Source organism: Helicobacter pylori (assembly GCF_016755635.1).
GTDB lineage: Bacteria > Campylobacterota > Campylobacteria > Campylobacterales > Helicobacteraceae > Helicobacter > Helicobacter pylori_CQ.
In genome coordinates, this window is the sequence record NZ_CP051500.1 from 1,498,623 (window position 1) to 1,613,965 (window position 115,343).

The window sequence follows — 115,343 nt, forward strand, 5'->3', positions numbered from 1 at the left end:
CTTTATCGCCCCCCATGTATTGACTAAGCATCATGCCCCCTGTTAAAACAAGCCCTAAAACGCATAAGGGCATGATTTTGATCGCTCTTTGAGTGATTCCTGTATTCGCTTTATTGGCAAACTCTTCGCCAAACATTTTCTTCACATTAGGGAAAATTACCCCATCAAAAAACAAGTAGCCAATAAAAATAATGGCGCACAATAAATGAACAACCAACACATAAGGATAAATCGCATCCATTTAAAATCCTTTATTCATGGGAAAATTAAAGAGTTTTTAATCTACTATAAAAGGGTTTTATTGTCAAGTATCCCACTATTATGGGAATTTTAGGGGTGGTTTTTGTTTGACTTTTAAGATTGCAATTAGCTATAATAAAATAATTAAAAAAGTAACACTTAAGCGGAGACCCTAGAGAGTGGTGTTCAATTTTATGACAAAGAAGAAAAATAGAATGCAAGATTGCAAAATGGTTTGTAAAAATTTTAATCGTAAGGAATCTGTTTTGATAGCTCAATCTTTAGATATTTCTAAAAAAGGCTCGGTAATTTTAGGCGCTCTTTTGAGTTCGTTATGGCTGACAAACCCCTTAAATGCCCATGAAAAGAATGGCGCGTTTGTGGGGATTAGCTTGGAAGTGGGTAGGGCTGATCAAAAGACCAACGCTTATAAAAACGGCGAATTGTTTCAAGTGCCTTTTGGCGATGTTTCAGCCAATGATAATGGTAAAGTCCCTGACGGGCAGACCGGTGGCTGTCAGCCAGCTTCAGGGACGCCAGGAACGCCAGGCTACACTAAAGCTAATTGCGTAGTCAATTGGACTTCTCGCACCATGCTTAGCACCAACAAAAACATTCCTGGCCGTAACCAGCCGATGTATGGGCTAGGCGTGATGACAGGCTATAAGCATTTTATCGGTAAAAAAAGGTGGTTTGGGTTGCGTTATTATGGCTTTTTTGATTATGGGCATACCAACTTCTCTAACTCCAGAGCCGCTAACGCTATATCGCCTTTTTATTTGAGCGATCAAAAAGCAGACATGTATACTTATGGTTTGGGCACAGACATGCTTTTTAACATTATAGACAAGCCTAAGGCCACGGCCGGGTTTTTTCTAGGCGTGAATTTTGCGGGTAACACTTGGACTAACAATCGTGTGGGGTATTTTAAGGACGGGTATGTTTATGGCGTCAATACGGACGCTGACGCTTACATGACTAACGCTGATGGCACAATCACTTGCGGGGACACGACGCCGGCGAGTTGTGATGTGGGGATTAATCCTAATAGCGTTTATACCACAGGAAAATTAAACGCTAAGGTGAATCACACGATTTTCCAATTTTTAGTGAATGTGGGGGTTAGAACCAATATTTTTGAACACCATGGCATTGAGTTTGGTATCAAAATCCCCACGCTCCCTAATTACTTTTTCAAAGGCTCTACTACTATAAGGGCGAAAAAACAAGGCCCGCTAGAGAATGGCCAACCGACCACTATCACCGGAGCAGAAACCAATTTCAGCTTAACCCAAACCTTACGCCGTCAGTATTCTATGTATTTGCGTTATGTTTATACTTTTTAAGTTTGGTAGGGTTTTTAGGCAAGGATTAGGCAAGGCTTAGAGATGAAAGCTTGACGCTTTAAGCTTTCAAATCATCATTGATCTGTAACCATTCTGTGCTGTTTTCTACTTTTTTGATAAAATCATTAATAGCATAACAACATATATTAATATTGTCTTTGAATTGGGCAAATTCCGCATATTCTTTGGCGTCATCATGGATATTTGGAGCTACAAAAACACTAAATTTTTCTCTAATATCGGTGCTATTTTTAATCAATTCTTTTAAATGTCTGGCAATAGGTATCATTTCGCTTTGACTTCTATCTCTAATCAAGCTCACTTCTATATAACTTTGGGCTTTTGTGTCCATAGCTACAATATCAGGTTTGTTACCGCTTGCTGTGTATACGGGCAAGCCTTCATCATCGCTTTTATAATTGGGTATCACGCTTAAATTTTCAAAATGTTGTTTCAAGAAAATAGCGCTTAAAAATTCCAAGCGTAAAGGTTTATCAATGAGTCTTAAAAAACTATCTTTTGATTCTTGCTTGTTACAAGTAATGAGTAATTCTTGCTTGATAAAATCTTTAGTATAAGTGTTTGCTAGTTCATTCAATTTGCTTGATTTAACGCTCTCATCAGCACTGATTGGAGTAACACTAACAAGAAAGCTATCCACGATTGACATGTAGTTAAAAAAGGCGAGTTTGTTAGCTTGAGTGTCGTTTAAATAATCCCCTTTAAAAGCCTTATGGGTTTGTAAAATGTAATCTATTTTATTATTTTCATTAGTATTAATATCAATAAACCTACCATTACCACGCAATGAAATAAGTCCTGTAATACGCATTTTTCTAATGTATTCATCAACGGCTTCGTTAGCGATTTGGCTCATTTTAAATCGTGTTTTATTAACACTTTCTAAAAGTTTTAGGCATTTTTCATAGATAAATTCATCTGAGTAGCTGAATTCTGTCTTATTGATAGCAACAATTTCTTGTCTTAAATGAATAATGTAATCATAAAGCCCATTGGCGTTATCATCTTTCCAACAAAGTAAAATAGGGATTTCTTTGACAGATAGGGGGGCTAGATGGGCATTTTTGAGTCGTTTTAAAAGCGAGAGCAATAGTTTGAGGGGGTTGTTATGGTTTAAATTTTTTTTGTAAGGGTTTCCTACTTCATATTTAGACAGAGCGTTTAAAAATATAGCCCCAACTACGCTTTCATCAACGCTTTCTTTAAAAGCATCGTTTTCTTTATCGTAATAAGCAAGAATAAGCATCTTAGCGCTATCGCTGATGAGTATTTTCTCATATTTTGCATAGTAGCAAAAACCAAACTCACACATAAGCTTATACCAAGTGTCAAACCGACTTTCCCATCCATGCTCAAAGCCCATCTCTTTATGATTTTGTGGGGATATTTCTATAATGCACTCTAATTCTTCATCGCTAAAGATATATTCATTGGAGTCAAATTTTTCTTTCAATTCTTTATTTTGATTGATAGAAGTAGGTCTATAAAGCCTATGAGCCAAAACGGATTTGATAATTTGCATGATCGTTGAAGATTTAAGGATTTGATTTTCAAACTTTCCTAAAACAGCTAAAAATTGTCCTATTCTTTTAGGGTTTCGCATAGTGGTTGAAAAGCTTAAAATTTTTCGTGCCGGTTTTTTAGTCATAATAATTACCTATAATTAGTTACAAAGATTTCTTGACTATCTTCTTTAATAGTGTTGTCATTATAACTGATATAATTACTTTTGATATTAAAAATATAATATTTTTTAGCCCATTCTTTTAAAATAAAATTAGTCTCTCCCTTGTGATAAATAAGATTGGTTATACCAAATAAAACTCCCTTTTTATCTAGGCCATCTAAAACACCATATAAGGCTATCTCATTATCGCTATCCCATAACTTGTTGTATTCACTATTGGAGATTAAATAAGGGGGGTCAAAATAAACATAATCATCTTTTAAATAAGTGGTGTGGTTAAGGAAATCAATATAATCATCATTGTGAAAAATAATGGTGTTTTGTTGCATAAAATCTATGTAGTTTTTTAGGGCATTATAAACATTTTCATTAAAATCTACATTACCTACAGGTAAATTAAAAAGCCCTTTAGAATTAAATCTAATCATGTGATTAAACCCATAAATTAAAAGTAAATATAAATAGAGCATGTTGTTTTGATTGGAGTTAAAATCAGCCCTTAGTTTTTCATAAGCTAATTTATTGTATTTAGCGTAGTAAGTTTTTATATATTGTTTTTTTAATTCATCAGGGGCCGTAATCCCCTTAAAAGAGAAAGACAAGCCATAATGAATGATGATTTTAGACAATTCATCAAAAAGATCACAAGCATTGAACTTGCTTAAAGTTTTATGTAAATTGATAATATTAGTATCTATGTCATTAGCTAAGTATCTTTTAGCCTTAGTGTTTAAAAACACGCTACCCCCACCCACAAAAGGCTCAATAAATTGATTAATGTTATTTGGGAATAGTTTATTGAGTTGTGGCATGAGTTTATATTTATCCCCTACATAGAAAAAGGGAGAACGAATACCTTTTTTCAAGGTTTCACTTCCACTATAAATAAAAATTCTTTATGCTCTTTAAAATCAGTTTTTCCTGAATTAAAAAAACTATGAGCCTTTTCTTTAACGCTTAATTTTCCTTTTTGGCTTAAAATTTCCACTAAATCTTTAAAGCCTATTTTATTTTGCGAAGAGCTAGACTTAGAATTATAGGTATTATTATAAGTTAAAGCAATCCTTTTACAATCTAGTTTTTCAATTAAATCGCTCAATTCTTTCTTGGCATTAGAGCGACAATATTCGCTCATGTTCTCGCATGATGGCTTTAAAGCTGCTCCATAGAGTTTGGGTTTTTTCCACTGCACTAGGTTTTCATAGAGATGATAAAACCGGCTGTATTGCCTTGAATTGTATGGAGGGTCAATAAAGACTAAGTCTATTTTTAAGGTTTTAGCCAATTCGTTAGCGTTTTTTCTCTCTATCATGATATTTTTATCATGCTTTATAGGGCTAATAAGCTCAAAAATAAATCTATCTTGCAAAATCTCTTTTTTCCTATAAGATTCATAATGCCCTACCGTGTTAGCTATCTTATCCATTGAATAAATCAAGCTTGTTAATAAAATATCTTTATTTAATTTATCTAAATTCAAGCTTTCTATATGCTCTCTAATGCTACCGATTTTGACACAATCTTTATAGCTGAAAAATTTGTCGCTAAAATGTTGGCTAAAATAATTTTCTTCTAGCTTTAAAGCTTGAGTATAATATTCTTTCAGCTCTTCAAGCACCTTAAAATCAGCGTCTTGCCCCATAAAAAAAGCATGATAAATGATTTCATTAGAAAATAAAATATCATTTATAATAATGTTTTTAATGTTAGGAATAGTGGCAAATTGACCAGCTACTACCCCACTTCCGGCAAAAATATCGCACACGCTTTTAATATTATTTAATTTTAAATTCCCAAATACCCACTCTATAAGCTTGGTTTTTGAGCCGATATACCGGCGGTTTTTTAGATTAAATCTTTCCACTAGCCACCTTTAAACTAAGAGAATAAAACCACTTAGTAACATATAAGATTTAAAAATCACAATCTCTTATTAAGCTTTTTAAAATACCAAAGACTGAGGGATAAGAATACGAAAAAGGGCGATAGCACGCCTATTTCAGGAATGAGTATCCCTGAAATGCTGAACTTCCCTAAAGCAAAGAATAGCCCCCAAACAACGAGCGTGATAATGATAAACTTTAGCCCTAAAAGAGCCAGGTTTTCATAGCGGGCGAGACTGGGCGAAAAATAAGCGATTAAAACGCTTAAAAACGGCACAAAAAAGGGTAAAATCGCAAACACATACAAAAACGAGCGCACTTTTTTCGTGTCTGCGTTTTGGTGCACTAAAGCATGCAAGGATAAAAGAGCGTCTGTGATAGAAACCGCAGGCTTGTTTTGATAGATGGTGTCTAAAACTTTAGGGCGGAAATTTTTGAGCGTTTTAAAGGTTTCTAAACGCGTGGTGTTTAAAGCGTTTGCACCCAGTTCAAAACTTAAGGGCATTTCATAGATGGTAGTGTCATGCAAGATCCAATATTTGTCTTCAAAAAAAGCTTCTTTAGCTTCAGCATAAGATTCTAAAGTCTTATCTTTTAGGCGAAACACCTTGATATTTTGGGCTTTTTGCAATAAGGGGTTAATCTTATCAAAATACACGTAATCGTCATTATATTTCACTAACAAATGCTCTGAAACGCTCAAAGAATTGTCTTTATAGATCAAATTTTGCGTTTTCTCTTCCATATACACAAAAGGAGTCGCATTCAACCCCACATAAACGGCCGTGAAAAACAAGCTAATCAAAAAAATAGGGCTTAAAATCTGGCATTTGGAAAAGCCAATGGAGAGCAGGGCGGTGTATTGGTTGGACTTAATGAAGGCGATATAAAATAAAACCATCGCCAAAAGCAAGGAAATGGGCAAGGTGTAATTGAGCGCAAATAAAATGTCATAGGTGAAAAATAAGATGATCATGTTCGCAGAATCGGGCATTTTATCGGCGTATTTTAGGCTGTCAATGCCTACAAAAAACAATTCTAAAGCTAAAAGCACGATTAAAAAGTATTTGAAATAATACCACCCCACAAATCTAAACAAACGCATTTTAAGCCCCTAATTTTCTATTTTTAAAGGTTTTTTAAGCGTGAAACGATTTTGCATGGCGTTAAAATCATGGCTTTCTATAAAAAATTTTAAGGCGTTTTTGGCATGTTCAAACACAGCGTTTTTTAAAGGCTCTTCGTTTTTGTGGAATTTTGAAAGCACATGCTCAACCACGCCCATTCCTTTAGAAATCCCCACTCTCAAGCGATAATAAGAATTAGAACACAATAAATCAATGGATTTTAAGCCGTTATGCCCTCCATTCCCCCCACCATTTTTAAACCTCACAACGCCTAAATCCAAATCCAAGTCGTCATGGACAATTAAAAGCTCTTTAGTTTTGTAAAAATTTTTAGCGCTTAAAACGCTCTCGCCACTTAAATTCATGTAAGTTTGGGGCTTTAGGAAGATAAAATCCTTATAAACGCATAAACAAGCGTTGTGTTTGGGAGAAAAAGTGAAAGAAAGATCCAATTCGCTAACGAGCGAATCTAAAATATCAAAACCAGCGTTGTGTCTGGTGTGAGCGTAACGCAAAGTAGGATTGCCTAAACCTACTAAAAGCGTCATAACCTAAAATCACTTCGCTTTAATCACACCGATCACAGCGATAGAATCATGATCTAAGATCTTCACATTTTCGTGTTTTTCTAAATCGCGCACCAAAACGGACTCATTCACGTCTAAAGGGGCTACATCCACTAAATAGTGATCGGGCAAATACTCTGGAGTGCATTCCACGCTGATACGCTTTTTAGAGAGCATCAAAATCCCTTTATTTTTCAAGCCCACTGGAGTGCCTTGGTGTTTAACAGGGACTTTAAACTTAGACTTCACGCCCTTAGTAACAGCGAGTAAATCCACATGGATAAGCTCGTTAGTAACAGGGTTTTTTTGGTATTCTTGAACCACGACTTCAAAAGTCTTATCCCCTAATTTCACCGGAAAAATCAAATGCTTTTTTTCCTTAAGGTATTTAATGAAAGGGTTTAATTTGAACGCACCATTCACATTTTCAATACCCTTTCCATAAACATTTGCGATTAGATAGCCATCTTTTTTTAAAGCTTTAGCGTTAGCTTTAGTAATACTCTCTCTAATAACGCCTTCTAACATGTCAATCCTTTAAAATAAAATAAGGGCTTATTCTATCCAAAAAACCCTTAAAAATCAAAAACTGCTTAAAAGCTTTTCAAAGGATTGTTTGAACGCTATCAAGCCTTCTTTAAGGAGTTTTTGAGCGGTGTTTTCCAAATCAATGTTGTGCGTTTTTAATTCTTTTTTGAACGCTTCAATTTTTGCACTTTTTAAAGGGGTTTGATACTCGGTGTTTGGGTCAAGCAAATAAGCGTTTAAAGCCTCTAGGGGGGCTGTATTGATAGAGTTTTTAAAACACAGCGCTTTAATGTAATAATCTTTGGCTAAAGAATTGGATTTAACGCCGGTGGATGCAAAAAGGGTGCTTATTAGCGTATTAGCATGCTGACTGATTTGATAATAGCACTCGGTAGCGTTGATAATCCCGCTTTTAGCTTGCAAGTTTTTTGGCACTAAAGGATCTATTTCTTTGTCAAATCGTGAAACAAACACGCTAATGACCGCTCTTTTTTGCGCTTCTTTGGCTAAGATTTGAGCGGTTTTGTTAGCGATTTTAGGCGAAAAGACTAAAGTTACATTAATAGGAATAGAGGCTTGAGTTAAAGCGCTAACCACTTCAAGCCCGCTCTCACTCGCCGGGACTTTAATCATCACATTAGGGCGGTTTAATGTTTTGAATAAGCGCTTGGCTTCATCAATGCTTTTAGGGGCATCATCTTCTAAAAAAGGGTCAATTTCTAGGCTAATGTAGCCATTGTTAGGGTCTTTTTCATATAAAGGCATCAACGCGCTAGAGGCTTGTAAAATATCCTTTAACGCCAAAGTTTCATAAATTTCTTTAGCTTTTTTGCCTTTGAGTTTAGCGATTTCATCTTGATAAAACGCACTTTTGGTGATCGCTTCACAAAACAAACTAGGGTTACTCGTCGCCCCACAAATAGCCCCCTTATTGATGAGCTTTAAAAAGTCGTTTTCTAAAAAATCTCTTTCTATAAAATCGCACCACAAACTGAATTCTTGCATGTTTTATCCTTGTTTTAAATGTTGGTAATAGCTTTTAACGATCTCTTGGTCGCTAAAAAAAATCGTTTTGTCTTTAAAGATTTGAGTGTTTTCATCGCCCTTGCCTAAAATCAATAACACCTCATCGTCTTTTAAATTTTCTAAAGCGTTTAAAATGGCTTTTTTTCGGTCTTTTTCTACAATGACTTTAGAAGAATCATTGATGCCTTTTAAAATATCCTTGATAATGTCTTCTTCGTTTTCGCTTCTGGGGTTGTCTGAAGTTAAGATGATTTGATGCGCGTAACAACTCGCTATCGCTCCCATTTTAGGGCGCTTGGTTTTATCCCTATCACCCCCTGCCCCAAAAAGAGCGGTGATTTTTTGATTTTTAAAGCTTTCAAAGACTTGTTGCATGCCGTCTGTGGTGTGGGCAAAATCCACAACCACTAAAGGTTTAGAATGCACAATTTCCAAACGCCCCTTCACCCCATAAAAGTTTTCTAATAACGGCGCGATTGCTTCTAGCGGTAATTGAGTGAGTAATTTGACCCCTAAAACGCCCGCTAAAATATTATAAAGGTTGTAACGCCCTAAAAGGGGGGAATGCATAAGGGCGATTTCTTTAAGATTAGGATCTCTTAAATCTTGTTGGTAGCATAAAGACGCGCTAATAAAGGGGTTGAGCGAAAAGGCTTGAATGTTTAAATGCGCTTTTTTATCTAGCGCGTAAGTGTGCGCGTTAATGGGGTTAAAAAGGGCGTTTGTTTCATCTCTGTTGATCACTTTCAAGCCCTCATCTTTAAAAAAGCTGTTTTTAGCGTCTCTGTAATTTTCTATATTTTGATGGAAATCTAAATGATCGCTTGTGATATTGGTTAAGATTTTAAGAGCAAAATCAAGCCCAGCGATGCGCTTTTGGACAATCGCATGGGAGCTCACTTCCATGATAAAGTATTCACACCCCAAACGAATCGCTTCTTCTAAATCGCTATAAAGCTCTAAAAGGGTGGGCGTGGTCAAGCCCTTTTCTTTGATGCGTTCATCGTTAATAAAAAACCCCCTTGTGCCTAAAAGAGCGGTCTTTTTATTCAAATCTAAGAGCAAGGAATACATCAAGCTCGCTGTGGTCGTTTTACCATTAGTGCCAGTAATTCCTACAATTTTAATCTTAAAATCAAAGTAGTTTTTAAGCTCGTTAAAATCTAAAATAGCCAGGTTTTTTTCTGCAATTAAAGGAGAGTATTTTTCATTTAAAGGCGTTTTGACAAAAAGGATTTCTTTGGGGTTTTCTAAAACTTCATGCGTGTTATCGCTTAAAAAAGAATAGGCGTGGTTTTGATAAGTCAAGGTTTTTTTAAGCTTCATTCTTTAAGCCTTATTGGATTTGAGGGCGTCTTCTAAAAGAGAACGCAAAAATTTATCGTAAATAAAAGAATCTTCATGCATGTTTTCAATGTAATTGATTGCTAATTCGTAATAGCCATAGTGGTTCAATTCTTTCAAAAATTCATAAAAATCCTCTTTATTGTCAAAAATCACCCTAGAGCTGAACATCAAATCCTCAAACGCTTCCTTAAAGCCGCGCTCCAAGCTCAAGCGTTTGAAATCCGCATACAAAATGCCGTTCAACTCCTCGCCTTTTTGAGAAATTTGAGCATCAATCTTTTCAGTCATTTGGTTCAATCCCTCATCAAAAGAAGCGATCAAATTGATGATTTGCTCTTCAGCCTGGTTTTTTAAACTCCGTTTTTGCATAGCGATCAAGCTTTGATACAATTCATAAAAGCTATGGGCTTCTTTAGGGAAATCTTTAGCGATGTCGCTTAATAACGCCCCCACTTTGGCTTTTTGGTTGTCTTTATCCAAAAACAACACTTCAGAAAAAAGGCGTAACGCTTCAGCGTAATGGGCTTGCTTGAACGCTAAAAAGCCATCTTTAATCAACGCGCGCTTTTTAAATTCATAATCAAACTTTTGCATGCCTATAATCCTTAAAGCTTATCAAACTCCTTAGCGTTTTCTAAGCACACCACTTCTAAATTGGGGTGAATGTCCATTTTAAGCTGCCTTTCAATGACATTTTTTAAAGTGATTTTACTGCTAGAGCAAGTCTTACACGCTCCCTCTAAAGCCACATAAATTTTCATGCTTTTCACCCCTAGCACTTCAATATTGCCGCCATCTTTGAGCAAGTAAGGGCGGATTTTTTCTATTACAATACGCACCGGTTTTTGTAAATCTTCATCGCTAAATTCTATCATTTTTAAAAACCTTATTTTTAAAATTTTACTTTAAGATACCATATAATGAGCCATTTTTATCAAACAACGCTTTTTAAGAGTGGCTCAAGGGCTAATTGGATAGAATAGAGCCACTATTAGAATAAGGTTTTTATGACGATATGGAAATTAAAAACATCAAAGAGTTTGAAAAAGCTTCCAAAAAACTCCAAAAAGACACTTTAAAGATCGCTCTCGCTCTTTTGTTCCTCATCGGTGCCGCTTTGCTCGCTCTCATTTTTGGGCAGGCTAATTCTAAGGGATTGTTGCTCATTTTTGCGGCCGTGATTGGGGGCTATATGGCGATGAATATTGGCGCGAATGATGTGTCTAACAATGTCGGCCCTGCTGTAGGCTCTAAAGCCATTAGCATGGGTGGGGCGATTTTGATTGCTGCGATTTGCGAAATGCTTGGAGCGATCATTGCTGGGGGGGAAGTGGTTTCTACGATTAAGGGCCGTATCGTTTCGCCTGAATTTATTAATGATGCGCATGTTTTCATCAATGTCATGTTGGCTAGCTTACTCAGTGGGGCGTTGTGGTTGCATGTAGCGACTTTAATTGGTGCTCCTGTTTCCACTTCACACTCTGTAGTGGGGGGGATTATGGGGGCTGGAATGGCAGCAGCTGGAATGTCTGCTGTCAATTGGCATTTTTTATCAGGCATTGTGGCCAGTTGGGTAATCTCGCCTTTAATGGGGGCTTTGATAGCCATGTTTTTTTTAATGCTCATTAAAAAGACTATCGCTTATAAAGAAGATAAAAAGAGCGCGGCTTTAAAGGTCGTGCCTTATTTGGTAGCGTTGATGAGCTTAACCTTTAGCTGGTATTTGATGGTTAAGGTTTTAAAACGCCTCTATGCGCTGAATTTTGAAATCCAGCTGGCTTGCGGTTGTATCCTTGCGCTTTTAATCTTTATCCTTTTTAAAAGATTTGTGTTAAAGAAAGCCCCGCAATTAGAAAACAGCCATGAAAGCATTAATGAGCTTTTTAATGTCCCTTTGATTTTTGCTGCTGCGCTTTTAAGCTTTGCACATGGGGCTAATGATGTGGCTAACGCTATAGGCCCTTTAGCGGCGATCAGTCAAACTTTAGAAGATGCAAATAGCCCTATAGGGAATACTTTAAGCTCTGTGCCGTTGTGGATTATGGTAGTGGGGGCAGCTGGGATTGCTTTAGGCTTGAGTTTGTATGGGCCAAAGCTCATTAAAACGGTGGGGTCTGAAATCACAGAATTAGACAAAATGCAAGCTTTTTGCATCGCGCTTTCTGCAGTCATCACCGTGCTTTTAGCCTCTCAATTAGGCTTGCCTGTGAGCTCTACGCATATTGTGGTGGGTGCGGTGTTTGGGGTGGGCTTTTTAAGGGAGCGCTTAAGAGAGCAATCAAGAAGGCGTTTTGCTAGGATCAGAGATAATATTGTAGCGGCGCACTTTGGGGAAGATTTAGAAGAAATTGAAGGCTTTTTAGAGCGCTTTGATAAAGCCAATTTGAAAGAAAAATCGCTCATGCTAGAGAGCTTGAAAAAAAGCAAGAACACCGCCATCGCTTTGGAATTGAAAAAGAAAGAAAAAAAGTCGCTTAAAAAAGTGTATAAAGAAGAAGTGATCAAACGCTCCATTTTAAAAAAGATTGTTACCGCTTGGCTTGTAACCGTGCCGGTTTCTGCGTTTTTGGGGGCGCTTCTTTTTGTGGCTCTTGGTTTTATAGAAAAGTATTTCTAGGGTTTTTAAAGGCTTGATTTTTAAAGTTAGGCTTAATCTTTTATGTTAAAATTCTAAGATTTTATATTTATTTTATATTTATCGTTAGGTTTTAGGTTTAAATCATGGGGAGGAATCAAGGAGCTTATTTGGATCCGTCTGAATCGATTTTGATGTTGATGGTTGCTTTTTTATTGGTGCTGTTGAACGCTTTTTTTGTGCTTTCAGAGTTTGCCCTTGTGAAAGTGCGTAAAACCCGCTTAGAAGAGCTGGTTAAAATCGGTAATTCCAACGCTAAACTCGCTTTAAAGATGAGTCAAAGACTAGACACTTATTTGAGCGCCACGCAGTTAGGCATCACCCTTTCTTCATTAGCTTTAGGCTGGGTGGGTGAGCCCGCTATCGCAAAATTGTTAGCCGCGCTGTTTGAGTCTATGGATTTGAGAGAAAATCCTATTTTTATCCATTCAATGAGCGTGGTCATAGCGTTTTTAAGCATCACTTTTTTGCATGTCGTGTTGGGCGAGATTGTGCCTAAATCTTTAGCGATCGCTAAATCTGAAAAAGCCGCTCTTTTTGCCGCGCGCCCTTTGCATGTGTTTTGGGTGGTGTTTTATCCGGTGGTGCGTTTGTTTGATGTGATCGCTCATTTTTTTTTGAAAAAGATGGGCGTCAATCCTAAAGAACATGACGGCATGCATTCTGAAGAAGAGTTAAAAATCATTGTGGGCGAGAGTTTGAGAGAGGGCATCATTGATTCGGTGGAGGGGGAAATCATTAAAAACGCGGTGGATTTTTCTGACACGAGCGCTAAAGAAATCATGACCCCACGAAAAGACATGGTGTGTTTGGACGAAGAAAACAGCTATGAAGAAAATATAGACATTGTTTTAAAAAGCCACTTCACGCGCTACCCTTATTGCAAGGGTTCTAAGGATAATATTATTGGCATGGTGCATATTAGGGACTTGCTTTCTCGCTCTATTTTTACTCCCAAAATGCATGATTTCAATCAAATCGTTAGGAAAATGATTATCGTCCCTGAGAGCGCTTCCATTTCTCAAATCCTTATTAAAATGAAAAAAGAGCAAATCCATACCGCTTTGGTGATTGATGAATACGGCGGCACGGCCGGGTTGCTCACTATGGAAGACATTATTGAAGAGATCATGGGCGAGATTAGCGACGAATACGATTTGAAACAAGAGGGCGTGAACAAGCTTGAAGAGGGCGTGTTTGAATTAGAGGGCATGCTGGATTTAGAGAGCGTAGAAGAAGTGCTTCGCATTGAATTTGACAAAGAATGCGAGCAGGTAACGCTTGGGGGCTATGTTTTTAGCTTGTTAGAGCGCATGCCTATGGAGGGAGATACAATCGTTTCGCATGGGTATTCTTTTGAAGTGTTAAGCGTGGATGGGGCCAGGATAAAACGCTTAAAAGCGGTTAAACAAGATCAGGGAGAAAATGAAGCATGAAAAAAACAACCCTCTTTGTATTGGGCTTATTATTCAATAGCTCTTTAAGCGCTGTTGATGGAGTTCCTAAAACCGAGCCTTCTTCTTTGAATTTGGCTGAAGACAGCCTACCTTTGAACCACCCTAACGCCCAAAAACTCTCTTTAAAAAACGCATGGAATAGGGTGTTATCCAACCATGAAGGCTTGCATGCGCAAGAATACGCCATTAAAAGAGCGAGTAAAATGAAATTAGCGGCTAAGCTTTCTTTTTTGCCTCAAATTGATTTGAGCGCTTTTTATGTGTACCTCTCTAACCCCATTAAAATGGATTTTGCCAGCCAAAAACAACCGGGCGTGCAAAAAGCCACCAACCAGATCCATCAAGGCTTGCAAAACATTCAGCAAAATATCCCCCCTCAAGTATTAACCCCTCAAATCCAAGCGGGCATGCAAGGGGTGATGCAAGGTTTTGGGGCTTTGAGTAGCACTTTAGAAGCCCCCTTATTGTTTTCTAAGCAAAATGTGGTGATTGGGGCTTTGAGCATTATTTATCCCCTTTATATGGGTGGGGCAAGATTCACGATGGTGCGCATTGCGGATTTGATGCAAAAAGACGCTAATGAAGTGTATCGCTTGAAAAAGCTTTCCACTTTTCAAGAGCTTGTGAGCGTGTATTATGGCATGGTGTTAAACGCAGAAGTGGCTGAAACTTTAGAAGAGGTGGAAAAAGGCCATTATAAGCATTTCCAAAACGCTTTAAAAATGCAAAAAGTGGGGCAAATCGCTAGGGTAGAAACCTTAGGCGCTCAAGTGGCTTATGATAAGGCCCATATCGCTAGCGTTAAGGCTAAAGACGTGTTAGAAGTTTCGCAGCTCTCGTTCAATTCCATTTTATCTAGCAAGGACGATCTAGCGCCTTCAAGCAAATTAGAGATCCACACCGAGAAAAATCTGCCCGATTTGAGCTTTTTTGTCTCTTCCACGCTCAATTCTTACCCGGCTTTAAAGACTTTAGAAAATCAGGTTCAAATTTCTAAAGAAAACACCAAACTACAGATCGCTAAATTCTTGCCCCAAGTGAGTTTTTTTGGCTCTTATCTCATGAAACAAAACAATTCGGTGTTTGAAGACATGATCCCTAGTTGGTTTGTGGGCGTAGCCGGGCGCATGCCTATTCTTTCTCCCACAGGGCGTATCCAAAAATACCAAGCGAGCAAATTAGCCGAGTTGCAAGTGAGTAGCGAACAAATCCAGGCTAAAAAAAACATGGAATTGTTAGTGAATAAGACTTATAAAGAGACGCTTTCTTATTTGAAAGAATACAAAAGCCTGCTTTCTAGCGTGGAATTAGCCAAGGAAAATCTAAAACTCCAAGAGCAGGCTTTTTTACAAGGCTTAAGCACGAACGCCCAAGTCATTGATGCGAGGAACACGCTTTCTTCTATCATCGTGGAGCAAAAAAGCGTGGCTTATAAATACATTGTTTCATTAGCGAATTTAATGGCGTTAAGCGATCATATTGATTTATTTTATGAATTTGTTTATTAAAGGAAAAAATCATGTCAAATAGCATGTTGGATAAAAATAAAGCGATTCTTACAGGGGGTGGGGCTTTATTATTAGGGCTAATCGTGCTTTTTTATTTAGCCTATCGCCCTAAGGCTGAAGTGTTGCAAGGGTTTTTGGAGGCCAGAGAATACAGCGTGAGCTCCAAAGTCCCTGGCCGCATTGAAAAGGTGTTTGTCAAAAAAGGCGATCACATTAAAAAGGGCGATTTGGTTTTTAGCATTTCTAGCCCTGAATTAGAAGCCAAGCTCGCTCAAGCTGAAGCCGGGCATAAAGCCGCTAAAGCGCTTAGTGATGAAGTCAAAAGAGGCTCAAGAGATGAAACGATCAATTCTGCAAGAGATATTTGGCAAGCGGCAAAATCTCAAGCGACTTTAGCCAAAGAGACTTATAAGCGCGTTCAGGATTTGTATGATAATGGCGTGGCGAGTTTGCAAAAGCGCGATGAAGCCTATGCGGCTTATGAAAGCACTAAATACAACGAGAGCGCGGCTTACCAAAAGTATAAAATGGCTTTAGGGGGGGCGAGCTCTGAAAGCAAGATTGCCGCTAAGGCTAAAGAGAGCGCGGCTTTAGGGCAAGTGAATGAAGTGGAGTCTTATTTAAAAGATGTCAAAGCTACAGCCCCAATTGATGGGGAAGTGAGTAATGTGCTTTTAAGCGGTGGCGAGCTTAGCCCGAAAGGCTTTCCTGTGGTTTTAATGATAGATTTAAAGGATAGTTGGTTAAAAATCAGCGTTCCTGAAAAGTATTTGACTCAATTTGAAGTGGGCAAGGAATTTGAAGGTTATATCCCGGCGTTGAAAAAAAGCGCGAAATTCAGGGTCAAATATTTGAGCGTGATGGGGGATTTTGCGACCTGGAAAGCGACAAATAATTCCAACACTTACGACATGAAAAGCTATGAAGTGGAGGCCATACCCTTAGAAAAGCTGGAAAATTTTAGGGTAGGGATGAGCGTGTTAGTTACCATTAAGCCTTGAGAAAGGATTGTTTTGTTCAGATTGATAAGCGCATGGGTTTTACAAGACAAGTTCTTGTTTATCGTGTGTTTTATATTGCCTTTTTGTTTAGGGGTTTTAGGCACGCAAATCTTTAAACAAGAAATCCCAAGACAGCTCCCTATTGTGGTGGTGGATTGGGATAAGACCACTACAAGCCATCAGGTAGCGTTTGAATTGGGCGCAACGAGCGCGGTTGAAATCAAATACCAAGTGGCCAGCCTTTTAGAGGCCAAACGCTTTTTAAACTCCGCTGAAGCGTATGGGGCGTTAGTTTTGCCTAAAGGTTTAGAGAAAAAAATCAAAATGGGGCGAAAGGTGGATTTGCCCTTTTATTATAACGCTGAATATGTTTTAGTGGGGAAAACGCTCAAAAACGCCTTCTTACAAACCGCTTTGACTTTAGACGCTAAAACCTTAGCCACCAAAGCTTTAGTGCGAGATTCCAATTTGATTTCGGCTAAAGCCCAAGCAATGCCCATCATTCTCCAATTGCATGCCCTATACAATGAAGAAAACAATTACACGCAATACCTTTTAAGCGTGATGCTGCCTTGCATGTGGCTTATTTTCATTGCGATTGGCATGCTCAATTTCATTCAAAAAACCTCTAACATGCACGAGCTTTTAATCAGTATTTTAGCGAATGTGTGCGTGTTTAGTTTTTGGGGGATGGGTATGGCGTTTTATTTTAATTTCATTGGCATGCAGGGGAATTATGCGCATTTGTTGTTGGTTTTTTTGGCGGTAGTTTTAATGGCGCTCATCATGAGCGGGTTTGTGGTGCTAGTTTATGGCATTTCAAAAAGCGTTATTGAAACCGCTGGCGCGATTGGGGTCTATACCGCTCCAAGCTTTGCGTTTGCTGGGGTTACTTACCCGCAAAACAACATGGAAATTTTTGGGGATTTTTGGAGCCATTGCTTGCCTATTAGCCATTTTATGAAGTTCTTTTTACAAGAGGCTTATTATAAGACGAATTTTACCGAGTCTTTAAATTCTTTAATGCCGCTTGTGTTTTTTTTAATCTTTTTAGCTTTAGGGCTTTTGATTTTTTATTTTTCTTTTAAAAAAGATAAGGCTAGCGCATGAATTTTTTTAAAATCCTTTTAATGGAATTAAGGGCTATTGTTTCTCATAAGGGCGTTTTGTTAATCCTTATAGGCGCTCCTTTAATCTATGGCTTATTATACCCTTTGCCTTATTTGAAAGACATCGTAACGCAGCAAAAAATCGCCCTTGTAGATGAAGACAATTCCTTCCTTTCTAGGCAATTAGCCTTCATGGTGCAAAGCTCCAACGAGTTAGAAATCGCTTTTTTTAGCCCCTCTATGCTGGAAGCCAAAAAGCTTTTAAAAGAAGAAAAAATTTATGGGATCTTGCATATCCCTTCGCATTTTGAAGCCAATATCCATAAGCAAGTGCCTGTAACGATAGATTTTTATGCGAATTCCAATTACTTTTTGATTTATGGTGCGTTAGCGAATGCGGTGGTGGAGAGCATCAACGCTTTAAATGATGAAATAAGGTTCAAACGCAACGCCCAAATAGAAGAAGCTGAATTAGGGACAGACGGGATTAAGATTAAGCCTATCGCTTTGTATAACCCTAGTGAGGGGTATTTGAATTACGCGCTCTCTAGCGTGTTTATTTTCATCTTGCACCAGGTGATGCTCATTGCAAGCAGCATGTTTACTAGCTCTAGGCGTTTGGAATTGGCCCTTTTAGACAAGAAACAAATCGCTTTAAGGCTGTGCGCAAGACTCTTGGTGTTTATGGCAGCGTTTAGCGTTTTTATTTTATGGTATTTTGGGGCGCTGTTTTCTTTTTATGGGATCGAACGGCATGGAAGTGCTTTAATGGTGTTTTTGAATAGTTTGATTTTCATGCTTGCAACCTTGAGTTTGGGGTCGTTTTTAGGCGCATGGATCAAAAATGAAGCCCACACCACTCAAATCGTTTTAATCTCTTCTTTGCCCTTGATTTTTATGATGGGTTTTGTGTGGCCTTTTGAATCCTTGCCCTCTTATTTACAGGTTTTCGTTCAAATAGTGCCAGCTTATCATGGGATCAGTTTATTAGGGCGATTGAATCAAATGCATGCGGAATTTATAGATGTGTCTGTCCATTTTTATGCACTTATTGTGATTTTTATTGCGAGTTTTATAGGGTGCGTATTCAAACTCAGCTCTTTAAAGAAAGCTTGTGAAAACGCTTAAAAATCTCATCGCTTCCAAGCACCAAACTAAAGCGTCTCGCTTTTTAGGCTATCTCATGCCCTTTAGCGATTTTGAAAAAACCCTCACGGCTTTGAAAAAAGAGCATTTTAAAGCCGCACATTTTGTAACGGCGTTCCGCTATTCTTTAGAGGGCAAAATCACGGAGGGTTTTAGCGATGATGGCGAGCCTAAAGGGAGTTCAGGCATGCCTGTGCTTAGCGTTTTGAGGCGAAAGGATTTAATCAATATAGGATTAGTGAGCGTGCGTTATTTTGGAGGCACGCTTTTAGGGGTGGGGGGCTTGATGAAGGCTTATGCCACTAGCGCGTTATTGTGCGTAGAAAACGCTCAAAAAGAAAACGCTTTGAAGGATTTTGTGGAGTTAGAAACTTTAAGCGCTCATTATTCTTACAAAGAATTAGACGCTCTTCAGCGTGAAATTAAGAAATTTAGCTTACAATTAAGCAAAAAGAATTTTTCAAACCAAAGCGTGGAAGTGGAAATCAGCGGCGAAAGAGAAAATTTGCAAGCGTTTTTACAACAAAATAAAATAAATTAGGGAGAGTGGTATGGGATTTTTGAATGGGTATTTTTTATGGGTTAAGGCTTTCCATGTGATAGCGGTCATTTCGTGGATGGCGGCGTTATTTTATTTGCCGCGCCTTTTTGTCTATCATGCAGAAAACGCGCATAAAAAAGAGTTTGTAGGAGTGGTTAAAATCCAAGAAAAAAAGCTTTATTTCTTTATCGCTTCACCAGCTATGGGTTTCACGCTTATTACAGGGATTTTAATGCTGTTGATAGAGCCCACGCTCTTTAAAAGTGGGAGTTGGTTGCATGCTAAATTGGCTTTAGTGATCTTACTTTTAGCCTATCATTTTTATTGTAAGAAATGCATGCGCGAGTTGGAAAAAGACCCCACAAGAAGAAACGCAAGGTTCTATCGTGTGTTTAATGAAATACCCACGATTTTAATGATTCTCATTGTGATTTTAGTGGTTGTCAAGCCTTTTTAAAGACAAGCCATGAAAAAAGAAAAGTCATGAAGAAAGAAAAGCACCTCAAGCAAGAAAAAATCATCAACATGTTTGATGATATAGCCAGCTCTTACGATCAAGCCAACCGCTTGATGAGTTTTGGCTTAGACGTTAAATGGCGAGAAAGGGCTTGCGAGCATGCGTTTTTGTTTTTGGAGAATAAGAAAGCGTTAAGGCTTGTGGATGTGGCATGCGGGACAGGGGATATGCTCATAGCTTGGCAAAAAAGCGCTCTCAATTGCGGCATAGAGTTTAAGGAATGTTTGGGGATTGATCCTTCTAATAACATGCTTGAATTGGCCATTAAAAAATGTGAAGAGCTTGAAAACAAAATTTCTTTCATTCAGGCTCAAGCCAAAGATTTAAAGGGCGTTGAAAATAACAGCGTGGATATCCTTTCCATTGCGTATGGCTTGCGTAATATCGTGGAAAGACAAGAAGCTTTAAAAGAGTTTTTTAGGGTGTTAAAACCCAGGGGCGTTTTAGTGATTTTAGAATTTTTAAAAAAAGACAACCCCACATGGCTGGATAAAATCTCAGGGTTTTACACGAATAAGGTTTTGCCTTTAGTGGGAGGGGCTATCAGTAAGAATTATGGCGCTTATTCTTATTTACCGCAATCCATTGAGGGGTTTTTGAGTTTAGAAGGTTTGAAATTTGAATTAAAAAACGCAGGGTTTGAGATTTTAAGGACTGAAGATTCTATCGCTCAAATTTCAACGACCATGCTTGTTAAAAAAAGCTAAAGGAATGTCATGCAAGATGAATTATTTGAAACCGAAAAAGCCCCCCCAAAAAACACTAGAAACACTAAAAACGCCCCTAAAAAAAGTTTTGAAGAGCATGTTCATTCCCTAGAGCAAGCCATAGATCGCTTGAATGATCCCAATTTATCCTTAAAAGACGGGATGGATTTGTATAAAACGGCCATGCAAGAGTTGTTTTTGGCTCAAAAGCTTTTAGAAAACGCTTATTTAGAGCATGAAAAACTCCAAACGACAGACAAAAAGGCTTAAAGCATGCGAGTGTTTGCCTTACAGCTAGAGTTTTTTAAAGAGAATCTCATGCAATCTTTATTCAACTCCATACCCAAGCAAAGCGTGGTGGTGTTGCCTGAATATGTGATCAACCCCTTTTTCCACCATAACATGGGATTGGATGTGAATGAGATTAACGCGCAGTCTGCGCGAGCGATGGAGTTTTTGTCTCAAAAATGCGAAGAATCAGACTTGATCATTTCAGCCCCGGTGCTTTTAGAAGAATATTCTAAAATCTATAAAAAAATCGCCCTCATTTCTAAAGAAAATATCCAGTATTACACCCAACAACGCCTAATCCCCTATCCTCACTGGGATGAAGAGAGCTTTTTTGACAATGAGAAAAGCGCTTTTAAAGAATTGCTCGTGTTTGAAAGAGACGGCTTAAGAATCGCTCCTTTGTTTGGCTTTGAAGCGCATTTTGATGAAATATGGGTTCAAGCTAAAAATCAGGGCGTGGATGTGGTGCTTTTAAGCAGCGTGGCCACTTTTGAATCCAATGAAAGGTGGCGGCTTTTGTGCCAGATGCGCGCTTTTTGCGCTTCTTGCGTGGTGGTTAGGGCTAATAGGATCGGAGCGTATCGCCAAATCCTTGTAGAAGAAAATCAAAAAAACGAATTTTTGTGGAAATTTTATGGGGATAGTTTTGTGGCCTTGCCTAATGGCACTATTGAAGATTCTTTAGAGGGTAAAATGGGGGCTTTGAACGCTCAAATAGATAAAAACGATATAGACGAATGGGCTAAATTGTGGCATTTTAGAACGATTAAAGAGGGTTGAATGATTGATAGAAAACTTTTGTTGCAAGATTTTGATAAGGTGGCTCTTTCTTTAAAAAAGCGTAATAATGCGATGGATGATGAATTGGAGCGTTTGCGCGAAGTCATCACGTATTATAAAAAGCGACTCATTGAATTAGAAGGCTTGCAAGCCTTTCAAAACAAGGTTTCTAAAGAATTTGGTATCAAGATGGCTCAAAAAGTGGATACAAGCGATCTCAAAAAAGAGCTAGAAAACAATAAAATCAAATTGAATGAGCTTTCCAAAAGCGTGGGCGAATTGGAGCAACAAATTGATTTGAAGCTTTCCATAATCCCTAATCTAGTGGATGAAAAAACCCCTTTAGGTGCGAATGAAGAAGACAATATAGAAATTAAAAAAATCTTAACCCCAAGGGTTTTTACTTTTAAACCCAAAGAGCATTTTGAACTCGCTCAAAAAAACGGCTGGATTGATTTTGAAAGCGGCGTGAAACTCGCCAAAAGCCGTTTTTCTGTCATTAGGGGTTTTGGGGCTAAAATTTATCGCGCGCTCATTCATTTAATGTTGGATTTTAATGAAAAAAATGGCTTTGAAATCATCTACACGCCGGCGTTGGTGAATGAAAAAATGCTTTTTGGGACCGGGCAATTGCCCAAATTCAAAGAAGATGTTTTCAAAATAGAAAATGAAAATTTGTATCTGATCCCCACCGCTGAAGTAACGCTCACTAATCTATACAACGACACGATTGTTAGCGTTGAAAAACTCCCTATTAAAATGACCGCGCACACGCCTTGTTTTAGGAGCGAAGCAGGGAGTGCGGGCAAGGACACAAGAGGGATGATAAGACAGCACCAGTTTGATAAAGTGGAGCTAGTGGCTATCACGCACCCTAAAGAAAGCGATGCCATGCAAGAGCATATGCTAGAGAGCGCGAGCGAAATTTTAAAGGCTTTGGAATTACCGCACCGGTTTGTGCAATTGTGTAGCGCGGATTTAGGCTTTAGCGCAAGCAACACGATAGACATTGAAGTGTGGTTGCCTGGGCAAAATTGCTACCGAGAAATCAGCTCCGTGTCTAACACGAGGGATTTTCAAGCCAGGCGCGCCAAAATCCGCTTCAAAGAAAATCAAAAAAACCAGTTAGCGCACACCTTAAACGGCTCTTCTTTAGCGGTAGGCAGGACGATGGTCGCTTTAATGGAAAACCACCAGCAAGCGGATGGGAGCATCCATATTCCTAAGGCGTTAGAAAAATACCTTTAAGGCTAGTTTGTGCTGAATGAAGAGCAAAATTCATTAGAAGAGAAAGGGGGCGAAAACAAAAACGAAAAAGAAACCCCCTTAAAGGGCATTCATTCTAAAATCCCCTCTTTGAAGCAGGCTTTGGAGCAGACGATTAATAAAATCAAAAGCTCTAAAGAGTTTTTTAAACAGATTTTACACAATAAAAAAAAGCTTTATATCGCGCTTGGAATATTGCTTTCACTCATCGCGCTCATTGTAATTTTGAGCTTGTTATTAGGGCATAAAAAAGAAAATAAACAAACTTCTTTACAAACTAATACCGCCACCACTAATAACGAAACGCCTAACGACACCAACAACGCTAACAACACACAAGCCGAGGGGCAAATAGAGAATTTAGACTTACCCGATTTAATCGGCAAGGACTCCCTCAAACGAAACGATGAAAATCAAGTGGATGCGATGATGCAAAAAGCGAGCCTTTTGTATGAGCAAGGGCAAAAAGATGAAGCCTTACACCTGTTTGACAAAGCCGCTTCTTTTTCGCAAGGGATTGCGAGCCATAATTTAGGGGTGATTAAGTTTAAGGAAAAGGATTTTAACGGGGCGTTGGATTTGTTTGATTCTAGCATCGCTTCTAAAGAAAACGCGAGCGTGAGCGCGATTGATGCGTTAGTGAGCGCTTATCATTTGCAAGATGAGGATTTGTATTATCATTATCTAAAAATTGTGAGAGACACTTTGTATAAAGACTATAAAAAGTCTTTTTACTCCTACGCTTATGCGCTCAAATCCTATTACGCTGGAGAGTATTTTGAAGCCCTTTCGCCCTTAATGCACCCTAATTCCAACGCTTTTTTAAAGCCTAACGCGCGCTTAGCGTCTAAATTGTTTTTGATGTTTAAAGATGAAGCTAACGCTTATAAGCAATTACAAAAAAGCGCAAACGCCCAAGATGAGCTCGCTTTAGGGCTTTTGCAGGCGCGTTTGGGCCATTACAAGCAGGCTTTGGAGCATTTGCAGCATTATTTGCACAACTACCCTAAAGATTTAAACGCTTTAATGGCTTTGGAATTGGTGAGTTTGAAAAAAGGCGACACCCTTAAAGCGAGCGAAGCCTTAAAATTAGCCAGCCACACCAAAGAAGATAGCGCGCTAGCCAACTCTTTTTACCCCATCAAGCCCACGATAAACCCTGTTTTTTTAGACAAAGAAAGAGCCAAAGAGCGTTTTTGGAACACGCAATATTTTGAAGGTAAAAGGGATTTTATCTACCGCTTGCTCTTTTATTACGCCCCTTTTAAGGTTTTAGACTCTAAAGAAACCTTAGGCGTGATTGAAGAGGGGCTGTTTCTTTTAGACTCTGATGCACAAAAGGATTTAGAGGGGGCAAGCCTTGCTTTTAAAAGGGGGCGTTTGATGGCGATAGCGGATAAAAACGCGCTCAAAGGGTTGAAAGCGTTAGAAAACAAGCGCTTAAAAAAAGCCCTTTCTTTTTTTGATTTGTCTTTAAAAAATAGCCCCAATAACGCGCTCCTCCATTATAATACGGGCTTGATTTATGCGCAATTGGAAAATTACCATAAAGCCTATTTCCATTTTTTAAGGGCTTTCCATTTGAACTCTGCGGATTATTTGAGCGCGGTTTTTGCAATTTTAGCCTCGCATTTCACCCACGAAGACACCACGGAGTTTTTAAGAGAAATCACAGAGAATTTTTATAGTCAGGATTTTTCTAGCCCCACGCAAAAAGCTTTACTCTCTTCGCTCATCGCTTATTTGAATTACCGCACCAATTGGGATATGGATTGGCTTAAAAATGCCCCTAAAAAGCTCCCTTTTTATTACGCGCTAGAAGCGGTGTTCGCTAAAGAGAGCAAGGATAAAAAATTGATGGCGCAATCTTTTGGGAATTTGAAAAAAATGCTCCCTAAAGACCTCATCTCTAATATCTTTTATGAAATCGTTTCGTATTATGATGCGAGCATCCGGCACACTTTAAGCATTTACACCCTTTTAGATTCGCATAAAATCAGTTGGGATCAAACCATGCAAGGGCCTATTTTGGGGCGTCATTTCTACACTTACATGGGATTTATGGTCAATGATTTAGATCATCAAGAAAAATTATTGGAGCAAAAAATCGCCAGTTTAGAAGAGGGCGAAGCCCCTAACGATTGGTTAGAAAATTTAGCACTAGTGAGTTTGTTTCAAGGCCAGTATGAAAAAGCAAGCGCGTTGTATCAAAACTTAATTAGCGATCTTAAGGATAATGAGATGCGTTTAAAAATCCTAGCGGGTTTGACCTATATCGCGCAGAATAATTACAATAACGCCGCTTTATGGCTAGAGCTTGGGAAATTAGACGATCCGAATAATGAAAATATCCGTTACGCTTTAGGGTTGTTGTATCAAAGAAAAGGGGACTTGAAATCAGCGCTAAACCATTTTTTAGCCATTAAAACCTCTGATTTTTCGTCGCCTTATTTTGATTTTGAAATTGATGCCAACCTTTTAAAAGAGCGTTTGAACCAAGAAGAAAAGGGCGAGTTTTTAGAATAATGGGTTTTGAAAAAAGCATTTTAGACAATTTGAACGGAGCGCAAAAAATCGCCGCAAGCCACATTCAAGGGCCTTTGTTGATTTTAGCAGGAGCTGGGAGCGGTAAGACTAAGACTTTAACGAGCCGTTTGGCGTATTTGATTGGCGCTTGTGGCGTGCCTAGCGAGAACACTTTAACGCTCACTTTCACCAATAAAGCGAGCAAAGAAATGCAAGAAAGGGCTTTGAAATTGTTGAAAAACCAAACCCTTATCCCCCCCTTGCTTTGCACTTTCCATCGTTTTGGTTTGCTGTTTTTAAGGCAACACATGGGCCTTTTAAAAAGAGCGTGCGATTTTTCGGTGCTAGATAGCGATGAAGTCAAAACGCTGTGCAAACAGCTCAAAATTTCAAGCTTTAGAGCCAGTATTTCTCAAATTAAAAACGGCATGATGGATTTGAGCATGCAAGATAGCGAATGTCATAAAGCCTATGAGCTTTATCAAAACGCGCTCAAAAAAGACAATTTAGTGGATTTTGACGATTTGCTTTGTTTAAGCCTTAAGATTTTACAAGATAATGAAAAACTCGCCAAAGAGACTAGCGAACGCTACCATTACATTATGGTAGATGAGTATCAAGACACGAACGCCCTGCAATTGGAATTTTTAAAAAAATTGAGTTTCACGCATCATAATTTGTGCGTGGTGGGCGATGACGATCAGAGCATTTATGGTTTTAGGGGGGCTGATATTTCTAACATTTTAAATTTTTCCAAGCATTTTAAAGGGGCTAAAATAGTGAAATTAGAGACCAACTACCGCTCTAGCGCTGAAATCTTAGCGTGCGCTAACGCCCTTATTAGCCATAACCAGCACCGCCACATTAAAACGCTTCAAAGTTTCAAAGGCTCGCATAAAAGCGTGGTTTGTAAAGAATACCCCACGCAAAAAGAAGAGAGCCTGGATGTGGCTTATCAGATCAAAGCCCTTTTAAAGAAAGGCGAAAATTTAGAAAATATCGCTATTTTGTACCGCTTAAACGGGCTTAGCCGCAGCATTGAAGAGAGCTTGAACGCTTTGAATATCCCTTATAGGCTCATTGGGGCACTGAGTTTCTATGAAAGAGCCGAGGTTAAAGACGCTTTGGCGTTCATGCATGTAGTGGCGAAAAAAGACGATCGCTTTTTTATTAAGCGCGTTTTAAACAAGCCCCCAAGAGGCCTTGGCAAGATCACTCAAGAATGGATTTTTTCTCTTTTAGATGAAGAGGGTTTGAATTTAGAAGAAGCGCTAAAACTCGGGGCGTTTAAAGACAAACTCAACCCTAAAAACGAATACGCTTTAAAGAAATTCACCGCTATGATAGGGCGTTTGAGGGAGGCTTTTGAAATTTCAGTAGAGGAGTTTTGCGAGCGGTTTTTAGAAGAGACTAACCTTTTAAAAAGCTATGAAAAAGAAGACAATTACGAAGAAAGAGAGGGCTTTGTTAAAGAGCTTTTAGCTTTAGTGAAAGAGCATTTTAAAACTAACCCCACGCATTCTTTACTGGATTTTTTGAATGAAAGCGTTCTAGATACCCATAATACAGAAAACGCGCAAAAAGTGAGTTGCATGAGCGTGCATATGAGTAAGGGATTAGAGTTTAAACATGTGTTTGTGATCGGGCTAGAAGAAGGGTTTTTCCCGCATAGGGGGTTCAATCAAGAAAGCGATTTAGAAGAAGAAAGGCGCTTGGCTTACGTAGCGATCACTAGGGCTAAAGAAGGATTGCAACTCTCTTATGTTCAAGAGCGTTCGTATTTTGGGAGGAAAATTTCTTGCTCGCCCTCTGTGTTTTTAGAAGAAGCCCAGTTGCTTAAAAGCGATCAAACCCCTAAACAAAACCACCAAAAAAACGCGCCCATTAAAGTGGGGGATTTGATCAAACATAAGATTTTTGGCACCGGTAGGGTTTTGGGCGTAGAAAAAGGCTTGAGCGGTTTGTGCTTGAAAATCAATTGCGGAGGGAATGTCTATGATAAAATCTCAGAAAAATTTGTAGAAAAAGTGGATAACGGGTTTTGAAAATTTTAATCCTTTTTTTTATCTGTTTAAACGCGCTCTTCGCCCTGGATTCAAACGCGCTTAAAATAGGGATTAAAGAAACTTACCTCAAAGAATACCAAGACTTAAAATTAGAAATTGAAACCATTAATTTAGAAATCCCAGAGCGTTTTTCTCACGCTTCCATTTTAAGCTATGAATTGAACGCTTCTAATAAGCTTAAAAAAGATGGGGTCGTGTTTTTAAGGTTAGAAAATGAGCCTAATTTACGCCTACCGGTGCGTTATAGCGTGATAGGCAGCATGCAGGCTTTTAAAAGCATAGAGGCGATTAAAAAAGACGAGAACATCACCGCTAACAACACCAAAAAAGAGCGCGTTTTGTTTGGCGCGCTTTCTAACCCCTTATTAGAGGGCGCGATTGATAAAGTGAGCGCGAAACATTTTATCCCCCCTGACACGCTTTTAAGCATGGATAAAACCCAAGCTTTAATCATCGTGCGTAAAAACGACATCATCACCGGGGTGTATGAAGAGGGGCAAATCAGCATAGAAATAAGCCTAAAAGCCCTAGAAAATGGCGCGCTTAATCAAATCATTCAAGCGAAAAATTTAGAAAGCAATAAAATACTCAAAGCAAAAGTGTTGAGCAGCTCTAAAGTGCAAATCTTATAAAGGATATTCATGAAATTGGTTTTAGGCATCAGCGGGGCGAGCGGGATACCCCTAGCCTTGCGGTTTTTAGAAAAATTACCCAAAGAAATTGAAGTTTTTGTCGTGGCGTCTAAAAACGCGCATGTCGTGGCGTTAGAAGAATCTAACATCAACCTTAAAAACGCCATGAAAGATTTACGGCCTGGTGCGACTTTTTTCAACGAGCAAGACATCCATGCGAGCATCGCATCAGGGAGTTATGGTATCCATAAAATGGCGATCATTCCAGCGAGCATGGACATGGTGGCTAAAATCGCGCATGGCTTTGGGGGGGATTTGATTTCTAGGAGCGCGTCTGTGATGCTTAAAGAAAAGCGCCCCTTACTCATTGCCCCTAGAGAAATGCCTTTAAGCGCTATCATGTTGGAAAATTTGCTCAAACTCGCCCATTCTAACGCAATCATTGCGCCGCCGATGATGACTTACTACACCCAGAGCAAGACTTTAGAAGCGATGCAAGATTTTTTAGTGGGGAAGTGGTTTGACAGCTTAGGGATAGAAAATGACTTATACCCGCGATGGGGAATGAACTGATGCAAAAAATCGGCATTTACCCGGGCACTTTTGATCCGGTCACTAACGGGCATATAGACATTATCCATCGCTCTAGCGAATTGTTTGAAAAGCTCATTGTGGCTGTGGCGCACTCAAGCGCTAAAAACCCCATGTTTAGTTTAGATGAGCGTTTAAAAATGATGCAACTGGCCACTAAAAGTTTTAAAAATGTAGAGTGCGTGGCGTTTGAAGGGCTATTAGCTAATTTGGCTAAAGAGTATCATTGTAAGGTGCTAGTTAGGGGCTTAAGGGTGGTGAGCGATTTTGAATACGAATTGCAAATGGGTTATGCGAACAAATCCTTAAACCACGAATTAGAAACCTTGTATTTCATGCCCACTTTACAAAACGCTTTCATAAGCTCTTCTATCGTGCGATCCATTATCACGCATAAGGGCGATGCGAGCCATTTAGTGCCTAAAGAAATTTATCCTTTGATTTCAAAGGCTTAAAATGTATGTGGTATTAGAAGGCGTTGATGGCGTGGGCAAAAGCACTCAAGTAGGATTATTAAAAACCAGGTTTAAAAACGCCCTTTTTACCAAAGAGCCAGGGGGGACGAGAATGGGCGAAAGTTTAAGGCGTATCGCTTTAAATGAAAATATCAGCGAATTGGCTAGAGCGTTTTTATTCTTAAGCGATAGGGCTGAGCATACAGAAAGCGTGATCAAACCGGCACTAAAAGAAAAAAAGCTCATCATTAGCGACAGGAGCTTGATCTCTGGCATGGCTTATAGCCAATTTTCAAGCTTGGAATTAAACCTGCTTGCCACTCAAAGCGTCTTGCCTGAAAAAATCATTCTTTTAGTGATAGATGAAGAGGGCTTAAAACAGCGCTTAAGCCTTAAAAGTTTAGACAAAATAGAAAACCAAGGCATAGAAAAATTACTTCATATCCAGCAAAAGATCAAAACCCACGCTTATGCGCTAAGAGAAAAATTCGGGTGCGAAGTTTTGGAATTAGACGCTAAAGAAAGCGTTAAAAACTTGCACGAGAAAATCGCCGCCTTTATTGAATGCGTTGTTTAACTTGTTTGAAGCTTTCTTTCAAGCCTCTTTGCCCAAATTGCCTAAACGATCTGCCCTTAAGCTTAAGAGTAAGGGTTTTAGAGGGCGTGAGCGTGTATAGTTTTTACGCTTATAGCGAAGTAGAAGAACTCATTAAAAGCAAATACGCGCTGATTGGATCTCGCATTTTGCCCTTGCTTTCTCAAAAAGCCGGCGCGGAATTTGTGAAAATCCTGCAAGAAAAAGGCTTGAATATCCCCCTTTATGGCATCGCCATTGATGATAAAATCAAATCCTTTTACTCGCATTCCGCTGCGCTTTTAAAAGGCTTTTGTCAAGGGAATTTAAAGCCCACTTACGGGACTTTAAGAGCCACAAATACTATTTCGTATGCCGGGAAAAGCCTGGAATTTCGTGCCAATAACCCACGGGATTTCACTTTCAAAGGCGATGAAAATTTAGATTATTTTTTATTAGATGACATTATCACCACCGGCACCACTTTAAAAGAAGCCCTAAAACACCTTAAAACCCTAAACATCAAAGCACACTTTGCGATCGCGCTTTGCAGCGCGGACGAATGAGTTATAATTTTATTTTTTAAAAAGGATAAAAATATGCAAGCTTTTCGGTTAGAAGATGATGTTGATGACTATGTCAAAAAAGAATTGATTAATTTAGGGCTTATGAAAAATAAGGATTTTAATGTTAAAAGCCAAATGAGTCCTAGCCTTAAAAACGCCCTTTTGAATGCGAGTAAAACCAAAGATAAAACCTCTTATGGCGAGCCAGATTTCAGCTTAGAAAAATACACGCACCCTAAAAATAAAGGAAGCGTTATCCCTGTAATCATAGAAAACAAACTCTACGCTAAAAATTTAAAAAAGCTCAAAAACAGCGTGCTTGCAAACGATGATCATTCCATTTTAAAATTCGCCGTGAATGGGGCTTTACACTACGCTCAAAACATCTTAAGAGACAAAGAAAAATATAAAGAATGCATCGCCATAGGCATCGCCGGCGATGATGAAGAAAACCTTTTGATAGAAGTGTATTACATTTTTGCGAGCGGGATCAATTCGCACAAGCTCACTAACGCTAAAAACCTGCATTTTTTAGAAAATCAAGAATCGTTTAACGCTTTTTATAAAGAATGCACGCTCACTGAAGAGGAAAAGCATTCCATCTTAATCAAAACCAAAGCCGATCTAAACGAAACCGCTAAAAAACTCAACCGCCTGATGCATAACCACAACATCACCGCGCCTCAGCGCGTGCTATACGTGAGCGGCATGCTTTTGTCCATGCAAGAAATTAAAGGCAAAAAAGAGGGCTTAAAACCAAGCGATTTAAAAGGCGAAATAACCGACACTAGTCGTGATGGCGTTTTAGTGTTTAACCAAATTAGCGAATTTTTGAAAACCAAAAACTTGAGCGAAGAAAAACGAGATCTGATGCTCGCCAGTTTTAAAGAAATCAGTAAAGACCCGCAGCGCGATAAAATAACGAGCCTGGATAAAGCCATAAGCATGCTTTTAGAAAAAGATTCAAGCATCACTAAGCAAATTTTTACCTTTCTTTATGAGTTTGTCCATAAGCCCATTAATGAAAGCGACAATACCGGTCATTTAGACATCATGGGCGAACTTTATAGCGAATTTTTAAAATACGCTTTAGGGGATGGTAAGGAATTAGGCATTGTTTTAACCCCGCCTTATGTAACTAAAATGATGAGCGAACTTTTAGGGGTTAACGCGAAATCCTTTGTGATGGATTTAGCCGCAGGGAGCGCGGGCTTTTTAATTTCTTCTATGGTGCTAATGATTGAAGACATTGAAAAAACCTATGGTAAAAACACCACTATAGCGAACGAAAAAATCAAAAACGCAAAAACCACGCAGCTTTTAGGCGTGGAGCTTAACGCTGAAATGTTTTCTCTAGCCACCACTAACATGATTTTAAGAGGCGATGGATCAAGTTTAATCATCAAAGGCAACACTTTTGAAACTAGTAAAAAGATTTATGAAGATTTCAAGCCCAATATCCTTTTATTAAACCCTCCTTTTATCTACGAAGAAAACGGCATGCCTTTTATCAAGTTCGGGTTAGAGCACATGCAAAAAGGTGGTTTAGGTGCGATCATTATCCAAGATAGCGCAGGAAGCGGGCAAGCGTTAAAATCCAATGTTGAAATTTTAAAAAAACATTCGCTTTTAGCGAGCGTTAAAATGCCCACCGATTTATTCATGCCTCAAGCCGGGGTGCAAACCAGCGTCTATATTTTTAAAGCCCATGAGCCGCACGATTATGAAAAGCCCGTTAAATTCATAGACTTTAGAAACGATGGCTTCAAGCGCACCAAAAGAGGCTTAAATGAAACCTCTAACCCCACTAAACGCTACGAAGAAATCATTAAAATTTACAAAGCCGGCTTAAACGCTCAAGTTTCTAAAGAGCTGTGGGGCGATTTAAAAACAATCTATATTGAAGACTTTATCGCCAAGCCGTGCGAAAACAAGCATGCTAAAGACTTTAATTTTGAAGCGCACCAAAAGAATGAGACTAAACCCGAATTAGAGGATTTTAAAAGAACGATAGCCGATTACCTTTCTTATGAAGTGGGTTTGATTTTAAAAAACCAAACGCCCCCAAAGTGATTGGCCCCCTTAGTAGCCAACTCAACGCTATTAAGTGGGGCGAGTTCAAATTAGGGGATTTGTTTGAAGCGAGTAACGGCGATTTTGACATTCAAAAACGCCATATCAATCATAAGGGCGAATTTGTCATCACTGCAGGGCTTAGCAATAATGGCGTTTTAGGGCAAAGCGATATAAAAGCAAAAGTTTTTGAAAGCCATACTATCACTATTGACATGTTTGGTTGCGCGTTTTATCGCAGTTTTCCTTATAAAATGGTAACACACGCTAGGGTATTTTCTCTCAAACCTAAATTTGAAATCAACCATAAAATCGGCTTGTTTTTATCCACGCTATTTTTTGGTTACCCTAAAAAATTCGGCTATGAAAACATGTGTTCATGGGCAAAAATTAAAAACGATAAAGTCATTCTACCCCTAAAACCCACCGCTAACGCTCAAACCCTTGATGACATTGATTTTGATTTCATGGAAAAATTCATAGCCGAACTTGAGCAGTGTCGGCTCGCCGAACTTGAGCAGTGTCGGCTCGCCGAACTTCAGGCTTATTTAAAAGCTACAGGGCTAGAAAACACCACCCTTTCTAGCGATGAAGAAAATGCCCTTAATGTTTTCAATGACAAAAATTCTGGGGGGGGGTAATACCCCATGCGGCTTAACATGGCAAAGCTTCAAATTAGGGGATTTGTTTGAAATTGAAAAAACCTTAAGCTTTAACAAAGACGCTTTAACGCAAGGAGAAGATTACGATTATATTACAAGGACTTCGCAAAATCAAGGCGTTTTGCAAACCACAGGATTTGTTAATGCAGAAAATTTAAACCCACCATTTACTTGGAGTTTAGGGCTTTTGCAAATGGATTTTTTCTATCGTAAAAAATCATGGTATGCGGGACAATTCATGCGAAAAATCACGCCAAAAGCTGAAATCAAAAATAAAATTAATTCGCGCACAGCCCACTATTTCACAACGCTTTTAAACGCCTTAAAACGCCCTTTATTGAGTGTATTAGTTAGGGATATTGATAAAACTTTTAGGGAGCAAAAAATCCAACTACCCCTAAAACCCACCGCTAAAACTCAAACCCTTGAGGATATTGATTTTGATTTCATGCACACCCTAATCAACGCCCTAATGAAGCAAACCATTCAAGGCGTGGCTCAATACTGCAGCGCTAAAATCCAAGCCACAAAAGAAATCATCAGCCAAGAAACACCCGTTCAAAAAGACTCGTTATTTTGAAAGAGATGAGGTCAAGCTTGTGTTACAATAAATTTAAAATTCGCTTGATTGAAGAGGGTTGAATGATGGAGCAGCCAGTCATTAAAGAAGGGACTTTAGCGTTAATTGATACTTTTGCGTATTTGTTTAGAAGCTATTACATGAGCGCTAAAAATAAGCCTTTAACCAACGATAAGGGCTTTCCTACGGGGCTTTTAACGGGGCTTGTGGGCATGGTTAAAAAATTTTATAAAGACAGAAAAAACATGCCTTTTATCGTGTTCGCTCTAGAAAGCCAGACTAAAACGAAAAGAGCCGAAAAATTAGGCGAATACAAACAAAATCGTAAAGACGCCCCTAAAGAGATGCTTTTACAAATCCCTATCGCCTTAGAATGGTTGCAAAAAATGGGTTTTACTTGCGTGGAAATAAGCGGGTTTGAAGCCGATGACGTGATCGCAAGCCTAGCCACGCTAAGCCCTTATAAAACGCGCATTTATTCTAAAGATAAGGATTTTAACCAGCTTTTGAGCGATAAAATCGCGCTTTTTGATGGCAAAACGGAGTTTTTGGCGAAAGATTGCGTGGAAAAATACGGGATTTTGCCGAGTCAATTCACGGATTATCAAGGCATTGTGGGGGATAGCAGCGATAATTACAAGGGGATTAAAGGCATTGGGAGCAAGAACGCTAAGGAATTGTTGCAGCGATTGGGGAGTTTGGAAAAAATCTATGAAAATTTAGACTTGGCGAAAAATTTACTCAGCCCTAAAATGTATCAAGCCCTGATACAAGATAAAGGAAGCGCGTTTTTAAGCAAAGAATTAGCCACTTTAGAGAGAGAATGCATTAAAGAATTTGATTTTTTGAGTTGCGCTTTTCCTAGCGAAAACCCTTTATTGAAAATTAAAGATGAATTGAAAGAATATGGTTTTATTTCCACTTTAAGGGATTTAGAAAATTCCCCTTTAATTGTAGAAAACGCTCCTATATTAGAAAGCGCCCCTATATTAGAAAACGCCCCTATATTAGACAGCACATCCGCCTTAGAAAATGCCCCTAAAAAATCGCACTTAATCGTTTTGGAAAGCGCCGCGCCTTTGAGCGCGTTTTTAGAAAAATTAAAAAATCCTAACGCTAGGGTTTTTATGCGCTTGGTGCTAGATAAAGAAAAAAAAGTTCTGGCCCTAGCGTTTTTATTACAAGATCAAGGCTATTTTTTACCCTTAGAAGAGGCGTTATTTTCGCCCTTTTCTTTGGAGTTTTTGCAAAACGCTTTTTCTCAAATCTTACAGCATGCACAAATCGTTGGGCATGATTTAAAACCCTTATTGAGCTTTTTAAAAGCCAAATACCAGGTGTCTTTAGAAAATATCCGCATCCAAGACACTCAAATTTTAGCGTTTTTAAAGAATCCGGAAAAAGTGGGGTTTGATGAGGTTTTAAAGGAATATTTAAAAGAGGAATTAATCCCGCATGAAAAAATCAAAGATTTTAAAACAACAAGCAAGGCGGAAAAATTAGAGCAATTGGATAGGGAATTAAACGCTTTGAAGCGTTTGTGCGAGTATTTTGAAAAAGGGGGGCTAGAAGAGGGTTTGCTTGCTTTAGCTAGAGACATTGAAACGCCCTTTATGAAAGTCTTAATGGGCATGGAATTTCAAGGCTTTAAGATTGATGCGCCTTATTTCAAGCGCTTAGAGCAGGAGTTTAAAAACGAATTGCATGTTTTAGAGCGCCAAATTTTGGATCTAATCGGCGTGGATTTCAACCTCAACTCCCCCAAACAACTCAGCGAGATTTTGTATGAAAAATTAGAGCTTCCTAAAAATAAAAGCCATTCTACCGATGAAAAAAATTTGTTAAAAATCCTAGACAAGCACCCAAGTATCCCTTTGATTTTGGAATACAGGGAATTGAACAAGCTTTTTAACACTTACACCACCCCCTTATTGCGCTTAAAAGACAAAGACGATAAAATCCATACCACTTTCATCCAAACCGGCACAGCTACCGGGCGTTTAAGCTCGCATTCGCCTAATTTGCAAAATATCCCGGTGCGATCGCCTAAAGGCTTACTCATTCGTAAGGGCTTTATCGCTAGCTCTAAAGAATATTGCTTGCTAGGGGTGGATTATTCGCAGATTGAATTGCGCTTGTTAGCCCATTTCAGCCAGGATAAGGATTTAATGGAGGCGTTTTTAAAGGGGCGAGACATCCATTTAGAAACTTCTAAGGCGTTGTTTGGTGGAGATTTAGCCAAAGAAAAACGATCCATCGCTAAAAGCATTAATTTTGGGCTGGTGTATGGCATGGGGAGTAAGAAATTGAGCGAAACTTTAAACATCTCTTTAAATGAGGCTAAAAGCTACATAGAGGCGTATTTCAAACGATTCCCTAGCATTAAAGATTATTTAAACCGCATGAAAGAAGAGATCTTAAAAACTTCTAAAGCCTTCACTTTGCTTGGGCGTTATAGGGTGTTTGATTTTACCGGCGCAAATGACTATATCAAGGGCAATTATTTGCGAGAGGGCGTGAATGCGATTTTTCAAGGGAGCGCGAGTGATTTATTGAAATTGGGCATGCTCAAAGTGAGCGAGCGTTTCAAAAATAACCCTTCGGTGAGGCTGCTTTTGCAAGTGCATGACGAATTGATTTTTGAAATTGAAGAAAAAAACGCCCCAGAGTTGCAACAAGAAATCCAACGCATTCTTAATGATGAAGTGTATCCTTTGAGGGTGCCGTTAGAAACGAGCGCGTTTATCGCTAAGCGTTGGAATGAATTAAAAGGTTAGTTTTTTTAATTGAGTTTAAGAAAAAATATATTATTATTTCTTTATAAGTAATACTTAGCCATTTTAAGCTAATATAATATAGAGCGATTATCAAAAAATAAAGGGAAGAGACTGAATGTTGAAAAGAATTATATTGTTAGGGGCTTTGGGTGTTTTAGCGAGCGCTGAAGAGAGCGCGGCTTTTGTGGGAGTCAATTACCAGGTGAGCATGATACAAAATCAGACTAAAATGGTGAATGACAACGGCTTGCAAAAGCCTTTGATAAAGTTCCCGCCTTACGCAGGAGCGGGTTTTGAAGTGGGCTATAAGCAATTTTTCGGTAAGAAAAAATGGTTTGGCATGCGTTATTATGGGTTTTTTGACTACGCGCACAACCGCTTTGGCGTGATGAAAAAGGGTATTCCGGTGGGCGATAGCGGGTTTATTTACAATAGCTTTAGTTTTGGAGGGAATACTTTAACGGAGAGGGAGTCTTATCAAGGGCAATACTATGTCAATTTATTCACTTATGGTGTAGGGTTGGATACGCTGTGGAATTTTGTGAATAAAGAAAACATGGTTTTTGGTTTTGTGGTGGGGATCCAATTAGCCGGGGATAGTTGGGCAACGAGCATCAGTAAAGAGATCGCTAATTATGCAAAACACCACAGCAATTCCAGTTATAGCCCGGCCAATTTCCAGTTTTTATGGAAATTTGGGATCCGCACCCATATCGCTAAACACAATAGCCTAGAATTAGGGATTAAAGTGCCTACGATCACGCACCGGCTTTTCTCTCTTACCAACGAAAAGGGATACACCTTACAGGCTGATGTGCGTAGAGTCTATGCGTTTCAAATCAGTTACTTGAGGGATTTTTAACCCCTTTTTAGATACAATCACACCTAAAACCATCCATTTAAAGGTGTGAAATGGCAAATTTAGAAAATTTAGACTGGAAAAATCTAGGCTTTAGTTACATTAAAACGGATTTTCGCTTCATCGCTAGTTATAAAAACGGCTCTTGGTCGCATGGCGAATTGGTTAGCGAAAATGCATTACAAATCAGCGAAGGATCGCCGGTCTTGCACTACGGGCAGGCTTGTTTTGAAGGCTTGAAGGCTTACCGCTCTCAAAAGGGGAAGGCTTTACTCTTCCGCCCTTTAGAAAACGCCAAACGCTTGCAAACTTCATGCGAAAGACTGCTCATGCCTAAAGTGAGCGAAGAGCTGTTTTTAAGGGCATGCACTGAAGTAATAAAAGCGAATCAAAAATGGCTCGCTCCTTATAAAAGCGGGGCGAGTTTGTATTTGCGCCCTTTTGTCATAGGCGTAGGGGATAATTTGGGGGTGAAGCCGGCTAATGAATACCTTTTTATCGTGTTTTGCGCGCCTGTGGGGGCGTATTTTAAGGGGGGTATAGAAAAAGGAGGGGCTAGGTTTATCACTACGATTTTTGATAGGGCCGCGCCTAAAGGCACCGGTGGGGTGAAAGTGGGAGGGAATTATGCTGCAAGCCTGTTAGCCCATAAAATGGCCACAGAGCAAGGCTATGATGATTGCATTTATTTAGATCCTGCCACGCACACTAAGATTGAAGAAGTGGGGGCGGCGAATTTTTTTGGCATCACGCATGATAACGCCTTTATCACCCCGCATTCGCCAAGCATTCTGCCAAGCATTACCAAAAAAAGCTTGATGGTTTTGGCTAAAGAATATTTGAACCTCAACATAGAAGAGAGGGAAATCCTAATGGATGAGTTGGGCACGTTTAAAGAAGCTGGAGCGTGCGGGACAGCTGCAATCATTACGCCCATTAAAGAAATCACGCACAATAACAAGTCTTATTTTTTTGAAGCGCCGGGCCATATTACTAAACAACTCTATGACTTGCTTTTATCCATCCAGCAAGGCGAACAAGAAGCCCCCAAAGATTGGATTTTTGAAGTTGGCTAAAAGGTTAAAATTTATAGCTGTATGCCGCATAAAATAAGGGCGAAGTCTCAAAGCGTTTGGAGCTAGAAAGCAATCTGGCGGTGGGTAAGATTTTAAACCCTAATTCAATGCGGTGTCTTAAAAAAAGCGTGAGCATAACCCCCCCATTAATCGCCAAGCCCCCTGAAACCACCGAATGTTTAAAAAACTTGAAATTTTGCTTGTCTGTATAAACGACTAAAGCCCCTCTAGCTCCCCCAAACGCCCCTAAATAATGCTTATAACTCCCTAGAGGAAATTCCATGATCACATCCAAACCCACCGCAAGCATGGTAAAAAAAGAGTTGGTAGGATCTTTATAGCTTTGGTAATTCACTTTTCCTGACCCAAGATCCCATGCAAAAACCCCCCTGATCCCAATATATTTTTTAAAAAAACTTTGCACGCCGGTTTTTAAATTGAGCGTTGCAATCCAATCTTTCATTTCCTTGCCTTGATAGTCCTTAATGGCCTCTACAGCGCCAAACCCTCCTAAAAAATACCACCCGCTTTTTTTGCGCGTGAGCTTTTGGCGGTTAATGATGCTTCTATAGAGCTTTTCATGGGCTTCTTGGTAATTTTTTTTAGGGGTTTTATTATGCAAAATAGGCATGGCTTTAAGGGGCGGAATAACAAATCCCCCTATTAAGAAAACGCCAAAAAAAATGATTTTTTTAAACATTTTAAAAATAACTAATCCTTTATTAAACAGAACATTGTTTAACTTTTTGTTTTATCATTGTGTTAAAATAGCCATTTTAACAAACAAAATTTTGTTAATAGATTTTACCTAATCTGAGAGAGAATATATTTTAATGAAGACAGAGAAACAAAAATTTTTAGAGATGCGTAAAGATGGGGCGAACTCTGTGCTGATTTTAAGAGGGGATTGGGATTTTAAAACGAGCGTGTTTCGTTTAGATGAGTTGAAAAAAAATTTATTAGATCATCAAGGGTCTTTAAAAATGGATTTTTCAGGGTGCCAAAAAGTGGATTTTGTTTTTGGCATGTTTTTATTTGATTTAGTTAGGGAGCGTTCTTTAAACATTGAATTGTGCAACGTGAGCGAGAATAACGCTTGCGCTTTGAAAGTGGTTAAAGATTGGCTTGAAAAAGAAGACGATTTGGAATCTAAAAAAGCGGGCAAAAAATACGAACTCATGATCACTAAATTGGGTAAGAGTATCGTAGAGACTTACAACACCTTTTTAAACGCGTTCAATTTTTGTGGCATGATTTTATTCTACTTTATTAAAAGCGTTTTCAACCCCAAACGCTTTTGCATCACTCCTTTGCTCTATCACATCAATGAATCCGGGTTTAAGGTTTTGCCAGTGAGTATTTTAACGGTGTTTATCGTGGGGTTTGCCGTTGCTTTACAAGGGGTTTTGCAATTACAAGAACTGGGCGCGCCTTTAATGTCGGTGGAAATGACGGCTAAACTCGCTTTAAGAGAGATCGGCCCTTTTATTTTAACCCTTGTGGTTGCTGGGAGGAGCGCGAGCAGTTTTACCGCGCAAATTGGGGTGATGAAGATCACTGAAGAATTAGACGCAATGAAAACCATGGGCTTTAACCCTTTTGAATTTTTAGTGTTGCCTAGGGTGTTAGCCTTAGTGATTGTTTTGCCTTTATTGGTGTTTATTGCCGATGCGTTCGCCATTCTTGGGGGCATGTTTGCAATTAAATACCAATTGGATTTGGGCTTCCCAAGTTATATAGACAGACTGCATGACACAGTGGGTTGGAATCATTTTTTGGTAGGGATTGTCAAAGCCCCTTTTTGGGGGTTTGCGATTGCGATGGTAGGGTGCATGCGCGGGTTTGAAGTCAAGGGGGATACTGAGAGCATTGGGCGCTTGACCACTATTAGCGTCGTGAACGCGTTGTTTTGGATCATTTTCTTAGACGCTATTTTTTCTATCATCTTTTCTAAGTTGAACATATAATGAACGCTATTAACAATCAAGTCTTAATTGAAGTGAAGGATCTCCATAGTGCTTTTGGGAGCACCATTATCCATAGGGGCGTGAGTTTTAGCGTGCATAAAGGCGAAGTGATGGCGATTTTAGGGGGTTCAGGGAGCGGTAAAAGCACGCTTTTAAGGTGCATGATCTTGCTCAATCGCCCTACAAAGGGGGAAGTGTTGCTTTTTGGGGAAGATATATGGAAACTCAAAGAAAGAGAGCAGCAAAAGATTTTTAACCGCTGCGGGATTTGCTTCCAGTTTGGTGCACTCTATAGCTCTCTAACCGTTTTAGAAAATGTGGGCGTGATGCTAGAGCAATACGGCACTTATTCTAAAAAAATTGTTGAAGAAATTTCTAAAATGTGGATTGAAAAAGTGGGTTTGCCCCCTAGGGCTTACCACCTTTACCCCTATGAATTGAGCGGGGGGATGAAAAAGCGCGTGGGTATAGCAAGGGCCATGGCAACTAATCCGGAAATCTTATTTTTAGATGAGCCAACAAGCGGGCTGGATCCTTATAGCGCGGGCAAATTTGATGAACTCATCATGACACTCAAAGAGAGCTTGCAGCTTACGGTGGTGATGATCACGCATGATTTAGACTCCGTGCATGATTGCGTGGATCGATTTATCATGCTCAAAGACGGGCTATTAGAATTTAATGGGGATTTAAAGGATTTTATTAAAAAGGCTCAAACTCAAGGGCTAGATGAAGGCAATTTATTCAATTCAACACGAGGAGAGAAATTTTGGAAAGGCATGTGAATTACACTTTAATCGGCGGGCTCTTCTTTTTATGCTTGGTTTGCATGGTGGGTTTTATTTTATGGCTAGGCCATTTGGGCTTAGATGACGGAAAGTATTATGAATACGTGGTCTATACGGACAAAGACTTGGGAGGCATTGCGACCAACTCGCCCATTAATTACAAAGGGATTCAAGTGGGTAATGTCATCAAAGTGGGTTTTGCAAAGGATAAAGTGGGGGTGGTCCGTTTGGATTTGATGATTAAATCCAGCGTTAAGATCCGCAAAGACTCCAAAGTGGCGGTTTCTTCTAGAGGGTTTATGGGGTTAAAATTTTTAGCCTTAGAGCAAAGCCACAATGAAGAATTTTATGGTAGTGGCGATAAGGGGGAGCGGATTTTAATCTTTAAAGAAGGGCTTATGGATCGCTTGAGCGGTGATGCTAATCAAGTGGTGCAAGAAGTGATGAAAGCGATTAGGAATGTGAATAGGATTTTAGACGATGAAAATGTGGAGAAATTCAAGCACATTCTCGCTTCAGTAGATGATCTCATCGCTAACTTGGATTCAAGAAAGACTCAATTTGATTCGCTAATCAGCAACGCTAACAACCTTGTTTCTAATGTCAATAACGTGGCTTTAGATGTGGATAAGCGCCTAAAACAAGGGCAATACGACTTTAAAGCGATGTTTACTCCCTTAATCATGCAAGCGCAGTTGAGCTTAAGAAACATTGATAATTTTGTGGAAAAAGGCTCTGCTTTGATAGACAAATTTGACGCTAACCCCTATAAAACGATTTTTGGAGAAAGGAAATAACCATGAGAGCTACGGCGATAAAAATCTTTTCATTCTCATCAGCACTCGCCCTATTGCTTCAGGGTTGCTTGAGCATCAATTTAAAACAAATGCTGCCAGAAATCAGAACTTATGATTTGAATGCGAGTTCTTTTGAAATGACGCAATGCCCTAAACCTTTGACTGAAGTGAGACTCATTAGTATTTTGAGCGCGGATTTATTCAACACTAAAGAGATCGTGTTTAAAGCGCAAGACGGGCAGATCACGCATGGGAAGCACCAAAAATGGATAGACTTGCCTCGCAACATGCTAAAAACCATGTTCATGCAAGAAGCGCAAAAAGCATGCTTAGGCGTGGCTTTGCCCCCTTATGGCGCGGGCGCACCCACTTATGCGGTCCGTTTTACGATTTTATCGTTTTCTCTTTTAGAAAAAGAAAATTCTACCTATAGGGCGGAATTTGCACTAGGCTATGACATTAGCGTGAAAGGCGATTCGCATTCTGGAGTGATCATTAAGCATGAAAATATTTCTAGCTTGGAAAATAAAACGACCAAAACGAGTAAAAATGGCAATCAAGATTTTCAAGAAAGCGCGATACAATCCCTCCAACATGTCAGCACGCAAGCGATGCAAGAAGCGATTTCTTTGATTAAAAAAGCCATTGAAGCGCAAAGCGTAAGCCCGTTAAAAAAATAAAACATCAAGGAGGAGTTGTTTGAATTTACGATTGGCTGGAGCAAGCGTTTTAACGGCTTGTGTCTTTTCGGGGTGTTTTTTTTTAAAAATGTTTGACAAAAAACTTTCTAGTAACGATTGGCATATCCAAAAAGTAGAAATGAACCATCAAGTCTATGACATTGAAACCATGCTCGCTGATAGCGCTTTTAGAGAGCATGAAGAAGAGCAAGATTCCTCTCTAAATACCGCTTTGCCTGAAGATAAAACAGCGATTGAAGCCAAAGAGCAGGAGCAAAAAGAAAAAAGAAAACACTGGTATGAGCTTTTTAAAAAGAAGCCCAAGCCTAAAAGCTCTATGGGAGAGTTTGTGTTTGATCAAAAAGAAAATCGTATTTATGGCAAAGGCTATTGCAACCGGTATTTTGCCAGCTATGTATGGCAAGGCGATAGGCACATTGGGATTGAAGATAGCGGGATTTCAAGAAAAGTGTGTAAAGATGAGCATTTGATGGCGTTTGAATTGGAATTTATGGAGAATTTTAAGGGTAATTTTACGGTAACTAAGGGCAAAGACACGCTTATTTTAGACAACCAAAAAATGAAAATTTATTTGAAAACGCCTTGAGTTTATGTTTTGTGTTTTAAATGCGATCTAAAATCAAAAAAACATTCTAAATGATAAAGAGATTAAAAAATTTTTAAAAAATAGGAGTAAAACTCATTCTTTTAAGAGGATAGGGGTATTTTGAAACAATTCTCCCCCTACAACCCTCCAACTAAATCCCTCTAAACCCCACAAAGATCGCTTTTTAAGGGATTGTCGCTTGTTTTTTGAAAGCTTTTTTATTATTTTGATTGCAAAAGATGCTTTGAGCGTTTTTTAGATTTGGCGTCAAAGCCCCCTAAAAGGACTTTTTAAAATCAAAAAGAGGGTTTAGGGGTTTTGTCTGTCATTATGGGGAGTTCTGGATAGAGTATTTTAGGTTTTTTACCCTTTAAGGCTTCAAAGAAAGTTTCAATTTTTTTCGCTTCTGCATCGCTGATTTCAATGCCTAACTGGATAGAGCCCATTTCTTTAATCGCATCCTTGACATCCCAAAATTGCCCGTTATGAAAATAAGGCATCGTTTCGGTGATATTCCTTAAAGTAGGCACTTTCACAAGCCCGTTTTTATCGCCTTTGAAATCGCCCACATTAGCGAATTTATAAGGTTTGACCACCCCAAAAGGCTGCATCGTTCCCCCAAGATTGATGCCGTTATGGCAAGCCACACAGCCTTTAGAAATGAATAAATCCAGCCCCTCTTTTTCGGCTTTACTGAGCGCTTTAGGATTGCCCCTTAAAAAATCATCGTAACGGCTTGGGGTAATAAGCGTGGCTTCAAACATAGCGATACTATCAGCGATCAATTTAAAATCAATTTTGACTTTAGAGCCATAAGCTTTTCTAAAGAGTTTGACATAGCCTGGCATGGAATTGATTTTTTCTACCACCACTTTAGGATCAGCACCCATTTCAAAAGAAGATTGGATCGGCCCTTGCGCTTGTTCGTTTAAATGCGTAACCCTACCATCCCAAAACTGCACATCGTTAAACACAGAGTTATACACCGTTGGGGAACTTAAAAGGTGGGGGTTTTTCTTCCATTGAGAGCCTACCGCACTTGGGACTAAATCCACCCCGCCTAAGCCCAGATTATGGCATGTGTTGCAAGACACGAGGTAGGAAGTGGAAATCCTAGGGTCAAAATAGAGCATTTTGCCTAATTCCACTTGAGCGGAGGTCATGATCTCGCTGTTTTTGGTGCCAATACCCACATCTCTGGTTTTTTTGATCTGGTATTCTTTGAGCGCTTTGCCCATAGGCATGGGTTCTAACTGGCTTTCCCTCGCTTTTTTAATCAATTCTAAATCGTTCAAGGCATAAACGCAAGAAAAAGCCAGGCAAACGCCCAATAAAACGGATTTTTTCATGATGAACTCCTAAAATAGCGTTAAAAATAAGACAAAACTTTCTTATTATAACCACCATTTTAAAATAATTCACCACTAAATAATCTAATAAAGAGTTTTTTAAAGAGCGATAGGTATAATGGCGTTAAATCCAAATAAGGGTTATAAGATGAAAGAGAATAAAGCTTTTACGCATTTGCACTTGCACACAGAATATTCGCTTTTAGACGGGGCGAACAAGATTAAAATCTTAGCCAAGCGCATTAAAGAATTGGGCATGAAAAGCGTGAGCGTAACTGATCATGGGAACATGTTTGGAGCGATTGATTTTTATACGAGCATGAAGAAAGAAGGCATTAAGCCTATCATCGGCATGGAAGCGTATATCCATAATGATGACAACCTTTCTAGCAAAGAGACCAAGCAGCGTTTCCATTTGTGCCTGTTCGCTAAAAACCAAGAGGGCTATGAAAATTTGATGTTCTTAAGCTCTATGGCGTATTTAGAGGGGTTTTATTACTTCCCGCGCATCAATAAAAAGCTTCTAAGGGAGCATTCTAAGGGCATTATCGCTTCTAGCGCGTGCTTGCAAGGGGAAGTCAATTACCATTTGAATACTCATAATGAGAGAAACCGCAAGTATGGGGCTAAAGGCTATGATGAAGCCAAAAAAATCGCTTGCGAATACCAAGAGATTTTTGAAGACGACTTTTATTTAGAAATCATGCGCCATGGCATTTTAGATCAGCGATTCATTGATGAGCAGGTCATTAAAATGTCTTTAGAAACAGGGTTAAAAATCATTGCCACCAACGACACCCACTACACCATGCCTAATGATGCCAAAGCTCAAGAAGTGGCGATGTGCGTAGCGATGGGTAAAACCCTAAACGATAAGGGGCGCTTGAAACATTCCGTGCATGAGTTTTATATTAAGTCCCCTGAAGAAATGGCAAAGCTCTTTGCAGATATTCCAGAAGCTTTAGAAAACACCCAAGAAATCGCTGATAAATGCGTTTTAGAGATTGATTTAAAAGACGATAAAAAGAACCCCCCAACCCCCCCAAGCTTCAAATTCACTAAAGTTTACGCTAAAGAAGAGGGGCTGAGTTTTGAAGATGACGCTTCTTATTTTGCCCATAAGGCTAGAGAGGGCTTGAAAGAGCGCTTAATCTTAGTACCAAAAGAAAAGCATGATCAATACCAAGAACGCTTAGAAAAAGAAATTGAAGTCATTACGAGCATGAAATTCCCAGGGTATATGCTGATCGTGTGGGATTTTATCCGTTACGCTAAAGAAATGGGCATTCCTGTGGGGCCTGGTAGGGGGAGCGCGGCCGGGAGCTTGGTGGCTTTTGCTTTAAAAATCACGGATATTGACCCTTTGAAATACGATTTGCTCTTTGAAAGGTTTTTAAACCCTGAAAGAATCAGCATGCCTGATATTGATACGGATTTTTGCCAGCGCCGGCGTAAAGAAATCATAGAATACATGATTGAAAAATACGGCAAATACAATGTGGCTCAGGTCATCACCTTTAATAAGATGTTGGCTAAAGGCGTGATCAGAGATGTCGCAAGGGTTTTAGACATGCCTTATAAGGAGGCGGATGATTTTGCCAAACTCATCCCTAATCGCTTAGGTATCACGCTTAAGGGCTATGAAAAAAATGGCGAGTTCATAGAGGGAGCGTGGGAATTAGAGCCTAAAATCAAGGAATTAGTAGAGAGCAATGACACCGCCAGACAAGTGTGGGAGTATTCGCTCAATTTAGAGAATTTAAACCGCAACGCAGGCGTGCATGCCGCAGCTTTAGTGGTGGATAGCCAAAAAGAGTTGTGGCACAAAACCCCTTTGTTTGCCTCTGAAAAGACCGGCGGTATCGTTACGCAGTATTCCATGAAGTATTTAGAGCCGGTGGATTTGATCAAGTTTGACTTCTTGGGGCTTAAAACCTTGACCGTGATTGATGATGCGCTTAAAATCATTAAAACGCAGCATAACATTGATGTGGATTTTTTATCGCTGGATATGGACGATCCGAAAGTGTATAAAACGATCCAAAGCGGGGATACGGTGGGGATCTTCCAGATTGAATCCGGAATGTTTCAAGGGCTTAACAAGCGCTTAAGGCCTTCAAGCTTTGAAGACATTATCGCCATTATCGCGCTAGGCAGACCGGGACCTATGGAATCAGGCATGGTAGATGATTTTGTCAATAGAAAGCATGGCGTTGAGCCTATCGCTTATGCGTTTAAAGAATTAGAGCCGATTTTAAAGCCCACTTACGGCACGATCGTCTATCAGGAGCAAGTGATGCAAATCGTGCAAACTATCGGTGGTTTCAGTTTGGGTGAAGCGGATCTCATCCGTCGCGCTATGGGGAAAAAAGACGCTCAAATCATGGCGGACAATAAGGCTAAGTTTGTAGAAGGCGCTAAAAATTTAGGGCATGATGGCCAAAAGGCGGCTAATTTGTGGGATTTGATCGTTAAATTTGCCGGCTATGGTTTCAACAAATCGCATTCAGCCGCTTATGCGATGATCACTTTCCAAACGGCGTATTTAAAGACTTATTACAAGCATGAGTTCATGGCAGCGATGCTCACTAGCGAATCCAATAAGATCGAATCCGTGGCGCGCTATATTGATGAGGTCAGGGCTTTAGAAATTGAAGTGATGCCTCCGCACATCAATTCTTCCATGCAAGATTTCAGCGTGGCGGAGTTTAAAGATCAAAAGGGCGAGCCAGAAAAGAAAATCGTGTTTGGTTTAGGAGCGATCAAAGGGGTTGGGGGTGAGCCGATTAAAAACATCATTGAAGAAAGGGCTAAAGGGGATTATAAGAGTTTAGAAGATTTCATTTCACGGGTGGATTTTTCTAAACTCACTAAAAAATCTTTAGAGCCATTAGTGAAATCAGGGAGCTTGGATAATTTAGGCTACACTAGAAAAACCATGCTCGCTAACTTGGATTTGATCTGTGATGCCGGGCGCGCTAAAGACAAAGCTAATGAAATGATGCAAGGGGGTAACTCCCTTTTTGGAGCCATGGGGGGCGGAATTAAAGAGCAGGTTATTTTAGACATGATTGATTTGGGCGAGCATGACGCTAAAACGCTTTTAGAATGCGAATACGAGACTTTAGGAATCCATGTTTCAGGCAATCCCTTAGACGAGTTTAAAGAAGAAATTAAGGGCTTTAAAAATTTAGTCAAAAGCATTGATATTGAAGAATTAGAAATCGGCTCGCAAGCTTATTTGCTGGGTAAAATCATGGAGGTTAAAAAGAAAATTGGCAAACGAAGCGGTAAGCCTTATGGCACAGCGGACATTTTAGACAGATACGGCAAGTTTGAACTCATGCTGTTTGAAAAGCAATTGAGTGCTTTAGAAGAGTTGGATATTAATAAGCCTTTAGTGTTTAAATGCAAGATTGAAGAGCAAGAAGAAGTCGCGCGATTAAGGCTTTTTGAAATCTTGGATTTAGAGAGCGCTAGAGAGGTTAAAATCCCTAAAGCCCGCTATAAAGACCCTGAAAAGCAAAAAGAAGACGTGCGCGAAATCCCCCCCATGGAAATACTCGCCTCCAGCTCTTGCTCTTTAGCGATCGTGTTAGAAAACGATGTGAAAAAAGAGTTTTTAAGACAAATCAAAGAGAGCGCTCTAAAACACCAGGGCAAACGCCCCTTGTATTTGATCATCAAAGATAAGGATAAGCAATTCAAAATCCAAAGCGATCTAATGGTAAATGAAAAGATTAAGGATGATTTTAAAGAATTAGAGTGGAGGGATTTAGCTTGAGGATCAACCAATTTTTAGCCCATTACACCAAGCATTCCAGAAGAGAGGCTGAAAAATTGGTTTTAGAGGGGCGGGTGAAAATCAACCATGAGCATGCCAAACTCGCTAGCGTGGTTAAAGAAAACGACAAGGTGTTTTTAGACAAACGACTCATCAAGCCCTTAAAAAACAAAAAATTCAGCGTGCTGGTTTATCACAAGCCAAAGGGCGAATTGGTGAGTAAAGCCGATCCCTTAAAACGGCGCGTGATTTATGAAAGCTTGGAGAAAAAATACGCCCATTTTGCGCCGGTGGGGCGTTTGGATTTTGCGAGCGAGGGGGTGCTATTATTAAGCGATAGTAAGGCGGTGGTGAGCGCTTTAATGCATGCGAATTTAGAAAAAGAGTATCTTGTTAAAATTCAAGGTTTTGTTACAAGAGAGATGGAAAACGCCATGCAAGAGGGCTTGAAATTAAAAAACGCTACTAAGGGAGCACACCAAAAAACCCCCATTAAAAGCATGGAATTTGCCCCCTTTATTGGTTATGAAATCATCAAAAACCATGCCAAATATTCTAAACTGAGAGTCATTATTAATGAGGGGAAAAACAGAGAATTGAGGCGTTTTTTTGCGTTTTTTAACGCTGGAGTGTTGGATTTAAGGCGCGTTCGTTATGGTTTTGTGAATTTGAATGCCTTGCCGGTAGGGAAAATGCGGTTTTTAAACCGCCAAGAATACAATGAGTTGCATGCGTTTATGGCTAATAGGGCTAATACTAAAGGGGATTAGCGCTTGAGTTATGCTATACTTCGGCGGTTGGGGGAAATAAAAATTAAGGATTATCATGTTAGAAGTGATTAACGGGAAGAATTACGCAGAAAAAATCGCTCATCAAGCGGTAGTGGTCAATGTGGGGGCGAGCTGGTGCCCGGATTGCAGGAAGATTGAGCCGATTATGGAAAATTTAGCCAAAACTTACAAAGGCAAGGTGGAATTTTTTAAGGTTTCTTTTGATGAAAGCCAGGATTTAAAAGAGAGCTTAGGCATTCGTAAGATCCCTACTTTGATTTTTTACAAAAACGCCAAAGAAGTGGGTGAAAGGCTTGTAGAACCTAGCTCTCAAAAACCGATTGAAGACGCTCTAAAAGCGTTATTATAAAGAGCGTTGTAAAGAGTCTTATTATAAAAATAAGAGTTTAAAAAAATCTTTTTTAACCCCTTTTTTATTTAGTCTTTTTTCATAGCCCCTTTTTCTATAAAGGGGCTAACTTCAAATGGCTTTTGTATTGTTTCTTTATCTCAAAAATCGTTTTTTATCGTTTTTAAAAGCATGTTTGTCAAAAAAGTTTCTTTAATTAAGCTAAAAATGAGCGAATTTGTGGTATTAATGCTTGCAGTGTGAAATTTGTAGGGCTAGAACTTGTAAAATGTGAAAAAAAAGACGCATAAAATGCTAAAATCCGCAAAAACACTGTGTGTTTAGATTAGAAGTTTAAAATTAGGAACGGAAGTATCTGTTTTAAATTTTGAATAGGGAGTTTCTATCACTATGGTATTGAAAACAAAATTAAAAATTATAAGCTCGGTGATTTTGAGCGCTTTATTGTGGGTGGGTTGCTCAAGCGAGATGGCAACTTATCAAAACGTGAATGATGCCACTAAAAATACGACTGCAAGTATTAACAGCACGGATTTATTGCTAACCGCTAATGCGATGTTAGATTCCATGTTTAGCGACCCTAATTTTGAGCAACTCAAGGGCAAGCATTTGATTGAAGTTTCAGATGTGATTAACGACACCACGCAACCCAATTTGGATATGAATCTTTTGACGACTGAAATCGCACGGCAGTTGCGGTTGCGATCTAATGGGAGGTTCAATATCACAAGGGCGAGCGGAGGGAGTGGCATTGCAGCCGATAGCAGAATGGTGAAACAGCGCGAAAAAGAACGAGAGAGCGAAGAGTATAATCAAGACACCACTGTAGAAAAAGGCACTTTAAAAGCCGCTGATTTATCTTTAAGTGGTAAAGTATCTAGTATCGCAGCCTCTATTAGTAGTTCTAGGCAGCGCTTGGACTATGACTTCACCCTAAGCCTTACCAACAGGAAAACGGGTGAAGAGGTATGGAGCGATGTTAAGCCTATTGTGAAGAACGCTAGCAATAAGCGTATGTTTTAAATTTATATTTGAAAGGATGAACGATGAAAAATCAAGTTAAAAAAATTTTAGGGATGAGTGTGGTAGCAACGATGGTGATCGTAGGTTGTAGCCATGCCCCAAAATCAGGTATCAGTAAAAGCAATAAGGCATACAAAGAAGCGACTAAAGGCGCTCCTGATTGGGTAGTAGGGGATTTAGAAAAAGTGGCGAAGTATGAAAAATATTCAGGGGTCTTTTTAGGAAGGGCTGAAGATTTGATCACCAATAATGATGTGGATTATTCTACGAATCAGGCTACAGCGAAAGCTAGGGCTAATTTAGCGGCGAATTTAAAATCCACTTTACAAAAAGATTTGGAAAACGAAAAAACCAGAACGGTAGACGCTTCTGGTAAAAGGTCCATCAGCGGCACTGATACTGAAAAAATTTCTCAATTAGTGGATAAAGAGTTGATCGCTTCTAAAATGCTTGCCCGCTATGTCGGTAAAGATAGGGTTTTTGTTTTAGTGGGCTTGGATAAGCAAATTGTGGATAAGGTGCGCGAAGAGTTAGGCATGGTTAAAAAGTAGGGTTTTAATGAAACGCCTTGCTATCGCGCTTGTTTTGGTGTTGGGAGTGGCGTGGGGGAAATCCTTGCCTAAGTGGGCAAAAGATTGCTCAAAAGAAGTGCAGATTGAAAAGACCCAAACCAAAGACGAAAAAATTTTAGTGTGTGGGATGAGCGATATATTGCTTTCAGATATGGATTATAGCTTGTCCTCAGCCAGACAAAACGCCTTAGAGAAAGTGATGGAAGCTTTCAAGGGGGATAAAATAGAGATTAAGGCTAGTGAGCTAAAGGCCACTTTTATTGATACGGATAAAGTTTATGTGCTTTTAAGGATTACTAAGAAGCATGTCGCTTTAATGAATGAGTAAGGATTAATATGAAAAAGATTATTCTTGCATGCCTTATGGCTTTTGTGGGTGCCAATTTAAGCGCAGAGCCTAAGTGGTATAGCAAGGCCTACAACAAAACAAACACCCAAAAAGGCTATCTTTATGGGAGTGGTTCAGCCACTTCTAAAGAAGCTTCTAAACAAAAAGCGTTAGCGGATTTAGTGGCGTCTATTAGCGTGGTGGTTAATTCCCAAATCCATATCCAAAAAAGTCGTGTGGATAATAAGTTAAAATCCAGCGATTCGCAAACGATTAACTTAAAGACCGATGACTTGGAATTGAATAATGTAGAGATTGTCAATCAAGAAGCGCAAAAAGGGATCTACTACACCAGAGTAAGGATTAATCAAAACTTGTTTTTGCAGGGTTTAAGGGATAAGTATGACGCTCTTTATGGGCAGTTTTCCACCTTAATGCCTAAAGTTTGTAAAGGGGTTTTTTTACAGCAATCCAAGAGCATGGGGGATTTATTGGCTAAGGCGATGCCTATAGAAAGGATTTTAAAAGCGTATTCTGTCCCGGTGGGTTCGTTAGAAAATTATGAAAAAATCTATTATCAAAACGCTTTCAAACCTAAAGTGCAAATCACTTTTGATAACAACAGCGATGCAGAGATTAAAGCCGCTCTCATAAGCGCTTATGCCAGAGTGCTAACCCCTAGCGATGAAGAAAAACTCTATCAAATCAAAAATGAAGTTTTCACAGACAGCGCTAATGGCATCACACGCATTAGAGTGGTTGTTAGCGCGAGCGATTGTCAAGGCACGCCTGTATTGAATAGAAGCCTTGAAGTGGATGAAAAGAATAAGAATTTTGCTATCACGCGCTTGCAATCTTTGCTTTATAAAGAATTGAAAGATTATGCCAATAAAGAAGGGCAGGGCAATACGGGGTTATAAGCAAGGTATTAATCTTGCTTTGTGCTTATTCATTCAGTTTTGTAGTGTCATTATTTTGTTTAGCGTGGCGTTTTCGCACCCATTAAAATAACCCTCTAAAAATTCATGGCTTTTGTTCTCGCCAAATAAACTAAAACATCATTCAATACTCTTTATCCCACAAACTCATCTAAAACCACACCCGCTAAAAACTAAAATTAACAAAAGCTAAAATCTTTTTTAAGGGCCTATACAAGCGAGCAAAAAGAATGACAATCAATAAAAACGAATTTTACAACAATTTTAACAACTTGGGCGCTCTCACAATCTATTACGCTTTGCATGGATTGCGCAAAGAACCTCTCTTAATACAATCTTTATTTTTTTAAAACCCTGATTTTAGCGCTCATTAAATCGTGGTTTAAAGCTTTTTTGATGTTTTCAAATTGGCGTTTTTTGTTTTTAAGGCTAATGATTTCATGATCCAAAGCGCTTAAAATGTTAGCGATAGCGATTTGTTCGTTTAGAGGGGGTAAAAGGATTTCAAAGTTTGAAAATTCATCTATCCAATAGCGTTTATGGTCTGTAACTTGATGTTTTAATAGTGTAAGTTTTTCATAGATATATTTTAAATCCGCTTGATTATTATCCCTTAAGCTAAGAATTTTAATAGCTGATGATTTTACCTTAAAAGGAAAATTTACCATTTTGCTATCAGTTGTGAAATCATCAAAAATAATTACAGGTATATTCGTATAAATTCCATGTTTATCATTTGTATAACCTAAAATAAAAGTTTTGCCTGCTGTTAAAATAGGTGTAAAGCCTTTTTGTAAGTATTGCGTTGTGGCAACTAAATATTTTGTAGGTTGTTCGTAAGATAATATATCCCCAAGCCTTACTCTTTGCCAAGCTTGATTGAAGCCTTTCAAGCGTTTTCTTTGGCTCAATAGTTCAAAGCTTAAAGCTTTTTTAACGCTTTCTTTTTTAAGAATGAGAGCGTCTAAAGAATAAAGATAACGATCCACATCGCTTAAAATATTAGCGATAGCGATTTGTTCGTTTAGAGGGGGTAAAAGGATTTCAAAGTTTGAAAATTCATCTATCCAATAGCGTTTATGGTCTGTAACTTGATGTTTTAATAGTGTAAGTTTTTCATAGATATATTTTAAATCCGCTTGATTATTATCCCTTAAGCTAAGAATTTTAATAGCTGATGATTTTACCTTAAAAGGAAAATTTACCATTTTGCTATCAGTTGTGAAATCATCAAAAATAATTACAGGTATATTCGTATAAATTCCATGTTTATCATTTGTATAACCTAAAATAAAAGTTTTGCCTGCTGTTAAAATAGGTGTAAAGCCTTTTTGTAAGTATTGCGTTGTGGCAACTAAATATTTTGTAGGTTGTTCGTAAGATAATATATCCCCAAGCCTTACTCTTTGCCAATTTGAGGGCGTTGTTAATGCGTCCATGCGTTTATCACCCCATTAACCCCAAATCTTTCAAATGCTCTAAAACTTTTGATTCGCTCTCTTTGACTTCTTTGTCTAGTTCTAACAAGCTGTTAGAGTAGCTTGAAATGATTTCATTAAGGGCGCTAATAAAAGCGTTGATGCGTTTTAAAATCTTGTTTTCTAGGGCGTTTTTCAAGCTGTTGAGCCATTTGTCTTTGATGATGAGATCCTTGATTTCATTGATTTCAAGGTTTTTATACTGGTGGAACGCTTTTAATTCCAGCTCCTCATAAGCTTTATTTTTCATTTTTAGCGCCTTGTTTTTCGCTTCTAGCAACTCTAAAGCGGTTTTTAGGATTTGTTTATCTTCTAAATCGGTGGCGTTTTTTAGCTCTTTTTTCAAAACGCTTTCGTTGATTTTCAACCCATCAAAAAGCCCCTCTTCGTTAGAATGCTCTTCTATCAATTCATCTAAAAGGGCCTCTTTTTCGTTGAGGGCGTTTTCTAATGCTTCTAATTCTTTCGCTTCTTTTTCAAAAAAGCGTTGTTTGATCAAGTTTTTAGGGATTAGATCGCTTTTGTAGTAGGTTTTTTGAACGACAAAATCCGGCTCCTCTAAATAGTTGGCCTTTTTGTTTTTGTTTTTTAGGGGGGTTAATTTCCTTAATTCTTTAGCGCTTCTAAAGCCATTGAATGAGATGAGGAACCAATCGTCTTGCAAGACTTCATTGTAGTAATCTTTGAAGAGCTGATACACGCCGTATTTGTCTAAAATTCCCACTTTTTCAAATTCTTTTAAAACCTTTTGACAAACGCTTTCTATGAGGGTTTTTGGGTTAAAACCTGGCTCTAAATGATCAAAAGTTTCAAACAGATTCAATCGGTCAAAAGCGTTTAAAACAGAAGCATGGAAAGCTTGGAATTCTGAGCTTTGGGTGATTAATTCTTTAATGTTTTCGCATTCTGTTTTTAAAGCGTAATAGCCCTCTTTATCGCTCTTTTTAAACAGCGTGTTTTTAAGCTCTTTAAACACTTGAAAATAAGGGGCGTAGGCTTTTATTTCGTTTTTGGGCAAATAACTGGCCTTGTGGCTGTTGATTAAAGCGAACAAGTCTTTTTCCAATTCTTGCTTAGAGGCAATGTAGCGCGGGATGTTCAAGTTATAGTCGTTAGCGCTGATTTCTTCTAGGCTCACCATTTTGGAATAATAAGGGATTTCTTTGTAAGCGTTAAAAGTGTCTATCATTTTTTGGACATCTTGCTCTCTCAAGCGGTTTTTATTGCCGTCTTTTTTAAAATCCTTGCTCGCATCGATCATAAAAACGCCCTTTCTGGCGTGCGCGTTTTCTTTGTCTAAAACGATCACGCATGCAGGAATGGAAGTGCCATAAAAAAGATTAGGGGCTAGGCCTATCACGCCTTTAATATAGCCTTTTAGTAAAAGATTTTTTCTAATCACTCCCTCAGCGTTCCCCCTAAATAGCACCCCATGGGGTAAAATCACTGCCCCTTTGCCTGTGTCTTTTAAGGATTTGATGATGTGGAGCAAAAAAGCAAAATCGCCATTTTTTTCAGGGGGCGTGCCGTCTTCAAAACGATTGAAACGATCGTTAATGACTTGCTTGCTTTTAGGGTCTATGCTTAGCCCGTCAGTCCAGTTTTTCAAGCTAAAGGGAGGGTTAGCCACAACATAATCAAAGGTTTTTAGCATGCCATTTTCAGTAGTAAAAAGGGGGTTAGAAAGGGTGCTAGAACCCCCTTTAGCAATATCAGCATCAGCGCTATTGTGTAAGATCATATTCATTTTACAAAGGGCTGTGGTGGAAATGTCTTTTTCTTGACCATAGATAGTTAAACCCTTTTTGCCGGCCAAACTAGAAGCTTTTAACAATAACGAACCGCTCCCGCAAGTGGGATCATAGATGCTTTTATCCTGTCTGGTGTTTTCATCAATGCCAAGCAAAAGGGATAATAAAAGCGAAACTTCGCTAGGGGTGTAAAACTGCCCTTTGGATTTACCGGATTCGCTGGCGAAATGGCGCATTAAGTATTCGTAAGCATCACCCAACAAATCATCGTCTAAAGCCCCATGCGCGCCCAAACTCAAATCCGCAAAGATTTTAACCAAATTAGAAAGGGTGTCTACCATCGCTTTACCCTCTCCAAGCTTAGTGTTATCGTTAAAATCCACGCTGTCAATCACGCCTTTTAAGTCGTTTCGCTCTGCGATCTTGGCGATGATTTTATTGAGCTTGTCGCCTATTTCCTTATCGCCCTCTAAAGCGAGAATGTCTTCATAAAAGCACCCTTGTGGCACTTCTATTTCACTAAAGCTATTGTTTCTGGCTTTATCGCTGATGTATTTTAAAAAAAGCAGGTTCAAAACATAGTTTTTATACTCGCTCGCATCCATTCCGCCCCTCAAACTATCCGCTCCAGCCCATAAAGAGCTATACAATTCGCTTTTTTTGATCGCCATTTTAACCGCCCTATTTTGTTTTTAGGATTATAATATAAAGCGGTAAAAAGCGTTCTTAAGGGGTTTATGATGAAAACAGAAAAAGAAGTTCAAAATCAAGTCATAGAAACTTTTAAAGCAATGGGCTATGCGTATTTAGGGGATTTAACAAAGAGCGATAACGAAAACATCAATAAAGAAAGCCTAAAAGCATGGCTAATTAAAAATCAAAAAATCAATGATGAAAGGTGGCGTAAAATTGAGCAGAAAATCCATGACGCTTTAAAAAACGATTTATACGAAGCGAATCAAACATTTTACGAGCTTTTAATTTATGGCGTGAAAACTAAAATAAGCCAGAATGAAAACACTCAAACGACTTATCTCATTGATTGGAAAGACGTTTCCAAGAATGAATTTAGCGTGGCTGAAGAAGTGAGCGTTAAAGGGCCAAACGCAAAACGGCCGGACATAGTGCTTTATGTTAATGGGATCGCTTTAGGGGTGCTAGAATTGAAAAAATCCAGCGTGAGCGTGGAAAGCGGTATCAGGCAAAATTTAGACAACCAAAAGAAAGAGTTTATTAGAGATTTTTTCAAAACGATCCAATTGGTTATGGCGGGTAATGAAAGTCAAGGGCTAAGATATGGCGTCATAGAAACTAAAGAAAAATACTACCTTTCTTGGAAAGAAGAGGGCGTTTTAAAAAATTTGTTTGAAACGATTGAATGCTTTTTGGATAAAAAAAGGTTTTTAGAATTTATCCATGATTTTTTGATTTTTGATAAGGGGCAAAAGAAATGCGCCCGGTTCCATCAGTATTTTGCAATTAAAAAAACGCAAGAATTTATCCAAAGAAAAGAAGGGGGGATTATCTGGCACACGCAAGGCAGCGGTAAGAGCCTTACCATGGTGTGGCTTGCTAGATGGCTAAGAGAGAATATCCAACAAGCGAGGATTTTAATCGTTACGGACAGGAGGGAATTAGACGCTCAAATTCAAGGCGTGTTTTTGGGAATAGGCGAGAATCTTTATCGCGCCGACAGCAAGAAGGATTTGTTGAGCGTGCTGTTTGAAAATAAGAAATTTTTGGTTAGCTCGCTTATGCATAAGTTTGATGACAACGACTTAAAACAACCTGTTTTAAAGGAATGGGTTGTTTTAGTGGATGAATGCCACAGAACCCAAAGCGGTAAATTGCATAAAGCCATGAAAAGCCTGCTCCCTAATGCGATTTTTATCGCCTTTAGCGGCACGCCTTTATTGAAACAAGAGAAAAAGACAAGCCAGGAAGTGTTTGGGAATTACATCCATTGCTATAAATTTAATGAAGCCGTTAGCGATAGGGTGGTGTTAGATTTAAATTATGAAGCCAGAAGCGTGAATCAGTATGTCAGCGACCCTGTAAAGCTAGACGAATATTTTGAATTAAAAACCCAAGGCTTGAATGAGGCGGCTAAAACAGAGCTTAAAAAGAAATGGGCTAATTTGCAAAAAGTTTTTTCCACTAAAAACAGATTGGAACATATTGTGCAAGATATTGTATTGGATATGGCAAAACTCCCAAGATTAAGCAATGGAAAGGGGAATGCCATGCTGGTGGCTGAAAGCGTGTATAACGCATGCCGGTATTTTGAACTCTTTTTAGAAACAGAATTAAAGGATAAGGTGGCTGTGATCACAAGCTATGAACCCAATATCGCTGATCTTAAAGATTGTGGGAGTGATGAGAGCGAAGAGAGTTACAAATACCGCACTTATTGCAAAATGCTGCAAAACTTTTTTAATGAAAAAGATGAGAAAAAAGCCCTTAACAAAACCAAAGAGTTTGAAGAAGAAGTTAAAAAGCGTTTTATTAATGAGCCTGCTAGAATGAAGCTATTGATCGTGGTGGATAAGCTATTGACCGGTTTTGATGCGCCAAGCCTCACTTATTTATACATGGATAAGAAAATGCAAGATCATGGGCTTTTTCAAGCGGTGTGCAGGGTGAATAGATTGGATAGCGAAGATAAGGATTTTGGCTGTATCATAGACTATAAGGATTTGTTTGATAGCCTACAAGAAGCGCACAGCGATTACACCAATAAAGCGTTTGAAAACTATGAAAGAGAAGACATTCAAGGGCTTATTTCTGACAAAGCCCAAAAGATTAAGAAAAGATTAGAAGAAACTAGAGATCAGTTAAAATCGCTTTGTGAAAGCGTGAAAGAGCCAAAAGATGAAATGGATTATATCGCTTATTTTTGTGGGAACGATTTAGAAAAAAACGCTCAAAAAAGGCGGTTGTTTTACCAGCTTGTTGGCGCGTTTTTAAGAATGTTTGTGGAATTGAATAATTTAGAAAAGCCCGTTTATTCTAAAGAAGAAACGCAAAAAATCAAACAAGAAGCGGAATTTTACAGGCATTTACAAAAGGTGATTGGCTTGAGTAGTGGGGATAGCGTGGATTTAAAAAGCTATAGCGAAGACATGCGCCGGATCTTAGACGCTTACATTAAAGCCACGGACAGCAAGACGCTCATTAAAATAGAAGATCAAGGGCTGTGCGAAGTTTTAGCCCAAATGAATATTGATGATTTTAATAAGGCGTTATCTCAAGTATTTAAAAATGAAAGCTCTATGGCAGAAAGCATCGCTAACAACACTAAAAAACGCATTATAGAAAAAGAAGCGAGCGATCCTAAGTATTACGAAAAATTATCTTCGCTTTTAAACGATTTGATCAACCAGTTTAGGGAAAAGAAATTAACCTATTTAGAATACTTGCAACAAATCCACAATCTAGCCCAACAAGTTATCCATAAAGAAGATAAAAATTACCCTAAAAAGATCAACACTAAGGCTTTAAAAACCCTCTATGATAATTTAGATGAAAATGAAGCCTTAGCCCTAGAAACAGACGCATGCATAAGGGGTAATAAAAAAGATGGTTGGGTGGGGCATAATCAAAAAGAAAAAAATCTTAAAATCGCTTTAAGAAAAATCATAAACGATGAGGTTTTGTTAGAAAACATCTTTAATTTAGCCAAACACATAGAGGAGTATCACTAATGAACGCTTATTGTTTGACTTTAAATAATACCAACATCGCTATAGAAAAAAAGGATATTAAGCATTTGCACGTTAGCGTTTGCCCGCCTGATGGCTCTGTGCATGTGTCTTGCCCCCTAGCTTTAAACGATGAGAGCCTTAGGCTTTCTTTGATTAAAAGACTCCCTTGGATAAAAGAACAGCAACAAAATTTTTTAAACCAAAACAGACAGAGCCAAAGAGGAATGCTAGAGAGAGAAAGCCATTATCTTTTTGGGAAACGCTATTTGTTAAAGATTGAACACACCATAAAAAACACTTCGTTCTCCAAAGCCCTAAATATTTAATCTTGCATGTCCATCAAAAGACAAGCTTAGAAAACCGCTTAAAAGTGTTAGAAAACTACTACAGACAAGTTTTAAGAGAAAAAATACAAACCTACATCAACCAATACGAAAAGATTTTAAACGAAAGCATACAAAGCTTTAAAATCCAAAAAATGAAACGGATATGGGGGAGTTGTAATATTGCTAAACGCACCTTGCTTTTTAATTTGGAATTGGCTAAAGCGCCTAGTGAGGGCATTGAATATGTGGTTGTGCATGAATTATTGCATTTAAAAGCGCGCCACCATAACGAATATTTTAGGGATTTGCTGAGTTTGTATTTGCCCAATTGGCAAAGGGCTAAGGCCAGCCTCAAAGAAACTTATTTGGAGCGCTCTTAAATGAAGATTCCATCATTTTAATCAAACCGCTAAGCGGCTCATCATAGCGTAATAATCCCTCTCCTTTTTAAAGCCTTTAGAAAGTGTAGTTCAAATACGCTGTAACCGATCTTCCAGGTGCAGGTTGTAAGCCTGCGGGGCTAGAGCCAATCCCTGTAAAATAATACTTCATGTTGAAGATATTATTGATTTGCAAACTTCCTGTAACTCTGTGTCTTCCGTTTTCCCAGAAAATTTGGCTCACTTGGATATTCCACACCCAATACCAAGGCAATAGCCCTTCATGTTGGGTCATACACCAAGCTTCGCATTGATAACCGCTATTGAGAACGCTTTCATAGTTGTTCCCCCCACTATAATATTGCATCCCATAATAGCCTCCTGCTGCACTGTTGCTAATCCCGCTATAAGCGCGGCTATAAAAATAGCTAGAAATACCAATGGTGGTTTTACGCCAATTGTAGCGAGCGTCAAGAATGAACTGGAAAGGGCTTACAAAAGGGAAATGCTTGTTATAGCTAGTCCCTTTTAGCACATCCCCGTTCAAGTCTGTTAAAGGGCCATGGCTGGTTACACGAGTGTCAATGTAGTTGAAAGCGGCATGGAATTGCAACCCTCTAATAGGCCTGTAATACAATTCCAGCTCCACGCCTTGAGAATAGCCATTAATGGGGCGCACATTACCTTTCATGGGGCCGCTTGTATAGACTGAATACTGCCCGGTGGCAAAATCGCGCGCCCAAATCCTGAAGTAGTCCGCATTGAAGCTAAACTTATCTTTATAGGTGTAGCGCGCTCCTGCTTCCACCGTGTCAAAGTGTTGGGTAAAATACTCCGCTCCTCCATAGCTCAAAACATCTAATTGAGGCGGGACGAAAGAGCGTTGGTAGTTGAAGTAGGTAAGCACATTGTGATCGCCTTGCACAGGGATAAAGCCAATGTTGGTTGAGGGCATCCAATTGTTCATGTGCTTGATTTTTCTTAAATCCTTCTCAGGGATTTGCATCCAGTTAGACGCATTTTCGTTGTTGTATTGCACAAAAGCGTAGCGCAAACCAGGCACGATGAAAAAGCGCCCGTCCCAAGCTTCAATGCGATCGCTCAAATAAACCGCTGTGTAATTGTTACGCCAGTTATTCCAGTTTCTATAAACGCCATGCTTGATGTGGGGTTTCCAACCGCTCATCACATTAGCACCCTCACACAAGAAACCTGCCCCCTCACCGCTCGTTTTGGTGGCGCATTCATTGGTGTTTAAGTATTGGCGCTGTAAAAAAGTGGTGGTCATGAAACGCAAGCCCATGATAAAGGTTTGCTTGACTTTCCCGGTATTGACGATCAGATTCACTTTAGGCTCAAAAGCGTTGTTAATGGAGCGCACAGGGTTTTCTACTTCTGCCCAACCATTGTAGTTAGTGGCATAATAAGGCACAGCCAAGTTATACCCTGCCGGAAGTCCTGCCGCCCTGCATGCCGCTTCGCTAAAACAAGTAACCATGTTAGCGCTATTGTAGCTAGAGCTCACTTGAAAGTCCCTAGTCATCAACTGCCCGTAGTAGGTGAAGCTAAAAGTCCCGCCCACTCTGTCTAAATCCCCAAAGCGGTTTTCATACACAGCCCCAAAGCGTTGTGAGCGCCCGCCTTTTTGGTTTAAGGGGCGCAAATTAGCGAAGCGGTTTATTTTGTAATCTTGCTCGCTGAGTGATCCCGGTTGAGCGACAGCAAAATCGTAGTATTGGTAATAGGCTTTAATCCCATTGCTTTCATTGATGTCATAGATCCCATCCAGCCAATAGTTTGAAATATTAGAGGGGCTATTGTCCCTAAAGCCTTGTCCTCTAACCCAGTTAGCTTGCGCTTGGATACCCACATGTTTATTGATCATCCCTCCGCTCCTCACATAGGTGTTATAGAGGAGATTGTTGCCTAAAGACTTGATGAAAGAAGGATCGCCGGTTTTATCAGGGGGAGCGGCAAACCCGGCGTTTCTAGCCTTAGCCCAATAAGTGATCCTTTCAGCCGCTTGGTTTTCCCATTGAGTAGGGATAGGCTTAGTGATGATATTGACAATACCCCCATAAGTGTTAGGCCCATACTGCACGCTGCCTCCACCTTTAATCACATCAATGCGATCAATGGCTTGAAAGGTAACGGGGAAAATGTCTAGCTCAATGTGGGCGTAGGGGGCCATATAGACAGGAATACCATTAACTAACATAAGCGTCGCATCGCTATGCCCTGAACCCCCAGCTCCAAAGCCACGGATTTGGATAGTGGGCATAGCCCCCACACCTGTCGCATTCCTAATTTGCAGACCGGGGACATTCTGTAAAGCTTCTTCAATGCTTTGGTTAGCTTGCTGGGTGAGCGCTTTATTAGAGATCACCGTGCGGCTTCCTGTGTATTTTTTCACTTCTTCATCTTGCCAACTCTTAGGCGCGGTAATCCCGCTATAACCCAAATTGACCTGCCCAGAATAATCAGATCTATCCTTTTTGCCGGCAGTAGAAACCTTGCCCAAAGTGTAGTCTTTTTCCTTAGCGAACAAAGACTCTTGGCAAATCAAGCTGGCAGTTAAAGCCAACAGAACTTTTTTATGCAAAACAAACTCCTTAATGTTTTAAGAGATTAAAAAATGATTTAAATTTTTTAAGTAAAATCAAACCAATAACGAATGCAAGTATTAAGTAATAAAAATAAAAAAAACTTAATAATGCACGGAATTTTATCATAAAAATTCTTAAAATTTTATTAATCCCATGAAAATCTTTTTTTTTTTTTTTTTTGATTTTGCTGATTTTACTCAATCTCTAGTGAAAAATTCCCATTTTTGACACACAACGAGCCTGCATGCACTCTCAAAACACACAAGACATTTTTTGGTGCTCAAAGTGGTTTAATTTTCCATCTAAACACCGCCCCTTATAGAACAAAACATAAGCTGATAATCTAGGCCTAAGCTTTAAATGATCTCAAAAGCGCTTGCCCTAAATGATTACTTTTTTATGTTTGTGTATATACCATTTTAGCCCTAAAATCCTTGATCAAAAGCATTTTACTCTTATTCTTTCTTAGTGCCTCTTGTTGTTGGTTTCATTTTTCAACTTTTTCAACCTTTTATCGTTTGGTTTGAAAAGCGATCAGTAACTCCTTGCAAAAGATCGCTCCTTGTCTTTAATTTTACAGCGATTGATGATGAGATCTAAGATCTCTAAAACCTGCTCTTCTTCTTCGTTATTGTGTTTGACGCTCACCGTGGGGTTGTATTCGGTTACCTCAAGCGCTCCTAATCGGTCTTTAAAACTTTCTAAAAGCAAGCCCAGTAATTGCTTTAATTCATCAAAACTCAGCCCGTTATTTTCACGCACGCCGGTAGAAGTGAAAAGCTTGCCATCCATAATGTCTAAATCCAAGCTAAGGTAAATAATATCCACCGCTTTTAACAATTCTTTGGTTTTTTGAACCACTTCTTGCATGTTTTCTCTTATCGCATCCACGCTAAATAAAGGGATTTCTAATTCCTTAATCACATCTCTTTCGCTCTGTTCGGTGCTTCTTACCCCAAAATACACCAAACATTTAGGATCAATTTCTAACCCCCCTTTTTCTAACCCCAAAGAGCAAAGCTTTTGCCATGCCTTTTCTTCGCTCTCGCTCATGCGATTAAACCCGCTACGGACACGATTTAAAACCATGCCTAAAGGCATGCCGTGGATATGCTTTGAATCACTGTCATAAGCCGTGTGAATATCCGCATGCGCGTCTAAATACAAAATCCCTATTTTTTTGTCCTTATGAACGCTCCTAAAGGCTTGGAAAATCCCAAACATGTTCGCATGCTCTGAGCTTAAAATCAAAGGGAATTCTTTTTTCTCAAACACTTCTTTCATGCAAGGGATCAAATTTTCTTTACAAAAAAGGTAGTAATCTTCAAAATTCTTAGCGTATCTAAACTCTTTATAAAGCACGCAACGCTCTTGAGTGATCGTTTGCATGCCTTTAATCACATCGCCATGCGTCGCGCTCAAAACCTCTCTCAAACGCCTAACCCCTTTATCGGTGCCTCTTTTTGATGCTCCTAACTCGGCTTCTAATCCTACTAAAATCATTTTATAACTCCTTTAAATTCCTTTTTCTTGCTGATAGCCCCATTTGTCTTTACTCAAATAATACGCCCCATAGCAAAGCCCCATAAACACTAGCGTGAGATACCCTCCAATGCGTTCATTTGCATCCATATACGCCCCTATAAGCCCCACCAAACACCCGCTGATGCCAATAATTTGGATCAAGGGATTAAGAGGGGCTTTATAAGGCAAGTCTTTTAAGGATTTTCCCAAAGCCAGATACTCTTTCCTGAAGCGGTATTGCGCTACGCTGATGCTGATCCATACAATAATCACCATAAAACTCACCACATTGATCAAGCTTGCCATGATTTTTTCTGGTGCAAACGCTTCGGTGAGCATGCCAATAAGTGTAACCCCTAAAGATAAATACAAAGCATAAGTGGGCGTGCCAGAGGCGTTAAGTTTAGCAAAAAGGGGGAAAAACATCTTTTTTTGGCTTAAGCCATAAATCATCCTTCCTGAAGCGTATAACCCAGAATTAGCGGTGGATAAAATCGCAGTGACAATGACAAAATTCATAATATCTGCCGCATAAGGGATACCCACGCCCAAAAAGGGTAAGGGGATTTTTTCTAAAGCGCTCACAAAAGGGCTTTGCGTCAAACCACTATCCGTCATGGGCAAAAACACCGATACCACAAACACCGCCCCTAAAAAGAAAAACACGATCCGCCACAAAGTCGCCTTAATCGCTTTAGGCATGACTTTTTTCGCGTCTTTAGTTTCTCCTGCTGCAACGCCGATAATCTCTGTGCCCGTGTAAGCAAAAATCACCGCTAAAATCGCCCCAAAGAACGCCCCCACGCCTTTAGGGAAAAAGCCTTTTTCTAGCCCTTGAGTCTCCCCATTAAAATAGAAATTAGCAAACACGCCTTCAAAACCATGCAAATAAAACGAATAAACAATGCCAATGCACCCAAGCACAATGAACACAAAGACCGCTAAAACCTTGATGGTGCTGAGCAAAAATTCGCCTGTGGCAAAAATTTTAACCGAAAAGAAATTCAATAAAAATAAAAGCGCAATGCATGCGATGACCCACACATACACAGGAATAGTCGGGAACCATCGTTGCATGAGCAAGCCTATAGCGATGTATTCCACGGCCACGGTTAAAACCCAGCTCAGCCAATACATCCAAAAGACCATATACCCTGTGCTTGGGTTAATAAAACGGCTCGCATAATCCCCAAAACTCCCTGTAGTGGGATACACGCTCGCTAATTCCCCTAAAGATAAAACAATAGAATAGACAATAATCCCTCCAATCAAATACGCTAAAAGCGTGGCTAAAGGGCCCGCGCTAGCGATATTCCCCCCTGTGCCCACAAAAAGCCCGGTGCCAATCGTCCCCCCTAAAGCGATCATCATCAATTGGTTGAAGCCAATGTCCCTGCTTAAAGTCGTGTTGTCTTTCATAAACGCATCCTTTAATCGTTAAGTAAATTTTATTTTAAATCCCAACCAACAATTACAAAATAAATAATCGTTAAGTAAATTTTATTTTAAATCCCAACCAACAATTACAAAATAAAATGAATAACAAACAAAATTAATTTTATTGTGTAAAAGAGTAAGACTATTTAGCTTTTTAAAAGAAAGATACCCAATCGTTTAATGGAGTGAGTATAATCATAACTGACACTACTATTTAAAGGATTAACATGACTATTGGGCTAGTCAAAGAAAGCATGGATTTAGAATCACGAGTGGCTTTGGTGCCTGATGATGTGGCGCTAATCATTCAAAAGGGCGTGGGGGTTTTAGTGGAAAATCAAGCCGGTGCTAATAGCGGTTATAGCAATGAAGCGTATGAGAGCGTGGGGGCTAAAATCGTGGATATTAAAACAGCGTGGGGGCAGGATTTGGTGGTCAAATGCAAAGAACCTTTAGAGCATGAATACCCTTTGTTGAAAGAAAAAGCCGTGCTGTTTAGTTATTTGGATCTAGCGTATCAAAAAAGCTTGTGCGAAATGTTTATAGATAAAAAAATCACTTCCATTTGCACTGAAACCATTGCCGGGCCTAAAAACGACTACCCTATTTTAGCGCCTATGAGCGTGGTGGCTGGGAGATTGGCTGCGCATTTAATCCAGCATTATTTACTGGCTTTAGAGCATGTTAAGGGGTTTATGGGTAAGGGGGTCATGCTAGGGGGGTTATCGGGTGCGCAAAGGGCTAAAATCGTCGTGGTTGGAGGCGGTGTGGTTGGCATGGAGAGTGCGAAAGTCTTAAGCCAAATGGGGGCTAAAGTAACGATTTTAGAATTAGACTACGCTAAATTGCAAAACCACCCCTATTATCATTTGTATGATTTAGAAGTTTTAAGCGTGAATGAAGCCAATATCATTCAAGCCTTAAGCGGAGCGGTGGGGCTAGTGGGAGCGGTGTTAGTTACAGCGAGCCAAACCCCTAAAGTGATCTTAAGAAGGCATTTAAAACACATGCAAAAACAAGGGGTAGTCATTGATGTGGCTTGCGATTTAGGGGGGTGCATAGAGACCATACACCAGACAAGCCATTCTAACCCGGTGTATGTGGAAGAAGATTTATTGCATTATGGCGTGCCGAACATGCCAGGGATTGTCGCTAAAACGAGTTCTACGGCTTATAGCCATGCGAGCGTGCCGTATTTGTTGTATTATTTAGAGCATGGCTTAAAAGGTTTTTTAACAGCCAACACTAAAATCGTGGCAAACACCCTTGGAGGCTTGAGCGCTTATAACGGCTATATCACCCAAGAAGGCATCGCTAAAGCGTTCAATCTGGCGTTCAAATCGCCTTCAGACATTTTAAAGGAGCTTTGAAGCGAGCTTTAAAAAGAGCATGGCGATAAACCATGCGTCTTCATGTGTGGAAATATTTCAAAAAAAAAAAAAAACACTTTTTAATGTTATAATCTACCCTAAATCATACAAGGGGTTTTTATGGCAAATGAAGTCAAAGGCGTAGATCGTCCATTAAAAGATATTTTAGCTACAGCACTTGTTTCTTATTACCAAATCCCTGATTACCAACGCCCTTATCAATGGACAGAAAAAAACTGCGAAAAGCTTTTAGACGATTTGTTTTCTAGCTATGAATATTATAAAGGAAGCGGTTATTTTTGCGGATCATTAGTTTTAATCGTAATTAACACAGATTCCGAAACTAACGCTGAAACCTATGATATTGTGGATGGTCAGCAACGCTTAAGCACTTTCATTCTGCTGGCAAAAGTTTTAGCCACCCTCTATAATAATGAAGTTTTAAACAATAAAACTAGCAAAGATTTTTTAGAAAAGAGTTTGGGCGATACTGATGGAGAAAAAAGAAAGCGGTTGACTTTTAATACTATAGGGCTTAACGCTAAAGATGATTTTCAAGATGCCTTAGATTTTTTTGACGATCTTGATGCAAGCAAGGGTAAGGATAGCAAGAGTAACGACCCAAGCAAGGGTAAGAACAGCTACTTGAAAAATGCGATTTGTTTAAAAAACTATCTTAAAGAGAAAGAGATTAAAGACATTAACGGTTTCATTAAGTGGTTGTATTTTAAGGTCGTATTTATCAAAACCACTTGCCCCAATGTGAGTATGGCGTTAAGGATTTTTAGTGTTTTAAATGCTAGAGGTTTGCCCTTGCATGCGATAGATGTTTTTAAGGTGGAGTTACTAAAAAAACTCGCTAACAAAAAGGATCAAGAAGAGTTTGTGTCTCGTTGGAGTGCCTTGCATCAAAAATGCTCAGGGAATGAGTCAAAATTTCCAAAGAGAAAAGAGAACAAGCGAGAGAAGAATGCCACAGAAACCTTATTCAGCTGGTATTTAATCTATCTCAATCCGGTAACTTCTAGAGAAAAAATGGAAAAAAGGCTCGTTACTTGGTTTAAAAATCTTAATAAACCCCCTTTAGAATACTTTAAGGGCGTAGAAGATTTCTATAACGCTTATTGTGAGGTGCTAGAAATGCAAGACCGACACGCTTACTTGCTCTCGTATAAAGATGATGATTATTTGCGTGTTATTTTGTGCGCCAGTTTGTTACACCGCTATAGCGATCAAGACATAGAGGCTTTAAAGGAGTTGTTGGTCAAGTTTTACTACCAAGATTGGGTTGCAGGGCAGACAAGATCCACACGCAGCCAAACTTGTTGCAATATCATTGATGCCTTGAAAGAAAAGAAAAGCGTAAGATACATCGCTTCTATTGTTGTAAAAAAATATTTAGATGATAAAAATATCACGCAACGCTTTAAGGACAATCTAAAAGACAGCAACTTATACACGAAATTCTACTTCGCTGGTAAATCCGTCAAAAAAAATTCATGGGTCAAACCCATTCTCATTTTAGTGGAATATTTCATGAGCGATAACGCCAACCCCGCTTATATTAAAATGGATGACGATTTGCATGTTGAACGCATTTTGCCCCAAAACCCCGATCCTTCAAGCCAATGGGTGAAAGACTTTAGCGAAGAAGAAAGAGGGTTATACACGCATTCTTTGGCCAACCTCACGCTTTTAGGAGGCACGAAAAACGCTCAAGCTTCAAATTTGGATTTCAAAGATAAAAAGAAAATCTACATGGGAGAAGAAATCAAGTTAAACAAGAAGAAACCTTTTAAGGTGATGACTTGCTATAAGATGACCATAGACATTGCACACAAATACACAGAATGGACGCCTAAAAGTTTAGAAAAAAGAAAAGAAGAGTTGATTCAAATCATTGAGAGCGTTCTAACGCTCTAGGGACGCGCCCCTAGAAAGTGAACACGTAATTCACATACCACGAATACACGCGCCTAAACCCTATATCCAAATTTTTTGCAGTGATGTAGGGGTTTTTCTTTAGCATGGGGAATTTCACGCCCGCTTCAATGCTAGAATGCTTTAAGATCCTTAAGCGAGCCCCCACATTGAATAAAAATTGGAAAGAAGTGGCTTTTTTGCTCACAAGGGCTTGTTCCACTAAAATGCCCTCAAAGCTCGGCGTTGCCATAAGCCATGAATTACCGGCCAATTGCACCCCACCAAAAGCCCCCAAACTCATGATGCCGTTATTAATGACATTGACCATCACATCCATAGCCCCCCCATAAGTGAGCATGTTCGGCTCAAAGGTTTTAGGATCAGCAAGGCTTGTTAAACGATTGATTTCTTGTTTCCCAAGAATTTGACCCGCCAATCGCGCCACTTCGCTGTTATAGTTAGGGTTTTTAAGCCTAATAGAATTGGCATGAGCGTAGTCAAAAAACCCATAAAGGCGTAAGCCAAAGTGTTTTTCAAAGAAAAATTGATACCCTAAAAGCGCGTCAAAGCCTTTGATAGTAGCGTTGGTGGCTTGTTTTTGAGAATTAATATCCGCATGCATTTGGGCTTGCCCTTGCAAATAACCCGCTCCTAAAAAAACGCCATTGCCATCCATGGCTAATAGCGCGTTCATAGAAACAATCAAAGCCAATAAAGATTGAGAAAAAAATTTTTTCATGTGTGATTTCTTAACATAATGTTTACATTCTTAAAAAGAATACCCAAAAAACAATTAAAAACGATTAAAGAATGAAACATTAACCACAATAAAAACTTTTCATGAATTTCACATAAGATGATAAAAAAGCATTAAAACCCCTTTTTTAAAATTTTGTTTCAAGCTTTAAGCTACAATATACGAATGAAAGATTCACATCAAACTATCGGCGTGTTTGTGCGGCCTACTCATTATCAAAACCCTCTTTTTAACGAGCTAGAGCAGGCTAAAGAATGGGTTTTAAAGCTTTTAGAAGATGAGGGGTTTGAAAGCTTTATGATTGATAGCCTTGATGGGGCAAAAGATGAACGATTGATAGAAAAAGCTGATGCGTTTTTGTGTTTAGGGGGCGATGGCACGATTTTAGGGGCTTTAAGAATGACGCATTCTTACAATAAGCCATGTTTTGGGGTTAGAATTGGGAATTTAGGGTTTTTGAGCGCGGTTGAATTGAACGGGTTGAAAGATTTCTTACAAGATCTCAAGCAAGATAGGATCAAATTAGAAGAACATTTGGCTTTAGAGGGCCGTATTGGAAACACCTCTTTTTATGCGATCAATGAAATCGTGATCGCCAAGAAAAAAGCTTTAGGGGTTTTAGACATCAAGGCATGCGTGGGCCATACGCCCTTTAACACCTATAAAGGCGATGGGCTTATCATTGCCACGCCCCTAGGCTCAACCGCTTATAATTTGAGCGCTCATGGGCCGATTGTGCATGCCTTAAGCCAAAGCTATATTTTAACGCCCCTGTGCGATTTTTCTTTAACGCAACGCCCTTTAGTGTTAGGAGCGGAATTTTGCTTGAATTTTTGTGCTCATGAAGACGCTCTTGTGGTCATTGATGGGCAAGCCACCTATGATTTGAAAGCTAACCAACCCCTATACATTCAAAAAAGCCCCACGACCACCAAACTCTTACAAAAAAATTCAAGGGATTATTTTAAAGTGCTTAAAGAAAAGCTATTATGGGGGGAAAGCCCTAGCAAAAAAAGATAAAAAAGATAAAAGGGTAAAAAACATGCGAGATTTCAATAACGCTCAAATCACACGCTTAAAAGTGCGTCAAAACGCTGTTTTTGAAAAATTGGATTTGGAGTTTAAAGACGGCTTGAGCGCGATTAGTGGGGCTAGTGGGGTGGGCAAAAGTGTTCTGATTGCGAGCCTTTTAGGGGCGTTTGGGCTTAAAGAGAGCAACGCTTCAAACATTGAAGTGGAATTGATCGCACCCTTTTTAGACACGGAAGAATACGGCATTTTTAGAGAAGATAACCACGAACCTTTAGTCATCAGCGTGATTAAAAAAGAAAAAACGCGCTATTTTTTAAACCAAACAAGCCTGTCTAAAAACACGCTCAAAGCGTTATTAAAAGGTTTGATCAAACGCCTATCCAACGACAGATTTAGCCAGAATGAACTCAATGATATTTTAATGCTCTCCTTATTAGATGGCTATATTAAAAACAAAAACAAGGCGTTTAGCCCCCTTTTAGACGCGTTTGAAGAAAAATTCACCCATTTAGAAAAGCTAGAAAAAGAAAGGCGATCGTTAGAGGATAAAAAGCGTTTCCAAAAGGATTTAGAAGAGCGTTTGAATTTTGAAAAAATGAAATTAGAGAGATTGGATTTAAAAGAAGATGAATACGAACGCCTTTTAGAGCAAAAAAAATTGCTTTCTAGTAAGGAAAAATTGAACGATAAAATCGCTTTGGCGTTAGAGGTGCTAGAAAATACCCATAAAATCACGCATGCTTTAGAGAGCGTGGGCCATAGCGCTGAGTTTTTAAAAAGCGCTTTATTAGAAGCGAGCGTTCTATTGGAAAAAGAGCAGGCTAAATTAGAAGAGTGCGAGCGTTTGGATATTGAAAAAGTGCTAGAAAGGCTTGGCATGCTAAGTGGGATCATTAAGGATTACGGGAGTATTATGCATGCTAAAGAACGATTAGGGCATGTTAAAAACGAATTGCATAATTTAAAAGAAATTGATAGCCATTGCGAAACTTACTACAAAGAAATAGAGCAACTAAAAACCGAATGCTTGAAATTGTGCGAAGAAATAAGCGGCTTTAGAAAAGAGTATTTAGCCGGTTTTAACGCTCTTTTAAGCGCTAAAGCGAAAGATTTGCTCCTAAAAAGCCCCAGTTTGGTTTTAGAAGAAGCCCCCATGAGCGAAAAAGGTGCTCAAAAACTCGTTTTGAATTTGCAAAATTCCCAATTAGAAACCTTAAGCTCTGGAGAATACAGCCGCTTGAGGTTGGCGTTCATGCTTTTAGAAATGGAGTTTTTAAAGGATTTTAAAGGCGTGTTGGTGTTAGATGAAATGGATTCCAATTTGAGTGGTGAAGAGAGTTTAGCAGTCTCTAAAGCCCTTGAAACCTTAAGCAGCCATTCGCAAATCTTTGCCATTTCGCACCAAGTCCATATCCCAGCGCTCGCTAAAAACCATATTTTAGTCTTCAAAGAAAACCACAAAAGCCTTGCAAAAACCCTTAATAACGAAGAAAGGGTTTTAGAAATCGCGCGCATGATAGGGGGGAGCGAAAACATAGAGAGCGCGATTTCTTTCGCTAAAGAAAAATTAAAGGCGCAAGAATGAAATTTTTTCTTTTAAAGAAATTCAGCGAATTTTTAAACACCCAAACGCATTTTAATCTCAAACGCTTGAGCGCGTCTAGTTTTTTATTAGAGGCTTTTTCTAAAGAAAAACACGCCTTTGTTTTAGATTTGAATGCGCCTTATATCGGTTTGTCCAAAAAACCCCCAGAGAGCGTTTTAAAAAACACTTTAGCGTTAGATTTTTGTTTGAATAAATTCACCAAAAACGCCAAAATTTTACAAGCAAACGTCATTGATAACGATCGGATTTTAGAAATCACAGGCGCTAAAGATTTGGCTTATAAGAGTGAAAATTTTATTTTGCGTTTAGAAATGATCCCTAAAAAAGCCAACCTCATGATTTTAGATAAAGAAAAATGCGTGATAGAAGCCTTTCGTTTTAATGACAGGGTCGCTAAAAACGATATTTTAGGGGCATTGCCTCCTAATATTTACGAGCATCAAGAAGAGGATTTGGATTTTAAGGGATTGTTAGACATTTTAGAAAAAGATTTTTTATCCTATCAGCACAAAGAATTGGAACACAAAAAAAATCAAATCATCAAGCGATTAAATATTCAAAAAGAACGCTTGAAAGAAAAATTAGAAAAATTAGAAGATCCTAAAAATTTACAGCTGGAAGCGAAAGAATTGCAAACTCAAGCCCAGCTCTTGCTCACTTACCAGCATTTAATCCATAAGCATGAAAATTGCGTGGTTTTAAAGGATTTTGAAGATAAAGAATGCGCGATTGAAATTGATAAGAGCATGCCCTTAAACGCTTTTATCAATAAAAAATTCACTCTCAGTAAAAAAAAGAAACAAAAATCGCAATTCTTGTATTTAGAAGAAGAGAATTTGAAAGAAAAAATCGCTTTTAAAGAAAATCAAATCAACTATGTTAAAGGAGCACAAGAAGAAAGCGTTTTAGAAATGTTTATTCCGGTAAAAAATTCTAAAATCAAACGCCCGATGAGCGGGTATGAAGTGCTGTATTATAAGGATTTTAAAATCGGTTTAGGGAAAAACCAAAAAGAGAATATCAAACTCTTACAAGACGCAAGAGCGAATGATTTGTGGATGCATGTAAGAAATATTCCTGGATCGCATTTGATCGTTTTTTGCCAAAAGAACGCACCCAAAGATGAGGTCATTATGGAATTAGCCAAAATGTTGATTAAAATGCAAAAAGATGTGTTTAATAGTTACGAAATTGACTACACGCAGCGAAAATTTGTCAAAATCATCAAAGGAGCTAATGTCATTTACTCAAAATACCGAACTATTAGTCTAAAGGACACTTAAACACTTAAGGAGGTTAGCATGGGTGTTTCCGCTTTAGGCAATGTAACTTATATCAATCAAAACGCTCCTTTAAATTCTGCTATCCAACAGGGTGCAAGAAGTGATATGCTGGATTTAGCACAAAGCTTTCAAAGCAAGCTTGAATTAGCCCAAGAAACAAGGGCGTTAGAAAACATGCAAGCTATTAGCGATAAGGACTCTAAAGAAGGCTCCAAAAACCGCTATCCAAACAGCCAAAGGGCTAAGGCGTTTGGCTTGGAAGAAGAAGAAATTGAATTGTGGCATGAAGAACATTTGCTGGATATTGTGGGGTAGGGTGTCGCGAATAACCCCTATCCTTTCATGAGTTTAAAATAAAATAATCAAGTCTCCGTTTTTTAAACATTAAAAGATTTTAGCTATCAATATCAATCACAATAGAATCTTGTATTTTTAACAAAAGGGAATGCGCCATGTTAAGGGGTGTCAAAAAAGCGGTTTTTAGGGTTTTGTGTTTGGGGGCGTTGTGTTTAGGGGGGTTAATGGCAGAGCAAGACTCTAAAGAGCTTATATTTTCAGGTATCACTATTTACACGGATAAAGATTTCACTAGGGCTAAGGAATATTTTGAAAAAGCTTGCGAATTACACGATGCTGATGGTTGCGCGATCTTAAGAGAGGCTTATTCTAAAGTCATAGCGAGAGAAAACGCAAGAGAAAGTATTGAAAAAGCTCTTGAACACACCGCTACTGCTAAAGCTTGCAAATCAAACGATGCTGAAAAATGCAAGGACTTAGCAGAGTTTTATTTTAATGCAAACGATCTTAAAAATGCTTTAGAATATTACTCTAAATCTTGTAAGTTAAATAATGTTGAAGGGTGTATGCTGTCAGCAACTTTTTATAACGATATGATAAAGGGTTTGAAAAAAGATAAAAAAGATCTAGAATATTATTCTAAAGCTTGCGAGTTAAACTATGGCGATGGCTGTGCGATTTTAGGGGGTATTTATCATAATGGTGAAGGCGTAACACAAAATTTTAAAAAAGCTTTCAAATATTACTCTAAAGCTTGCGAGTTGAATAATGGTGAAGGGTGTTCTAAATTAGGAGGGGATTATTTTCTTGGTGAAAGCGTAACGCAAGATCTTAAAAAAGCTTTTGGATATTACTCTAAAGCTTGCGAATTAAACGAGGCTCTAACATGCACGCTTGTAGGAGAGTTTTATCGTGATGGCGAAGGCGTAGCAAAGGATCTTAAAAAAGCTTTTGAATATTCTGCCAAAGCTTGTGAATTGAACGATGCTAAAGGGTGTTACGCTCTAGCAGCGTTTTATAATGAGGGTAAAGGCGTAGCAAAGGATGAAAAACAAACGACAGAAAACCTTGAAAAGAGTTGCAAGCTAGGATTAAAAGAAGCATGCGATATTCTCAAAGAACAAAAACAATAAAATCCTAGCCCTATTAAGCCCCATTAAACAGCTTTCGTTTAACTGGTCGCTTTTATGATATTTAACAAGCCCTTTGTCCTCTCAAAAAGAGAAAATGGCGGTGGAATCTCTTGGTATCTGGCCTTTGGGGGTCTTTTGATCAAAGTGTTAGCGCATTTGGAAAAATCAATCAAATCCATTGTCGTTTTGATGTAGCTAGGCAAGTTTAACAGGCATATTTCAAAGAGTTTATAGCTCGCTAAAGCGTCCGCATAGGCTCTGTGGCTGACTTCTATGCCAAACCCTAAAAGCTCTTTTAAAAAGCTCAAAGAATAACGCATGGATAAAATAGCTCGTTTGGATAAATCCAGAGTGCAAAGCTTTAAATTCAATAAGGGGCAATGCAATTTTTCCACAAAATAACGCCCTAAAAAGTTGTAATCAAAATTAGCGTTATGGGCCACAAACACGCTATTGCCTAAAAAAAGCCGCAGTTCTTGCAAAGCTTCATGCACGCTTGGGGCGTTTAGGGTGTCTTCATAAGCGATGCCTGTAAGCTCAGCGATATAATCAGGAACGCTTTTGACTTTCACAAGGGTTTCAAAACGATTGATAATTTCCCCCCCTTTCACTTGCACGGCCCCGATTTCTAAAATCTCATGTTTTATGGGGCAAGAGCCGGTGGTCTCTAAATCAATAAAGGAAAAAACCTCATCTTTAAGGGGGGTTTTAAGGTTTTTGAGCGTGATTAAATTTTCGCTCGTTTCTATGAAATTAAGCCCGCACGCTTTTAAATATTCCAAATTGATTTCATCATAAATAAGGCGAGAGAGCGATTTTTCTAGCATGCCCAAGCTTAAATCCTGGTGCTTTAAGCGAGCGATTAGGGCTTGAATGTCTTTATGCAAGAGGCTGTCTAGCATTCTGTAAGCCTTCAATAGCCAGCTTACGATCTTTGGATTTAAAAATATAACTCCCTGAAACCACCACATCCACGCCCGCTTGTTGGAGTTCAAAGATATTTTTATCATTCACGCCACCATCCACTTCTAAAAGGCAGCTCGGGTTGTAGCGTTTGATCAATTCCTTGACTTTCAGGCACTTTTCTAGCACCAGATCTAAAAACTTCTGCCCGCCAAAGCCCGGATTCACGCTCATTAAAAGCACTAGCCCCACGCTTTCTAGCAAGTATTTAACGCTCTCTTCATGCGTGTGGGGGTTTAGGACAATTCCTGGCGTGATGCCTGAATTTTTAATGAGTTGCAACACCCTGTGGGGGTGTTTTTCATTTTCTGCATGAATGCTGATGATTTGCGGTTTTAAAGGAGCGAACAATTCTACAAAAAAGCTCGCATTTTCTACCATTAAATGCACATCTAAAGGCACTTGGCTCATTTGAGTAACATTCTCTAAAACCACAGGCCCCATCGTTAAATTAGGCACATAATGCCCATCCATCACATCCACATGCAAAAAATCAGCGTTACTCACGCTCTCTATCTCTTTGGCTAAATGCATAAAATCAGCGCTCAAAAGGCTCGGAGCTACTTTCAAAATACTTCCCTATTTTCAATGTTTTCAAGTAAAATATTAGCATCTTTAATCAAATCATAAAAGGGTTTTTATGGATTACAAACATTTTAAAGGCAAGCATGCAAACATCGTTATAGAAATCATCAGTCTTTTAGAAAAAGGGGTTAAAAAAGCCCAAGAAATTTTAGAAAAGCCGGACGCTGGGAGTTACACTAAGCTAGAAAACAGCAGCGGGGATACGCCTATTAAAGCGGATTTAGCCCTAGATAAGTTTTTAGAAGAAAATTTTTTGAGTTTAGAAAACATCAAAAGCGTTTTTAGCGAAGAAAAAGAAACGCCCGTTACTAAAAAAAACGGCTCTTACTTGATCGCTTATGACCCCTTAGATGGGAGTTCAGTGATGGAGGCGAATTTCTTAGTAGGCACGATTATAGGGATTTATGAAAAGGATTATAAGGCGCAAAATTTAGTTGCAAGCCTTTATGTGGTTTTTGGGCATAAAATAGAATTAGTGGTGGCTTTAGACAAGGTTTATCGTTACGCTTTTTATCAAAACAAGTTCCATTTTATAGAAACCATCGTTTTAGAAAATAAGGGTAAAATCATCGCTAGCGGAGGCAATCAAAAGGATTTTTCTTTGGGCTTAAAAAAGGCTTTAGAAGGGTTTTTTGCAGAAAATTACCGCTTACGATACTCAGGATCTATGGTGGCTGATGTCCATCATGTGTTGGTTAAAAAGGGCGGAATGTTTTCCTACCCGCAAAAGAAATTGCGAAAGCTTTTTGAAGTCTTTCCTTTGGCCTTGATGGTTGAAAAAGCTAAAGGGGAAGCGTTTTATTTTGATAAGGGGGTTAAAAAGCGTTTGCTAGAGCAAAGCGTAGAAAGCTACCATGAAAAAAGCGAATGCTATTTAGCTAGTCCGCATGAAGCTCACATTTTAGAAAAATATTTAAAGGGAGAATGATGCAAAATAGCACTAAAAAATTAGAATACGAAGAGCGTTTTAATGACGCTCTTTTGAAATTAAAAGCATGCCAAGAGGAAAAGCAGGTAACGAGTTGCTTGAAATGCGAGAAGGTTTTAAAATGCGAAATCCGCAACAGCTATGTGGATGCGGCTTATGAGAGCATGAGTTTAGGCGAAGCGGGCGGGTTTGATTTCAATTAAAATGGGATTAAAATGGCTAGTAATACTATCTTGCAAAAGAATTTAGACGCTTTTTACACCCACCCCAAAATCGTGCGATTTTGTTTGGATTTATTAAAAGATCTCATCGCTCAAAATCTAGGGCTAGACTTAAACGCATTCTATTTTTTAGAGCCAAGTGCAGGGAGTGGGAGCTTTGTTGATGCATTAAAAGAATTAGGGATTGCTGATTGCATCGCCCTTGATATTGCCCCTAAAGCTCAAGGCATTCAAAAAAAAGATTATTTGTTGGAATTGATTGAGTTTAACAAAAAGCGTGTTATTATTGGCAACCCTCCTTTTGGGCATAGAGGGAAATTAGCCCTAGATTTTTTAAACAAATCTTTAAACGAAGCGCCTATTACAGCGTTTATTTTGCCCAATTTATTCAAACGCTATTCTATTCAAAAACACATTGATAAGCGTGCAAAATTGGTTTTAAACGCTGATTTAGAGAAAAACGCTTTTATTTTTAATGAACGGCCCTATGATGTGAAATGCGTTTTTCAAATCTATATGCATAAAAATATCGCCCTAAATCTTAAAGACGAGCGCATCATTGCACCCCCTAAAATCCGCCATAATGACTTTATTACTTACATTCATAACAACACACCACACACCCTAAAATATTTCAACAAAGAAAAATACCAATGGGATTTTGCGGTGGTGAGACAAGGCTTTTATGATTACAACGAAAAGATCACCAATGCAAATTTACTGATTAAAAACCGACAATATTTTTTTATTAAAGCCCATTCCAAAGAAGCTTTAATGATTATCCATGAAATTGATTTCAACAAACTCGCTCATAAAAACACGCAAGTTTTAGGGTTTTCTACTTATGATTTTGTGGAAGAATATTGCAAATTAAAGGAAATGCATGCTTGAAAAAGTGTTCCAAGAAATTACCAATAAAAGAAAGTTTTTTGCAAATTCTAGCACAGGGGAGCAGTTTGAAAACAAATTCAGGAATGAATTAAAAAAACACTTTAGCGAAATCAACGGCGATTTAACAGAAGAATTAAGCCATATTGAAGAAAAGCCTAATAAGGAAATCAAAACCACTTTTAACCAACTCAAAAAGCAAGTTTTAGAAAAAAACCACCAACACACCCTTAAAAACCCTTTTTCAAACCTTACAAGCCATTTTTTATACCAGCCTTTTGGCTCACAAAATTACCCTGATTTTTTGGTTTTTATTTTTGATCATGTGGTGGGGATTGAAATCAAGTTTTCTAAAAACGATAAGGGTGAAAAAAACCTTCAAGCATCTCGCCCCATGTGGAATTCAAACCTGCCTAAACCCAATGCGATTTATGTGTATGGAGTCGCTAATGCAGACATCACTTTTTTTAAAGGCTCAGATATTTTGAGTTATGAAACTAGAGAAGTCTTGCTCAAGTATTTTGATACTTTAGATAAAGATGAAGAAAGTTTGAAAAACGCCTTAAAGGATTTAGAAAACCCTTTTGGGTTTGCCCCCTACATCAGAAAAGCTTATGAGCATAAAAAGGAATTTTCTAACCACCACCAGATTGAAAGCTTCTTTTCGCCTAACCACATTTTAAGAGAACAGAATGTCTTAGAATTTTTGAAAACGCTCACTCACTAGCATATTTATTTCCCATTTATCTATTTCTTGTAAAATACAAGTTTATTTTTAATATAAAGAAATTGATGATCAGTCTTAAAAACGAGATTAAATAAAGAAAGTTGAAAGGTTAGAAGAAACAACCTTTAAAGGTTGTTTGCTAAAATCTCACTTCATTTGCAAAGCCACTTCTTCAGCGAAATTCTCTGCCTTTTTCTCAATGCCTTCGCCCAATTCAAAACGCACATACTCAGTGATTTTTAAATCATCATCCCACTCTTTGGAACAATCAGCGATGACTTGAGCGATAGTTTTTTTATCGTCCATGACATAGAATTGCCCTAAAAGGGTCAGGCGTTGATCAATAAGGGTGTTATCAGCGATGAATCTTTCCATTTTTCCAGGAACGATTTTATCCCAGATTTTTTCAGGCTTGCCTTGCGCTTTTAATTCGTCTTCAAAAGCTTTTTTTTGGTGTGCTAAAACTTCATCGCTCAATTCAATGCGGCTCCCAAAAGTGGGGATGTTTTTCAAAGGTTTGCCCAAACGTTTAGCCTCTTCATTGTCTTTTTCAATTTCAGCGATCAAGGCTAAAGTTTCTTTTTTGACAAAATCAAGGCTAAAGTCTTTGCAATCTAATACTTGAGGTTTCATCGCTGCGGCATGCATAGCGATGTTTCGGGCCAGTTCAACCACTTTTGGAGCGTTTTTCTCATTATTGTATTTTATACCGATTAACACGCCCACTCTGGCGTTAGAATGCGCATAGCCATTGATGATATGAGAGCTAGGGGCTTTTAAATGAGCGATTTTCCTCACTAAAATGTTTTCACCAATCACAGCGATTTGAGAGTGCAAATATTCTTCAAAAGGCTTGTTGTCTAACGGGCTTTTAAGCAGTTCTTCTGGGGTATGAATATGGTGGGCTTTGATCGTTTCTAAAGTTTTTTTAACCAATTCCTTAAAGCCCTCATTTTTAGCCACAAAATCCGTTTCGCTATTGATTTCTACCATCATTGCGCTTTTAAAATCAGGCGCTACTTCTAAAGCGACTACGCCCTCAGCAGCGATCCTATCGGCTTTTTTAGCGGCTTTACTCAAGCCTTTTTCACGCAAGAAATCAATGGCCTTTTGCAAATCCCCAGCCACTTCCACAAGGGCTTTTTTGCAATCCATCATGCCCGCATCGGTTAAGTCCCTTAATTTTTTGACTAATTGAGCGCTAATTCCTGACATTATTCGGCTCCTTGAGTGATTTCTTTTTGGATTTCAGCGAGCATTTCTTCTTTTTCTTCATTGCTCACAAACTCTATCTCTTCGCTATTTTCATCCGCATGGACGATTTCTTCTTGCATGAGTTCTCGCCCCTCTAAAATCGCTTCGCTCATTTCTTTACAAAATAGCCTAATAGAGCGGATCGCATCGTCATTTCCAGGAATGGGGTAATCCACTAAATCAGGATCGCAGTTGGTGTCTAAGGGAGCCACGATAGGGATATGGAGTTTTCTTGCTTCAGCGACAGCGATTTTTTCTTTAGCCACATCAATTACAAAAATCATATCAGGGATTTTTTTCATGTGGCGCACCCCGCCAAGATATTTATCCAGCTTTTCTTTTTTCCTTAAAATCATGAGTTTTTCTTTTTTAGTCAATAGATCAATTTGACCGCTATTTTCCATTTCTTCAATGATTTCTAATTTTCTCACCGATTTTCTAATGGTGCTAAAATTAGTCAGCATGCCACCAAGCCAGCGGTAATTGACATAAGGGACTTGAATGCTTTCAGCAAATTCTTTCAAAGTTTCATTGGCTTGTTTTTTAGTGCCTACAAACATGATGCTCTTGCCTTGAGCGCTCGCATCGCGCACGATGTTATAAGTGTATCTAAAATAGCGCAAAGTTTTTTGCAAATCAATAATATGGATATTTTTCCTAACGCCAAAAATGAATTTCTTGGTTTTAGGGTTCCAACGCCTTGTTTGGTGTCCAAAATGCACACCGCATTCTAATAAATCTTTCATGGTTACCATGAGAATATTCTCCTTAAAGTTATTTTGGTTCTCTTCCTCCATGCTCATTTGATTCTTAAATTTCTTAAGAACACCTAAATACAAGGATTAGCATGTGTGAATTTGACGCTGTCTTTGCCTTTGATTCCTATAAAATGATAGAAAAACGACAAAACCCTATGATTATAGCAAAAGATTAGGGTTTTTTAGCTTAAGCAAAAAAGGCTTTTAGGTTATAATAAAGGCAAAATAGAATTTTAGGATAGATCTAATGGACACAAAAAGACAATGCATGGCTTTAAAGGCTTCAGCAGGAAGCGGGAAGACTTTCGCTTTGAGCGTGCGGTTTTTAGCCCTATTGTTTAAGGGGGCTAATCCTAGTGAGATTTTAACGCTCACTTTCACTAAAAAAGCCACCGCCGAAATGAAAGAGCGCATTTTAGACTATTTAAAAATTTTGCAAAAAGAAAACCTTGAGAGCGAAGAAAAAGAAAAATCCCAAAATATCTTAAAAGAATTAGAAGAAAAATACCATTTAGACCCTAGTTTGGTGCGAAATAGCGCTCCAAAAATCTACCAACGCTTTTTAAACGCCGAAATCAGAATCAGCACCATTGACGCGTTTTTCCAAAGCATTTTAAGGAAATTTTGCTGGTTTGTGGGGTTGAGCGCGAATTTTGAAGTCAATGAAGACACAAAAGCGCACCAACAACAGCTCAATGCGAGTTTTTTGAGCGCTTTAAATAATGAACAGCTTGAAGAATTGAGCATTTTTATCGCTCAATGCTTAAGTTATGATAATTACACAAGCGATTCTATTTTAGAGCGGTTGCGTTTTTTAAAAAACAAGCTCTACTTATTTGATCCTAATAAGAAAGAGCCTGCATTTGATGAAGAGGGTTTTTTGGAAAAACTAAGAAGCTTAAATAATCAAATTCAAAGCATAGAAACAGCGTCAGATAGGGCTAAAACAGCCATTAAATGCGATAGTTTTAGGGGATTTTTAAACAGCTCTTTAACCTGGCTTGAAAAAAAGAGCGAATATCAATCTTTCAAAAAACTTAAAAGTGAAATCCCCACTTTAGAGAGCGAATGCGAAGAGATTGAAAACGATTTAAAACGCTATTATGAAGCCAAAGAAACCGCAATATTTAAAAAATTCCCTAAATTCATCCAACTTTATGATAACGCCACTTCTAAAATCCAAGCCCTGGATTTTGATGCGATTAAAGATAAAGTCCATGTCTTATTGAATGGTTATGAAGAAATGCCGGCGGAGTTTTTTTATTTCAGGTTGGACAGCAAGATTGCGCACATTTTGATTGATGAATTTCAAGACACGAGTTTGAACGATTATAAGATTTTAGCCCCTTTTATTGATGAAATTAAAGCCGGGATAGGGCAAGCAAAATGGCACAGGAGCGTGTTTTTTGTGGGCGATGTCAAGCAGAGCATTTATGCCTTTAGGGGGAGTTTTAGTTCTTTGTTTGAAAGCGTTTCTAAGGATTTTTACCACGATAATTTACAATTCAACCACCGCAGTGCGCCTTTAATCATTAATTATGTGAACACCATTTTTAAAAAGGCTTATCAAAATTCCCCCACCGCTTATTTGGAGCAAAAATACCCTAAAACTTCTCCAAATAAACATGTTACAGACGGCTATGTTAAAGTTTCTTTAGTGGCTGATGAAAGAGAATTGCTATTAGAACAAATCTTACAAGAAGCTCAAAACCTTTTAGAACATCATATTGAGCCTAAAGACATTACCATTTTATGCGCCACCAATAAGGACGCTTTAGAAATCAAAAATTATTTGCAAGAGCGTTTGAGCGAAATTTGCCCAAGCACGGAATCTAGCGCAAAATTGTCTCAATTTGTAGAATCTAAAATCATTAAGAACGCTTTAAAATACGCTCTAGCTGAAGAATCTTACAAGCCCTTTTACAAGCACAGCGTTTTAAAACTCGCTGGATACTTGCATGATGATGCGATCGTTCTACCCAGTTTTAACCCCAAAAAAGAGAGCGTGGCAAGCTTTGTGTGGAAGGTGATGGAATTGTTTGAGCTTTATGGAGAGCCTGCACAAAGCTGCTTGGAATTGGCGGTTGAGTGCGAAGACGCCGATGGATTTTTAGAAAAATTAGAGGCTAAAGCGATCGCTTCTTCCCATTCAAAAGGCGCACAGATCATGACCATCCACAAATCTAAAGGCATGCAATTCCCTTATGTGATCGTGTGCGAACGCTTGGGCAATCCTAATTCAAATCACTCCAATCAACTCCTTGAAGAATATAATGGCGCAGAGCTTATTCGCCTTTATTACAGAATGAAAAATCGTGAGGTCGTGGATAAAGATTACGCTAGGGCTTTAGACAAAGAAGAAGCGGCTAAAGATCATGAAGAAATTAATGTGTATTATGTCGCATTCACTAGGGCTGAGTTAGGGCTGATTGTCGTGGCCAAAGACAAAAAAGAAAGCAAAAAAGAAAGCAAAAACAAAACAATGCGCGAACAATTGGATCTTACGCCTTTAGAAGAGGGAGAAATTACGCCGGTTATTTCTCCACAAAAAGAGCCTTTAATTACAAGCACTCTCATCAAGCCCCATGCCTATGGCGAGCAAGTCCAAGAGATAGAAGAAGAGCCAGAGAGCGATTATGAAAAGAATAACGACCAGGAAGCGATCAATTTTGGTATCGCTTTGCACAAGGGGTTAGAATACCAATACGCTTACAACATTCCTAAACAAAGCGTTTTAGAATATTTAAACTACCATCATGGTTTTTATGGTTTGGATTACCAGGCGTTAGAAGAAAGTTTAGAGCTTTTTGAAAACGATGCAGAGATACAAGCTCTTTTTAAAAATCATGCCTTAAAAGGCGAAGCGGCTTTTTTATTCCAGGGGGTTGTGTCTAGGATTGATGTTTTGTTGTGGGATAAGGGGCAAAATTTGTATGTTTTAGATTATAAAAGCTCTCAAAATTACCAACAAAGCCATAAAGCGCAAGTGTCTCATTACGCTGAGTTTTTAAAAACTCAAGCCCCCCATTTTAAGATACAAGCGGGCATTATTTACGCTCATAAAAGACTGCTTGAAAAATTATGGGTTTGAAATTAAAATTTTAAGGTTGTCTATGAATCTCAAAAAAACAGAAAACGCGCTCAGTTTGACGCTTAAGAACTTCATTAAAAGCGAGTCTTTTGGAGGGATTTTCCTCTTTTTAAACGCTGTTTTAGCGATGGTGGTGGCTAATTCGTTTTTAAAAGAAAGTTATTTTGCACTATGGCACACCCCTTTTGGGTTTCAAATAGGGGATTTTTTTATCGGCTTTAGTTTGCACAACTGGATTGATGATGTCTTAATGGCGTTATTCTTTTTAATGATAGGATTAGAGATCAAGCGAGAATTGTTATTTGGGGAATTATCCAGTTTCAAAAAAGCTTCTTTCCCTGTGATTGCGGCTCTTGGGGGCATGATAGCTCCAGGATTGATTTATTTTTTCCTTAACGCTAACACGCCCTCTCAGCATGGTTTTGGGATCCCTATGGCGACGGATATTGCGTTCGCTTTAGGCGTGATCATGCTTTTAGGCAAGAGGGTGCCAACCGCCTTAAAGGTTTTTTTAATCACTCTAGCGGTGGCTGATGATTTGGGGGCTATTGTGGTGATCGCACTCTTTTATACCACGAATTTAAAATTCGCATGGCTTTTAGGGGCTTTAGGGGTGGTTCTTATCTTGGCGGTATTGAACCGCTTGAATGCCCGCTCGCTCGTCCCTTACTTGCTTTTAGGGGTGTTGCTTTGGTTTTGCGTACATCAAAGCGGTATCCATGCGACGATCGCTGCAGTGATTCTAGCTTTTATGATACCGGTGAAAATCCCTAAAGATTCTAAAAATGTAGAGCTTTTAGAACTGGGCAAGCGATACGCAGAAACGAGTTCAGGAGCGCTTTTGACCAAAGAGCAGCAAGAAATCTTGCATTCTATTGAAGAAAAAGCGAGCGCTTTACAAAGCCCCTTAGAAAGATTGGAGCATTTTTTAGCCCCCATTAGCGGGTATTTCATCATGCCTTTATTCGCGTTTGCAAACGCTGGGGTGAGCGTTGATTCTAGCATCAATTTAGAAGTGGATAAGGTGCTTTTAGGGGTTATTTTAGGGCTTTGTTTGGGCAAGCCTTTAGGGATTTTCTTAATCACTTTTATAGGCGAAAAGCTTAAAATCACCGCACGCCCTAAAGGCATCAGCTGGTGGCATATTTTAGGGGCTGGGCTTTTAGCAGGGATTGGCTTTACCATGTCTATGTTTATTTCTAATCTGGCTTTCACGAGCGAGCATAAAGACGCTATGGAAGTGGCAAAGATTGCGATTTTGCTCGGATCTTTGATTTCTGGGATCATAGGGGCTTTGTATTTATTCGCACTAGACAAGAGAGTAACTTTAAAGAAATAGCTAAAAATGCTATAATTTGAGATTAAAACATCTTTTAAGGAAATTAAATGGGACAAATTAAAGACATTCTAACGACGCTTTTACCCCTTGTGGTGTTGTTTCTTATTTTTTATTTTTTGATCGTTCGCCCGCAACGCCAGCAACAAAAAAAGCACAAAGAAATGATAGAGGGCTTGACTAAGGGCGATAAAATTGTCACTCAAGGAGGGTTCATCGTTGAGGTGCTTAAAGCGGAAGCGAATTTTTTTAGCGTGAAGCTCAATGATGACACCACCGCTAAACTTTCTAAAAACTATGTAGCGTTCAAATTAGACGAATTGGATCAATTTGGTTTGGCAGAGCCTATAGTCATTCAGCAAGGCAGAGAAGAAATTTCGGCAAGATTATCCGGTGCTAAAACTTTGAAACAACGCCAAATAACAACTGAATGAAACTTTTTAACCCTCGTTTAATCGTTTTTATTTGCGCGCTTCTTTTAGGGGTAGGGTTTTCTGTGCCTTCTTTACTAGAAACTAAAGGCCCTAAGATCACTTTAGGTTTGGATTTAAGGGGGGGTTGAACATGCTTTTAGGGGTACAAACCGATGAGGCTTTAAAAAACAAGTATTTAAGCTTGGCGTCCGCTTTAGAATACAACGCTAAAAAGCAAAATATCTTGCTTAAAGACATTAAGTCCAGTTTAGAAGGGATCAGTTTTGAGCTTTTAGATGAAGATGAAGCGAAAAAATTAGACGCGCTTTTATTGGAATTGCAAGGCCATAGCCAGTTTGAAATCAAAAAAGAAGCGGGGTTTTATAGCGTGAAGCTCACCCCTTTAGAGCAAGAAGAATTGCGTAAAAACACGATTTTGCAAGTGATAGGGATCATCCGTAACCGCTTGGATCAATTTGGTTTGGCAGAGCCTGTAGTCATTCAGCAAGGTAAAGAAGAAATTTCGGTGCAATTGCCCGGCATTAAGACTTTAGAAGAAGAACGGCGCGCTAAAGACTTGATTTCAAGATCCGCTCATTTGCAGATGATGGCGGTGGATGAAGAACACAATAAAGATGCGATGAAAATGACGGATTTAGAGGCTCAAAAATTAGGCAGCGTGTTGTTGTCTGATGTGGAAATGGGGGGTAAAATCTTACTCAAAGCGATCCCCATTTTAGATGGCGAAATGCTTACGGACGCTAAAGTGGTGTATGATCAAAACAACCAGCCGGTGGTGAGCTTCACGCTTGATGCGCAAGGGGCTAAGATTTTTGGGGATTTCTCAGGCGCGAATGTGGGTAAACGCATGGCGATTGTTTTAGACAATAAGGTCTATTCAGCCCCGGTGATTAGGGAGCGTATTGGCGGAGGGAGCGGGCAAATTAGCGGGAATTTTAGCGTGGCTCAAGCGAGCGATTTAGCGATCGCTTTAAGGAGTGGGGCGATGAGTGCACCCATTCAGGTTTTAGAAAAAAGGATTGTAGGCCCGAGTTTAGGGAAAGATAGCATTAAAACTTCCATTATCGCTCTAGTTGGAGGCTTTATTTTAGTGATGGGCTTTATGGTGCTTTATTACTCTATGGCGGGAGTGATCGCTTGCATGGCGTTAGTGGTCAATCTTTTTTTGATTGTGGCGGTCATGGCGATTTTTGGAGCGACGCTGACTTTACCGGGAATGGCAGGGATTGTCTTAACCGTGGGGATTGCCGTGGATGCTAATATCATTATCAACGAGCGCATTAGAGAAGTCTTAAGAGAGAATGAGGGCATCGCTAAAGCGATCCATTTAGGCTATATCAATGCGAGTAGAGCGATTTTTGATTCCAATATCACTTCCTTGATCGCTTCAGTGTTGTTATACGCTTATGGCACAGGAGCGATTAAAGGCTTTGCCCTAACCACAGGCATTGGGATTTTAGCCTCTATCATCACCGCTATTATAGGCACGCAAGGGATTTATCAAGCCCTTTTACCTAAATTAGCCCAAACAAAAAGCCTTTACTTTTGGTTTGGCGTGAATAAAAGAGCTTAGGAGGTTTTATGGAATTATTCAAACAAGTTAGAATCTTAAGCTTCATGCGTTATTCCAATTATGGGGTGATCGTTTCAGCGATCTTGGTGCTTCTAGCGTTGGGGCTTTTGTTTTTCAAAGGGTTTTCTTTAGGGATTGATTTTGCGGGGGGGAGTTTGGTGCAGGTGCGTTACACTCAAAACGCCCCTATTAAAGAAGTGCGCGATCTTTTTGAAAAAGAAGCTCGCTTCAAGGGCGTTCAAGTGAGCGAATTTGGCTCTAAAGAAGAAATTTTAATCAAATTCCCTTTTGTAGAAACGGCTGAAAATGAAGATTTGAACGCTATCGTGGCTAACATTCTAAAACCCAGTGGCGATTTTGAAATCCGTAAATTTGACACCGTGGGGCCTAGAGTGGGGAGCGAATTGAAAGAAAAGGGCATTTTGTCGCTGATTTTAGCGTTAATGGCGATCATGGTTTATGTGAGTTTCCGCTATGAATGGCGTTTTGCTTTAGCGAGCGTTATTGCACTTATGCATGATGTGATTTTAGTGGCAAGCTCAGTGATTGTTTTTAAGATTGATATGAATTTGGAAGTGATTGCGGCTTTACTCACCTTGATTGGGTATTCTATTAATGATACGATCATTATCTTTGATAGGATCAGAGAAGAGATGCTCTCTCAAAAAACCAAAAATGCCACTCAAGCCATTGATGAAGCCATTTCTAGCACGCTCACGCGCACGCTTTTAACTTCTTTAACCGTGTTTTTTGTGGTGTTGATTTTGTGCGTGTTTGGGAGTAAGATCATCATTGGCTTTTCATTGCCCATGCTAATAGGCACGATTGTAGGGACTTATAGCTCTATTTTCATCGCCCCTAAAGTAGCGTTATTGTTAGGTTTTGATATGGGTAAATATTATGAGAATGAGGCTAGAAAAATCAAAAAAGCTCAAGAGAAAGAAAAAATGCGCCGTTTGTATGAGGGCGGTCAAGTTTAAGGAGTTTCTATGGATTGGGGTCGGGTCGTTCATGTGCTGTTCAGCCTTATTTCTTTAACCACCATTGCAGGGTTTTTGTATGAGCCTAATACGGTGGTGTTGTTTGTAGCGTTAGCTTTAAACCTTATTTCTGTTACGCTCAAAATTGGGGTGATCAAGCGTTTCGCTTCAGAGCTGTTGGCCAGCTCTTTAGCTACCGTGTTGCACCTCATACCGGCGTTTGTGTTTTTACAGATTTTAAACAATTTGGTTACCGCTTACATGCTCATGATCGGGGCGTTGATTAGCAACGCTTTTAGCCTTATCTTTTTGTTGATTGAAAGCGTTGTAACGAGCGAAACAGATTAAGGGGTAGTGATGGATTTTATCAATATAGAAAAAAAATGGCAAGAATTTTGGTGGAAAAATAAGAGTTTTGAACCTAAAGACGATTTTAATCTCCCTAAAAAATACATTTTAAGCATGCTGCCTTATCCTAGTGGGGAAATCCACATGGGGCATGTGCGCAATTACACCATTGGCGATGCTTTGGCGCGTTATTATCGTTTGCACCATTACAATGTGTTACACCCTATGGGGTTTGATTCTTTTGGGATGCCTGCAGAAAATGCGGCCATTAAGCATGGTATCCACCCTAAAACCTGGACTTATGAAAATATTGAAGCCATGCAAAAAGAGTTTGAAGCTTTAGGATTTTCTTTTTCTAAAAACAGGGAATTTGCCACTTCAGATCCGGATTACACGAAATTTGAACAGCAATTTTTCATTGACTTGTGGGAAAAGGGGCTAATTTATCGCAAGAAAGCCATGCTCAATTGGTGCCCTAACGATAAAACCGTTTTAGCTAATGAACAAGTCATTGATGGGAGGTGTTGGCGCTGCGATACAGAAGTTATTCAAAAAGAACTCTATCAATATTATTTGAAGATCACAAATTACGCTGAAGAATTGCTAAAAGACTTAGAGATTTTAGAAGATCATTGGCCTTCTCAAGTCCTAATCATGCAAAAAAACTGGATAGGGAAATCTAGCGGGTTGCAATTTGGTTTTAAAATCGCTGATGAGTGCTTGAAAGCTTGCAACAACATTCAAGAAATTGAAGTTTTTACCACAAGAGCGGACACCATTTATGGCGTAACTTACATCGCCATCGCCCCAGAACACCCTTTAGTAGAGCATGCCATTAAGCAAGTGAGCCAAGAAGATTCAAAGATCATTAAAGCGATTTTAAACACGACTCAAAGAGAAAGAGCCTTAGAGAAAAAAGGGGCGTTTTTAGGCATTTATGCTATCCACCCTTTAACGAAGCAAAAAATCCCGGTTTGGGTGGCTAATTTCGCCCTAGCCAATTATGGCTCTGGGGCGTTAATGGGCGTGCCAGCCTGCGATGAAAGGGATTTTGAATTCGCTAATCTGTATCATATCCCTATTAAAGTGATCACTCAAAGTTCTCAAAGTTTGCCCCACACTAAAGAAGAGATTTTAAAAAATAGCGGGGAGTGGAGCGATCTTTCTAGCTCAGTGGCCAGAGAAAAAATCATCGCTTATTTTGAAAAAGAAAACCTCGGTAAAAGGGTGATCAACTACCGCTTGCAAGATTGGGGAGTGAGCCGTCAAAGGTATTGGGGAGCGCCCATTCCTATGATTCATTGCAAGAATTGTGGGATTGTGCCTGAAACCCAACTGCCGGTAACTTTACCTGAAGACATTGTGATTGATGGGGAGGGCAATCCGTTAGAAAAGCATGCGAGTTGGAAATTCGCTCAATGCCCTAAATGCCACAAAGACGCTTTAAGAGAGACAGACACCATGGACACTTTCATCCAGTCCAGTTGGTATTTCTTGTGCTACACCACGCCCAAAAATCAGCGTGAAAATCAAGCGTTTGATCAAAATTACTTGAAGTATTTCATGCCAGTGGACACTTATATTGGCGGCATTGAACATGCGATTTTGCACTTGTTATACGCGCGCTTTTTCACTAAGGCTTTAAGGGATTTGGGCTATCTTCATTTAGATGAGCCTTTCAAACAGCTTATCACTCAAGGCATGGTCTTAAAAGATGGCGCTAAGATGAGCAAATCTAAAGGCAATGTCGTTAGCCCTAAAGAGATACTCAAAAAATACGGGGCTGATGCTGCAAGGCTCTTTATCCTTTTTGCTGCCCCACCGGCTAAAGAATTGGAATGGAATGACAGCGCTTTAGAGGGCGTGCACCGGTTTATCAAGCGCTTATACGATAAAGCGAACGCCATTAACCCTACCACTTCTAAGCCTGAATTTAAAGGAGTGGGCCTGAATGAAGCGCAAAAACTAGGGCGTAAAAAAGTCTATGAAGCGTTAAAAAAATCGCATGAAATTTTCAATAAGGCTGAAAGCGCTTACGCGTTTAACACTTTGATCGCAAGCTGCATGGAGGCTTTAAACGCTTTGAGTGCACAAACTAATGAGCAAATTTTATGCGAGGGTTATTTTGTGTTGTTGCAAATTTTAGAGCCTATTATCCCGCACACCGCATGGGAATTGAGCGAGAGGCTTTTTAAAAGGGAGAATTTTAAGCCTATAGCGATCGATGAAAGCGCTTTGATGGAAGACTTTATGACTTTAGGGCTTACCATTAATGGCAAAAGGCGTGCGGAATTGAAAGTCAATATTAACGCCAGCAAAGAAGAGATTATTGTTTTGGCCAAAAAAGAATTAGAGAAATATTTAGAAAAGGCGAGCGTTAAAAAAGAAATTTATGTGCCTAATAAGCTTGTTAATTTTGTTGTCGCATGAGGGCTTTACTTTTTTTTATTTTGTTGTTTTGGTTCAAGGGCTGTGGGTATAAGCCCATCGCCGCTTACGCTCAAAACGCGCTTGGCGATAGCGTATACGTGAAACTCATTGTGAATTTGCCTAACCCTGAAAACTCTGTAGAGTTTAAAGACTTGATGAATCGTTTAGTCGTGCAACGCTTCCAAAACCGCTTAGCGAGTGAAAAGGATGCGGATTCTATCATTATCATAGAAATCACGAATGTAACCGATACGAGCATCACGCAAAATAAAGAAGGCTTTACGACTTTCTATCGCGCGACTGTGTCTGTGAATTACACCTACGATAACAAAAGAGGCACACAAAAGACTTTTCAAAATAGCGGGTATTATAATTACGCTGTGAATTTGCAAGACCCCCTTAACACCTACCAGAACCGCTATTACGCTATCAATCAGGCTGTAGAACAAACTTTGACTAAATTTGTGGCTCAAATCGCTTATGAGGGGAAATTCAATAATGAAAAATAGCCATGGATTAAAGGCGTTTTTAGAAACAAAGCCTAAGGAATACCATAAGTTTGACCCTAGCCGCTTCATTCAAATTTATAAAGATTTTAAAAACGCTTTTTTTGAGATTCAAGCGAAAGTCATTCATGTGGTAGGGACTAATGGTAAGGGCAGCACGGGGCGGTTTTTAACCCTTTTATTAGCCGATCAAAATTTTAAAGTGTTGCATTTCACCTCCCCTCATGTTTTTGAATTTAGGGAGCGCTTTTTTTTGAATGGCTCTGTTGTTGAAGAAAGCGTTTTAGAAAACGCCCACCAGCAATTGCAATCGCACGCTTTCAGCAACGCTTGCTCGTATTTTGAATACGCTACCTTACTAGCCGTCATGCTCGCTAAAGATTGCGATTATTTGGTTTTAGAAGCGGGGCTTGGGGGGGAGTTTGACAGCACGAACGCTTTAGAAAAAACCCTAAGCGTTTTCACCCCCATTGATTACGATCATAAGGAATTTTTAGGGGATAGTTTAGAAAGCATTGCGACTACTAAATTAAAAGCGATGGGCCCTCTTAATATCATCGCTCCCCAACAAGAACTGGTTTTAAATGTGGCTCAAAAGATCGCCAAAGAAAAACATGCGCAATTGATTGTGGTTCAAAATGAAATTTCAAAAGGAGTGAGAGATTATATTGAACGCCACCATTTAGCCCATTTTTTAGCGATGAATTTAGAAGTGGCTCTAAAAGCGTTTGAAACGCTTATGCCATGCAATAAACAAGAAGTTTTAAAAAACCTAAAACCCCTAAATTTAATCGGCCGTTGCGAGCTTTTAAGCCCTAATATTTTAATAGATGTGGGGCATAACCCCCATAGCGCTAAAGCCTTAAAAGAAGAGATCAAACGCGTTTTTAACGCTCCAATCGTTTTGATTTATAACTGCTATCAAGATAAAGACGCTTTTTTGGTGCTAGAAATTTTAAAGCCTGTCATTAAAAAGGTTTTGATTTTAGAATTGCATAATGAAAGAATTATCCAATTAGAAAAACTTAAAGGGATTTTAGAAACTTTAGGGTTAGAACACGCTTTGTTTGAAGAACTGAAAGAAAATGAAAATTATTTGGTGTATGGCTCATTTCTGGTAGCCAACGCTTTTTATAAGCGCTATCCAAAGAAGAGGGATTGATGCCGCAAAACCAGCTTGTGATCACCATCATTGATGAATCAGGCTCTAAACAGCTCAAATTTTCTAAAAATTTAAAACGCAACCTCATCATTGCTGTTGTCATTCTTTTATTGATCGTGGGGCTTGGCGTAGGGTTTTTAAAATTTTTAATCGCTAAAATGGATACGATGACAAGCGAGAGGAATGTGGTTTTAAGGGATTTTAGGGATTTGTATCAAAAAAATTACACTTTGACAAAAGAGATTAAAAACAAGCGAGAAGAGCTTTTTATTGTGGGGCAAAAGATTCGCGGGTTGGAATCCTTGATTGAAATCAAAAGAGGGGCCAATGGGGGCGTACATCTTTATGATGAAGTGGATTTAGAAAATTTGAATTTGGCTCAAAAACATTTAGTGCTCATGCTCATTCCTAATGGCATGCCCTTAAAAACTTATAGCGCGATCAAACCCACCAAAGAAAGGAACCACCCCATTAAAAAAATTAAAGGCGTTGAATCCGGGATTGATTTTATCGCGCCATTAAACACGCCTGTTTATGCGAGCGCTGATGGGATTGTGGATTTTGTGAAGACCAATTCTAATGTGGGGTATGGGAACTTGGTGCGCATTGAACATGCGTTTGGTTTTAGCTCCATTTACACGCATTTAGATCATGTCAATGTGCAGCCCAAAAGCTTTATCCAAAAAGGGCAGTTGATTGGCTATAGCGGGAAGAGCGGTAATAGCGGCGGCGAAAAATTGCATTATGAAGTGCGCTTTTTGGGTAAAATTTTAGACGCGCAAAAATTTCTAGCATGGGATTTAGATCATTTTCAAAGCGCTTTAGAAGAAAATAAATTTATTGAATGGAAGAATTTGTTTTGGGTTTTAGAAGACATTGTCCAGCTCCAAGAGCATGTGGATAAAGATGCGCTCATAGGCCAGTAAGGATTTTAGTGTTTTTAGACAGGCGTTTGATTGTGATGGTTACGGACTCTAAAGGGAGCCGTTACATTAATGTTCATATACTATTTCGTCAAATTGGTCTGTATGCGCTTTTGAGCGTTGTGGGATCTTTATTGTTTTTAGGCATTTCGCTACTGGTTTTAAATAAAGAGATTAAAAACATTGACAAGCAGCATGCCTTAATCACTAAGGAATTTGAGAAAAAAAAAGAAACGAATGAAAAACTTTCTTTGCAAATGGATGAATTTTTAGACGATTTGCAACTTTCAGGGGAGCGCATCAACGATTTAGAAGAAGTGGTGGGGGTGAATAGACCTGAAGAAAAAGAAGAGGGTAATTTTTCCAGCCGCTTAGATGTCGCTGGGATTACCGGGCTTCAAAAAAGCTTTATCATGCGCCTTATACCTAATGACTACCCGCTAGAATCCTATCGGCGCGTTTCAGCCGCCTTCAATAAAAGAATCCACCCTATTTTGCATGTGTTGCACAACCATACCGGGCTTGACTTGAGCACCGCTATTAACACGCCTGTGTATGCGAGCGCAAGCGGGGTAGTGGGGTTAGCGAGCAAGGGGTGGAATGGGGGGTATGGGAATTTGATTAAAGTTTTCCACCCTTTTGGTTTTAAAACCTACTACGCCCATTTGAATAAAATCATCGTAAAAACGGGTGAATTTGTCAAAAAAGGGCAGTTGATTGGGTATAGTGGTAATACAGGGATGAGCACAGGGCCGCATTTGCATTATGAAGTGCGTTTTTTAGATCAACCCATAAACCCCATGAGTTTCACCAAATGGAACATGAAAAATTTTGAAGAAGTTTTCAATAAAGAAAGGAGCATCAGATGGCAATCTTTGATAACAATAATAAATCAGCTAATGCAAAAACAGGACCAGCGACTATCATCGCTCAAGGCACAAAAATAAAGGGGGAGCTTCATTTGGATTACCATTTGCATATAGATGGCGAATTAGAAGGGGTGGTGCATTCTAAAAGCACGGTGGTGATCGGGCAAACCGGATCGGTAGTGGGTGAGATTTTCGCTAATAAATTAGTGGTCAATGGCAAATTTACTGGCACGGTGGAAGCGGAAGTGGTAGAAATCATGCCTTTAGGGCGCCTTGATGGTAAAATCTCTAGCCAAGAGCTTGTGGTGGAAAGAAAGGGGATTTTGATTGGGGAAACCCGCCCTAAGAATATTCAAGGGGGGGCGTTGTTAATCAATGAGCAAGAAAAGAAAATTGAAAATAAATAGGGAATGATCCAATCTAGTCTTTATAGAGCCTTAAACAAAGGCTTTGATTATCAAATACTCGCTTGTAAGGATTTTAAAGAGTCCGAGCTCGCTAAAGAAGTCATAAGCTATTTTAAGCCAAATACCAAAACCATTCTTTTCCCGGAGTTTAGGGCTAAAAAAAACGACGATTTGCGTTCGTTTTTTGAAGAATTTTTACAGCTTTTAGGGGGTTTGAGGGAGTTTTATCAGGCCTTAGAAAACAAGCAAGAAGTTATCATCATTGCCCCTATTAGCGCTTTATTACACCCTTTGCCTAAAAAAGAACTTTTAGAGAGCTTTAAAATCACTCTTTTAGAAAAATATAACCTTAAGGATTTGAAAGACAAGCTCTTTTATTATGGCTATGAAATTTTAGACTTAGTGGAAGTGGAAGGCGAAGCGAGCTTTAGGGGGGATATTGTGGATATTTATGCGCCCAATTCTAAAGCGTATCGCTTGAGTTTTTTTGACACGGAGTGTGAGAGCATTAAGGAATTTGACCCCACCACTCAAATGAGCCTTAAAGAAGATTTGTTAGAAATTGAAATCCCCCCCACGCTTTTTAGTTTAGACGAACCATCTTATAAGGATCTGAAAACAAAAGTGGAGCAAAGCCCCTTAAATAGCTTTTCTAAAGATTTGACCAGTTTTGGTTTGTGGTTTTTAGGAGAAAAAGCACAAGACTTGCTAAGCGTTTATAAAAGCGTTATAAGCCCTAGAGCTTTAGAAGAAATTCAAGAATTAGCGAGCTTAAACGAATTGGATTATGAGCGTTTCAAATTTTTAAAGGTTTTAGAAAACGTGCAAGGCTATGAAGATTTAGAAATCCATGCGCATGCCCTAGAAGGTTTTATCGCTTTGCATTCAAATCATAAAATCACGCTCCTAGCCCCCAATAAAACGATTTTAGACAACGCGATAAGCACGCTTGAAAAAAGCAGCATGGAATGCGTCATCGCCCCCTTTGTGTTAAATTTTAAAACCCCTGATGGGATTTTTATCTCGCTCAATTCCTTTGAAAGGAAGAAAAAACGCCAAAAATCCAAGCTCGCTTTGAACGAATTGAATGCGGGCGAATGGGTGGTGCATGATGATTATGGGGTGGGCGTGTTTTCTCAATTAGTCCAGCACAGCGTTTTAGGGAGCAAGAGGGATTTTTTAGAAATCGCTTATTTGGGCGAAGACAAACTGCTATTGCCGGTAGAAAATTTGCATCTCATCGCTCGCTATGTGTCGCAAAGCGATAGCGTGCCAGCTAAAGACCGGCTAGGGAAAGGGAGCTTTCTCAAACTAAAAGCTAAAGTCAGGACTAAGCTTTTAGAGATTGCAAGCAAGATCATTGAATTAGCGGCTGAACGCAATTTGATCCTGGGTAAAAAGATGGATGTGCATTTAGCGGAGTTGGAAGTCTTTAAATCGCATGCGGGTTTTGAATACACCAGCGATCAAGAAAAAGCCATCGCTGAAATTTCAAGGGATTTAAGCTCTCACAGGGTGATGGATAGACTTTTGAGCGGGGATGTGGGTTTTGGGAAAACAGAAGTGGCGATGCATGCGATTTTTTGCGCGTTTTTGAACGGCTTTCAAAGCGCTCTAGTCGTGCCTACTACTTTATTAGCGCACCAGCATTTTGAGACTTTAAGGGCGCGTTTTGAAAATTTTGGCGTTAAAGTGGCTCGTTTGGATCGGTATGCGAGCGAAAAAAACAAGCTTTTAAAGGCGGTGGAATTAGGGCTAGTTGATGTTCTTGTAGGCACGCATGCGATTTTAGGCGCGAAATTTAAAAACTTGGGCTTAGTGGTGGTGGATGAAGAGCATAAATTTGGCGTGAAACAAAAAGAAGCTTTAAAAGAATTGAGTAAAAGCGTGCATTTTTTAAGCATGTCCGCTACGCCTATCCCGCGCACTCTAAATATGGCGCTCTCTCAAATTAAGGGCATTAGCTCTTTAAAAACCCCGCCCACAGACAGAAAGCCCAGCCGCACTTTTTTGAAAGAAAAGAATGACGAACTCTTAAAAGAGATTATTTATAGAGAATTACGCCGTAACGGGCAAATTTTTTACACCCATAACCACATCGCTAGCATTTCAAAAGTCAAAACCAAGCTAGAAGGTTTAATCCCTAAACTCAAAATCGCTATTTTGCATTCCCAGATTAACGCTAATGAGAGCGAAGAAATCATGCTAGAGTTTGCTAAGGGGAACTATCAGGTTTTATTATGCACTTCTATTGTGGAATCAGGGATCCATTTGCCTAACGCTAACACGATTATTATAGATAATGCACAAAATTTTGGGCTGGCTGATTTGCACCAATTAAGAGGGCGTGTGGGGAGAGGTAAAAAAGAAGGCTTTTGCTATTTCCTTATAGAAGATCAAAAAAGTTTGAATGAACAGGCTTTAAAACGCTTGCTCGCTTTAGAAAAAAATTCGTATTTAGGCAGTGGGGAGAGTATCGCTTATCATGATTTAGAAATCAGGGGGGGCGGGAATTTGCTTGGGCAAGATCAGAGCGGGCATATTAAAAATATCGGCTATGCGCTCTATACGCGCATGCTTGAAGACGCGATTTATGAATTGAGTGGGGGGAAGAAAAGGCTTGAAAAAAGCGTAGAAATCCAACTTGGCGTGAGCGCTTTTTTAAACCCTGAACTCATTGCAAGCGATAGTTTGAGGTTGGATTTGTATCGCCGTTTGAGTTTGTGTGAAAATGTAGATGAGGTGGGGCAAATCCATGAAGAAATAGAAGATAGGTTTGGCAAAATAGACGATTTGAGCGCTCAATTTTTGCAAATCATTACGCTTAAAATTCTAGCCAACCAGCTTGGCATCATCAAACTTTCTAATTTCAATCAAAACATCACCATCACTTATAGCGATGAAAAGAAAGAAAGCTTGAAAGCCCCAAGCAAAGACGATAACGATATTTTAGAAACCCTTTTGAAACATTTGCGCGCTCAAATTTCTTTAAAGCGGCGTTAAAAGCGTTTGATTTTAGCGTTAATTTTGTTATTTTAAAAAGATTATTAAGAGAGTTTGTTGTAAAATAGGGATTTGCTATGCCTTTAGTCGTTAAAAGGTAATTATCATTAAGGAGTTTTTTAATCATGGCAGATATTCAAAGGCGTGATTTTTTAGGAATGAGCCTTGCTAGCGTTACAGCTATAGGGGCTATAGCGAGTCTGGTAGCGATGAAAAAGACTTGGGATCCGCTTCCAAGCGTTGTTTCAGCCGGTTTTACAACCATAGATGTGGCGAACATGCAAGAAGGGCAGTTTTCCACGGTGGAATGGCGTGGGAAACCGGTCTATATCCTCAAGCATTCTAAAAAAGAGAGCTTTAATGAAAGGCGCGATTTTAAAATTGGCGAGAGCGTTTTTACCACAGCCATTCAAATTTGCACGCATTTAGGGTGTATCCCCACTTATCAAGATGAAGAAAAAGGCTTTTTATGCCCATGCCATGGGGGGCGTTTCACTGCTGATGGCGTGAATATTGCCGGCACCCCCCCTCCACGCCCTTTTGATATCCCGCCTTTTAAAATTGAAGGCACTAAAATCACTTTTGGTGAAGCCGGGGCTGAATACAAGAAAATGATGGCTAAAGCGTAAGGAGAATTCCATGGCAGAGATAAAAAAAGCGAAGAATTTAGGCGAATGGCTGGACATGCGTCTTGGCACTAACAAGCTTGTTAAAGTGCTAATGACAGAATATTGGATCCCAAAAAACATCAATTTCTTATGGGCTATGGGGGTGATTTTATTGACCCTTTTTGGCGTGCTTGTGGTCTCAGGGATTTTCTTGCTCATGTATTACAAGCCTGATGCGAAAATGGCGTTTGATAGCGTGAATTTCACCATCATGCAAGAAGTGGCTTATGGCTGGCTTTGGCGCCACATGCATGCTACGGCAGCGAGCATGATTTTTGTCATCATTTATATCCACATGTTTGTTGGCATCTATTATGGCTCTTACAAAAAGGGCCGTGAGATGATTTGGATTAGCGGGATGATTTTGTTTGTGGTCTTTAGCGCGGAAGCCTTTAGCGGGTATATGCTGCCTTGGGGGCAGATGAGCTATTGGGCCGCAGCGGTTATCACGAATTTATTTGGGGGCATTCCTTTTATTGGGGCTGATGTGGTGGAGTGGATCAGGGGCAATTATGTTGTGGCGGATTCCACTTTAACGCGCTTTTTCATGCTCCATGTCTTTTTACTGCCCATTGCGATCATTCTACTTGTTGGGGTGCATTTTTATTCTTTACGTATCCCGCATGTCAATAACCAAGAAGGCGAAGAAATTGACTTTGAATTGGAAGAGAAAAAATTCATTGAAGGCAAGAAAAAAGAATCCAAAGTCATTCCTTTTTGGCCGGTGTTCTTGTCTAAAGATATTTTTGTGGTTTGCGCGTTCATGGTCTTTTTCTTTTACTTGGTGTGTTACCACTACGATTTTGCGATGGATCCCATTAACTTTGAAAGGGCTAACAGCCTTAAAACGCCGCCTCACATTTACCCTGAATGGTATTTCTTATGGAGCTATGAAGTCTTAAGGGGCTTTTTCTTTAGCGCTGATTTAGGGCTAATGGCTTTTGGCGTGGCGCAAGTGATCTTTTTCTTACTGCCCTTTTTAGACAGAAGCCCGGTTGTCGCTCCCGCGCACAAACGGCCGGCGTTTATGGTGTGGTTTTGGCTTTTAATCATTGATATGATTGTTTTAACGATCTATGGTAAATTGCCTCCGCTTGGGATCGGTAAATACATTGGCTTAGCGGGTTCAATCACTTTCTTAGCCCTTTTCTTTGTGGTGTTGCCCATTATCACTATCGCTGAGAGCAAGAAACAAGGGGGTGTTAGATGAAAGAATTTAAGATTTTAATCATCCTTATTGTGGTGGTAGGCGTGATTTATTATGGGGTTGAGCCTTATGCGCATTCGGTGATGCACCCTAAAGTCGCTCCGGCAGATTTTGCTTTCAAGGATTTAGAGCCGATGGATTTAAAAAATGGCGACGCTAATAAGGGCAAACAGCTTGTAGCCGAAAACTGCACCGCTTGCCATGGCATTAAATCCCAAAACATTCCAGCCCCTATGGACAGCCTTAGTGCGAGCAACTCTTTTGGGGTCGTGCCACCGGATTTAAGCCATGTGGCGGGGGTTTTGAACGCGAATTTCTTAGCCCACTTCATCAAAGACCCCGTGAAAACGGCGAAATTGAGCCATAAATTCAACGATGAAAGGCCCTATCCTATGCCGGCGTTTTCTCAATTTAGCGATAAAGATTTGAGCGATATTGTGGCGTATCTCACTTCTATTTTGCCTAAGAATTTGAGCGATAAGGAAGTGTTTGCACAAAGCTGTCAAAGGTGCCATAGCTTGGATTACGCTAAAGATAAGGCCTTTAGCGATCCTAAAGATTTAGCCAATTATTTAGGCTCTCATGCGCCTGATTTGTCCATGATGATTAGGGCTAAGGGCGAACATGGCTTGAACATTTTTATTAACGATCCGCAAAAGCTTTTGCCTGGCACGGCTATGCCTAGAGTGGGGTTGAATGAAAAAGCTCAAAAACAAGTCATTTCTTATTTGGAAAAAGCGGGCGATAGGAAAAAGCATGAAAGGAATACTTTAGGGATTAAGATCATGATTTTCTTTGCGGTGCTGTCGTTCTTGGCTTACGCATGGAAAAGAAAAGTTTGGAGCGAAGTGCATTGAATTGAAAAAAAAGGGGGGAGTATCTTATAATCTTTTTATGGTCAGTCGTTTATTAGGGGAATGATTGGAACACATTTTCTAGGCATGACGACAAAAAACTTATATCAAGGTTTATTGAAATTGATATGAGAAAACTCGCTCAAGTGGGGCTGACTTTAATATCTTAATGGAGTGGTTTGATGATTTTAGATTCTAAATTTTTTGTGTTCATTCTTTTTAATGCGCTTTCAGCATGCTTTCTCTCTTCAGTGAGCGTTGGTTTTATTTTTAAAGCGCTCTTGTATAGTTCTATGTGGCTTTTTATTGTTTATTATGCGATCAGTTTTATTAAGAACAGGTTTGTAACAGAAAGCCTAAAAAGTTTTATATTAGTTTTAGGGATTGTGTTTAGCTGTATAGATATTTTTGGTTCGTATTATTTTCATTTGCCTTTGTCTAATGAGCTGGGTAATATTTTATTCACCACGCATTATAAAGAGAGCTTAGAATTCCTCCATGCCTATGTTTATCCGCATTGGTATTTTGTGATAGGGTTTATTTTAATAGCTATAGGTTCTCTAAAACTATTCAGTCTCGTTCCTAACAAACCAATTCCTTTAAAAATGGCTAGTATTTTAAGCGTTTTATTTTTGATTGTAGAAGCACCACACGCTATAAAAACCATCAAAAAATATAAAGAAGATGAAGCGCTGTTGAACGCTGATGGGACAATGGAATACATTGCTTTGGCTAAAGGAGCGTATTATTTTGGTAGGAATATTAGCAGTTTGAGAGAGAGCCACAACTCCAGTCAGGCTTTAGAGAAAGCTTCTTATCCTAAAGATTACTTAGTCAAAAATACAGGGAGTGTTGAAAATGTGGTGTTGGTTTTTGGCGAGAGTTTGAACAGAAATTTTATGGGTGTTTATGGCTATCAAGCCCCTACAACCCCTTATTTAAGCGCTTTAAAAGAAAAAGGTTCGCTTTTAGCGTTTGATAATGTGATCAGCCCGGCTTTTTATACGGATAAAAGTTTCACCATGCTTTTAACTTACGCCAATAGGGATAATCTCAACCAAAAAGCATGGTATCAGTATAAAAATCTAGCCCATATCCTTAAACTGACCGATTACAAAAGCGTTTGGATCACTTCTCAAGGCTATGGACTCATGTGGGGTAATAGCTATTATCAAGTGGCTAAGCATTTTGATACTTATATAGAAAACGATAAACCTTATGATGAAAACTTGGCCGCTCTTTTCAAGCGGTATTATAATAACGAGAGAGAGAGAGAGAGAGTAAAAAGCGTAAAAATTTTGTTGTTTTTCACTTGATTGGCAATCATTTTGAATACAAAAACCACTTTCCTAAAGAATTTTCCAGCTTCAATCTCAACAACACTTCTTACTTTTCAAAAAACAAGTCTTTGCGGGTTACAAACAATACTGATAAGCAAGTTGTAACCGATTACATTAACAGCATTTATTATAATGATTATGTTTTGCATTCTTTGATTGAATTGTTTAAAGACAAGGATAGTCTCGTTATTTATCTAAGCGATCATGCCGATGACATGTTTGAATCAAGCGCCTTTAATACCCATGAATGCTCAAATGCTAGCGTAGAAATCCCATTTTTAATCTATATGAGCGATACATTCAAACAAAAACACTCCCAAATGGTAAAAAGTTTTGAACAAGCTTTACACAAGCCTTTCATGAGCGATGATTTATTGCATACCTTGTTGCCATTGGCAGGAATCATAACCAAAGATTATGAAAAAACGAGGGATTTGTTTAATGAGAATTACAACGATAAACGCCCAAGGAAGCCATGCGATAATAAGGTTTATCCTATGAATAAATGAGCGGTATTATAATGGTTTGATCTTTGAGCTTAAAAAGCCATCAAGCCTTGCTTGCCATGGTATGGGTGGTTATGATTTAAAAACAGAGTCAATCTAATTTAAGCAGATTTTTTCGTATCCATTCCAACAAATTTGATACAAGTTTTCCCTATCTTTAAATTCGTGCTCTTTTAAGTGGAGTAAAACGCTCTTTTTTTATCCCTTTGAATTGGCTTAAACAATCCTAAAAAGCTCAAAAATTCTTATTGATAAAATTTATTCCTTTTGAAAATCCGTTTTTGCTATCTTAAAAAGCTAAACACCTATTAAAAAACTTTAATCATTTATTCAACATTATATATGGTTAGTCTAAAGCTTCTTCTTTGGAGTTTGGGTTAAAAAGAGCCTTTTATTTTATTTTAAAGCGGTTTTTCTCGAGCGCGTTTTGAATTGCAATAGAGGGTGATAGATAATTGTAACGCACTAGAATTTCGGTGATTTCTTTAAAAATGGGGGCTGCAATCTTGCTAGCGTAATATTCTTCCTTGCCATGCGAGCCTAAAATAACCACGCCGATAGTAAAAACCTGCCTTTCATCTTCAGCGAACCCAAAAAAAGAGCTGTTGTAGGACTCTGCGCTATAACTCCCGTTTTTAGCAACCCTAGCCGTGCCGGTTTTTCCCCCTATGTATAGCCCTTCAAATTGAGCGTTTTTGCCTGTGCCATAACGCACCACTTTAATTAAGGTTTCTTTCATTTTCCTAGCGCTTTTTGGGCTAATGACTTGAAAAGTGGGTTTGGGGCTAGGGATGTAAATATCGCCATTAGGGGCGGTTTCTCGTTGCACTAAATAGGGGGTAGTCAATTTGCCTTCATTAGAAAACACCGCATAAGCCCTTAAAAGCTGCAAAAAAGTCGCGTTCAGCCCATAGCCATAAGAAACGCTCCCCTTTAACACTTCACGCTTGAAAGCAGACAAAGGAGGGATCTTTCCTGTGGCTTCTAAGGATAAATCAATGCCCGTTTTTTGAGAAAATCCATAGCCTAAAAGCCCGTTATAGAAATCCTCTGGGTTGAGATTTTTACTGATTTTTATCATGCCCACATTGCTAGATTGGATCAAAACGTCTTCCACAACGGCTTTTTTACTAGGGATAAAGTCGTCTTTAATGGTGTATTTTCCTAATTGGTAATAGCCATGGTTTAAATCAATGCGTTCTTTGGGGTTGATCAAATTCTTGTCTAACAGCAAGGAATAAACAATGGGTTTAATCGTGCTGCCTGGCTCAAAAACCTTTTCGGCAACGCTCAAATTCAAGCTTTCATAATCGCTGGTTTTAATCGCATTAGGATTGAAGCGCTTGCTTGAAGCCAGCGATAAGATTTCCCCGCTTTTAGGGTTAATGATACCCACTAGGATTTCTTTAGCCTTGAGTTTGTCTTTAGTTTTATCCAATAGGATTTCAATCTCTCTTTGGAGTTTTAAAGGAATGCTCAAATACACCTCATAGCCATCAAGGCGCTCAACCTCTGTGTAAGAGTGGTTTTGGATAAAGTTAAAACTCACATCTCTTTTGCCTGTTTTTACGCCATTTTGTTGGGCTTTAAGCAAGTGATCTTGAGATTTTTCAACGCCTTTTTTACCGGTAGTTAAAGTGAGTTTGTCTTCTTCTTGTTTTTGCACATAGCCAATGATTGGCTCTAGGCTATTTTGATAAGGGTAATGCCTAGAAACGCCGCTCACTTCAATGTTTAGCCCTTGTTTTTGCCACACCTTATCGTGCGCGTCTTTGAAATTTTGAAAAACCCCAAAGGCTAAAAATTTCTTATTCAAGTCTCTAATGTTAGCAGCCATATTGGGCGTGAGATTGTAAGCTAAAATCGTGTAGCCTTTCGTATTGATGGCGTCTTTTAAGGACTTTTTAGGGATATTGCTATAAATAGAGAGAAAATCAATGAAAAAATCTTCTTTATCCGGGTTTAAAAACCTTGTATCAAAGCCCAGTTTGAAAAGGGTTTGCGAAGCGGCCAGGCTGTAGTTGTCTTGACTATAGATAGTCCCTCTAGTCGCAGTGTCTTGTTTGCTCATCACTAGATTAGGCATGTTGGCTTGGGCAAAAAAAGCTTTTTTAAAAGCCACCATTAAAAAAATAAAAAAAAGCAATAAAAAGATTAAAGCCGTAACAGAACCCTTGTGTTTTTGGGTTTCTAAAAATCGCTCTGGGTTGGAGTGGGAGTCAATGTTATTTTTATCCATGAACGCTTACTTGAAAATGGCGTAGCTTCGGTTTTTCACAACGCATGAGAGCATGAATTTTTGATGGTAAAATCTGTTAAAATGGGGTGTAGCAACAACAAACCCTCTCTTTAAAAAGGACCAAGCGATCATTTAAAGAGAAGCCACTTAAGAGACTAGATCTGCGTTCTTAAAAGCTCTTTATAAGCACTAATCGCTTTGTTGCGCACTTCAAGCATGAGTTTCATGCTCGTTTCAGCCTTCCCTATGGCGATAGCCGCTTGGTGCAAGTCTTTGATTTGCCCTGTCGCCATGTCCGCTAAGGCTTTATCAGATTGCTCTTGAGTGTTGTTAAGCTCATTGATAGATTGTTTTAAGAGTTTAGAAAACTCCCCACCTTTTTGTTCTTTAAAGGCGTTACCCGATTCTTCTCTTTTAGTCCTGTTGTCCGTGTTAAGCTCAGAGAAAGGACTCAATAAGCTTTTATCATTGTGTATGGCTTGCATAGAACCTCCTTAAGCTCTTTTTTAAAAATTTAACTCCATTAAATATTTTATTCATTTCTGTATTCTACTGATCTTTGGCTAATACTACCTAAATTTCCTTATACTACCATAAATTGTTACAAATCATTCATGTTTGTAACATGCCAATCGCGTTTTGTGCCATGTTTTTAGCGCTTTGAAAGGCTGCAACATTGGCCTGATAGGCTCTAGTCGCTTCCACTAAATCCGCCATTTCAACCACCGCATTCACATTGGGGTAAGCCACATAGCCTTGAGCGTTAGCGTCAGGGTGGCTGGGATCGTATTTCATTAACGGCTCGCTATCATCGCGCACAATCTTATCCACCACCACGCTTGTAATGGGGATTAAGGGGTTGTTATCGCCTTCATCTAAAGGGTCTTCATAGGGGGTAATTTGATTGTTTTGGGCGATTTTTTGGTTTAAAATCTCATTGAAATCAAAAGCCCTAAACACCGCTTCTTGCCTCCTATAAGGGCCTCCTTCACTCGTGCGCGTGGTGTTAGCGTTAGCGATATTAGAAGAAATCAAATTAGCCCTTAAGCGTTGGGCGGACAAGCCATAACCGCTAATATCAAAAGAAGATAAAAACATGCTTTTCTCCTAATTATAAATTCTTACTAGAGTCAATGGCGTAATTGATCACGCCTCGATACTTTTTTAAGGCTGAACTCAAGGCTAAATACATGGTAGAGTTCTTGCCCATTTCGCTCGTTTCAATGTCTAAATCCACGCTGTTGCCATCATTTTTAGCCAAATGCCCGTCTCTAAAAAAAAGACTCGCCCCCTCTTTAGCGCTATTTTCAAAGTCTAAATGCCTAGGGTTAGTGTGGGCTAAAGGCAAAACTTTACTGGATTGGTTTTCAAAAATCTCTGCTTTTTTCTCCGCTAAAACGCTTTCAAAATCCAAATCCTTTGGCCTGTAAAAGGGGGTATCCACGTTAGCGATGTTAGAAGCGATCATATCCTGCCTTAAAGCCCTATAATCTAACGCTTTATAAACCAACCCAAACGCTTTAGAAAAATCCATCAAAACCCCTTTTTAAACCCTTGCAAATTCATAGCATGCAAAAAGCATTCCAAAACTGGCTCGCTTTTTCATTAAAGAATGCGATCAATTTCACAGCATGCTTAAAGTTGGAGCGATAATCCAATTCAGGGCCATTATAGTGTAAAATACCCCTAAAATACCTTAAAATAACGCCTATTCAAAAACCAAAGTTAAGGAAATCCTAATGACTACAGACAAAAGCTTGTTTTTTTGCGCTTCGCTATTGATTTTTTTGGGGGTATTGATGAGCTATTCGCTCTCAACTTACACTACAGTGGTGCTGTATCATTATGGGGAATTCCATTTTTTCATACGCCAACTTGTGAGTGCGATCATAGGGATCGTTATCATGTGGGGGTTGTCTCGGGTTGATCCTAGCAAGTGGTTTAGCCGTTTGGGGTTTTTTCTCCTTTTTGTCCCACCATTACTCATTATTGGCATGTTTTTTTTGCCAGAAAGCCTTTCTAGCAGTGCAGGGGGGGCGAAGCGATGGATTCGTTTGGGGTTTTTCTCTCTAGCGCCTTTGGAGTTTTTGAAGGTTGGTTTCACCTTTTTTCTTGCGTGGAGTTTGTCTCGCACCTTTGTGGCAAAAGAAAAGGCTAATGTCAAAGAAGAACTCATCACTTTTGTGCCTTATTCGGTGGTGTTTGTAGCCTTAGCGATTGGGGTAGGGGTTTTGCAAAACGATTTGGGGCAGATCGTTCTTTTGGGGGCGGTTTTAGCGGTGTTGTTGGTTTTTTCTGGGGGGAGTGCGCATTTGTTTGGCTTGATTATTTCAGGGGCGTTTGCGATCAGCGTTTTAGCGATTGTTACAAGCGAGCATAGGATTTTGCGCCTGAAATTGTGGTGGTCTAATTTGCAAAATTCGCTTTTCACGCTCTTGCCGGATAAATTAGCGAACGCTCTTAGAATAAGCGACTTGCCCGAATCCTATCAGGTCTTTCATGCAGGCAATGCCATGCATAATGGGGGGTTGTTAGGGCAAGGGCTTGGGCTAGGGCAAATCAAGCTTGGGTTTTTGAGCGAAGTGCATACGGACATGGTCTTAGCTGGGATCGCCGAAGAATGGGGTTTTTTGGGGTTATGCGTTTGTTTTATTTTGTTTTCTGTTTTGATTGTTTTGATTTTTAGGATCGCTAACCGCTTGAAAGAGCCAAAATATTCGCTATTTTGCGTGGGCGTGGTGTTGCTCATCAGTTTTTCTTTGGTGATCAACGCCTTTGGGGTGGGCGGAATTCTTCCGGTCAAAGGTCTGGCGGTGCCGTTTTTGAGCTATGGAGGGAGTTCGCTTCTAGCGAATTGTATCGCTATAGGGCTTGTTTTAAGCCTAGCGCGATACACGAAAGGCTAAAAAATATCAGCCTTTTTTAAAAATCAGTGCCATAAAAAGGGTTCAACTTCTGCATCATTCAAATCAAAAACCACTTTATAGTAGTCTTTAACCATCGCATTAATATCCACGCCTTTAAAGGCTTCAGGGTGGGCTTTTAAAGCAATATACAAGCTAATGAGTGGGGCTCTAGGACCGCCAATATCCATCGTGGGGAGTTTATAAACTTGCTTGTTTTTGATGGCTTTGATAGTGGAAAATTTGGGGTTGTTTAAAATATCTTCAGGCGTGAGTGGGCTTACCCACCAAATGAAAATGATTTCAGGGTTTTCTTTAACGATTTTTTCCACGCTAATGTCAGCGCGCCCAAACTTAATGTATTTCAAGCCAAAATTGTCTATGCCCCCTTTTTCTAAAATGTCTGAGCTAATGGCCTGATGACCGCTGATTTTATTGGCTTTATGGAAAAGCTCCACCCCTTTTTTCTTTTTGACATTTTTCAAACGCTCAGCAATGAAATCCAAAGTTTCTTGCATTTTGGCGAATTTTTTAGAAGCGTCAATTTCTAAGACCGTGGCTTGAGCTTGCATGGCCTGCATGGCCTCTGCAATCGTTGTCTCTTGGAAAGAAAGGAATGATATACCAAATTTTTTCGCATGCTCTACGGCTTTAGGGTTGCCCACAAAGGTTACCACAAGATCAGGGCTAAGCTTTTTTAAAAGCTCTACATTCAATGCGGCTGTATGATCAGTACTCATGTGTTTGACTCGTTTAAGATCTTCGCCTTTGAGAGTGGCTTTAACAATATCGTCTTTAAAAGCGTAATCCGAAACGCCTACAACCCTATTCCAAACATTAAGCATGGCAGGCACTTCTACATAACTCCCTATATAGGCTATTTTAGAAACGGGAAGCTTTATGGTTTGCTCCCCAAAATAATCCTTGACTTTGACTTCTTGCACTGAAGCGTTGCACACATTCAATAATAATGAAGCGACAAGCACACCTAAAGAATAAGAAATGAAGGCTTTTTTAAAGCGAGTAACTAACATAACGATCCTTTTTGTATGATTTATAAAGCGATTATAACATTACTAAGAAAATAACAATAGTAAAAATGAAACTTTTTTTCATAAAATCCTAAAATTATTAAATATAAAGATTAAAGATTAAAGATTAAAATATGGAAGAGAGTTTTAGCTACAAGGCTTGTTTTAAGCCTAGCGCGATACACGAAAGGCTAAAAAATATCGCCCTTTTTTTAAAAATTAATGCCATAAAAAGGGTTCAACTTCTGCATCGTTCAAATCAAAAACCACTTTATAGTAGTCTTTCACCATCGCATTAATATCCACGCCCTTAAAGGCTTCAGGGTGGGCTTTTAAAGCGATAAAAAGACTAATGAGTGGGGCTCTAGGCCCGCCAATATCCATCGTGGGGAGTTTATAAACTTGCTTGTTTTTGATGGCCTTAATAGTAGCAAATTTAGGGTTGTTTAACACGTCTTCAGGGTTAAGCGGGCTTATCCACCAAATAAAGATAATCTCAGGGTTTTCTTTAACGATTTTTTCCACGCTAATGTCAGCGCGCCCAAACTTAACGTATTTCAAGCCAAAATTGTCTATACCCCCTTTTTCTAAAATATCTGAATCAAGGGCTTGATGGCCGCTAATCTTATTGGCCTTATGGAAAAGCTCCACCCCTTTTTTCTTTTTAACGCCTTTCAAACGCTCAGCAATGAAATCCAAAGTTTCTTGCATTTTGGCCAATTTTTTAGAAGCGTCAACTTCTAAGGCTTTAGCTTGAGCGTCAATATCTTCCATGACTTCTGCAATGGTTTTTTCTTGGAAAGAAAGGAATGATATGCCAAATTTTTTCGCATGCTCTACGGCTTTAGGGTTGCCCACAAAGGTTACCACAAGATCAGGGCTAAGTTTTTTTAAAAGCTCCACATTCAACGCCGCCACATGATCGCTGCTCATGGATTTAATGCGTTTAGGATCTTTGAGAGTGGCTTTAACAATATCAGATTTAAAAGCGTAATCCGAAATGCCTACGACCCTATCCCAAGTATGGAACATGGCAGGCACTTCTGCAAAGCTACCCAAGTAGATTATTTTAGAAACAGGAAGCTTTATGGTTTGCTCCCCAAAATAATCCTTGACTTGGATTTCTTGATTAGAAGCGTTAGCCACGCCTAATAACGATGAAACAATGAGCGCACCTAAAGAACAAGAGATTAAAGCTTTTTTAAGACCAGCGATTAGCATAAAAATTCCTTTCGTATGATTTATGAAGCGATTATAACACTATTCAAGGAAATACAAGCAGTAAAAATGAAACTTTTTTTCACAAAATCTTAAAATTTAAAAGGAAATATCCTTTCATTAACTTTTTAAGATTATACTCCACCATGTTTCCGCTGATTGAGTGGAAAGCATAATAAAATTAAATCTGTTCAGATTTAATTTTGATCCAACAAAATTTTAAAACACTTAAGGAGTTGTATATGTTAGTTACAAAACTTGCCCCCGATTTTAAAGCGCCTGCCGTTTTAGGAAACAATGAGGTTGATGAGCACTTTGAGCTTTCTAAAAATTTAGGTAAAAATGGTGTGATCCTTTTCTTTTGGCCAAAAGATTTTACTTTTGTATGCCCTACAGAAATCATTGCGTTTGACAAAAGAGTGAAAGACTTCCAAGAAAAAGGCTTTAATGTGATTGGCGTGTCTATTGACAGCGAACAAGTGCATTTTGCATGGAAAAACACCCCTGTAGAAAAAGGCGGTATTGGTCAAGTAACTTTCCCCATGGTGGCTGATATTACTAAGAGCATTTCTAGAGACTATGATGTGCTGTTTGAAGAAGCGATCGCTTTGAGAGGAGCTTTTTTGATTGACAAAAACATGAAAGTAAGACATGCAGTGATCAATGACTTGCCATTAGGTAGGAATGCAGATGAAATGCTTCGCATGGTAGACGCTCTCTTACACTTTGAAGAACATGGTGAAGTATGCCCAGCAGGCTGGAGAAAAGGCGATAAAGGGATGAAAGCTACCCATAAAGGCGTTGCAGAATATCTTAAAGAAAATTCCATTAACCTTTAATGGTTCAATTCGCTGTTTGATCAAGAGAAACTTTGTTTTTCTTGATTGAATCCTTTTCTTTTTATTCTTTGCCAGTTTCTAAAATTTTCGTATCGTTTTATCTTTTTATCATTTTTGAATTATTTTTTTTTAATAAAGGGTTTTTTATGAATATATTCAAGCGTATTATTTGCGTAACCGCTATTGTTTTAGGTTTTTTTAATCTTTTAGACGCCAAACACCACAAAGAAAAAAAAGAAGACCGCAAAATCACTCGTGAGCTTAAAGTGGGCGCTAACCCTGTGCCGCATGCGCAAATCTTGCAATCAGTCGTGGACGATTTGAAGGAGAAAGGGATCAAATTAGTGATCGTGTCTTTTACCGATTATGTGTTGCCTAATTTAGCGCTCAATGACGGCTCTTTAGACGCGAATTACTTCCAGCACCGCCCTTATTTGGATCGGTTTAATTTGGACAGAAAAATGCACCTTGTTGGTTTGGCCAATATCCATGTGGAGCCTTTAAGATTTTATTCTCAAAAAATCACAGACATTAAAAACCTTAAAAAAGGCTCAGTGATTGCCGTGCCAAATGATCCGGCCAATCAAGGCAGGGCGTTGATTTTACTCCATAAACAAGGCCTTATCGCTCTCAAAGACCCAAGCAATCTATACGCTACGGAGTTTGATATTGTCAAAAATCCTTACAACATCAAAATCAAGCCTTTAGAAGCCGCATTATTGCCTAAAGTTTTAGGGGATGTGGATGGGGCTATTGTAACAGGGAATTATGCCTTGCAAGCAAAACTCACCGGAGCTTTATTTTCAGAAGACAAGGACTCGCCTTATGCCAATCTAATAGCCGCTCGTGAGGATAACGCGCAAGATGAAGCCATAAAAGCGCTGATTGAAGCCTTACAAAGTGAAAAGACCAGGAAATTTATTTTGGATACCTATAAAGGGGCGATTATCCCAGCTTTTTGAGCCATTTGGATAAAATTCATCTTTAAGATGAATGGGGTGTTTTAGGCACTAATAAAAAACTCTTTTCTCATTGAGCATTAAAAACGCTAAAAGTCTTTTTAAAATAAAACGAAAAGAGCTTGCGTTAATCAAGCAACAATTTCTTAAAAAAGCGTTATTTCTTAAGGGGGGGGAATAGCGCAAAATAACCCCTTATCCTTTTAAGAAAATCATGATAAAATCTAAAACGATGAAGCAAAACAACTAAAACCCTATTTTTAAAAAGATTAAACAAGACTTCAGCTATTAATATGCGATTAGAATAAAGCCAAACATACAGCAAGCCTAAATCTCATTGAAGTTACGCTTTTAGAATGTTCTTTAATAAAGACCAGTTTTAAACCACCCGTTAGACTGAGTTATAGAGCGGTGAAACAAGTTGGAAACAAGTTGGCTAATGGTCTTTAGCGTTTAAAGGGTTGCGTTTTTGAAAAGGTTTAAAATTTTATTAAAGATAGCCAAGCTCATAGAGTTTATTGCTCATTTTCACTAACAAGCCTCCTAGTTTTGACCCCCCTTCCCCATGTTCTACTAAAATAGTGATAGCGTATTTGGGTTTTTCATAAGGCAAAAATGCAGTAATCCACGCATGGGATCGATGGAAATATTCCATATCCTTTTCTTTCATGCGGTTGACGATGTTTTGAGCGATTTCCACGACTTGCGCGGTGCCGGTTTTACACGCTAAAGTAACCTTAGAACCTCTTGTGGAATGATAAGCCGTGCCGTCTTTATGGTTACACACTTCATACATGCCCACGCGCAAGGCTTGGAGCTTCTTTTTTTGAAAGCTATTTAGGGGGTCTTTGAGCGGTTGTTGGTTGTTGATAGCAAAATGAGGCGTCGCCAGTTTGCCTGTCGCAATGAGTCCCGTGTAGGCTAGCACTTGTAAGGGCGTGGCTAAAAAAGAGCCTTGCCCAATAGCGGTAATGAGCGTGTCCCCAACGCGCCAATCTTGATTGAAGCGTTTGAGTTTCCACAAATTATCCGGCACAATCCCCACAAATTCATTCGGCAAATCAACGCCCGTTTTTTCCCCAAAGCCCACTTCCCTTAAGGTTTTAGAGAGTTTTTCTATAGAGATTTCAAGCCCAAACTTATAAAAATACACATCCACAGACTCCCTAATGGCTTTATACAAATTGGAATTGCCATGCCCTGTTTTTTTCCAGTCTCTGAATTTGCGCTTACCCACTTCAATAAAAGGCGGTGTGGGGATAGTGGTGTTTTCTGTGATATGAAGGTTTTCTAAAAAGCTCAAGCCCACGCCCATTTTAACCACAGATCCCGGCGGATACAAGGCGTTAGCGAAGCGGTTTAGTAAGGGGTTATAAATATCATCTTGAAGTTTTTGCCATTTGTCTTGACTGATCCCGCCTACAAAATCGTTCAAATTGTATTCAGGGTAACTTCCTGCAACGAGCAATTCCCCATTTTCCGCATCCATCACTAAAATAGCCCCCCTTTTATTTTCAAAGAGCTTGTCCGCTTCTTTTTGCAAGCGTTTGTCTAAACTCAATTGCAAGTGGTTATTGGTGCTTGGCGGCACTACTTCTAAAGTGGCTAATTCTTGATTGAGCGCATTGACGCGCATGATTTTATAGCCCACCTTGCCTTGTAAAAGCTTGTTGTATTCTTTTTCAATACCGGTTTTGCCCACAATCTGGCTGTATTGATTCTCCTCATCGTCTTTTAGATCTTGCAAGCTTGCCACCCCCACATAGCCTAAAACATGCGAAGCTAAAGCGTTATTAGGGTAGTAGCGCTTGTCTAAAGGCAACACAAAAATGCCTTGAGTTTGGATGAGTTTGGCATAAAGAGGTTGCATGGCGGCATAAGGAATGAATCCCACCACTTTAATGAGATTGTGGTTATAAAGCGAATTTTCTTTTTGGTAATTGTTTAAAAGCGTTTCTTTGGAAAAGTTAGGGAAAAACTTTTGGATGATTTCAATTTTTTCCAAAAGTTCTTTTTGTTTCAGTCTACTGGGCAAAAACACGCCAAACACCAATTCGTTAGTGGCTAAAAACTCATCATTTCTGTCTGTAATATCGCCCCTTGTAGGGACTAGAAATTCTTTTTTGGTCATGTTGCGTTCGGCCAGTTTTTCATAGTATTCTTGATTTTTAACGCTTAAAATAAATAAATTTAAAACCAATAACCCCCAAAACCCTATAAAAACAAAGAGTAAAAGCTTATAGCGAAGATTTTTCATACAAACCCCACAAAGCGCTCTCTATTAAAGCAAAAAGAGCGAGAAAACCGATCGTCTTCAAATCCAAAGACACCGAAAAAAAGCGCGATAAATAGAGGTAATAAACCAAAAAAACATGCAAAGTTTTGAATAAAAAGCCGTCATTAAAAAGCTTTAAAGAGTTTTTATAAACGATTTGATGGTAGATTAAAAACAATAAAGCTAAAACGCCTAAAGTCTTTAAATGCATGCTCTCAAACCAAAACAAACAACCAAACACGCTCAAACTGGGTAAAAAATGATCGTATTTTTTCGCATAAAACAAGAATAAAAACCCAATCATCGGGGGTAAAAAAGGCATTAAGTCTCTCAAAAGGCTATAAAAATAAAAACCCAAGATCCCTAAACATAAGAAAAAAAAGGAATCTTGTTTTAAAGAGAGCATGGTTTTTGTGGCCTATAAGGGGTTAGTGAGCAAGTATTTCAAAAGGGTTTGGCGCACTATTTCAAGGGTTGGGTATTTTGAAGAAAGAGCGTTAAAATGGGTGGTATTGATTAAAAAAGGTTTAGGAGCGTTTAAAAAAAGGCGGTGTTGTTCGTTTTTATTCAACTTGTCAAACTTCGTAAAAAGAGTAAGGTAGGCTTGATCGGGCCTTAAAAGGGCTTGAATGTTTTCTTTAGCGTTTTTATCAATTTCTAAATCCAAATGGCGTGCGTCTACCAAATGGATAAAAAGCTTGATAGAAACCCTAACGCTCAACAATTCCCATAAAAACCCCTCCCATTCTTTTTTCAAGCTTTTAGAAACTTTAGCGTAGCCAAACCCGGGCAAATCAATCACATTAAAAGTGGTTGTTAAGGCGTTTTCTTTATCTTCCCAAGTGGTGGAAAAAAAATTCGCTAAGCGGGTTTTTCCCGGTGTCGCTGAACTTTTGGCGAGATTTTTCCCCAACAAGGTATTAATAAACGAGCTTTTGCCTACATTGCTGCGCCCTAAAATGACCATCTCAGAAGTCAAGCTCGCAGGGCATTGAAAAAGTTGGCTAGAAGAAGTGAGAAAATGAGCGTCTTTAATGGCGATCATGGTTTTTCCTTAGCGCCTTTCTTCTTCAATTTAGCCTTACGATTTTCTTCATTAATATCTTCCATATCAAACACGAATTTAGCGGGCCGTTTCGCGCTCCCCAACACATCAGCATAACCCTTAGTTT

The 115,343-nt window shown here is 39.1% G+C and carries 102 protein-coding genes and 3 pseudogenes (2 of these 105 cut by a window edge); 71 read left to right on the forward strand and 34 right to left on the reverse strand.

The features are described from left to right. Positions 1–241 carry the 5' portion of a CopD family copper resistance protein gene (locus HG567_RS07090; RefSeq protein ID WP_000338876.1) on the reverse strand. It extends 197 nt beyond the left edge of the window, so only the first 241 of its 438 coding nucleotides appear in the window; it begins with the start codon at positions 239–241; the stop codon falls past the left edge of the window. A 178-nt stretch (positions 242–419) separates the two neighbouring features. Here HG567_RS07090 and HG567_RS07095 point away from each other — a divergent pair, with 178 nt between their 5' ends. Beyond that, the gene (locus HG567_RS07095) at positions 420–1,586 is read left to right on the forward strand and encodes an outer membrane protein (protein WP_202139637.1); all 1,167 of its coding nucleotides are present in this window, start codon (positions 420–422) and stop codon (positions 1,584–1,586) included. Positions 1,587–1,644: 58 nt separating this feature from the next. Here the strand turns inward: HG567_RS07095 and HG567_RS07100 are convergent, their stop codons facing one another. The 10 genes from HG567_RS07100 to HG567_RS07145 are packed head-to-tail and all read right to left on the reverse strand — an operon-like array spanning position 1,645 to position 10,646. Further along, complete coding sequence (locus tag HG567_RS07100) at positions 1,645–3,255, reverse strand: AlwI family type II restriction endonuclease (protein WP_202139638.1); 1,611 nt, start codon at positions 3,253–3,255, stop codon at positions 1,645–1,647. Between the two features lie 5 nt (positions 3,256–3,260). Beyond that, positions 3,261–4,106: a Dam family site-specific DNA-(adenine-N6)-methyltransferase gene (locus HG567_RS07105; protein ID WP_237392958.1), complete on the reverse strand. Its 846-nt coding sequence runs from the start codon at positions 4,104–4,106 to the stop codon at positions 3,261–3,263. Between the two features lie 50 nt (positions 4,107–4,156). Continuing rightward, positions 4,157–5,158, reverse strand: a complete 1,002-nt coding sequence (locus tag HG567_RS07110; protein ID WP_202139640.1) for a DNA adenine methylase — start codon at positions 5,156–5,158, stop codon at positions 4,157–4,159. Between the two features lie 56 nt (positions 5,159–5,214). Then, positions 5,215–6,282, reverse strand: coding sequence for an LptF/LptG family permease (locus tag HG567_RS07115; RefSeq protein WP_202139641.1), 1,068 nt, complete (start codon positions 6,280–6,282; stop codon positions 5,215–5,217). Positions 6,283–6,291: 9 nt separating this feature from the next. Beyond that, positions 6,292–6,852 (reverse strand): aminoacyl-tRNA hydrolase, encoded by a 561-nt coding sequence (pth, locus tag HG567_RS07120; protein ID WP_202132825.1) that lies wholly within the window; start codon positions 6,850–6,852, stop codon positions 6,292–6,294. A gap of 9 nt (positions 6,853–6,861) precedes the next feature. After that, a complete protein-coding gene (locus HG567_RS07125; RefSeq protein ID WP_128078564.1) occupies positions 6,862–7,398 on the reverse strand; it encodes a 50S ribosomal protein L25/general stress protein Ctc in 537 nt (178 codons plus the stop codon). A 54-nt stretch (positions 7,399–7,452) separates the two neighbouring features. Continuing rightward, complete coding sequence (gene tal / locus HG567_RS07130) at positions 7,453–8,403, reverse strand: transaldolase (RefSeq protein ID WP_202139643.1); 951 nt, start codon at positions 8,401–8,403, stop codon at positions 7,453–7,455. A gap of 3 nt (positions 8,404–8,406) precedes the next feature. Then, complete coding sequence (locus HG567_RS07135) at positions 8,407–9,750, reverse strand: UDP-N-acetylmuramoyl-L-alanyl-D-glutamate--2,6-diaminopimelate ligase (RefSeq protein WP_202139644.1); 1,344 nt, start codon at positions 9,748–9,750, stop codon at positions 8,407–8,409. 3 nt (positions 9,751–9,753) lie between these two features. Continuing rightward, positions 9,754–10,365: a hypothetical protein gene (locus HG567_RS07140; protein WP_001168590.1), complete on the reverse strand. Its 612-nt coding sequence runs from the start codon at positions 10,363–10,365 to the stop codon at positions 9,754–9,756. An 11-nt stretch (positions 10,366–10,376) separates the two neighbouring features. Then, positions 10,377–10,646: a NifU family protein gene (locus HG567_RS07145; RefSeq protein ID WP_000569296.1), complete on the reverse strand. Its 270-nt coding sequence runs from the start codon at positions 10,644–10,646 to the stop codon at positions 10,377–10,379. Between the two features lie 140 nt (positions 10,647–10,786). Here HG567_RS07145 and HG567_RS07150 point away from each other — a divergent pair, with 140 nt between their 5' ends. The 24 genes and pseudogenes from HG567_RS07150 to ilvE all read left to right on the forward strand — a co-directional run bounded on the left by HG567_RS07150 (position 10,787) and on the right by ilvE (position 38,166). Then, positions 10,787–12,388 (forward strand): inorganic phosphate transporter, encoded by a 1,602-nt coding sequence (locus HG567_RS07150; RefSeq protein WP_202163796.1) that lies wholly within the window; start codon positions 10,787–10,789, stop codon positions 12,386–12,388. Between the two features lie 104 nt (positions 12,389–12,492). After that, positions 12,493–13,842 carry a hemolysin family protein gene (locus tag HG567_RS07155; RefSeq protein ID WP_202139646.1) on the forward strand — a complete coding sequence of 450 codons (1,350 nt, stop codon included), beginning with the start codon at positions 12,493–12,495 and terminating at the stop codon, positions 13,840–13,842. Then, the gene (locus tag HG567_RS07160) at positions 13,839–15,371 is read left to right on the forward strand and encodes a TolC family protein (protein ID WP_202139647.1); all 1,533 of its coding nucleotides are present in this window, start codon (positions 13,839–13,841) and stop codon (positions 15,369–15,371) included. Before HG567_RS07155 ends, HG567_RS07160 begins: the two co-directional genes overlap by 4 nt. Before the next feature lie 11 nt (positions 15,372–15,382). Further along, a complete protein-coding gene (locus tag HG567_RS07165; protein ID WP_202139648.1) occupies positions 15,383–16,372 on the forward strand; it encodes an HlyD family secretion protein in 990 nt (329 codons plus the stop codon). 12 nt (positions 16,373–16,384) lie between these two features. Further along, positions 16,385–17,482 (forward strand): ABC transporter permease, encoded by a 1,098-nt coding sequence (locus tag HG567_RS07170; RefSeq protein ID WP_202139649.1) that lies wholly within the window; start codon positions 16,385–16,387, stop codon positions 17,480–17,482. Beyond that, positions 17,479–18,609, forward strand: coding sequence for an ABC transporter permease (locus tag HG567_RS07175; protein WP_202139650.1), 1,131 nt, complete (start codon positions 17,479–17,481; stop codon positions 18,607–18,609). The genes HG567_RS07170 and HG567_RS07175 overlap by 4 nt, the downstream gene beginning before the upstream one ends. Further along, positions 18,596–19,168 carry a YigZ family protein gene (locus HG567_RS07180; RefSeq protein WP_202139651.1) on the forward strand — a complete coding sequence of 191 codons (573 nt, stop codon included), beginning with the start codon at positions 18,596–18,598 and terminating at the stop codon, positions 19,166–19,168. The genes HG567_RS07175 and HG567_RS07180 overlap by 14 nt, the downstream gene beginning before the upstream one ends. Positions 19,169–19,178: 10 nt before the next feature. Beyond that, positions 19,179–19,625, forward strand: a complete 447-nt coding sequence (gene hemJ / locus HG567_RS07185) for a protoporphyrinogen oxidase HemJ (RefSeq protein ID WP_202139652.1) — start codon at positions 19,179–19,181, stop codon at positions 19,623–19,625. Positions 19,626–19,651: 26 nt separating this feature from the next. After that, a complete protein-coding gene (gene ubiE, locus HG567_RS07190) occupies positions 19,652–20,392 on the forward strand; it encodes a bifunctional demethylmenaquinone methyltransferase/2-methoxy-6-polyprenyl-1,4-benzoquinol methylase UbiE (RefSeq protein ID WP_202163797.1) in 741 nt (246 codons plus the stop codon). Between the two features lie 9 nt (positions 20,393–20,401). Continuing rightward, positions 20,402–20,662: an exodeoxyribonuclease VII small subunit gene (locus HG567_RS07195; RefSeq protein ID WP_097679255.1), complete on the forward strand. Its 261-nt coding sequence runs from the start codon at positions 20,402–20,404 to the stop codon at positions 20,660–20,662. Positions 20,663–20,665: 3 nt separating this feature from the next. Beyond that, positions 20,666–21,463 carry a carbon-nitrogen hydrolase family protein gene (locus HG567_RS07200; RefSeq protein ID WP_202163798.1) on the forward strand — a complete coding sequence of 266 codons (798 nt, stop codon included), beginning with the start codon at positions 20,666–20,668 and terminating at the stop codon, positions 21,461–21,463. Further along, complete coding sequence (gene serS, locus HG567_RS07205) at positions 21,464–22,711, forward strand: serine--tRNA ligase (RefSeq protein ID WP_202163799.1); 1,248 nt, start codon at positions 21,464–21,466, stop codon at positions 22,709–22,711. Between the two features lie 9 nt (positions 22,712–22,720). Continuing rightward, the gene (locus HG567_RS07210) at positions 22,721–25,255 is read left to right on the forward strand and encodes a tetratricopeptide repeat protein (protein ID WP_202139656.1); all 2,535 of its coding nucleotides are present in this window, start codon (positions 22,721–22,723) and stop codon (positions 25,253–25,255) included. Beyond that, positions 25,255–27,300: a DNA helicase UvrD gene (gene uvrD / locus HG567_RS07215; protein WP_202139657.1), complete on the forward strand. Its 2,046-nt coding sequence runs from the start codon at positions 25,255–25,257 to the stop codon at positions 27,298–27,300. Before HG567_RS07210 ends, uvrD begins: the two co-directional genes overlap by 1 nt. Beyond that, the gene (flgA, locus tag HG567_RS07220) at positions 27,297–27,953 is read left to right on the forward strand and encodes a flagellar basal body P-ring formation chaperone FlgA (protein WP_202163800.1); all 657 of its coding nucleotides are present in this window, start codon (positions 27,297–27,299) and stop codon (positions 27,951–27,953) included. Before uvrD ends, flgA begins: the two co-directional genes overlap by 4 nt. Positions 27,954–27,962: 9 nt before the next feature. After that, complete coding sequence (locus tag HG567_RS07225; protein WP_000780095.1) at positions 27,963–28,526, forward strand: UbiX family flavin prenyltransferase; 564 nt, start codon at positions 27,963–27,965, stop codon at positions 28,524–28,526. Continuing rightward, positions 28,526–28,999: a pantetheine-phosphate adenylyltransferase gene (gene coaD / locus HG567_RS07230; RefSeq protein WP_202139659.1), complete on the forward strand. Its 474-nt coding sequence runs from the start codon at positions 28,526–28,528 to the stop codon at positions 28,997–28,999. The genes HG567_RS07225 and coaD overlap by 1 nt, the downstream gene beginning before the upstream one ends. A gap of 1 nt (position 29,000) precedes the next feature. Next, positions 29,001–29,576, forward strand: a complete 576-nt coding sequence (tmk, locus tag HG567_RS07235; protein ID WP_202137972.1) for a dTMP kinase — start codon at positions 29,001–29,003, stop codon at positions 29,574–29,576. Next, positions 29,564–30,139 carry a ComF family protein gene (locus HG567_RS07240; RefSeq protein ID WP_202139660.1) on the forward strand — a complete coding sequence of 192 codons (576 nt, stop codon included), beginning with the start codon at positions 29,564–29,566 and terminating at the stop codon, positions 30,137–30,139. The genes tmk and HG567_RS07240 overlap by 13 nt, the downstream gene beginning before the upstream one ends. 33 nt (positions 30,140–30,172) lie before the next feature. Further along, positions 30,173–32,212: an HsdM family class I SAM-dependent methyltransferase gene (locus HG567_RS07245; protein ID WP_202163801.1), complete on the forward strand. Its 2,040-nt coding sequence runs from the start codon at positions 30,173–30,175 to the stop codon at positions 32,210–32,212. Then, positions 32,209–33,454, forward strand: a pseudogene (locus HG567_RS07250) (restriction endonuclease subunit S). The gene HG567_RS07245 and the pseudogene HG567_RS07250 overlap by 4 nt, the downstream one beginning before the upstream one ends. A 65-nt stretch (positions 33,455–33,519) precedes the next feature. Beyond that, positions 33,520–36,231 carry a DNA polymerase I gene (gene polA, locus HG567_RS07255; protein ID WP_202164032.1) on the forward strand — a complete coding sequence of 904 codons (2,712 nt, stop codon included), beginning with the start codon at positions 33,520–33,522 and terminating at the stop codon, positions 36,229–36,231. A gap of 115 nt (positions 36,232–36,346) precedes the next feature. Continuing rightward, a complete protein-coding gene (locus HG567_RS07260) occupies positions 36,347–37,093 on the forward strand; it encodes an outer membrane protein (protein ID WP_202139663.1) in 747 nt (248 codons plus the stop codon). A 50-nt stretch (positions 37,094–37,143) separates the two neighbouring features. After that, positions 37,144–38,166 (forward strand): branched-chain-amino-acid transaminase, encoded by a 1,023-nt coding sequence (gene ilvE / locus HG567_RS07265; protein ID WP_202139664.1) that lies wholly within the window; start codon positions 37,144–37,146, stop codon positions 38,164–38,166. Between the two features lie 4 nt (positions 38,167–38,170). Here ilvE and HG567_RS07270 read toward each other — a convergent pair whose 3' ends face one another. Then, complete coding sequence (locus HG567_RS07270) at positions 38,171–38,866, reverse strand: outer membrane protein (protein WP_202139665.1); 696 nt, start codon at positions 38,864–38,866, stop codon at positions 38,171–38,173. Between the two features lie 133 nt (positions 38,867–38,999). On the opposite strand from HG567_RS07270, the gene HG567_RS07275 reads away from it, so the two are divergent. The 5 genes from HG567_RS07275 to HG567_RS07295 are packed head-to-tail and all read left to right on the forward strand — an operon-like array spanning position 39,000 to position 43,005. Next, the gene (locus HG567_RS07275) at positions 39,000–40,133 is read left to right on the forward strand and encodes an ABC transporter permease (RefSeq protein ID WP_202163802.1); all 1,134 of its coding nucleotides are present in this window, start codon (positions 39,000–39,002) and stop codon (positions 40,131–40,133) included. Beyond that, complete coding sequence (locus tag HG567_RS07280; protein WP_025451316.1) at positions 40,133–40,918, forward strand: ABC transporter ATP-binding protein; 786 nt, start codon at positions 40,133–40,135, stop codon at positions 40,916–40,918. Before HG567_RS07275 ends, HG567_RS07280 begins: the two co-directional genes overlap by 1 nt. Continuing rightward, positions 40,903–41,718 carry an MlaD family protein gene (locus HG567_RS07285; protein ID WP_000439508.1) on the forward strand — a complete coding sequence of 272 codons (816 nt, stop codon included), beginning with the start codon at positions 40,903–40,905 and terminating at the stop codon, positions 41,716–41,718. The genes HG567_RS07280 and HG567_RS07285 overlap by 16 nt, the downstream gene beginning before the upstream one ends. A 2-nt stretch (positions 41,719–41,720) precedes the next feature. Continuing rightward, positions 41,721–42,398, forward strand: coding sequence for a hypothetical protein (locus HG567_RS07290; protein WP_033597009.1), 678 nt, complete (start codon positions 41,721–41,723; stop codon positions 42,396–42,398). 19 nt (positions 42,399–42,417) lie between these two features. Next, positions 42,418–43,005, forward strand: a complete 588-nt coding sequence (locus tag HG567_RS07295; protein WP_001053525.1) for an META domain-containing protein — start codon at positions 42,418–42,420, stop codon at positions 43,003–43,005. A gap of 296 nt (positions 43,006–43,301) precedes the next feature. Here the strand turns inward: HG567_RS07295 and HG567_RS07300 are convergent, their stop codons facing one another. Next, positions 43,302–44,354, reverse strand: a complete 1,053-nt coding sequence (locus tag HG567_RS07300) for a cytochrome-c peroxidase (RefSeq protein WP_202137980.1) — start codon at positions 44,352–44,354, stop codon at positions 43,302–43,304. 148 nt (positions 44,355–44,502) lie between these two features. Here HG567_RS07300 and dnaE point away from each other — a divergent pair, with 148 nt between their 5' ends. From dnaE to HG567_RS07335, 7 genes are all read left to right on the forward strand, one after another. Next, positions 44,503–48,138, forward strand: coding sequence for a DNA polymerase III subunit alpha (gene dnaE / locus HG567_RS07305; protein ID WP_202163803.1), 3,636 nt, complete (start codon positions 44,503–44,505; stop codon positions 48,136–48,138). Continuing rightward, positions 48,120–48,908, forward strand: coding sequence for a pseudouridine synthase (locus HG567_RS07310; protein ID WP_000398359.1), 789 nt, complete (start codon positions 48,120–48,122; stop codon positions 48,906–48,908). The genes dnaE and HG567_RS07310 overlap by 19 nt, the downstream gene beginning before the upstream one ends. Before the next feature lie 55 nt (positions 48,909–48,963). After that, positions 48,964–49,278 (forward strand): thioredoxin family protein, encoded by a 315-nt coding sequence (locus HG567_RS07315; protein ID WP_000895147.1) that lies wholly within the window; start codon positions 48,964–48,966, stop codon positions 49,276–49,278. A 390-nt stretch (positions 49,279–49,668) separates the two neighbouring features. Continuing rightward, entirely contained in the window at positions 49,669–50,301 is a 633-nt protein-coding gene (lpoB, locus tag HG567_RS07320) for a penicillin-binding protein activator LpoB (protein ID WP_000243392.1), read from the forward strand. A gap of 23 nt (positions 50,302–50,324) precedes the next feature. After that, positions 50,325–50,852: an LPP20 family lipoprotein gene (locus tag HG567_RS07325; RefSeq protein WP_000795979.1), complete on the forward strand. Its 528-nt coding sequence runs from the start codon at positions 50,325–50,327 to the stop codon at positions 50,850–50,852. 7 nt (positions 50,853–50,859) lie between these two features. Then, complete coding sequence (locus tag HG567_RS07330) at positions 50,860–51,201, forward strand: hypothetical protein (protein WP_000824767.1); 342 nt, start codon at positions 50,860–50,862, stop codon at positions 51,199–51,201. Between the two features lie 8 nt (positions 51,202–51,209). Beyond that, a complete protein-coding gene (locus HG567_RS07335; RefSeq protein ID WP_202139673.1) occupies positions 51,210–52,121 on the forward strand; it encodes an LPP20 family lipoprotein in 912 nt (303 codons plus the stop codon). Between the two features lie 356 nt (positions 52,122–52,477). Here HG567_RS07335 and HG567_RS07340 read toward each other — a convergent pair whose 3' ends face one another. Together HG567_RS07340 and HG567_RS07345 are read right to left on the reverse strand one after the other, a co-directional pair. Further along, positions 52,478–53,578, reverse strand: a complete 1,101-nt coding sequence (locus HG567_RS07340; RefSeq protein ID WP_202163781.1) for a restriction endonuclease subunit S — start codon at positions 53,576–53,578, stop codon at positions 52,478–52,480. Positions 53,579–53,585: 7 nt separating this feature from the next. Then, positions 53,586–56,039, reverse strand: coding sequence for a type I restriction-modification system subunit M (locus HG567_RS07345; RefSeq protein WP_202163804.1), 2,454 nt, complete (start codon positions 56,037–56,039; stop codon positions 53,586–53,588). A 69-nt stretch (positions 56,040–56,108) separates the two neighbouring features. Here HG567_RS07345 and HG567_RS07350 point away from each other — a divergent pair, with 69 nt between their 5' ends. Further along, a complete protein-coding gene (locus HG567_RS07350) occupies positions 56,109–59,072 on the forward strand; it encodes a type I restriction endonuclease subunit R (RefSeq protein ID WP_202163805.1) in 2,964 nt (987 codons plus the stop codon). Beyond that, positions 59,072–59,778, forward strand: a pseudogene (locus HG567_RS07355) (YgjP family zinc-dependent metalloprotease). The gene HG567_RS07350 and the pseudogene HG567_RS07355 overlap by 1 nt, the downstream one beginning before the upstream one ends. Before the next feature lie 76 nt (positions 59,779–59,854). On the opposite strand, the gene HG567_RS07360 reads toward HG567_RS07355, so the two are convergent. The 3 genes from HG567_RS07360 to HG567_RS07370 form a co-directional block, all read right to left on the reverse strand. After that, positions 59,855–62,380 (reverse strand): TonB-dependent receptor family protein, encoded by a 2,526-nt coding sequence (locus tag HG567_RS07360; RefSeq protein ID WP_202163806.1) that lies wholly within the window; start codon positions 62,378–62,380, stop codon positions 59,855–59,857. Between the two features lie 538 nt (positions 62,381–62,918). After that, a complete protein-coding gene (gene rocF / locus HG567_RS07365; RefSeq protein WP_202163807.1) occupies positions 62,919–63,887 on the reverse strand; it encodes an arginase in 969 nt (322 codons plus the stop codon). Between the two features lie 12 nt (positions 63,888–63,899). Beyond that, a complete protein-coding gene (locus HG567_RS07370) occupies positions 63,900–65,327 on the reverse strand; it encodes an amino acid permease (protein WP_000654569.1) in 1,428 nt (475 codons plus the stop codon). Between the two features lie 245 nt (positions 65,328–65,572). On the opposite strand from HG567_RS07370, the gene HG567_RS07375 reads away from it, so the two are divergent. Next, positions 65,573–66,715: an alanine dehydrogenase gene (locus HG567_RS07375; protein WP_202139680.1), complete on the forward strand. Its 1,143-nt coding sequence runs from the start codon at positions 65,573–65,575 to the stop codon at positions 66,713–66,715. 120 nt (positions 66,716–66,835) lie between these two features. Continuing rightward, positions 66,836–68,638: a DUF262 domain-containing protein gene (locus HG567_RS07380; RefSeq protein ID WP_202139681.1), complete on the forward strand. Its 1,803-nt coding sequence runs from the start codon at positions 66,836–66,838 to the stop codon at positions 68,636–68,638. Positions 68,639–68,648: 10 nt separating this feature from the next. On the opposite strand, the gene HG567_RS07385 is transcribed toward HG567_RS07380, so the two are convergent. After that, on the reverse strand, positions 68,649–69,377 hold the full coding sequence (locus HG567_RS07385) for an outer membrane protein (protein WP_202139682.1): 729 nt from the start codon (positions 69,375–69,377) through the stop codon (positions 68,649–68,651). Positions 69,378–69,560: 183 nt separating this feature from the next. Here HG567_RS07385 and HG567_RS07390 point away from each other — a divergent pair, with 183 nt between their 5' ends. The 5 genes from HG567_RS07390 (at position 69,561) to hcpG (ending at position 74,746) form a co-directional block, all read left to right on the forward strand. Continuing rightward, positions 69,561–70,415: an NAD(+)/NADH kinase gene (locus HG567_RS07390; protein WP_202163808.1), complete on the forward strand. Its 855-nt coding sequence runs from the start codon at positions 69,561–69,563 to the stop codon at positions 70,413–70,415. Between the two features lie 22 nt (positions 70,416–70,437). After that, a complete protein-coding gene (locus HG567_RS07395; RefSeq protein ID WP_202163809.1) occupies positions 70,438–72,012 on the forward strand; it encodes a DNA repair protein RecN in 1,575 nt (524 codons plus the stop codon). Continuing rightward, positions 72,009–73,316: an NFACT family protein gene (locus tag HG567_RS07400; RefSeq protein ID WP_202139685.1), complete on the forward strand. Its 1,308-nt coding sequence runs from the start codon at positions 72,009–72,011 to the stop codon at positions 73,314–73,316. Before HG567_RS07395 ends, HG567_RS07400 begins: the two co-directional genes overlap by 4 nt. Before the next feature lie 18 nt (positions 73,317–73,334). After that, positions 73,335–73,631, forward strand: coding sequence for a hypothetical protein (locus HG567_RS07405; protein ID WP_000539108.1), 297 nt, complete (start codon positions 73,335–73,337; stop codon positions 73,629–73,631). Positions 73,632–73,768: 137 nt separating this feature from the next. After that, a complete protein-coding gene (hcpG, locus tag HG567_RS07410; protein ID WP_202139686.1) occupies positions 73,769–74,746 on the forward strand; it encodes a Sel1-like repeat protein HcpG in 978 nt (325 codons plus the stop codon). A 38-nt stretch (positions 74,747–74,784) separates the two neighbouring features. Here the strand turns inward: hcpG and HG567_RS07415 are convergent, their stop codons facing one another. Next, positions 74,785–75,648 (reverse strand): 3'-5' exonuclease, encoded by an 864-nt coding sequence (locus HG567_RS07415; RefSeq protein ID WP_202139687.1) that lies wholly within the window; start codon positions 75,646–75,648, stop codon positions 74,785–74,787. Further along, the gene (gene rpe, locus HG567_RS07420) at positions 75,626–76,279 is read right to left on the reverse strand and encodes a ribulose-phosphate 3-epimerase (protein ID WP_128065929.1); all 654 of its coding nucleotides are present in this window, start codon (positions 76,277–76,279) and stop codon (positions 75,626–75,628) included. Before rpe ends, HG567_RS07415 begins: the two co-directional genes overlap by 23 nt. A 70-nt stretch (positions 76,280–76,349) precedes the next feature. Between rpe and HG567_RS07425 the strand changes: the two genes are divergently transcribed. The 4 genes from HG567_RS07425 to HG567_RS07440 are packed head-to-tail and all read left to right on the forward strand — an operon-like array spanning position 76,350 to position 79,058. Then, complete coding sequence (locus HG567_RS07425) at positions 76,350–77,222, forward strand: class 1 fructose-bisphosphatase (RefSeq protein ID WP_156551759.1); 873 nt, start codon at positions 76,350–76,352, stop codon at positions 77,220–77,222. After that, positions 77,222–77,425 carry a hypothetical protein gene (locus tag HG567_RS07430; protein WP_164858737.1) on the forward strand — a complete coding sequence of 68 codons (204 nt, stop codon included), beginning with the start codon at positions 77,222–77,224 and terminating at the stop codon, positions 77,423–77,425. Before HG567_RS07425 ends, HG567_RS07430 begins: the two co-directional genes overlap by 1 nt. Before the next feature lie 12 nt (positions 77,426–77,437). Next, the gene (locus tag HG567_RS07435) at positions 77,438–78,334 is read left to right on the forward strand and encodes an SAM-dependent methyltransferase (protein ID WP_202139688.1); all 897 of its coding nucleotides are present in this window, start codon (positions 77,438–77,440) and stop codon (positions 78,332–78,334) included. Beyond that, complete coding sequence (locus tag HG567_RS07440) at positions 78,327–79,058, forward strand: type II restriction endonuclease (protein WP_202139689.1); 732 nt, start codon at positions 78,327–78,329, stop codon at positions 79,056–79,058. Before HG567_RS07435 ends, HG567_RS07440 begins: the two co-directional genes overlap by 8 nt. A 147-nt stretch (positions 79,059–79,205) precedes the next feature. Here HG567_RS07440 and tsf read toward each other — a convergent pair whose 3' ends face one another. Further along, positions 79,206–80,273, reverse strand: coding sequence for a translation elongation factor Ts (gene tsf, locus HG567_RS07445; protein ID WP_202139690.1), 1,068 nt, complete (start codon positions 80,271–80,273; stop codon positions 79,206–79,208). Then, positions 80,273–81,067 (reverse strand): 30S ribosomal protein S2, encoded by a 795-nt coding sequence (rpsB, locus tag HG567_RS07450; RefSeq protein ID WP_000258276.1) that lies wholly within the window; start codon positions 81,065–81,067, stop codon positions 80,273–80,275. The genes tsf and rpsB overlap by 1 nt, the downstream gene beginning before the upstream one ends. 250 nt (positions 81,068–81,317) lie before the next feature. Here rpsB and HG567_RS07455 point away from each other — a divergent pair, with 250 nt between their 5' ends. The 18 genes and pseudogenes from HG567_RS07455 (at position 81,318) to HG567_RS07915 (ending at position 102,710) form a co-directional block, all read left to right on the forward strand. Further along, a complete protein-coding gene (locus HG567_RS07455; RefSeq protein WP_202163810.1) occupies positions 81,318–84,161 on the forward strand; it encodes a RecB-like helicase in 2,844 nt (947 codons plus the stop codon). Between the two features lie 22 nt (positions 84,162–84,183). Beyond that, positions 84,184–85,500 carry a sodium/proton antiporter NhaA gene (nhaA, locus tag HG567_RS07460; RefSeq protein ID WP_202139692.1) on the forward strand — a complete coding sequence of 439 codons (1,317 nt, stop codon included), beginning with the start codon at positions 84,184–84,186 and terminating at the stop codon, positions 85,498–85,500. Between the two features lie 47 nt (positions 85,501–85,547). Next, positions 85,548–85,931 carry a preprotein translocase subunit YajC gene (gene yajC, locus HG567_RS07465; RefSeq protein ID WP_001921484.1) on the forward strand — a complete coding sequence of 128 codons (384 nt, stop codon included), beginning with the start codon at positions 85,548–85,550 and terminating at the stop codon, positions 85,929–85,931. Next, positions 85,928–87,504, forward strand: a pseudogene (gene secD, locus HG567_RS07475) (protein translocase subunit SecD). The gene yajC and the pseudogene secD overlap by 4 nt, the downstream one beginning before the upstream one ends. An 8-nt stretch (positions 87,505–87,512) precedes the next feature. Beyond that, positions 87,513–88,484, forward strand: coding sequence for a protein translocase subunit SecF (gene secF, locus HG567_RS07480; protein WP_197305193.1), 972 nt, complete (start codon positions 87,513–87,515; stop codon positions 88,482–88,484). A gap of 9 nt (positions 88,485–88,493) precedes the next feature. Beyond that, positions 88,494–88,832, forward strand: coding sequence for a DUF6394 family protein (locus HG567_RS07485; protein ID WP_000383778.1), 339 nt, complete (start codon positions 88,494–88,496; stop codon positions 88,830–88,832). A gap of 9 nt (positions 88,833–88,841) precedes the next feature. Next, positions 88,842–91,262 (forward strand): leucine--tRNA ligase, encoded by a 2,421-nt coding sequence (gene leuS / locus HG567_RS07490; protein WP_202139694.1) that lies wholly within the window; start codon positions 88,842–88,844, stop codon positions 91,260–91,262. Beyond that, positions 91,259–91,771 (forward strand): LPS assembly lipoprotein LptE, encoded by a 513-nt coding sequence (lptE, locus tag HG567_RS07495; protein WP_001202102.1) that lies wholly within the window; start codon positions 91,259–91,261, stop codon positions 91,769–91,771. Before leuS ends, lptE begins: the two co-directional genes overlap by 4 nt. Beyond that, complete coding sequence (locus HG567_RS07500; protein ID WP_202163812.1) at positions 91,761–92,930, forward strand: bifunctional folylpolyglutamate synthase/dihydrofolate synthase; 1,170 nt, start codon at positions 91,761–91,763, stop codon at positions 92,928–92,930. Before lptE ends, HG567_RS07500 begins: the two co-directional genes overlap by 11 nt. Next, entirely contained in the window at positions 92,930–93,856 is a 927-nt protein-coding gene (gene csd2 / locus HG567_RS07505) for a M23B family cell shape-determining DD-metalloendopeptidase Csd2 (protein WP_202139696.1), read from the forward strand. Before HG567_RS07500 ends, csd2 begins: the two co-directional genes overlap by 1 nt. Positions 93,857–93,864: 8 nt before the next feature. After that, on the forward strand, positions 93,865–94,800 hold the full coding sequence (gene csd1 / locus HG567_RS07510) for a peptidoglycan DD-metalloendopeptidase Csd1 (protein ID WP_015086460.1): 936 nt from the start codon (positions 93,865–93,867) through the stop codon (positions 94,798–94,800). Next, complete coding sequence (locus tag HG567_RS07515; RefSeq protein ID WP_000963936.1) at positions 94,719–95,129, forward strand: bactofilin family protein; 411 nt, start codon at positions 94,719–94,721, stop codon at positions 95,127–95,129. Before csd1 ends, HG567_RS07515 begins: the two co-directional genes overlap by 82 nt. 3 nt (positions 95,130–95,132) lie before the next feature. Beyond that, the gene (mfd, locus tag HG567_RS07520; RefSeq protein WP_202163813.1) at positions 95,133–98,132 is read left to right on the forward strand and encodes a transcription-repair coupling factor; all 3,000 of its coding nucleotides are present in this window, start codon (positions 95,133–95,135) and stop codon (positions 98,130–98,132) included. 125 nt (positions 98,133–98,257) lie between these two features. After that, on the forward strand, positions 98,258–98,761 hold the full coding sequence (locus HG567_RS07525; RefSeq protein ID WP_108242742.1) for a ubiquinol-cytochrome c reductase iron-sulfur subunit: 504 nt from the start codon (positions 98,258–98,260) through the stop codon (positions 98,759–98,761). Between the two features lie 10 nt (positions 98,762–98,771). Beyond that, on the forward strand, positions 98,772–100,010 hold the full coding sequence (locus HG567_RS07530) for a cytochrome b (protein WP_000807885.1): 1,239 nt from the start codon (positions 98,772–98,774) through the stop codon (positions 100,008–100,010). Further along, on the forward strand, positions 100,007–100,864 hold the full coding sequence (locus tag HG567_RS07535) for a cytochrome c1 (RefSeq protein WP_202139698.1): 858 nt from the start codon (positions 100,007–100,009) through the stop codon (positions 100,862–100,864). Before HG567_RS07530 ends, HG567_RS07535 begins: the two co-directional genes overlap by 4 nt. 179 nt (positions 100,865–101,043) lie before the next feature. Further along, positions 101,044–102,177 (forward strand): sulfatase-like hydrolase/transferase, encoded by a 1,134-nt coding sequence (locus tag HG567_RS07910; RefSeq protein WP_202163814.1) that lies wholly within the window; start codon positions 101,044–101,046, stop codon positions 102,175–102,177. Continuing rightward, the gene (locus HG567_RS07915; protein ID WP_202139700.1) at positions 102,174–102,710 is read left to right on the forward strand and encodes a sulfatase-like hydrolase/transferase; all 537 of its coding nucleotides are present in this window, start codon (positions 102,174–102,176) and stop codon (positions 102,708–102,710) included. Before HG567_RS07910 ends, HG567_RS07915 begins: the two co-directional genes overlap by 4 nt. Positions 102,711–103,098: 388 nt before the next feature. Here HG567_RS07915 and HG567_RS07550 read toward each other — a convergent pair whose 3' ends face one another. The 5 genes from HG567_RS07550 to flgB all read right to left on the reverse strand — a co-directional run bounded on the left by HG567_RS07550 (position 103,099) and on the right by flgB (position 106,480). Next, entirely contained in the window at positions 103,099–104,946 is a 1,848-nt protein-coding gene (locus HG567_RS07550) for a peptidoglycan D,D-transpeptidase FtsI family protein (protein WP_202139701.1), read from the reverse strand. A 6-nt stretch (positions 104,947–104,952) separates the two neighbouring features. Further along, positions 104,953–105,078: a hypothetical protein gene (locus HG567_RS07555; protein WP_001873610.1), complete on the reverse strand. Its 126-nt coding sequence runs from the start codon at positions 105,076–105,078 to the stop codon at positions 104,953–104,955. Between the two features lie 23 nt (positions 105,079–105,101). Then, positions 105,102–105,431, reverse strand: coding sequence for a flagellar hook-basal body complex protein FliE (fliE, locus tag HG567_RS07560; protein ID WP_001147916.1), 330 nt, complete (start codon positions 105,429–105,431; stop codon positions 105,102–105,104). A 127-nt stretch (positions 105,432–105,558) separates the two neighbouring features. Then, positions 105,559–106,044 carry a flagellar basal body rod protein FlgC gene (gene flgC, locus HG567_RS07565; RefSeq protein ID WP_120907329.1) on the reverse strand — a complete coding sequence of 162 codons (486 nt, stop codon included), beginning with the start codon at positions 106,042–106,044 and terminating at the stop codon, positions 105,559–105,561. 13 nt (positions 106,045–106,057) lie between these two features. Continuing rightward, a complete protein-coding gene (flgB, locus tag HG567_RS07570) occupies positions 106,058–106,480 on the reverse strand; it encodes a flagellar basal body rod protein FlgB (RefSeq protein WP_000347749.1) in 423 nt (140 codons plus the stop codon). 205 nt (positions 106,481–106,685) lie between these two features. Here flgB and HG567_RS07575 point away from each other — a divergent pair, with 205 nt between their 5' ends. Beyond that, entirely contained in the window at positions 106,686–107,852 is a 1,167-nt protein-coding gene (locus tag HG567_RS07575; protein ID WP_202139702.1) for an FtsW/RodA/SpoVE family cell cycle protein, read from the forward strand. 23 nt (positions 107,853–107,875) lie between these two features. Here HG567_RS07575 and HG567_RS07580 read toward each other — a convergent pair whose 3' ends face one another. Further along, a complete protein-coding gene (locus HG567_RS07580; protein ID WP_202139703.1) occupies positions 107,876–108,883 on the reverse strand; it encodes an ABC transporter substrate-binding protein in 1,008 nt (335 codons plus the stop codon). Positions 108,884–109,099: 216 nt separating this feature from the next. Next, positions 109,100–110,101: an ABC transporter substrate-binding protein gene (locus HG567_RS07585; RefSeq protein ID WP_202139704.1), complete on the reverse strand. Its 1,002-nt coding sequence runs from the start codon at positions 110,099–110,101 to the stop codon at positions 109,100–109,102. A 239-nt stretch (positions 110,102–110,340) separates the two neighbouring features. Here HG567_RS07585 and HG567_RS07590 point away from each other — a divergent pair, with 239 nt between their 5' ends. Both HG567_RS07590 and HG567_RS07595 read left to right on the forward strand, forming a co-directional pair. Next, complete coding sequence (locus HG567_RS07590; protein WP_000961654.1) at positions 110,341–110,937, forward strand: peroxiredoxin; 597 nt, start codon at positions 110,341–110,343, stop codon at positions 110,935–110,937. Between the two features lie 146 nt (positions 110,938–111,083). Then, the gene (locus tag HG567_RS07595) at positions 111,084–111,899 is read left to right on the forward strand and encodes a MetQ/NlpA family ABC transporter substrate-binding protein (protein ID WP_003013438.1); all 816 of its coding nucleotides are present in this window, start codon (positions 111,084–111,086) and stop codon (positions 111,897–111,899) included. Positions 111,900–112,386: 487 nt separating this feature from the next. Here the strand turns inward: HG567_RS07595 and mrdA are convergent, their stop codons facing one another. The 4 genes in view from mrdA to lptA are tightly spaced (at most 12 nt apart) and all read right to left on the reverse strand, a layout consistent with a single transcriptional unit that may run on beyond the window. After that, positions 112,387–114,153, reverse strand: coding sequence for a penicillin-binding protein 2 (mrdA, locus tag HG567_RS07600; RefSeq protein WP_202163815.1), 1,767 nt, complete (start codon positions 114,151–114,153; stop codon positions 112,387–112,389). Then, positions 114,134–114,577 carry a hypothetical protein gene (locus HG567_RS07605; RefSeq protein WP_120868990.1) on the reverse strand — a complete coding sequence of 148 codons (444 nt, stop codon included), beginning with the start codon at positions 114,575–114,577 and terminating at the stop codon, positions 114,134–114,136. Before HG567_RS07605 ends, mrdA begins: the two co-directional genes overlap by 20 nt. A 12-nt stretch (positions 114,578–114,589) precedes the next feature. Next, the gene (gene yihA / locus HG567_RS07610) at positions 114,590–115,216 is read right to left on the reverse strand and encodes a ribosome biogenesis GTP-binding protein YihA/YsxC (RefSeq protein WP_039087087.1); all 627 of its coding nucleotides are present in this window, start codon (positions 115,214–115,216) and stop codon (positions 114,590–114,592) included. Next, a protein-coding gene (gene lptA, locus HG567_RS07615) for a lipopolysaccharide transport periplasmic protein LptA (RefSeq protein WP_001267789.1) crosses the window boundary here: on the reverse strand, positions 115,213–115,343 show its 3' portion. Its footprint extends 427 nt past the window's final position; the window shows 131 of its 558 coding nt (coding positions 428–558); its start codon lies beyond the right edge, outside the window; its stop codon occupies positions 115,213–115,215. The genes yihA and lptA overlap by 4 nt, the downstream gene beginning before the upstream one ends.

Excerpts from the sequence above, each read along its gene's own strand:
- HG567_RS07140 (WP_001168590.1), bottom strand. The coding sequence starts at position 10,365 with ATGCAAAAGTTTGATTATGAATTTAAAAAGCGCGCGTTGATTAAAGAT.
- HG567_RS07440 (WP_202139689.1), top strand. The coding sequence starts at position 78,327 with ATGCTTGAAAAAGTGTTCCAAGAAATTACCAATAAAAGAAAGTTTTTT.
- lptE (WP_001202102.1), top strand. The coding sequence starts at position 91,259 with ATGAGGGCTTTACTTTTTTTTATTTTGTTGTTTTGGTTCAAGGGCTGT.
- HG567_RS07315 (WP_000895147.1), top strand. The coding sequence starts at position 48,964 with ATGTTAGAAGTGATTAACGGGAAGAATTACGCAGAAAAAATCGCTCAT.
- leuS (WP_202139694.1), top strand. The coding sequence starts at position 88,842 with ATGGATTTTATCAATATAGAAAAAAAATGGCAAGAATTTTGGTGGAAA.
- HG567_RS07280 (WP_025451316.1), top strand. The coding sequence starts at position 40,133 with ATGAACGCTATTAACAATCAAGTCTTAATTGAAGTGAAGGATCTCCAT.
- HG567_RS07175 (WP_202139650.1), top strand. The coding sequence starts at position 17,479 with ATGAATTTTTTTAAAATCCTTTTAATGGAATTAAGGGCTATTGTTTCT.
- HG567_RS07500 (WP_202163812.1), top strand. The coding sequence starts at position 91,761 with ATGAAAAATAGCCATGGATTAAAGGCGTTTTTAGAAACAAAGCCTAAG.
- hcpG (WP_202139686.1), top strand. The coding sequence starts at position 73,769 with ATGTTAAGGGGTGTCAAAAAAGCGGTTTTTAGGGTTTTGTGTTTGGGG.
- HG567_RS07155 (WP_202139646.1), top strand. The coding sequence starts at position 12,493 with ATGGGGAGGAATCAAGGAGCTTATTTGGATCCGTCTGAATCGATTTTG.
- HG567_RS07335 (WP_202139673.1), top strand. The coding sequence starts at position 51,210 with ATGAAAAAGATTATTCTTGCATGCCTTATGGCTTTTGTGGGTGCCAAT.
- HG567_RS07590 (WP_000961654.1), top strand. The coding sequence starts at position 110,341 with ATGTTAGTTACAAAACTTGCCCCCGATTTTAAAGCGCCTGCCGTTTTA.
- HG567_RS07135 (WP_202139644.1), bottom strand. The coding sequence starts at position 9,750 with ATGAAGCTTAAAAAAACCTTGACTTATCAAAACCACGCCTATTCTTTT.
- tsf (WP_202139690.1), bottom strand. The coding sequence starts at position 80,273 with ATGTCAGGAATTAGCGCTCAATTAGTCAAAAAATTAAGGGACTTAACC.
- HG567_RS07485 (WP_000383778.1), top strand. The coding sequence starts at position 88,494 with ATGGATTGGGGTCGGGTCGTTCATGTGCTGTTCAGCCTTATTTCTTTA.
- mfd (WP_202163813.1), top strand. The coding sequence starts at position 95,133 with ATGATCCAATCTAGTCTTTATAGAGCCTTAAACAAAGGCTTTGATTAT.
- yihA (WP_039087087.1), bottom strand. The coding sequence starts at position 115,216 with ATGATCGCCATTAAAGACGCTCATTTTCTCACTTCTTCTAGCCAACTT.
- HG567_RS07260 (WP_202139663.1), top strand. The coding sequence starts at position 36,347 with ATGTTGAAAAGAATTATATTGTTAGGGGCTTTGGGTGTTTTAGCGAGC.
- fliE (WP_001147916.1), bottom strand. The coding sequence starts at position 105,431 with ATGCAAGCCATACACAATGATAAAAGCTTATTGAGTCCTTTCTCTGAG.
- HG567_RS07300 (WP_202137980.1), bottom strand. The coding sequence starts at position 44,354 with ATGAAAAAATCCGTTTTATTGGGCGTTTGCCTGGCTTTTTCTTGCGTT.
- HG567_RS07535 (WP_202139698.1), top strand. The coding sequence starts at position 100,007 with ATGAAAGAATTTAAGATTTTAATCATCCTTATTGTGGTGGTAGGCGTG.
- HG567_RS07580 (WP_202139703.1), bottom strand. The coding sequence starts at position 108,883 with ATGTTAGTTACTCGCTTTAAAAAAGCCTTCATTTCTTATTCTTTAGGT.
- polA (WP_202164032.1), top strand. The coding sequence starts at position 33,520 with ATGGAGCAGCCAGTCATTAAAGAAGGGACTTTAGCGTTAATTGATACT.
- HG567_RS07515 (WP_000963936.1), top strand. The coding sequence starts at position 94,719 with ATGGCAATCTTTGATAACAATAATAAATCAGCTAATGCAAAAACAGGA.
- HG567_RS07400 (WP_202139685.1), top strand. The coding sequence starts at position 72,009 with ATGAAATTTTTTCTTTTAAAGAAATTCAGCGAATTTTTAAACACCCAA.
- HG567_RS07200 (WP_202163798.1), top strand. The coding sequence starts at position 20,666 with ATGCGAGTGTTTGCCTTACAGCTAGAGTTTTTTAAAGAGAATCTCATG.
- HG567_RS07115 (WP_202139641.1), bottom strand. The coding sequence starts at position 6,282 with ATGCGTTTGTTTAGATTTGTGGGGTGGTATTATTTCAAATACTTTTTA.
- HG567_RS07525 (WP_108242742.1), top strand. The coding sequence starts at position 98,258 with ATGGCAGATATTCAAAGGCGTGATTTTTTAGGAATGAGCCTTGCTAGC.
- uvrD (WP_202139657.1), top strand. The coding sequence starts at position 25,255 with ATGGGTTTTGAAAAAAGCATTTTAGACAATTTGAACGGAGCGCAAAAA.
- rpsB (WP_000258276.1), bottom strand. The coding sequence starts at position 81,067 with ATGGTAACCATGAAAGATTTATTAGAATGCGGTGTGCATTTTGGACAC.
- tal (WP_202139643.1), bottom strand. The coding sequence starts at position 8,403 with ATGCAAGAATTCAGTTTGTGGTGCGATTTTATAGAAAGAGATTTTTTA.
- flgB (WP_000347749.1), bottom strand. The coding sequence starts at position 106,480 with ATGGATTTTTCTAAAGCGTTTGGGTTGGTTTATAAAGCGTTAGATTAT.
- HG567_RS07160 (WP_202139647.1), top strand. The coding sequence starts at position 13,839 with ATGAAAAAAACAACCCTCTTTGTATTGGGCTTATTATTCAATAGCTCT.
- HG567_RS07245 (WP_202163801.1), top strand. The coding sequence starts at position 30,173 with ATGCAAGCTTTTCGGTTAGAAGATGATGTTGATGACTATGTCAAAAAA.
- HG567_RS07350 (WP_202163805.1), top strand. The coding sequence starts at position 56,109 with ATGAAAACAGAAAAAGAAGTTCAAAATCAAGTCATAGAAACTTTTAAA.
- HG567_RS07370 (WP_000654569.1), bottom strand. The coding sequence starts at position 65,327 with ATGAAAGACAACACGACTTTAAGCAGGGACATTGGCTTCAACCAATTG.
- HG567_RS07275 (WP_202163802.1), top strand. The coding sequence starts at position 39,000 with ATGAAGACAGAGAAACAAAAATTTTTAGAGATGCGTAAAGATGGGGCG.
- flgC (WP_120907329.1), bottom strand. The coding sequence starts at position 106,044 with ATGTTTTTATCTTCTTTTGATATTAGCGGTTATGGCTTGTCCGCCCAA.
- HG567_RS07145 (WP_000569296.1), bottom strand. The coding sequence starts at position 10,646 with ATGATAGAATTTAGCGATGAAGATTTACAAAAACCGGTGCGTATTGTA.
- HG567_RS07555 (WP_001873610.1), bottom strand. The coding sequence starts at position 105,078 with ATGATCGCTTGGTCCTTTTTAAAGAGAGGGTTTGTTGTTGCTACACCC.
- HG567_RS07575 (WP_202139702.1), top strand. The coding sequence starts at position 106,686 with ATGACTACAGACAAAAGCTTGTTTTTTTGCGCTTCGCTATTGATTTTT.
- HG567_RS07270 (WP_202139665.1), bottom strand. The coding sequence starts at position 38,866 with ATGTTTAAAAAAATCATTTTTTTTGGCGTTTTCTTAATAGGGGGATTT.
- secF (WP_197305193.1), top strand. The coding sequence starts at position 87,513 with ATGGAATTATTCAAACAAGTTAGAATCTTAAGCTTCATGCGTTATTCC.
- serS (WP_202163799.1), top strand. The coding sequence starts at position 21,464 with ATGATTGATAGAAAACTTTTGTTGCAAGATTTTGATAAGGTGGCTCTT.
- HG567_RS07125 (WP_128078564.1), bottom strand. The coding sequence starts at position 7,398 with ATGTTAGAAGGCGTTATTAGAGAGAGTATTACTAAAGCTAACGCTAAA.
- coaD (WP_202139659.1), top strand. The coding sequence starts at position 28,526 with ATGCAAAAAATCGGCATTTACCCGGGCACTTTTGATCCGGTCACTAAC.
- ubiE (WP_202163797.1), top strand. The coding sequence starts at position 19,652 with ATGAAGAAAGAAAAGCACCTCAAGCAAGAAAAAATCATCAACATGTTT.
- HG567_RS07395 (WP_202163809.1), top strand. The coding sequence starts at position 70,438 with ATGCGAGATTTCAATAACGCTCAAATCACACGCTTAAAAGTGCGTCAA.
- HG567_RS07550 (WP_202139701.1), bottom strand. The coding sequence starts at position 104,946 with ATGGATAAAAATAACATTGACTCCCACTCCAACCCAGAGCGATTTTTA.
- pth (WP_202132825.1), bottom strand. The coding sequence starts at position 6,852 with ATGACGCTTTTAGTAGGTTTAGGCAATCCTACTTTGCGTTACGCTCAC.
- HG567_RS07345 (WP_202163804.1), bottom strand. The coding sequence starts at position 56,039 with ATGGCGATCAAAAAAAGCGAATTGTATAGCTCTTTATGGGCTGGAGCG.
- ilvE (WP_202139664.1), top strand. The coding sequence starts at position 37,144 with ATGGCAAATTTAGAAAATTTAGACTGGAAAAATCTAGGCTTTAGTTAC.
- HG567_RS07585 (WP_202139704.1), bottom strand. The coding sequence starts at position 110,101 with ATGCTAATCGCTGGTCTTAAAAAAGCTTTAATCTCTTGTTCTTTAGGT.
- HG567_RS07385 (WP_202139682.1), bottom strand. The coding sequence starts at position 69,377 with ATGAAAAAATTTTTTTCTCAATCTTTATTGGCTTTGATTGTTTCTATG.
- dnaE (WP_202163803.1), top strand. The coding sequence starts at position 44,503 with ATGAAAGAGAATAAAGCTTTTACGCATTTGCACTTGCACACAGAATAT.
- HG567_RS07375 (WP_202139680.1), top strand. The coding sequence starts at position 65,573 with ATGACTATTGGGCTAGTCAAAGAAAGCATGGATTTAGAATCACGAGTG.
- csd2 (WP_202139696.1), top strand. The coding sequence starts at position 92,930 with ATGCCGCAAAACCAGCTTGTGATCACCATCATTGATGAATCAGGCTCT.
- tmk (WP_202137972.1), top strand. The coding sequence starts at position 29,001 with ATGTATGTGGTATTAGAAGGCGTTGATGGCGTGGGCAAAAGCACTCAA.
- nhaA (WP_202139692.1), top strand. The coding sequence starts at position 84,184 with ATGAATCTCAAAAAAACAGAAAACGCGCTCAGTTTGACGCTTAAGAAC.
- lpoB (WP_000243392.1), top strand. The coding sequence starts at position 49,669 with ATGGTATTGAAAACAAAATTAAAAATTATAAGCTCGGTGATTTTGAGC.
- HG567_RS07435 (WP_202139688.1), top strand. The coding sequence starts at position 77,438 with ATGGCTAGTAATACTATCTTGCAAAAGAATTTAGACGCTTTTTACACC.
- HG567_RS07530 (WP_000807885.1), top strand. The coding sequence starts at position 98,772 with ATGGCAGAGATAAAAAAAGCGAAGAATTTAGGCGAATGGCTGGACATG.
- HG567_RS07595 (WP_003013438.1), top strand. The coding sequence starts at position 111,084 with ATGAATATATTCAAGCGTATTATTTGCGTAACCGCTATTGTTTTAGGT.
- HG567_RS07240 (WP_202139660.1), top strand. The coding sequence starts at position 29,564 with ATGCGTTGTTTAACTTGTTTGAAGCTTTCTTTCAAGCCTCTTTGCCCA.
- HG567_RS07195 (WP_097679255.1), top strand. The coding sequence starts at position 20,402 with ATGCAAGATGAATTATTTGAAACCGAAAAAGCCCCCCCAAAAAACACT.
- HG567_RS07330 (WP_000824767.1), top strand. The coding sequence starts at position 50,860 with ATGAAACGCCTTGCTATCGCGCTTGTTTTGGTGTTGGGAGTGGCGTGG.
- HG567_RS07425 (WP_156551759.1), top strand. The coding sequence starts at position 76,350 with ATGGATTACAAACATTTTAAAGGCAAGCATGCAAACATCGTTATAGAA.
- rocF (WP_202163807.1), bottom strand. The coding sequence starts at position 63,887 with ATGATTTTAGTAGGATTAGAAGCCGAGTTAGGAGCATCAAAAAGAGGC.
- HG567_RS07380 (WP_202139681.1), top strand. The coding sequence starts at position 66,836 with ATGGCAAATGAAGTCAAAGGCGTAGATCGTCCATTAAAAGATATTTTA.
- HG567_RS07225 (WP_000780095.1), top strand. The coding sequence starts at position 27,963 with ATGAAATTGGTTTTAGGCATCAGCGGGGCGAGCGGGATACCCCTAGCC.
- HG567_RS07150 (WP_202163796.1), top strand. The coding sequence starts at position 10,787 with ATGGAAATTAAAAACATCAAAGAGTTTGAAAAAGCTTCCAAAAAACTC.
- hemJ (WP_202139652.1), top strand. The coding sequence starts at position 19,179 with ATGGGATTTTTGAATGGGTATTTTTTATGGGTTAAGGCTTTCCATGTG.
- HG567_RS07405 (WP_000539108.1), top strand. The coding sequence starts at position 73,335 with ATGGGTGTTTCCGCTTTAGGCAATGTAACTTATATCAATCAAAACGCT.
- HG567_RS07605 (WP_120868990.1), bottom strand. The coding sequence starts at position 114,577 with ATGCTCTCTTTAAAACAAGATTCCTTTTTTTTCTTATGTTTAGGGATC.
- mrdA (WP_202163815.1), bottom strand. The coding sequence starts at position 114,153 with ATGAAAAATCTTCGCTATAAGCTTTTACTCTTTGTTTTTATAGGGTTT.
- yajC (WP_001921484.1), top strand. The coding sequence starts at position 85,548 with ATGGGACAAATTAAAGACATTCTAACGACGCTTTTACCCCTTGTGGTG.
- HG567_RS07390 (WP_202163808.1), top strand. The coding sequence starts at position 69,561 with ATGAAAGATTCACATCAAACTATCGGCGTGTTTGTGCGGCCTACTCAT.
- HG567_RS07430 (WP_164858737.1), top strand. The coding sequence starts at position 77,222 with ATGCAAAATAGCACTAAAAAATTAGAATACGAAGAGCGTTTTAATGAC.
- HG567_RS07105 (WP_237392958.1), bottom strand. The coding sequence starts at position 4,106 with ATGCCACAACTCAATAAACTATTCCCAAATAACATTAATCAATTTATT.
- HG567_RS07325 (WP_000795979.1), top strand. The coding sequence starts at position 50,325 with ATGAAAAATCAAGTTAAAAAAATTTTAGGGATGAGTGTGGTAGCAACG.
- HG567_RS07415 (WP_202139687.1), bottom strand. The coding sequence starts at position 75,648 with ATGCTAGACAGCCTCTTGCATAAAGACATTCAAGCCCTAATCGCTCGC.
- HG567_RS07910 (WP_202163814.1), top strand. The coding sequence starts at position 101,044 with ATGATTTTAGATTCTAAATTTTTTGTGTTCATTCTTTTTAATGCGCTT.
- HG567_RS07100 (WP_202139638.1), bottom strand. The coding sequence starts at position 3,255 with ATGACTAAAAAACCGGCACGAAAAATTTTAAGCTTTTCAACCACTATG.
- HG567_RS07455 (WP_202163810.1), top strand. The coding sequence starts at position 81,318 with ATGGACACAAAAAGACAATGCATGGCTTTAAAGGCTTCAGCAGGAAGC.
- HG567_RS07290 (WP_033597009.1), top strand. The coding sequence starts at position 41,721 with ATGAGAGCTACGGCGATAAAAATCTTTTCATTCTCATCAGCACTCGCC.
- HG567_RS07340 (WP_202163781.1), bottom strand. The coding sequence starts at position 53,578 with ATGGACGCATTAACAACGCCCTCAAATTGGCAAAGAGTAAGGCTTGGG.
- HG567_RS07165 (WP_202139648.1), top strand. The coding sequence starts at position 15,383 with ATGTCAAATAGCATGTTGGATAAAAATAAAGCGATTCTTACAGGGGGT.